Raw genomic sequence first — 115,343 nt, 5'->3', positions numbered from 1 at the left:
CGGTCGCGGTCACGGTAGTTGGGGCGGTCGCCGTAATAGCGGTCGGCGCGGCGCTCGAAGCGGTCGGGCACGCCGTCGCGGTCGCGGTCACGGCCGTATAGCGTCCACGCGGCCGGCTGCATATACCAGCCGCCATTGCCCTGATACCAGGCCGGCGCGCGGTAGGCATACCCCGGACGTTCGACCACCCAGAACCCCGGCGCCCAGATGTGGCGGCGGCCGTTCCATTCCCAGTGGCCGGGCGCCCACACATAACCGTGGCGCGGCGCGGGGACGCGTTCATACAACGGGGCCGGCGGCGCGGTGCCGATGTAGAGGCTGACATTGCTGTAAGCCAGCGAAGGGAGCGGTGCCGCGGCGGCGCCGATGGCGATCAGGGCGGCAAGCGTGAGGCGTTTCATGTTGGTCTCCAATCCGGACTGCGGATGAAACCAATATAGCGCGGGGTGCTGCTGGATTCAGCAGTTGAAGCAGATGCTTACATCTGAAACAGATTACGTTGAGAAACTGAAAAGCGGGTAATGCGGGGACGGCAAAAGGGCGGACGGCGGCATCGCTGCGCGGCCGTCCGCGGCGCGCGTCATGCGCGGCTCCGCACGCGTTCCAGCGCCAGCATCTGCTGCTTTTCGACCGGCGTCAGGCGCTTGGCGGTGACGTGCACGACGGGGATGCCGGCGGTCGTGGCGTAGACCGGCGCCGTGGCCTGCGCGGGCTTGACGCTGTCGGCGGCGACGCTCGCGACGCCGGCCAGGCTCAGTGCGACCAGGAAGGCGGCTTCCATGTGTTTGATGACGTTCATGATGTTCTCCTCGGGTTTGTGGGTGGATGAAGCGTTTGTCGATGTGTGTACTGTAGCCACAAGGCTTCCCGGTCTCCAGCGGCGTGCGACGGACCGCACAAAACGCGGGATGAAGCGCACGAAATCGCGACCGGCGCGCCGGTCCTTTCACCCGCCCCCGGCTAGGTGCGCACGGGAACAACAAGGGGAGGGACACCGATGATCGGAGCGCTCGTCGAGGCCGTTGCGGCCAACCGGACGCGCTGGCGGCGCGCGCGCAACCTGCGCACCGGCACGCGCCTGCCCGCGCCAGCGCGCGCACGGACGCGCGTGGCCGGCCCGGCGCCGCTGCGCTGGCTCACGGCCGGCTGCGTGCTCATGGCCGCGGCGGGCGCCGTCCTCATCGTCGTGCATGCCCGCTGGCTGGCCGCGGCCGGCGCGATTGCGCCCGGCGACGGCGCCGCGCGCTTTCAGGCCGTGCTGCCGGGCCTCGCGTTCACCGTGCCGCAAGCCCCGGGCGCAACGGTGCGCACGCGCGGCGCGGCGGCGCTGCTCATCTTGTCCGGCATGCGCGCCGGCCCCGCGCACCGCGTCGACCTGTGCGGCCAGCTCGCGGACCGCACGCGCCCCGGCCGCCTGCTGCCGCTGCGGATCGGCTGGACGTTCGCCGACGTCGCCGGCCTGGAATCGCCGCGCAACGTGCTGCTGACCGACCGGCCGATGCCGCGCGTGCGCATCGACGGCCGCGCCGGGCCGGATGCGCCCGACCTGAGCCTGCGCTGGGACGGCCAGGCGCAGTGGGTGGCCGCCGGGGCCACGCCCGTGAGCGGGACGGCGGGCCAGGCCGCGCTGCGCGGCGATGGTTGGCTGACGTGGCCGGGCGGCGCGCTGCGCCTGCAGCGCCGGGCCAGCGGCGCGTGTCCGCTGGCCGGCGAACTGCTCGTGCAGATATATAGGCCGGCGCCCGCACGGCGCGCCCTCGTCGTCGCGCTGGCGGCGGATGGGCAGTCCGTCGACGCGCTGCTGGCGCCGGGCGACTATCGCGTGCCGGCGGCATCCGCGCCGGCGCTGGAAGACGAGCAGCTGTTCGCGCAACTGAGCACCCGCGGGCTCGTGCGCCTCGGCGCGAACGGCCTGGCCGAGCTGGCCCCGCCCGACCTGGCCGCGTGGCGCGCGGCCGGCAAGACGCCGTGGGATGGCGTGACGCTCGACGGTGACGCGCTGCGCCTGCTGGAACGCCTGTACCGCCGCGCCGACGGCGATTTCGTGCGCGCCCAGGTCAGCATCTTCAATGCCGAACGGCGGCTGCTCGCGTGGCGCGTGCTCGGCGCGGATGCCGCCAGCCTGCGTGGCACGTGGCGCGCCGGCGCCGTGCCGGGCGCGGACGCAACCGGGTTGCCCGGCACGTGGCGTGCCGACGCCGTGCCGGGCGCGTACGCCGCCGGGTTGCCTGGCACGTGGCGCGCCGACGCCATGCCGGGCGCGGAGGCCGCCGGGTTGCCCGGCACGTGGCGTGCCGACGCTGTGCCGGGCGCGGCCACCGTGCCGGTGCCGCTGGCCGACGACATGCCGCCCTCCATCGCGCGGCTGTTCGCGCGGCTGCCGCAGGGCTGGGCGCCGTGGCAGCGCGTGGGCGCGTGGCCGGCCGGCGGCGGCGTGGCGCGCGTGTATCTGCACCTCGCGGCCCCGGCCCGTGCCGGCGACAGCATCCGGTTGATGCTCGCGGGCCGCCTGCGCCACGTGACGGGCGCGCGGTTGCGCGGCGCGCCGCAGCCCGCGTGCGACGGTCGCGCGTGCAGTGCCCCCGACGAGGTGGAGGTGCTCGACCTGCTGCCCGACGCGGGCGCCGGCGAGATCGTGCTGGACGCCGAACCGCTGCCGCCCGCCGCCCTCGCCACGCCGGGCGATGCGCGCTACCGCCACCTCGTCGTGCGCGACGGCCGCCTTGCCTGGCAGGCGCTCGGCCCGGCCACGGCCCGCGCGCCGACGCCGCTGGCCGACGTGGTGCTGGCCGACCGCGCCGGCGTCCCGCTGTGGCGCGCCGGCGCCCCGACCGACGCCGCGCGCGCGGCCGGCCTGGCGACCTTGCTGGGCGTGCGGGCGAACCAGCCCGGCAGCGTCGCGGCGATGCTGGGCCGGCTGCCGGGCGGCCGGCACGCGGCGCGCCTCACGTTGGACGCCGGCCTGCAGGCGGCCGCGCAGGCCGCGCTGGACTGCATCGCCATGCGCCGCGGCCATTGGGACGGCGCGACGTGCGGCGGCGCCGGCGCGGTGCCTGTCGGGCGCCAGGCCGGCGTCGTCCTGCTCGACACGGAGACGGGCGCCATCCTCGCCGCGGCCGGGGCGGGCATGCCGGCGGTGGACGCCGCCAACTGGCGCGAGGCGCGCGACTTCGACCGCGTCGACCCGGCCGCGAGTCCGCTGCGCCTGCCCGCGCTGCAGCACGACGGCGGCGCGGAACGTGCGCCCGGGTCGACCTTCAAGATCGTCAGCGCCCTCGGCCTGGAGCTCGCCGCGCGCGCCGACCGGCAACTGGACGCCTTGCTGGACGGCCTGCCGCTGGCCGACATCAACGCCGTGGCGCGCGCGCGCGGCTTCGCCTTCCGCACCGACGCGCCCACGTACCCGCTGGACGGCCGCGCCCATATCACGAACTTCCGCGACGAAGGCCTGGACCGGCGCGCGCACGACGGCCGGCTCGGCGTCGCGCAGGCGCTGACGTACAGCCTGAACACGTGGTTCGCATGGATGGGCGAGTTGTCGGACCGCAGCCTGCGCGGCCGGCCCGACGGCGGCGTGCCCGACCTGCAGCCGCTGGAGCCGGACGCGCTGGACGCGGTGCGGCCGATCGTCGCGATGGCGCGCCGGCTCGGCTTCGGCCAGGCGCTGCGCCTCGACGGCGGCCTGCTGCCGGCGGACTATCCGTGGTCGGCATGGGATGCGCTGCAGGCGACGCCGGCCGGCATCGACCCGATCCACACGCGCCACGAGCTGCGCCAGATGGCGATCGGGCTGCGCATGCAGGCGACGCCGCTGCAGATGGCCCTCGCGGCGGGCGCCGTCGGCCAGGGGCGGATCGTGGTGCCGCACTTGCTGGGAGAGCTCGACGGCGTGGCCGCGGCGCCCGCCGCCGGGCCGGCGCTGGGCGTGCGCCTCGACCGCATCCGCGCCGGCATGAAGGGTGTCGTCGACGTGGGCACGGCGTCCGGCGCGTTCCGGGCGCCGGAACTGGCCGGCATCCGCCGTGGCCTGTCCGGCAAGACGGGCACGGCGCCGGTGGGCGACGGGTCGCTCGCGACGGTCTGGTTCACGGGGTGGCTGGAGCCGCACAGCGTGCCGGGGCAGGATCACCGGCTGGCCGTCGCCGTCTTCGTCAGCCGCTCGGAAGCGACCGGCGGCGCGCATGCGGCGCCCGTCGCGGCGGCCCTGCTGGGCGCGCTGGCCCGCCGGATTCCGCCAACGCGTTGAATTAAGGGGTATTTTCCACTCAGCTGCGCGCCTTTCCGTTGTGTTTCTATGGCATCATCTATTACGGTCCTGTCATTGGGGATCGAGCCATCGAAGAGGATTTATGCGTTTGCCGGGGACCCGGTACCAGGAACCGGGGTGGGAGGAAGTGCGCAAATTGCTGGGACAGTGCTCGCTCGCCGCACTGCGCGGCGAGGGCGGCGCGCGCCCGGACCTGAGGGACGACTACGTCGAGCGCATGGCCGCGCAGCTGCTGGCCCAGCGCCACGGCGCGCGCGCGCGCGCGGCCGGCAACGGCTACGGCGACACCGTGTACGAGCTGGCCGTGGCCCTCGTCGTCGAACTGCGCGCCCGTCCGGCCGACTGGGACACCCTGTGCGCCGCCCTGGCGGACGATCCCCCGGGCGACGCGCTGCTGCGCAAGAAGGTGAACGATATGTTCGCCGTGCTGCGCGACCGCGTCGACGCCGACAATTACCAGGCCGCCTGCGGCCGCCCCTGCAGCCCGAACCGCATGTACGCCTACCGCATGCTGGATACCGCCTACCACGACATCGCGCGCGTGTTCGCCGACTGGCGCGCGCACCGGGCGCAGGTCGGCGCCATCCTCGGCCGCGAGATTCTTGACGGCGCCGCGCCCATCGAAGTGCGCCAGCTGCGCACCATCGCGGACTGCCGGCCCGAGTGGGTGCTGCGCTGGAGCGCGTCGCTGGAAGCGTTCGGCGGCGGGCCCGGGCCGCTGCACACGCGCTCCAAGCGCTTCGCGAGCCTGAAGACCAGCCCGGACAAGATCGCCGCCATGCTGCGCGAGATCGGCGACTACGAACAGTTGTCCGCGAACCGCGACCAGGACTGGCTGCAGGACCTGGACGACGCCTCGGCCTGGGTCGAGGACTACTGGCGCGTGCTGCAGGAATCGGACAGCGCCGCCACGCCCGGCCCGGACCGCATCCTCGAGGCGCGCGAGGACGCGCTCGACCTGGAAGACCCGCAACCCGATCCCGCGCCGCCCGACGCGCCGGCCGATTCGGCCGACCCCGCCGACCCGCGCCCGGAAACGCTGGGCCTGAGCGTTTCACTGCCCCCCGGCTATCTGCGGGAGGCGGCAGCGGCCGCGCCGGCGGACGGCAAGATCGCGCGCCTGCTGGCCGCCGACGGGCTGCCCGTGCGCCTCGCCGTATTCGCGCGATTGCTCGGGCAGGACGACGACGTCTATCCGGACGCGTGGCGCGACCCGGCCACCGGCGCGCTGCCGACGATGCAGCAACTGGCGGCGCTGGCCGAGGTCTCGCTGCCGACGTTGCGCAAGCGGCGCGACGCGGCCATCGCCCGCCTGGGCGCGGCCATCAACGACAAGCGAGGAAGCGATGCATAGCGACGACACCACCTCCCGCCGGCTGCAGGAAGCCCTGCTGCTGGAGCGCCGCAGGACCGGCGACCGGCTGATGCTGGACGATGCCACGCTGGCCGCCGCGCTGGACGGTAGCCGGCCGTTGACGACGGGCGAGCGCGCGGCGCTGCAGGCGTCGCCGCTGACGGCGCGCCGGCTGCGCCACCTGGCGCTGGAACGGCGCGCGGCGGCCGTGGCATGGCGCGGCAGCCGCGGCGTGCTGCGCGCGGCCAGCAGCGGCACGCCGGCCGCCCTCGTCACGGAAGACGGCTGGTGGACGCTCCATTTCGTCGATGCCGGCGGCGCATGGCGCGCGATCCTGCAACTGGCGCCGCAGGCCCCGTTCGCGGAAGCCCTGCTGGTGGCGCGGGCGCCGCTGCGCGTGGCGGACGGCGCCGGCGCCACGATCCTGACCGCGCAACTCGATGCCGACGGCGAGTGCGAGGCCGCGTGGCCGTTCGCCGCCGCGCCGGGCGATCACCTGCAGGCGCACGGCGCCCGCTTCACCGTCGAACCGCTGGAGGCGGACACACCATGATCCCATTCTTCAAGCGCACCACGCCCGCCCTCGACGCGTGCAGCCTCGGACGCACGGCCGTCGCGGTGCCGCTGCAGCCCGGCTGCGGCACGCCGCCGGGCTGCCCCGTGGTCATCGTCGACGCGGACGGCCGCCCGCGCCGCGCCACGACCCCGCCCGGCAAGAAGGTCGAGCTGCGGCCCGGCGAGCTGGCGTGGGCATTCCACCCGGGGCCGTACACGATCGCGATCGTCCCGTTCGCGCAGGCGCCCGAGATCGGCCTGCGCACCACGTTCGCCATCGACCCGCTCGACCCGGCACCGGCCGGCAAGCGCTTCGACCTGTATCTCGCGGCGGAAGCGGACGGCCGCGTCGACCTGGCGGCGCTGGGCGGCGCGGTGGAAGGCGCCGTGCGCGGTGCGCTGGAGCAGGGCGCGCTGGACCTGCCGCCGTGCGCCGACATCGACGAGTGGAACGCGTTCCGCCTGGGCCTGAACCAGTTGCTGTACCTGCGGTTCGGCCTGAGCGTGGACGATTGCGTGCCCGTCGAGCTGGATGACGTGGATTACGCGGCGCAGCTGGCCGCCCGCGCCGCCGGCGCCGCCGCCGCCGGGAGCGCCGTGATGGCCGCCCCGGCGCCGGGCGTGGAGTGCGCCGAGCCGGCGCTGGCCGACGCGAAGGCGCTGCGCCGGATGTTCCTGGAACTGCCTTGCCTGATGTGTGGCCTGCGCCTGGGCGCGCTGCCGTCCGGGCAGGACCAGTTCCGCCAGCAGCAGGCGCTGTTGCAGCGCCTGGACCGCCTGTCGGTCGAGATCACGACGATGCCCGCGCTGGTGCTGGCCGCGCCGGGCCAGCCGCTCGCCATCGACGACCAGTTGCGGCGCATGCGCCACAGCCGCCGCGCGACGGTCGCGCTGGACGAGGCGTGGGCGCTGCTGGCCCGTCTCGACGGCGCCGACAAGGACGCAGGCGATGCGCGGCTCGCGGCGCTGTACGACGACGCCGAGCGCATCGTCGCCAACCTCGAAGCGGAGTGCGCCGGCCGCCGGGCCGTGCGCGCGGCGAAGGAGCCGGCATGACGGCCCCGCAGCAGGCGACCTGCCGCAGCCGCCTCGCCGACGGCACGCTGCTCACCGTGACGGCCACGCGGCGTGAACGCGCCGGCCGCGCCGACGTCAAGTGCGCCGTGCCGGGCGACCCGCAGCGCGCCGAGCGCCTGCAGCAGGCGGTGCGCCTCGCGCGCCATACCGAGGCGAAGATCGACAGCCGCGACCAGGTCGTGCTCAGCGCCGACCGCGCACCGACGGGACGCGACTGCGAACTGGCGTTCGTCCTGGCCGACCGCATGGTGCGCGGCGTGTGGCATGCGCGCGGGGACGTGGTCGCGAACGGCTGGTCCGACGCGTGGCAACTGGGACGCGTGGACGGCCACGACGTCGCGGATGCATCGCCGGACGCGCTGCTGGGCGGCCCGGACGGCCTCGCGCACCTGGGCCAGCTGGATGGCCATCCGGACCCCGGCGCACGCGTATCCAGCGCGCGCGCCTGGTTCCCGCTGCACAGCGGCGGCGACGGCGACGCGCTGGCATGGGTCGAAGTGAGCGTCCATCCGCTGGCGCCATACGCGGACCGGGTCGACGAGGAACAGACGATCGCCGTGCCGGGCGCGGATGCGGCGCGCCAGCTGGCCGTGCGCCAGGCGCTGGCCGGCGCCCGCCATTTCGACGGCCGCGGCCTGCACCGCTGGCGCACGACGGTGCGATTCAGCGCCGACGGCTTTGCCGGCCGGTCGTACGAACTGGCGCTGGTGCTGGCCGACCGCATCGCGCGCGGCCGCGAATTTTTGCCGCGCGCGCGGCTGCTGGCGACGGGCTGCTCGGATGCCTGGCATGCGGGCCGCGTGGACACGGTCGACGGCCTCGCGCCGAAATGCGCGCTGCTGCTGAGCGAGGCCGGGCCGGGCGACCGGATAGTTTTGCCGCATGCGTGGCGCGACGGCTTGCCGCACGGGTTCGTGGACGACGTCCGCGCGCGCGGCGCGAGCGTCGCCTGCGTCGAGCGGATCGGGATCATTTGAGGTAGGCTTTGCGCATGGGCGGAAAAAGGAGTCGATGATGTTGCGGATGTTCGGATCGGGCGGTGCCAGGTGCCCGCGCTGCGCGCAGACACAGGATGCGGGCGACGGCTATTGCGCCGGTTGCGGCCTGATGCTGGGGGCGCCGCGCCATGCGCCCATGCTGGTCGAGAACCGCTGGGTACCCGGCCCGGACGAACTGGCCGTGTTCTTCGGCGTGCGCGCGCTGTCCGGCGTGTTCGTCAAGACCCTGCGCGTGCCGGCCACGGCGCGCGCCTACATCCTGCAGGGAGAAAAGGCGACGGAAGTGCCGCAGGGCGAGTACGAGATCGAAGGCTTCTTCACGCGCCTGAACCACCTGCTGCGCGACCAGCATGCCGAGATCCTCGTCACGCGCAGCAGCGCGCTCCCCGTCGAATTCGCGCTTGCCGGCCTGCGCAGCGCGGAACACCTCGAGGTGTCGGCGCGGCTGGTGCTGTCGGTGCGCATCGAGAGCGTGCCCGCGTTCGCCCGCTACTTCATGACGATGCCGGGCACGGTCAAGGCCGACCAGCTGCGCGAGCTGCTCGAGCAGCCGGTGCGCCAGCTCGCCGCCGAATTCGTCGCCGCGCGCTCGCTGCGCGAGATGGCGGGGCAGCGCGAACTGCGGCCGGAACTCGACCAGCACCTGCAGGGCGGCATTGCGACGCTGCTGGCCGACTACGGCCTGGGTCTCGTGCGCGTGGAGACGCTGGCCTTGCGCCACGACCGCTTCGACGCCAACCGCGCGCGCATCGGCAGCCTGTGGCTCGCGGCCGACGAGCAGCGGGTGAAGGTCGAGCATGCGCGCCAGCTGGACGAGTTGTACACGGAAGACGAGTGGCGCCGCATCGCGCGCGAGGAAAGCGAGGCGCGCCTGGCGCACCGCCGCGCCGAACTGCGCCAGGGCGCGAGCCTCGAACGCGCCGACATGACCCTGCAGAACGCCGAGCGCGCGCAGGCGATCCGGTCCCGCGAGATCGAGCTGTATGGCCGCATCGTCGCGGCGCGGTCGCGCAAGCAGGCCATCGAGCGCGGCGCGCAGGATCTCGTCGCCGAACTCGAACACGAGCTGGCGCAGAAGCGCGGCGCGCGCGCGGACCAGGAAACGGAATGGGCGCACCTGCGCGAGCTGGCGGCCGTGCGCATGCGCGAGGAAGTGGCGCTGGCGCGCGAGGACGCCGCGCAGGCGCGCACGGTCGCGGCGCAACGCTTCACGCACCAGCTGCTGCAGCAGCAGATCCGCAACAAGATCGAGCAGGCGCGCGGCATCGAGGACGCGGCCCGCCAGCGCGCGGAACTGGCGCGCCTTGCCGCGGCCGAGGAAGACGCGGCGCGCCGCATGCGCGCCATCGACGCGGAAGAATACGCGGGCCGCCTGAAACTGCTGGAACTGGCGAATGCCGCGCGCCGCCGCGGCGCCGAGCGTGCGCTGGAATGGGACGATGCCCAGGCGGCGGCACGGCTGCGTGCGGCCGAGCGCGGCGAATCGGTCGATGCCGAGACCGTGCGCCAGCGTGTGGAAGCGCTGCGCCGCGACGGCACCCAGGCCGATGCGCTGGCCCAGCACGAGAAGCTGTTGCGCACGATCGCGGCCGACGCGGCGCTGCAGCAGGCGGCGCTGGACGGCGAGCAGGCGCGCGCCGCGCTGCAGGCCGACGAGCTGGCCGCCGAGCGGGACCACGAGCTGCGCCGCATGGAGGCGCTGGGCGCCGTCGACGACGCGACCAAGCTGGTGCTGGCGGCCAGCCCGAACGCGGCGCTGCTGGCGGACGTGCTCAAGGCGCGCACGCAGGCCGGCATGAGCGCCGAGCAGCTGGCGGCGCTGGCGTCGATGCCGCCGCAGGAGGCGCTGCGGCTGGCCGAGGAACACGTGGCGCGCGAACGCGCGCGGCGCGACGCGGAACTGGAGCGCGAACGGCGCCACCAGCTCGACCTGCTCGCGTTGCAGAACGACGTGAACAAGGCGGCGCTGGCCACGCAGGCGCAGCTGGGGACGGGCCTGATCGCCGGCGCCGCGGCACTGGCGCAGGGCCAGGCGTGCCGCCACGCGGAGGCCCAGGCGGGCGACCGTTTCTGCGGCAGTTGCGGCGCGCCGCTGCCGGCGCGGGGATGATGCAGACGGCCATCGACAAGCTGCGCGAACTGCGCGCGCTGCACGAAGACGGCCTCTTGAGCCGCCAGGAGTTCGACAGCCGCAAGAATGCGATCCTGGACGCGGCGTATGCGGTCAATCCCGCCGCCGACGCGTCCGCGCACGCCGAGGCGCCGCTGCGCGCCGGCACCGAGATCGGGCTGATGGCCACGCAGGAAGTGGGCCCCGCGCACCGCCGCTACCGGCTCGAACGCCTGATCGCGCAGGGCGGCATGGGCGAGGTGTGGCAGGCGACCGACCTCGCCACGCACGCGGAACTGGGCCACAGCGCACAGGTGGCATTGAAGATCCTGCCGCCGCGGCTGACGGAAAATTCGCTGCACGCGAAGCTGCTGATCGAGGAAGCGGCCCGCGCGCGCCAACTGGCGCACGAACACATCGTGCGCGTCTACGACTGGGCGCAGGACCCGGCCACGGGCAGCTATTTCATCATCATGGAATGCCTCGAGGGCGAGGACTTCGACATGCTGCTGGCGCGCGAAGGCCGGCTGGCGCTCGAGCGCGCGCTGGACATCGTCGCGCCGCTGGCCGACGCGCTCGATTACGCGTGGGAGCGGCACCACCTCGTCCACCGCGACATCAAGCCCGCCAACGTGTTCCTCGCGCGCGGCGGCGACGTCAAGCTGCTCGACTTCGGCATCGCGGCGCGGGCGCGGGCCGGCGGCCTCGCGCTGGAGGCGCCGGCCCGCTCGGGCACGGCCGGCTATCGCGCGCCCGAAGCCGGCGGCGCGGGCAGCGCGCCGGAGCGCGGGCTTGACGTGTATGCGGTCGCCGTCATGCTGTACCGGATGCTGGCGGGCGCGTTGCCGGCGCAGGCCGAACCGGCGCGGCCGGACGGCGTGAACGACGCCCAGTGGGACGTGCTGCGCGCGGGGTTCGCGCCCGAACCGGCGCACCGTCCGGCCAGCGTGACCGACCTGCTCGCGCGGCTGCGCGCGGCGCAGGGACCGAGCGCGGACGAGCTGCGGGCCCGCGCGGAAGCGGAACAGCGTGCGCAGGCCGATGCGACCCGCGAACGCGCCGCGCAGGCCGCGCGCGACGTCGCGGCGCGCAAGCTGGCGGAGGCGCGCGCCCAGGCCGAGGCGGCCGCGAAGGCCCAGCTGGACCGCCAGCGCCGCGAACACGAACGGGCGGCGAAGGCGGCCGCGGAAGAGGCGCGGGCCGCGCGCAAGGAAGCGCTGCGCCAGCAACTCCTGGAGCGGCGCGCGGCGGAAGCGGAGAAGGCGCGGCTGGAACGCGAGGAGGCGCAGCGCAAGCTGGCCCAGGCCAAGGCGGCGGCCGTGTATCTCGCCGAGCAGAAGCGCGCCCGGCTCGAGGAAGCGGCGCGCGCCCAGGCCGTCCTCGAGCAGCTGCTGCCGACGCCGGCCAGTCCCGTCGCCGACACCGAGGGCGTGCTGCGCGACCGGTTCGAAGGCGGCGAGACCCGCGGCCCGGAACTCGTGCTGGTGCCGACCGGACGGTTCCAGATGGGTTCCCCCGAACACGAACGCAAAGTCGCGATGGAGGCGGGCTCGCAACCGGGCTGGCTGGCGCGCGAACTGCCGCAGCACTGGGTCGGCATCGACAAGCCGATCGCGATGGGCCGCTATCCCGTGACAGTCGGCGAATGGCGCCTGTTCGTGCTGGCGACCGGCTGGCGCACGAGCGGTGAAGTCGACTGGGACGCGCCCGGCTTCGCGCAGACCGACCGCCATCCCGTCGTCGGCGTGAACTGGTTCGACGCGATCCGCTACGTGCGCTGGCTCACCGAGGCGACCGGCAAGTCGTACCGCCTGCCCAGCGAGGCGGAATGGGAATATGCGTGCCGCGCCGGGACGAAGACGGCGTTCTCGTTCGGCGACACGATCACGACGGAGCAGGCCAACTACGACGGCAACTTCACGTACAACGGCAGCCCGCGCGGTGCATACCGGCGCGGCACGACGCCGGTCGGCATGTTCGCGGCGAACCCGTGGGGCCTGTTCGACATGCACGGCAACGTGTGGGAATGGGTGCAGGACGTCGTGCACGACAATTACGACGGCGCGCCGCTGGACGGCAGTCCGTGGGAAGACGGCGGCGACCAGGCCCGCCGCATCCTGCGCGGCGGTTCGTGGCTGTACAACCCGCGCTATCTGCGCTCAGCGTTGCGCAACGGCTTCTCGGCCGCGCTGTCGAACGACATCGTCGGCTTTCGCGTCGTGCGCGACCTGATGTAAGCCGCCGGCACGATACGGAGCAGCAACTCCACACCAGTGACATAATGAAAAGGCACGCGGGCGAGGCCGGCCGTGCCGTCCGCGCCGCGCGCGTCTTGCGCGCATTTCGGACACGAGGAGGTTGCCATGCGCATTCCCAAGGATATCCAGATCCCGTTCATCGTGCTGTCGCTGGAGGCGGTCCTGCTGACCGGCGCGGCGCTGATCTTCCTGATACTGCGCCCCGGTTGAGCGGGAAACTCAGGCGTCCAGCAGGCGGGCGGCCGCGCGTCTACGGTCGCCGGCCTGTCTTGGCTCGTCCTCGCGCCCGGCCTGGTCTTCCGGCCGCGCCCTGCAGGCGAAGCGCACCCGGCCCGTGAAGCGGGCGAGGCGTTCCAGTACGGTGGCGGGACCCAGCGCGGTTTCCTGGCCGGTCGCCGGGTCGCGGTGCCAGAAGCCGCCGTCGCGGTGGAACAGGATCGGCATGCCGGCCGCGCGCGGCAGGGCGGTGCCGCTGTTCGGTTGCGGTTCGACGCCAGGCGCGAACAGCATGAAGCACTCGGCGGCGCCGCCGGCGTCCACGCGGTGCAGGGTCAGCGCGTGCGCGTGCAGCGCGGTGACGACGAACGTCACCACGCCGCGGATGCTGGCCGTCAGTTCGATGCGCATGCCGAGCCGCAGCGGCATCGGCGCGTGCTTGCCCGGCCAGGCGCCGTCCAGCAGCAGGCCGTAGCGTGACACGTCCTCGATCTCGAAGCCGCCGCGTGCCGGGCGGATGACGGCGTGGCGCGCGGACAGGCGGCGCGTGAGGCCTTCCCGGTCCGGACCGCGCTCGCCGTAGTGTTCGAGCAGCAGGTCGCAATCGGCGTCGCCGGGTTCATGGCGGCCCAGCACGCATTCGTCCAGCGCGAACAGGCGCACGTGGCGATGCGCGCCGGCGTCCGGTTCCGCGTACACCAGGCAGGCCGTGCTCGCGGGGCAGGGATGCGCCGCCCGTTCGGCCGGGAGGTCGATTTCGATCAGGTCCTCGTCCCAGGCGATCGTCGGCAGCGCGACGGCCACCTTGCCGCCGGCGTTCGCATCGAGGGTCAGCTGGGCGATCGAGGCGTTGCGGGCCTGGATGTCGATGTCCATCGCGCCGCCGCCGGCCAGGCCGTGCACGCGGGCGATGCCGGCGTCGTCGGCGCTGATGCGCACGTTCTTGTGGGTCGACAGGAAGGTCTGGTGGATCTCGCCCAGCGAGGCGTCCGGGCGCGGCACGAGCAGCACGAGTGTCGCCACCCACGTGCGCGCCGTGGCCGGACGGGCGGGGTCGCGCGCATGCAGTTCCAGGTCGATGCGGTACTGGCCGTGTTCGCGGCCGCGCGACGAGAATTCCACGAACACGGGACGCCAGTCGCCGCGCAGCGTGCGGTTGAATTGCTGGCGGCCGCCGTCGTCCGGCAGCAGTTGCGATTCCAGTAACAGGGTCAGTTGCGGCGGCACGTCGTCCGGCATGCCGCGCAGTTCCAGCTTGATGGCCTGGCGGCCGCCCGCCGCGCGCGGATCGAAGCCGCTCACGTGCAGGTGCGGACGGGGTGCCGGCCGGATGGCCTCCGGCATGCGCGCCGGCGCGCCGTCGGTCCGCACGCGTTGCAAGAGGTCGAAGCTGGAGCCGAGCAGGTCGACGGCCCCCGGGGCCTGCCGATGCCCGTGCGCGCACACCGGCTCGCCGGGGGCGACCCAGACCGTGCAATGCGGGTGATCGGGACTGCTGCAACGCTTCATGGGCGATTATCGGCTCGGCAGGGTGATGCTGCGGACGGGGTGTTCGGACCTCAGCTTACGCGATTGTAGCCGAGCGCGGCGCGCGGAATTCATTGATGAGCAAGACTTTTTTCCAAAATGCATCATTTACAACATCATGCGCCGGGTAGCGCCGTCTCGTCGCGCGGGGCGCCGCCGGGAACGCGCAGCAGGATCGCGCTGACGTTGTCCGGATAAAAGAACGCGGCCGGATGGGCATCGTAGGCGGCCAGCAGGGTGCGCAGCATCGTGGCGGCGTCCGCGCCTTCCTCCAGCAGTTGCGGCCACTGGCGCACCCAGCCCTGCGGGTCCGAGCACGACCACAAGCCGTCCGTCGCCAGCAGGTAGGACGCGCCGGGGCGCAGCTCGACGGGACGGCGGTCGGCCAGGCGCCACAACCAGGCCGGCAGGTTCAGCGGCGACAGTTCGAACAGCGGGTCGTTCAGCCGCGCCGGATCGGCGAACGCGTTCCCGAGCAGGAAGGCCTGCGCGACCTGGGGCCGGTGCTCGCCGTGGACCTGCTGCCACCAGTCGGCTTCGCCCAGCAGGCCGGCCATCGCATAGGCGGTGGCGGGCACGTGGTCGACCGTCAGCGGCGTCGCCCGCGCCGGCAGGATTTCGTACAGGCGCGAATCGCCCACGTGGTACAGCAGGGGCGTGTCGCCCGCGCGCAGTTCCAGCAAGGTCAGGGTCGTGCCGGGGCGCGCACCCGGCGCGTCGGCGAAATGGCGCTGCAGGTCGGCGTGCAGCGTGTCCAGGCGGCGCGCCAGTTCGGCGGCGCCGGCGCATGGCGGCATGGCGAGCAGGCCCGCGACGACGGCTTCCGCCGCTTCGCGACCGTGGCCATGGCCGCCCATCCCGTCCAGCACCGCGAGCCGGGCGTAGCCGGCGCGCCAGCCGGGCAGGCGGCGGCGCTGCACGGCCTGGTCCTGCAGCCAGGCCGCGTTGCCGTCTTCGTCGATCAACAGCAGGTTGTCCTGGTTTTCCGCGCGCAGGCGCGGTCCGGCGCCCAGGCGCGAGCAGGCGGCGACGTCGAGCGCGCCGAAGCGCAGCCCGGCAATCCAGGCGTCGGGGGGAGGGACGGCGGGTGACGATATCGGCATCTCCATACTGTAACCGGAAATGCCGTTTCGCCAAGCGTCGATCAGATGGGGTTTTGCCGCTTACCCGTCACTAACACGGCCGCGTTCACGAGCACGCAGGCGCCGGCCGCCGCCATCGCGCAGCGCACGCCGCAGGCATCCGCGACGCGGCCCCAGAACAGGCTCCCGGCCGTATAGCCGCCCGCCATCACGACGAGGTAGATCGCCAGCGTGCGGGCCCGCACGTCGGCGGGGAACGACAGCTGGGCGGCCGCGTTCAGGGTCGACACGACGGCCGACCAGGCCATGCCGCCGCACACGATCAGCGGGATCAGGAGGGTGAGCGTGTGCAGGAAGGGCATCGTGGCCAGCATCGCGCCGTACACGGCGAGCGCGCCGGCCAGGATGTTCGTCTTGTCGACGCGGGCGCGGATCGCGGGCAGGCAGAACGCGGCGACGACGGCACCGCCGCCCAGGCTGCCCATCAATGTGCCGAACACGCTGGCGTCCATGCGCAGCACGTCGCGCACGAACACCGGCAGCAGGCCGGCGAACGCGATGGTGGCGAAGAACACGGTCGCCACGTTGCGCAGGATGCGCCGGTAGCGCGGGCAGCCGAATGCCGTCGCCAGGCCTTCGCGCAGGCGCGCGCCGTAGCCCGCGCAGGGCCCCGGCCGGCCGCCGTCCTCGCGCCACCAGGCCCGGTAGACCGCCAGCAGGCCCACGAACGAGACGGCGTTGACGAGGAACAGCGGGCCGGGACCGATCCACTTGAACAGCACGCCGCCCAGCGCCGGGCCGAGGATCGCGGCCGTGTTGTACGACAGGTTGTTGAGGGTCGCCGCCGCTTCCACTTCGTCCGGGTCGACGAGGCCGGACATCGCCGCCTGCCACGCGGGCCACATGAACGCGGACCCGCAGCCGAGGCAGAAGAGCACCGCAAGCACGGCGGCATGGGGCGCGTGCCCGGTCGTCACGAGGGCCGCCAGCGTGCACGCGCACCCGGCCATGAACAGATTGCAGAAGAACAGGAACTGCGGCCGGTGCACGGCGTCCGCCACGACGCCGGCGAACAGCGCGAACAGGAAGACCGGAATATAGGTCGAGGTCTGCACGAGCGTCGTCGTCGACGCCGAGTGCGAGCTGGAGGCGATCAGCCAGGCCGACGCGAACGTCTGGATCCATGTGCCGAGGTTCGAGACCAGGTTGGCGCACCACAGGCGCCGGTAGCGCGCATGGCGCAGGGGCTGCGTCAGCGGGACCCTCTGCCGCGCGGGGGCCGGCGTCTGGATGTGGGGCGGCGCGGCGGGGGCGAGGCTGAATTTCGTCATGAACCCAGTCTACGGGCGCGCCACGGCCGGGTCAACGCGGCGGCGGGACTTGTCCGCGTTTGCCCCGCCGGTGCGGGGTTTTCCCAACGTGACGTTTCGACAAGCCCGGCGCGGCCGTGCTATCTTGGCGTTTTATCCGCTGTCCTTCACGCACATGCAGATCCGCCCGTTCGAACCCGCCGACATCGACGCCGCCGCCGCCGTGTTGCGGCGCGCGGCCGAGACGTTCATCCTGCACGAGGCCGCGCCTGAACACGGCGCCGCCTTCCTTGCCCTGCACGACGCGGCGGCCCTGCGCCGCAACCTCGACGCCGGCTTCGTCTATCACGCGGCCGTCGTGGACGGCGTACTGGCCGGCTTCATCGGCATGCGCGGCGGCACGCACCTGTACCACCTGTTCGTGGACGCGGCCTACCAGCGGCGCGGTATCGCGCAGGCCCTGTGGCATGCGGCGCGCGCGGCGGCGCTGCATCCGGGGCATCCGGGCGTCTTCACCGTCAACGCGTCGAACGTCGCCGTGCCGTTCTACACGACGCTGGGTTTCGAGCGCACGGCGCCCATGCAGCCGGACTCGGTGCCCTACAACCCGATGCGGCGTGTCGAGGCCGGATCAGCGGCCCTCGTCGATCCGGCGTAGCCACAGGCTGCTGGCCCAGCCGTCCACGGCGCGGCCGTCGGCGCGCGTGCGCACCTGCCACCAGTCGCCGTCCGTCGCCCCCGTCGCGGTGACGATGGCGCCGGCGCGCAGCACCCGCCTGCGCGCGGCGCGCACGCCTCGGTCTTCGCGCAGGTTCAGGTCGGCGGCGACGCGGTAGCGCGCGCCGGCCGCCGGACCGTCCGTTGCAACCGGCGCCGTCCGGACCGCCGCCACGGCTTCGAGCGGCGCGGGCGCGGACGGCAGCAGCGCCGACAACAGCATCCCGAAGACGAGCGTGCCGCCGCCCAGCACCGCCAGCGCCCGCGCGTTGGGCCGGCGCCACCACGCGCGCGGCGTGCACCACGCGGCCAGCACGAGCGTGAGCACGAACGCGAGACCCCACGCGAGCCAGGGCGCCAGCCAGGGCGGGATGGCGAAGGCGGCGAAGTCCATGCGCGCCTCAGGCATCGAAGCGCAGCACGTAATGGCCGGCGACGAGGTGGTGGCCGGCCGGCAGGCGGTAGGGCTGCTCGGGCGTGGCCGTGTCGATGGTGGCGACGAAGGCCAGGTGCTCGTCCAGGTGGTACAAGGCCTGCGTGGGCGAGAGGCGCGCGATCAGCCAGCCGTCCGGCCCCGCTTCGAAGCTGAACGCGTCGCGCGAGAGGCCCAGCCGGTCGGCGCTCGACGGCGGCGTGCCGGCCGCGTTGCGCAGGAAGCGCGGCGAATCCAGCAGGCGCAGCGCCGCCAGCATCGGGGCGCCGCGGCCGAACGTGAAGCGGGCGCCGGGCGCCACCGGCAGCGCCGGCGGTTGCGGCAACAGCAGCAGGGCGCAGTAGCGGTCGGCCAGCGCGGGGGCGCACGCGGCGAGTTCCAGGCGCGTGCCGTCGACGGGACTGAAGCTGGCCGGCGCGGCGATCCGTTCGCGGCCGGCGGGCGTGATCGCCTGCAGCTCGTCCTGGTCGTCGACGGCGAAGCCGATGACGGCGTCCGCCCCTTGCGCCGCGGGGACGAAGGCGCGGTTCAAGCCGATCTCCAGCACTTGCGCGCCCGTCTCGCGGTAGCGCGACAGCCGCGGCAGCGCCAGCGCGGCCAGCGCCACGCGCCGGCGCGGGACCGGCGCATAGGTCGCGTCCGGCGGCGCGCCGCCCGGCTGCGGCGCCGGGCCCCGCGCCAGGGGCACGGCCGTCAGTTCGGGGTCGGGCACGGCGCGCGGTTTCCAGACGGCGGGGCGGGCCGCCGCGCTGGGGGCTTTCGCCGCGGCTGCCGGCGGGCGCGCCGTGGCGGACGGCCGCGCCGGCGTCACGCGCAGCAGCAGGCGCAACGCGGCGCCGGTGGCGTCGACGGCGCCGCGGCGCGACTTGATCGTCCAGTAGCCGGCCGCCGCATCCCAGCTGCAGTCGAAGGCGTCCTTGGGCCGCACCTGGACTTCCAGCGGCGCGTCCGGGCCGTCGTTGATGAGGAGGACGGCGCCTTCCGCGCCGAACGGCCAGCCCGGCGCGGCGTAGGTGGCCTCGTGCTCGTCGTGGCCGATCAGCGTGAGGCGCTGGTTCGGGTAGATGGCGCAGACGGTCTTCCACACGGCGCTGTCGCGCGACACTGCGACCGTGTACTGCACGGCTTCGCCCGCCGCCGGCAGGTAGACGGCGTGGCCGAACTTGACCTCCACTTCGCCCGGTTCCAGGCGATCGGCGCCGACGACGTGGTAGCGCACGTCGTCGCCCTGCAGCAGGTCGCCGAAGTCCTTCTGGTGCAGCGCCGCCAGGCCTTGCGCGAGGTCGCGCACGCGGGCGCCGCGCGTGAGGTGGCGGTCGTCGTCGACCTCTTCCTGCGGCAGCATCAGCGTGATGTGGGAAAAGCAGCGCACGGCGGCACGGCCCCGTTGCTCGCGCGGCGTGCGTTCCAGCAGGTCGCGCAGCAGCGGGCGGCGCGCGAACAGCGCCAGCCCCGGCGCCTGCCAGATGGCGTGGGCGTCGAAGACGTCGCCCACCTTGCCTAGGACTTCATGTTGGACGTAGACCGGCATGATTCGTTCTCCTCTAAAGATTGGCTGCTGGCGGCAGCGGCACCTAGCAGGGGGCAGATGAAAAACAGCAGGTGCGAGCCGCCCGCCGACAGGAAGCTCATCGGCTGGCCCATCACCGGGAAGATCGCGAGGTTCGTGCCCCACGAGAGCAGGAAGTGGCCGAACGCGAACGCGGCGCCGCCGGCCAGGAAGAAGCAGCGCAGGCGCGCGAGCCAGGCGACGCGGTAGTCGCGCGCCTCCCTCGCCGCGAGCCAGCAGCGCACGGCCAGGCGCAGCACCGCCGCCAGGAACGCCGCCTGCAGCAGCCACAGGCCGACGGCAGCAAGCAGGCCGTGGCGCTGCAGGAAGAAGGATGCGGCGAAGTCGTCCTGCACGGCCGGGATGCGCAGCGCGAAGCCGGGAGACAGGCCCAGGTCCGCCATGCCGAACGCGCCGTCGGCGCCGCGCCAGCCGCCTTGCGCGATGGCGCGGGCGCCCAGCAGCAACTGCTGTCCCGTGTGCGGATGCGTGCCGGGATCGAGCCAGACGAGGAAGCGGTCGGCATAAAAATCCCAGCGCGCGATGCCGTCCGCGCCGACGCCGCGCAGCAGCGCCACGGCCAGTACGGCGCCGCAACCCACGCACGCGAGCGCGAAGGCGGTGCCGCGCCGGCGCGTGGCCAGCGCCTGGGCCAGCATCATCGTGCCGGCCCATAGCGCCAGCAGCACGAGCGGCGAATAGTCGTCGACCTGCACGAGCGCGACGCCGAGCAGCAGCATGAACAGCAGCGCGGGCGCCGCGAGCCGCAGGCCGCGCCGCCATGCGCCGCCGGGCGCGGGACCGTCCGCGCAGGCGAGCGCCAGGCAGTGGGCGGACAGCGCGGCGAGCGCCAGCTTGGCGAATTCCACGGGCTGCAGGTCGAACACGCCGGTCTCGTCGCCGTACGCGACCTGCAGCAGCAGCGCGAGGAGTGCCGCGCCGGTCAGCAGCAGCAGCGCCAGCTCGATGCGCGCCTGGGGCAGCGGCCGCGCCGGCCGCACGAGGCCCGCCAGCGTGGCCGCGCCGCAGGCCAGCGCCAACAGCGCCGCGGTCTTGTGGAAGTGGCGCAGCCACGCGGTGTCCGGCGCGCCCAGGCCCAGGTCGAGCTGTGCCAGCAGGCCGAGTGCCAACAGCGGCAGCGCGGCGGCGAGGACGGGGTCGAGGCGGCGCGGCGCCAGCAGCGCGAACGCCAGCGCGGCCCAGGCGGCAACGAGGCCGAGGCCCGGGCCGGCCGGCGCGCCGCTGCGCTGGAGCCAGAACAGCACGACGCCGGCGCCGGCCAGCAGCAGGCCAGTGCCGGCCGCCGCGCCGGCGCGCAGGCGCATGCCCGCGCGCGCGCCGAGCGCCGTCGCGAGCGCGCCCGCGCCGGCGAGGGCGAGAACCACCAGCAGCGGCACGCCGGCCTGCGCCGGCAGGTCCCACGGCGCGCGCCAGGTCCACGTCCACGTGACGCCGGGCGGCAGGCGCGGCGCCGCGTCCGGATACAGGGCCACGTGGCCGGCGGGACGCAGGTGCAGCACGTCGCCGTCCATCGCGAGCAGCAGGCGCGTGCGGCCGGCGACGAGCGTCTGGCCGCCGTCGAGGCGCAGCGGCCGTCCGGCCAGCAGCGCGGCGTGGCCGTCCTCGGTCAGCAGCACCGGGACGGATGGCGCGGCGGCCAGCACGAAGTCCTCGCCGCTCCTGCTGCGCGCGACGGTGGCGGCGGGCGCCGGCAGGCCGGCGACGGCGATGCGGTTGCCGCAATCGAGGTTGCCGCCGAAGATGAGCGGGCGGCCGAAGGCGAGCATGCCGGGCGCGATCCGGTTCCACAGGCCGGCCAGGCGCGTGCCGATGCGCGCGTCCGGACAGGCCGGCTGCGGCCGGCCGTCGCGGCGCAGCAGGGCGCCGTCGTAGCGCCAGGCCGTGCGGCCGGCGGACAAGGACACGGCATCGGCGCCCGCCGCGCCGACGTCGATGCGCAGGGCGCCCGGCTGGAATTGCTGGCCCGGCCGCAGCACGACGCTGCCGCTGCGGCGCCGGCGCTCGCCATCCTGGACGAGCAGCGTGCCGGCCGCGCCGTCGGCGGCCGCCCACCAGCTGCCGTCCGCGCCGCGGCGCAGTTGCAGCCGGCCGCCGTCGTCGGCCGGCGCGCCGAGGGCGGCGTGGTCGAGATCGAGCGCCGCGCCCGGGGCCAGCATGACGGCCACGCGCGCCGGCATCCACGCGGCCGGCGCGCGCAGCAGCGCGAGCATCTGCAGGGCGCACAGCGCGGCCAGCGCGGCCCCGGCGCACACGCGCGCCGTGCGTGAGGATGCGGGCGTCATGCGGCGCTCCGCCAGGCGCCGGGCGCGCGATCCAGCCCCTGCGCCGCGCGCGCGATCAGGCGGCTGATCTCGAGCGCATGGCGCGGACGCGCGTCGGGACGCGGCGCCAGCAGGGCGCGCAGCAGGACCAGCAGCGCATCGTGATCGGGTGCGGAGGCGCGCGCGAGGAACAGCGCGATCTCGTCGGGTGCGAGGATCGCGGCCGGCGCGCCCAGTGTGGCCGCGCCGGCCGCGCCGTGTGTGCGGTAGGCGTCGGCGCAGGCGGCGCAAAAGCGCAGCGGGATGCCGGCGACGAGGTAGTAGAGCAGGGCGCCGAGCGCGAAGTAATCGCTGCGCGCGTCGGTCCGGTAGCGGCCGCCGGCGTCCGGGAAGAACTGCTCCGGCGCCTGCCAGGCGGCCGTGCCGGCGTACGAGTGGGCGGCGCTGTCCAGCAAGGGACGGTTGGTGCCGAAGTCGGCCAGTTTCAGCATGCTGCCGCGTGCATCGACGAGCAGGTTGGCCGGCTTGAGGTCGAGGTAGCGCCAGCCGTACTGGTGGACTTTCGCGAGCGCGCCGTTGACCTGGCCCACCCAGGCCAGCGCGCGGTCGGCGCCCGGGCCCGCGCCGCGGCCGCGCAGTGCCGCCAGGTGGGCGGCCAGGTCGCCGTCCAGCAATTCCAGCGCCAGCGCCGGCAGGCTGTCGTGCTCGCCGCTGTCGAGCAGGCGCACGATGTGGCGCTGGTCCCATGGCTGCAGGCCGCGCAGGAACGCGATCTCGGCGTCGAAGCAGGCGCGCCAGACCGCGCGCTGCGGCGGCAGGGCCAGGTCCATCTGCGCGCGGTTGACGAGTTTCACGGCCGCGGGCACGCCGTCCAGCGCGGACTCGGCGCGCCAGACCTGGCCGTAACTGGAACCGCCCAGCGGCGCCAGCAGGCGCCAGGCGCCCGCCGTCAACGTGATGATGTCGCCTGCTTCGACCATGTGTCCTCCCGAGCCGGCGGCCGGTGGCCGCTTGCGGGGGATTAGCGGGGGGAGGGGAAAAGCGGGTCCGATGTGGTGTGGCGGGCTGTGTTAATCTCGACCATATTGCCGGTTTTGCAATGAGCGCGAAAGGAAGCCATGTCGAGATCCGCATTGAGTGCCAAGGTGTTTGCCGTCTACCTGTTCGTCGTCGGACCCGTGCTGGTGTTCGCGCCGAATATGCTGCTGTCGCTGTTCGGGATCGCGCCCACGGGTGAGGTCTGGATACGCGTCGTCGGCCTCCTCGTGTTCTGTCTCGGTGTGTATATCTGGATTTGCGCCGGGTTCAGGCCGTTTCTCGAAGCATCGGTCTACACGCGCGTGCTCGTGTTCGTCGTGTTTCTCGTATTCGCGATCAAGGGCCTCGTCAGTCCGATGATCGTGCTGTTCGGCGTGATCGATCTGTGCGGGGGACTCTGGACGTGGTTCGCGCTGAAAGCCGATGCGCGCGCGGCGGAACCCGCGCCGGCGGCGCAGCAGTGACGGGTGTCGAGGCAATAAAAAAGGCTGTGTTCGCGTTAGTTATGTGAACTGAATCTGGTTGCGGAGGTCATACGCATTGTCGAGTTAACTCATGAGGAGTGACGATGCGCAGCCTGACGATCGACGAAGTGTTCGCCAAGTTGTCGGCGGTACAGCTGTCGGCTTCCGACCTGATCCGGCTGCGCGAATGGATCGCGGGCCTCGCGCACCCGGCGGAATGCATCGCGCTGATAGAACAGGCCGCCAGAGGCCGGCCATGCCCGCGCTGCGGCTGTGGCCGCGTACACCGCTGCGGCCAGGCGAGCGGCCTGCAGCGTTTTCGTTGCCTCGCCTGCGGACGCAGCTATAACGCCCTGACCGGCACGCCGCTCGCACGCCTGCGCAAGAAAGAGCTTTGGCTGCCGTACTTGCAATGCGTCCTGGAGTCGCGCACGGTGCGCGACGCCGCGCGCGTGACCGGCGTGCACCGGACGACCAGCTTCCGGTGGCGCCACCGGTTCGTACCCGGCGCGATGCGCGACCGGCCGGCAATGTTGGCGACCATCGTCGAGGCCGACGAAACCTATCGCCTGGAATCGCAGAAGGGTTCGCGCAACCTGACACGACCGCCGAGAAAGCGCGGCGGCGTGGCCAGCCGGCGCGGGATCAACGGGGAACACGACTGCCTGCTCATCGCGCGCGACCGCAGCGGGCAGACGCTGGACTTTCACACAGGCCGCGGACAAGTGACCGTCGCGCAATTGCATGCGTGCCTCAAGCCGGTCTTGCCGGCCGACGTGCTGCTGATCAGCGACGGGGCCGTCGCGTATCGCCGTTTTGCCGAACAAGCGGGCGTCACGCACGAGGCCGTGAACGTGAAGGCCGGCATCCGGGCGCGCGGCGCCATCCACATCCAGAACGTCAACGGCTGGCACAGCCGCTTCAGGAGCTGGCTGGTGCGGTTTCGCGGTGTCGCGAGCCGCTACCTCATCAATTATTCGGGCTGGCAACGGCTGCTGGATGCGCGGCGCCTGACGACGCCCGCGCACCTGCTGTGCGCTGCGGCCCGGCTCGGCTAAGGCGGCTGCGCCCGTTTACCTAAATATCGCGAACACAGCCATAAAAAACCGCGCACGAGGCGCGGTTGTTATCGTTCGATGCTGCGATCAGCGGTGCCAGCCGCCGCGATCGTGGCCGCGATCCCCGCCGCGGTCATGGTCCCAGCCGCGATGCCAGCCACGGTCGTGATCGTAGCCGCGACCGCGTTCGACGACGACGACGTCCGGGCGCGCGTCATAGTAATAGCGCTGCGGCTCGACGTACACGGGGCGCGATTCGACGTACACCGGACGGGACTCGACGTAGGTCGGTGCCGCTTGGTAATAGCCGCCGGAATAGCCGCCGGAATAGCCGCCTGAGGAGGCGTAGCCGCGGTTGCGGTAGTAATAGTCGTCGTTCGTGCGGGCGGAGTTGCCGACCGCGGCACCGATGACGCCGCCGACGATGGCGCCGTTGCGGCCACCCACGCCACCGCCGATGGCGGCGCCGGCCAGCGCGCCGACGACCGTGTTCACACCCCGATCGTCAGCCATCGCCGTGGAGGACACGGCAGCTGCGGCCAGGAGCATGGCACCAATGCATTTTTTCTTCAACATGGCTTGTTCCTTGCGCCTCAACGGGGGATCGGGATGATCACGACTACGCCAGGCATGCAAGCATCATAGATCCGGCACCGGATGGTGCCACGCGTTAATACAGATTATTACATGTGCTTCCGGCGCTGTAACATGAGTAACGGGAAACATGTATCTGCCCTTGCAGTCGGCGCCGGCTGCCCCATCTTGGAAGGATTATCGACTGACCTGACCCCACCATGGCGCGCCGACGTTCTTTCGTTTCCATTCTTGCCATCCTGGTGCTGTTGCATGCGTACATCGGGCTGCGGCTGTTGCCCGCCATGGGCGCCGGCCCGTTCGGGATGCTGGCGGGGACGGTGCTGCTTGCCATCTCGGCCGCGCTCGTGCGCATCGGCCTCGTCGCGCCGAGCCTGCGCCGCACGCGCTGGTCCGAACCGCTGACGTGGGCCGGGTTGCTGTCCATGGGTTTCTTTTCCTCGCTGTTCGTGCTGACGCTCGTGCGCGACGTCGTGCTGCTGGCAATGGCGCTCGGCGGCGGCGCCGGACCGGGGTTCACCCATGACAGCGCCGTCGCCGTGCCGCTGCTGGCGCTGGCCGTCACGTTTATCGGCTTCATCAATGCCCGGCGCGTGGCGCGCGTCGTCAGGGTCGAGGTGCCGATCGACGGCCTGCCCGAAGACCTGCACGGGTATTCGATCGCGCAGATTTCCGACATCCACGTCGGCCCCACGATCCGCCGGCCCTACCTGAACGCCATCGTCACGAAGGTCAACGCGCTCAAGCCGGACGCCATCGCCATCACGGGCGACCTCGTCGACGGCACCGTGCAGCGCCTGGCCCTGCACACGGAACCGCTGGCGCGACTGTCGGCGCCGGACGGCGCCTTCTTCGTCACGGGCAACCACGAATACTATTCCGGCGTCGAGCAATGGGTGACGGAGGTGCGCCGCCTGGGCCTGCGCGTGCTGATGAACGAGCACGTGATCCGGCGCCGGGGCGGCGCGACGATCATGATCGCCGGCGTCACCGACTACACGGCCCAGCACTTCGATCCCGCCCACAAGAGCGATCCGCACCAGGCCGCCGCCGGCGCGCCGGACGACGTCGCCGTGCGCATCCTGCTGGCCCACCAGCCGCGCAGCGCGCCGGCCGCGGCCGAGGCGGGCTTCGACCTGCAATTGTCCGGCCATACGCACGGCGGCCAGTTCTTTCCGTGGAATCTGTTCGTGCCGTTGCAGCAACCGTTCGTGGCCGGCCTGAACCGCGTGCGCTCGCTGTGGGTGTACACGAGCCGCGGCACCGGCTATTGGGGACCGCCCAAGCGCTTCGGCGCGCCGTCCGAGATCACGCTCGTGCGCCTGGTGCCCGGCCGCGTGTGAGGGCCCGCGCACGGGGTAAATATATGTACGCCAATATATTTCCACAAACACAGTGGGATGCGTTATCGTTTTGGCTTCTTCACCGACCAAAGGATTGCACGCATGAACCGCCGCCTCCGTCTTCCCGCCCTGAGCCTGATCGCCGCCGCCGCATGCATGCTGGGCGCCACCGCGAATGCCGCCAATCCCGGCAATGATCCGGCCGCGCTCGCCAAGGTGCGCGATACGGCGCTGCAGAGCGATTACGCCTACCAGCGGCTGGAAGACTTGACGGACCTGGTCGGCCCGCGCCTGTCGGGCTCGCCCGGCGCGGCCGCCGCGGTGACCCAGGTCGCCGCTGAATTGCGCAAGCTGGGCGCCAAGGTCACGCTGCAGCCGATCAAGGTGCCGCACTGGGTGCGCGGGGAAGAGAAGGCGGCGCTCGTCGACTACCAGGGCCGGCCGGCCGGCGTCACGCAAAAGGTCGTGCTGACGGCGCTGGGCGGCTCGGGCGCGACACCGGCCGCCGGCATCACGGCGCCCGTGATCGTCGTGCGCACCTTCGAGGAACTCAAGGCGCGCGCGGCCGAGGTCAAGGGCCGCATCGTGCTGTTCGACGTGCCGTTCGACCAGAACATGGCGGACCGCGGCCTGGCCGGCACCGCATATGGCCAGGCCGTCGCCTTCCGCGGGGCGGGCCCGCGCATGGCGGCCGAGATGGGTGCCGTGGCGGCCCTCGTGCGCGCCGTCGGCGGCGCCGCTTATCGTATCCCGCACACGGGCCTGACCTTGCTCAAGGACGATGCGCGCATTCCGGCGGCGGCCGTCACGATCGAGGATTCGCTGCTGATCGGCCGCCTGTCGAAGCGCGGCCCCGTCACCATGCACCTGACGCTGACGCCGCAGATCCTGCCGGATGCCGACAGCTATAACGTGATCGCCGACTGGCCGGGCACCGACAAGGGCGACGAGATCGTGCTCGTGTCCGGCCACCTGGATTCGTGGGACCTCGCGACGGGCGCGAACGACGACGGCTCCGGCGTCGTCAGCGCGATGGGCGTGATCGACACGCTGCGCAAGCTGGACTACCACGCGCACCGCACGATCCGCGTCGTCGCCTGGATGAACGAGGAGAATGGCGGGCGCGGCGGGCATACCTATGACGCCGTCAACAAGAAAGTCGCCGACAAGCATTTTGCCGCATACGAGGACGACGGCGGTTCGGGCCGTCCGTTCGGCCTGCACGCGGGCGTCGGCCTGGCGGGCGCCAAGCTGCTGGCGCCGCTGCAGGCGGCCCTGTATCCGATGGGCGCGGGTGCGTTCCGGCGCGACGACGTCGTCGGTTCCGGCGACCTGCACGACCTGGAGGATTCCGGCGTGCCGAGCTTCGAGCCGTGGATCGATTCTGCCGATTACTTCAATTATCACCATACCCCCGCCGATACCTTCGATAAGGTGAACCCGGAAAACCTGCGCCGCCACGTCGCCGTGATGGCGACGACGGCCTGGTTCCTGGCCAATATGGACCAGCCGCTCGGCCGCTCCAACGCCGCGACCGACGCGAAGGCCGCCAAGTAACACGGTCGTCGACGGACGCCGCGCACGTCCACGCGTGCGCGTTCCTATGCCTCCCGTCCTCCCGCCGCGTCGTTGCCGACGCGGTGCCTCCCGCGTTACCCGGCGTCGATGCGCCGGATCGATCGCGCGTGGCCGCGGAACGGCCGGCCGTACACGGTCTGGATGCCGCTGGCAAAATTCTGCCCCCAGACCAGTTGCGGCCGCGTGTCGTGCGGTTCGCTCGACCAGTACCAGACGCGCTCGAAGCGCTCGCGCAGGTTGGCGAACAGCAGGGCAAGTTCGCGCCGCGTCGGCAGCTCCCCATCCTGCGCGGCGGCCCATTCGCGCGCGGCCGGCCAGCTGACGTCGGACGTTTCGTCCGCCAGCAGCACGAGGTGGTAGTCGGACTCGCCGTTCTTGCCGAGTATCAGGCCGGCATAGGCTTCGCCTTCCTTCAACATTCCTTGGATCCTCAGGTAATCACCCATTGCGCAATCCTTTCGTCATGTCTTCATGTCTTGCGGTCTTTGTATGACCATCGATCGCCGCGCTTGGTTGCGACGTTCGATACGACCTAGCTCATAACGGAGTGCGCTGCAGTGGTTCTCAACTTTTCGCCGACGCTGTTCAAAGGCAAGTGTTAAATGGGCGCGCGGGCGTCACCCGTCTCTTCCGCCAAAGTTTGCAGTTGCAAATCAGTAAGCTGTTGATTCTGCGGAGTAATGTTGTTTAGCAACTCGTTACTATGGGAAATTTTTTTTCGAAAAGGTTGAACTAAGGCAGTTTCCTTGCGTCAAAGGGTTATCTTCACTTTTTAATGCAAGGAAACTTCCCGATGAAAAAACTGCTGACCATTGCCTCGAACGCCCGCCTGAACACCCTGCTGTCCTGCAGCGCCGCAGTCCTGTTGTCCGCCGGCGGCAGCGCCATGGCGATGACCACGCCGGCCACCACGTATAACTACTACGTGTCGCCGACCGGCTCGGACACGGCTGCAGGCACGAAGGCCGCGCCGTTCAAGACCCTGGCCCGCGCCGCCAAGGCCGCGACGCGCGCCGGCACCACCGTCTGGGTTGCACCGGGCACCTACGCCGGCGGCATCAAGACCACGTACAGCGGCACCAGCTCGGCCCGCATCTACTGGGTGTCGACGACGAAGTGGGGCGCCAGGATCGTCCCGCCGGCCAGCTCGACCAACAACAATGCGTGGGACAACCGCGGCAACTACGTGAGCATCATCGGCTTCGACGTCGACGGCACCAACTCGGGCAGCGGCACGAAGTGGACCCACGGTATCTACACGGGCGGTTCGTACGGCATGATCGCCGACAACCACATCCACAACATCGCGAAGTCCGTGACCTGCACGAGCGCAGGCGGTTCGGCGATCGGCGTGGACAGCTATTACCACGGCGTCATGACGGATGTGATCGGCAACGTCGTCAACGACATCGGCCCTGCCGGCTGCACGTATGTCCAGGGCATCTACTTCAGCACCTCGGGCTCGATCAAGAACAACCTGGTGTACCGCGTGGGCGCTGTGGCGATCCACCTGTGGCACGACGCCAATCACGTGACCATCACCAACAACACGGCGACGGCATCGAACTTCGGCATGGTCATCGGCGGCGGCGACTTCTATTACACGTCGGCAGGCGCGAATTACATCTTCGTTGCGAACAACATCGTGTACGACAACAAGTACGGCATCTCGGAGCAGGGCGTGACCGGCAAGCAGAACGTGTACAAGAACAATCTCGTGACCAAGAACTCGACGTACAACATTTCACTGCGCAATGGCCTCGCCGCCACCGCGACGGTCAGCTCGGACCCGCTGTTCAAAGGCGATTCGCGCACCGCGACGACGCCCGACTTCCACCTGACCTCCAGCTCGCCGGCAATCGGCCGCGGTACCGCGACGAATGCCTACCCGACCGACCTGGACGGCAAGCCCCGTAACGCCACCACGGGTTACGACATCGGCGCCTACCAGCACTGATCCGGTCACTCACCCGGTAGTACCGGTCCGCCTTGCCGGACCCCAAGCGCCCGCGGCGGCCTGCCGCGGGTTCGCTTCCCAGTGTTGCGCCTGCTGACACCGACGCTGCCGGCCTCGCGCCAGCGGCAGGGGAACCCACGCACTCAAGGAATGTAAATGAAACAACGACTCAATATCGCGTCCGACACCCGTATCAACGCACTGCTGTGCAGCAGCGCCGCCGTTCTCCTGGCCGCGTGCGGCGCCGCCGGCGCCGCGTCGGCCCAGACGACGGCCCATGTCTACACCATGACGGGCGCCGCATCGAAGGATTTCGCCCTGACGGGCTACGACACCAATCCGCTGGCTGGTGCCGGCTCGCTCAACGGCGCGATCGCCAGCGCGGCCGCGGGCGCCGCCGGGGCACAGCCCAGACTGCTCGCCAGCGTCGCGACCGCCAACCCGTCGTCGTCCGCCGTGACCACGGCAACCACCGAGGTGACCCAGCTGTACCAGAGCCTGCTTGGCCGCGCGCCGGATGCGGCCGGCCTCGCGTACTGGAGCCAGGCCGTGGCCAGCGGCGTGCCGCTCTCCGCCGTCGAAGCTGCCATCCGCAGCAGTGCCGAATACATAAGCCTGCATAATACGGCGGGCTCGACGGTGACGGTGCCAGCGACGCCGTATAACTACTACGTGTCGCCGACCGGCTCGGACACGGCCGCGGGCACGAAGGCCGCACCGTTCAAGACCCTGGCCCGCGCCGCCAAGGCCGCGACCCGCGCCGGCACCACGGTCTGGGTTGCGCCGGGCACGTACGCCGGCGGCATCAAGACCACGTACAGCGGCACCAGCTCGGCCCGCATCTACTGGGTGTCGACGACGAAGTGGGGCGCCAAGGTGGTGCCGCCGGCCAGCTCGACCAACAATAATGCGTGGGACAACCGCGGCAACTATGTGAGCATCATCGGCTTCGACGTCGACGGCACCAACTCGGGCAGCGGCACGAAGTGGACCCACGGTATCTACACGGGCGGCTCATACGGCATGATCGCGGACAACCACATCCATAACGTCGCCAAGTCCGTCGCATGCACGAGCGCCGGCGGTTCGGCGATCGGCGTGGACAGCTATTACCATGGCGTGATGACGGATGTGATCGGCAACGTCGTCAACGACATCGGCCCGGCCGGCTGCACGTACGTTCAGGGCATCTACTTCAGCACGTCGGGCACGATCAAGAACAACCTGGTGTACCGCGTGGGCGCGGTGGCGATCCACCTGTGGCACGACGCCACCAACGTGATCATCACCAACAACACGGCGGCGGCATCGAACTTCGGCATGGTGATCGGCGGCGGCGACTTTTACCACACGTCGGCCGGAGCGAACAACATCTTCGTCGCGAACAACATCGTGTACGACAATAAGTACGGGATCTCGGAGCAGGGCGTGACCGGCAAGCAGAACGTCTACAAGAACAACCTGATCTACAAGAACACGACGTACAACACGTCGCTGCGCAATGGCCTCGTCGCCACGGCGACGGTCGGCTCCGACCCGCTGTTCAAGGGCTATTCGCGCACCGCCGCGGCGCCCGATTTTCACCTGACCACGAGCTCGCCGGCAATCGGCCGCGGTACCGCGACGAACGCCTACCCGACCGACCTGGACGGCAAGGCCCGTAACGCCACCACGGGTTACGACATCGGCGCCTACCAGCACTAAGCCTGTCGCGCCCCTGGACTCTCCGGGGGCGTCGCAAGCGGCGGCCCGCATGCCTTCCGGTGTGCGGGCCGTTTGTGTTGGAGCGGTCGGTGCGTCAATCGTCGAGGGGCGTGGTGATGCCTGGTCCGTCCGCCCCGGCGCGATTCACGGCCGTGCTGACCTTGTACCAGTCGAACGCGTCGGGCGGCACGGCGGCATGGCGCGCCAGTTCGATCGCCTGTTCCGGCGGCAGGTCCGGATCGAGCCACAGCTTCGCGGCCTCGGCGTCCAGCACGACCGGGCGGCGGTCGTGGATGTCCAGCATGCCGCCCGACGCGTCGTCCGTGACGATGACGAAGCCCGCTTCCGCCCGGTTTTCCGCGAAGGGGCCGAAGTTGGCCACAGCCAGCATGAACAGCGGTTGATGATCCTTGCGGTGGATGTGCCAGGGTTGCTTGTGCCCCTTTTCTCCCGTCCATTCATACCAGCCCTCGGCCGGCACGATGCCGCGCCCGTTCTTGACGAGCCGCGACCAATAACGGTTGGCCAGTTTTTCCAGACGCGCGTTGATGACGATCGGCACCTTGCCCTCGGCCCATTTGGCGCGATAGCTCCAGAACACATCGTCCACGCGGTGCTCGCCGTCCTGCACGTGCATGACGGGCCGATAGGTGCCCGGCGCCGCGTTCGGCGTCGGCCTCGACTCGCTGTCGAGCACGGCGTCGGTCCAGCCGATCAGGTTTGCGTAATGGCGCGCCGTCTGGCTTTGGTCAAATCGTCCACACATGGGGCGATGGTAGCGCAGATGGGCGATGGTGGCCGTCCGTTAGGGCGAATCGTGGCCATGCGATGTCTGTGCGTCAGCGCAAGGTTGGCCGCATTTGCAGAGGCAAAAAATCAATAAAAATACAATTTGTTAATATTTATGAAGGCAAAAAACCAACAAAAGATACAATTTGTTAATATTTGTTGTAATTGTGATTATTGGAGAGATTTTGATCTCGAGATCCGAATATACTCGCGGCAACGTAATACATTTGGGTAAATCTTATTTCTTGATGGGATGTCGGTGAATATCGAGCAATTGGCCGCAGTCGGACTTCAGGGCGACATGTCACGAACTGCCAGCATCAGTCATAACCTGGCCAATGTCTTGACGCCAGGCTTCAAGGCGACCCGGATCATGCCGTCCGGATTTTCCCTTCAACTCTCCGCTGCATCCTCAGGCTTCGCGCCGACGTTTGTGCCTGCACCCGCCGCGACGACCTCGATCGATGCTTTGCCGGGGGCGCTGCGGCCGACTTCGACTGCGAGCGACGTGGCGATTGAAGGCGATAGCTGGTTTGAATTGGCGGGTGGCCAAGGTAGTGTGTATACGAAGGTCGGGCGCCTGTCCGTCGGACGGGACGGGACCTTGCTTGGCCCGGGCAACCTGCCGATCATGGGGGACGGTGGCGCGATGCACCTCGACAATGCCCCTTTCTCGGTCAGCGCAACCGGCGAGGTCGTCCAGAACGGTGTCAGTATCGGTACGTTGCGCCGGGTTCGGATCGAGCACGCACAGTCGATGATCGCGATGGGCGATGGCGTCTATCTTCCCGGCGCCGCTCGGGTCAGCGATGCTCGCGCCGCCGATACCGTTCGAAGCGGGGTCCTGGAAGCGTCCAATGTCGACAGCGCCGGAGAGATGGTCCGCTTGACGGAAACCGTACGGCATTTCGAGAGCCTGCAAAAGATCGTGCAAGGTTACGACGCCACACTCGAGGCGACGATTCGCAAGTTGGGAGAATTTTGATGGATGACGCGCTTTACATCGCGGCGACGGGCATGCAGGCACATCAGAGAAGTGTCGAAACGATCGCCAACAACCTCGCGAATATCAGTACGCCGGGGTACAAAAAATCCCGCGTCAACTTCGCCGACATGGTCTATCGCAATCTCGCGCCGACGCCCCCCGGTCTCGATCAGCCCAATGCCGCGCCGGCCTGGCTGGGTACTGGCGTCACGATCGCGTCTTTGGCGAAAGTCTACAGCCAGGGCGAGATCAAGCAGACGGGGCGCGCGATGGACGTTGCCATCAATGGTGAAGGTTTCATTGAGGCGAGCGCTGAAGACGGTGCTCTGGTCTATGGGCGCGGCGGCACGCTGAGCGTCGACAAGGACGGTATGCTCTGCCTGGCGGATGGTTACCCGATCAATCCGCCGATCCACGTCGGGACCGGGGCCGCCGCCATCACGATCGGAAAAGACGGCACGGTCCAGGTCACGCCATCGGATGGGGCAGCGCCGTTCGAAGCCGGACGGATCGATCTGGTGCGTTTTGCCGATCAGGCCGGCCTGGTTGGGCTCGGGAATAATTTGTACCGGGCATCGGAACAGTCGGGCGACGCGATCGCGTACCGCACTGCCGAAGACGGCGCCGGCTCGCTGGCGCAGGGGTATGTCGAAAGCTCCAACGTGAGCCTCGCTGAGGAAATGGTCAACCTGACCATCGCTCAACGCGCTTACGAGAGCAGCATCAAGGTGATCCAGGCTGCCGACGAGATGCTCGCAATGAGCAACAACCTCCGGAAATAGGTGGGTTATGCGCCTGCAGAACATGTGGCCGGCCGCGATGCTGATCGCTCTCCAGGCGAGCGCCGCGGTTCCCACCTGTCTGAAGGATACGGTCGACGTGACAGGACCGGAGATCCGCCTGGGGGATCTCCTGTCGTCGGGTGCGGAGCAGTTGGGTGCGGACGTAGCCGGAACGCGCGTCGGCATGGCGCCGCGTCCCGGCAACGTCGGCCGCGTCGGACGTGCGGATCTGGAACGACTGATCCTGGCGCGATCGCCATCTGCGCAAATTCGCTGGTGCGGCGCCGAGCAGGTCGTCGTGCGTGTCGCCATCGATCGTGTTTCCGGCCACGAGATTTCCCGGAAGGTTGTGGAGGAGCTTGCGCGCCAACTGCGCCCTTCCTATCCGAATGTGGTCGTGCGTCCCGACGGCGAGATCCCGGATGTCGCAATCAGGACAGGGGCCTATGCGCTTTCCGTCAGGCCGCTTGGCGCGGGACGGCCCCAGGCACGGATGCTGGCCTGGGTGGACATCATGCGCCGGGGAGCCGTGGTGCGCAGCGTCGCGGTGCCGGTGGCGGTGTCCGCGCAAGGACGAGCGTGGTTTGCAATTCATGATCTCCCGGTGGGCGCCGTGCTCGGCAAGGAGGACGTCGAACCGCGCGTTACGGACCTGCTGGCGCACGATGACGTGCTGGCCGAATCCGAGCCCGTGCTCGGTCGCCGCAGCGCGTTGGCGGTGCGTGCGGAACAGCCTTTGCACACGCGTGACGTGGCAAGGAAAGACGAAGTCATGCTCGGGGATACCGTCCGCGTGCTGGCGGGAACCGGCGCGGTCCGCATCGAAATGACGGGCATTGCGGCAAACCGGGCGGGGCAGGGACAGCGGGTATCGGTACGCACCGGTAACGGGAACGCGGTCGAAGGTCGAGTACAGGGAACGGGGTGGGTGGTCGTTGAATGAATAATCGAAATTTGCTGGCGCTGCTGGCGTCAATCGTGATCGGGGCCGGTGCCCATGCCGACAGCCTGTACAAGCCCGGCAGCTTCCATGCACTGACATCGGATGTGCGAATCCGCCACATCGGCGACCTGATCACTGTAATGGTCTATGAAAATTCGAGCGCAAGCAGCTCGGCGAACACCACGGCCGCGCGCAATGCCAGCGTCGGCCTTGGCGTGAACGCCCAACGCCACAGCTATGCCGGCTCGATCACGACCGCCAATCAAACCGACGGTGGCGGCCGCACCGCGCGCGAAGGCCAGGTGCTGGCACAGCTGACGGTCGGCGTACGGGAAATCATGCCGAACGGCGATTTGGTCATCGTCGGTGAACAGATGGTCGACATCAATAACGAGCGTCAACGCATTACGGTCGAAGGCCGCGTGCGCCCGCAGGACATCTCGGAGACGAACGTGGTGATGTCGACCCGCATCGCCGACGCGCGCATCAGCTATGCCGGACAGGGCGACATGGCCGACCGCCAACGGCCGGCATGGTGGCAGCGCTTCCTCAGCTTATTCGGAGTGTAAGGATGCGGCGCCTGTTGTTTTGCCTGCTGCTCCTCGGCCTCGCGTGCGCACAGGCGTATGCCGAGCCGATCCGCATCAAGGACATCGGAAGAATGTCGGGATGGCGCGAGAACGCGCTGAACGGTTATGGCCTCGTCACCGGACTGGCCGGAACCGGAGATTCTTCGCGCAATCGCGCGACCCGACAATCGATCGCCAACATGTTGTCGCGCTTCGACCTGACCATTACGGCGGACGACATGCAGAGCCGTAACGTGGCCGCGGTCATGGTCACCGCGACGTTGCCGCCGTTCGCACGTGCGGGCGACACCATCGACGTGACCGTCACCTCGATCGGCGATGCGCGCAGCCTGGTCGGCGGGACCTTGATCCTCGCCCCGCTGAAGGGACCGGACGGCCAGATCTACGCGCTGGCCCAGGGCGCATTGGCCGTCGGCGGCTACAAGTACGACATGAACGGTAACGTCGTCCAGAAGAACCATCCGACGGTTGCTTCGATTCCGGGCGGCGCCAGTATCGAGGTTGGTGTGAAGGCGCGGATGCAGAGCGACCATCATACCGTGACTTTTGTCTTGTCGGACCCCGACTACACCACGGCAACCCGCGTCGCCGCCGCCATCAACGCCCGGTTCGGCACCCGGCTGGCGTCGGCCCAGGACGCGGAAGGGATCGAGGTGGCAGTGCCGGAAAACCGGCGCGGCCAGCTGGCCGATTTCATCACGGCCATTGAAAACGTCATGGTGGAACCGGACCGGCGCGCGCGCGTGGTCATCAACGAACGCACCGGCACCGTGGTGGCGGGCGGCGATGTGCGGATCTCGAAAGTCGCGGTCACGCAAGGCGACTTGCGCGTGTCGATCGTCACCGACAACACCGTTTCGCAACCGCTGACGGTGTCGTACGCCGGACAGTCCGGCCAGGCCCTGCGCGTGGCAAACAGCCGTGTGGACGTGGAAGAACGGTCGGAAACCGGTTTCGTCGGCGCCAATAACAATACGGTCGGCGACCTGGTGCAGACCCTGGTTCGCCTGAAAACCAACACACGGGACATCATCTCGATCCTGCGTGCCGTGAAGGCGGCGGGAGCGATGCATGCCGAACTTATTGTGCAGTAATCGAAATTCAGGAGAATTCGTGGTACCTCTCATCGATAATGGAACGATCGCACTCACGGGACTTGCCCTGGATGCCACTGTGATGCGCCATCGTGCCATCGCGCAGAACATCGCCAATGCCAATACGCCCGGTTACCGTGCCGTGGAAGTGAGCTTCGAGACGCATGTGCGGGCACTGCAGTCAGCGGGGGGAGAGGGCGGGCCCACGCCGCAGGCGCTGGCCGCGCTGCGTCCGCAAATGCGCCTCGCCGATACCGGCCAGGTCAGCCTGGACACCCAGATGGTGCAGTTGGCCGAGAACACACTGCATCACGAGGCGCTGCTCAAGGCGCTCAATAAAGAGTTCGCCATCATGAGTGCCGCGATCGGCGAAGGGAAACGCTGATGGACTACCTGTCGGCTTTCCAGATCAGCGCCAGCGGCATGGCGGTCGAAAAGATGCGGCTCGACCTGACCACGGCGAACATTGCGGCCATGCACACCGCCGCGCCCAACGCGGCTTCGGTCTATCGTCCCATGCATGTCGTGGCCCAGGCCGTGCCCCTGTCCTTCGCGCAGCGTTTCGGCGAGATGTCCGTGTCGGGTGGCGGCGCCAGGATCGTTGCCGTGCAAGGCGACGCGAGCCCGCCGCGCCAGGTCTATGAACCTGGGCATCCGTATGCCGATGCCAAGGGCTTCGTCAATTATCCTGCGGTCGACCAGGTGGCCGAGATGTTGAATGTGAATACCGCGTTGCGCGCCTACGAAGCGAATGTCGCGGCAATGAGTGCGGCGCGCACGATGGCGGCGCGTGCACTGGATATCGGGGGGGCGCAATGACCATTGAAGCAATCGCGGCGGCCGGTTCGATCGCCGCTCCGGCGAACCTCGCGCCAGCCGTGTCCGCTGCCCAGGGCGGCGGCTTCGGCGCCTGGTTCACGCAAGAGCTCGGCCAGGTCAACCAGACCCTTGCCGTGGCGGAGCAGGACGTCCGCCACATGGCCGCCGGGCAGGTCGAAAACCTGCACCAGGTGATGATCCACCTCGAGGAGGCCAAGCTGTCCTTCCAGCTGCTGGCCCAGGTTCGTAACCATCTTCTTGACGCCTACCAGGAAGTCATGCGTACGCAGGTGTAGGAATGGAAAGCGCAATGAAAGACATCTGGGCCGGCCTCGACCGGCGTGCCCGAGCGGCCCTGCTGGTCGGCGGCGCCGTGATCGCCTGCGGTGCGATCGCGCTCGGCGTGTGGGCCTATCGGCCGAACTACCAGGTATTGTTTGCCGATCTGGCGCCGCGCGACGCCGCCGCCATGACGGCCGAACTGGACAAGCTCAAGACGCCTTACCGCCTCGGCGGCGACGGCAACACGATCCTGGTGCCCCAGGACCAGGTCTACAAGCTTCGCCTGAAGCTGATGGGGCGCGAGACGCCATTATATGGAGCGGTCGGGTTCGAGGTCTTCAACAACGCGGACCTCGGCATGAGCGAATTCGTCCAGAAAGTCAATTATCAGCGCGCCGTGCAAGGCGAGTTGACGCGCACGATCCAGGCCCTCGACGAAGTGCAGGCGGCCAGGGTGCATCTGGCGATTCCCGAGCAGGGCCTGTTCAAGCGTTCGCAGACGAAGGCCAAGGCCTCGGTGACGCTGACGCTCAAGCCTGGGGCCGTCCTGTCTGCGGCGCAGGTGGTCGGCATTCAGCGCCTGGTGGCGGCTTCGGTGCCTGACATCACGACGGGCGCCGTCACCGTGCTGGACCAGCGCGGCCTGGCATTGACCCGGCCGGCGGACGGCGACGATAGCGGCGCACAGGGCGCCAACGCGCAGCTCGACGCCAAACGCAGCACCGAGGACTACATGCTCAAGAAGGTCAATGGCGTCCTCGACCGGATGTTCGGCGCGGGCCAGGCGATCGCCAGCGTCGACGCGGTCCTGAACCTGGACCAGTCGAAAGTCACCACCGAAGAGGTGCTGCCAGGCCACGGAAGTGCGGTTCAGGGCGGCCCGGCCGGCGTGGTGGTGCGCGAGCGCCATTCGGCGCAGGGCGGACCGGCGGGAGACGCCACGGCCAAGACGGAAACCCGCACGGAGAACTCGAACGACGAAGCCGAGTATCAGGTCGGGCGGCGCGTCGAGCAACTCGCGGTTGCCAGCGGCAGCGTCAAGCGCTTGAGTGTGGCGGTCGTGGTGCGCCATCCGCTGCGCGGCGCGCAGGCGGACGAACTGAAGGAACTGCTCGCGTCAGCGGTCGGCCTGAATGCGCAGCGCGGCGACACCATGGTGGTGCGCTCGCTCGACCAGTTTGCCGGACCAGTGGGAGACAGCGGGACGATGGCCGACGCCCGCCAGGCGGACCACGCGGTCCCCGAGCCTTCGCCGCTGCCGGCACCTGCACCGGCGCCGGCCGACCCGCGCCGCGCTGCCGTCGGCTGGTACTGGATACCGGTGCTCGCCGTGCTGTCCTTCCTGGCCGCGTTCGCCGTCATCCGGCGCCGCCGCGACCCGGTGGTCGTGGCGGTGGCGCCGCAACTGGACGATGCGGCGCGCACGGCCATGCTGCGCCAGGTGCGCGCATGGATCGACACCGAAAGCGTGGCACGACAGCCGGAGCCGCGCGGATGAGGGGCTATCGACAGGCGGCGGTTGCGCTGCACGGCATGAACCGGGAGGATCGCGCCTGGCTGCTGGGTGAGCTGGACAGGGGCCAGTGCGCGGTCCTGGAAGGCCTGATGCGCGAGCTGGACGAACTCGGCTTTCCCGCTGCGCCCGATCTCGCCGGCAGTGACCTCGGTGGTCCGGCCGTGCCCTTGAACGGCCCGCGTGAAACGCTTGCGCTCGCGCCTGCGGAGGACGTGGCCGCCGTGCTGGAGCGTGAGCCCGTGCTGTTGGTGGCGCAGCTGCTTAACGTGTGCGACTGGCCGTGGACTGAGCAGCTGTTGGCGTCCCTGGCCGCGCCGCGCCGGTCCGCGATACGTGCGGCGATGGCGGGTGTGTCGGCGGCGCCGTCGCGCGACCGTTTTTTGATCGAACAGCTGGCTGCCCGACTGGGCCGCCAAGCGACGCCCGTGGACGTGCGCCCGGCGCGCGGCACTTCCATCGTCGAACGGGTGCGTCGATGGATCCGATAATTCGCTCCATGCCGATAGGTGGCATGCCGCGTGCGCTCGCGCGAGCCCGGCCGGTGCCTGTGGCGCCGCCGGCCGCGATGGCACCGGTCCCGCCGGTGCATGCGCCCGTGGTGCCGCCGACAGTCCAGGCGCCGCCCGTTGCGCCGGCACAGTCGTTCGCCGAGGAGCTGGAACAGCAGGTGGCGCTTGCGCGTGCCGAGCTTGCGCGTGACATGGCCGCCGAGCTCGAACGCGAGCGCGAGCACATGCGGGAGGAGGCCAGGCAGGCGAGCGCGCGCGAACGCGAGGAAGCCCGGCGCGAAGGTTATGTGTTCGGACAGGAGCAAGCCGCGGCCGAGGCGAAAGCCGCGCTCCGGCAGGAAGCCGACCGCTTGAGCTCGACCGTGGCGAGCCTGGACCAAGAGCGCGCGAAGGTATTGGCGCAAGCCGAGGACGACGTGGTCGAGATCGTGTTTTGCGCCGTCACCCGTTTTCTCGGCACGGCGCTGGCCGGGCGCGAGCAGGTTGCGGCTCTGGTGAATCATCTGTTGGCGGAGGTCCGCGGTACAGGCGGCCTGACGCTTCGCCTGCATCCGGACGACGCGGAACTGCTCGCTGCGAATGCTGCGGGAGGCAACGCGTTCGGACAAGACGTTGTCCTGCGTGCAGACACCGACGTGGTGTTGGGCGGCTGCATGATCGACAGTCCCGTGGGACACCTGGATCTGCGCCTGGAAACCCTGCTCGAGCAGTTGCGCGACACGCTGTTGGCCGTGCGTGCGGCGAGGGCCGGAGGGAGTCGCCCATGATGCAGGCCTATCGGGACGCGGTACGCACGATGCCGCTGGGATGCCGAACCGGCCGGGTGACGGGCGTCGTGGGAACGAGCGTCGAATCCGCGGGACCGGACGTCACCCTCGGCGAGGTGTGCGAACTCGTGTTGGGCGACGGCAGCCGCGTGCTGGCCGAAGCGGTAGGCCTGCGGCCCGGCAAGGTGGTGTTGATGCCGTACCGGGAACTCCGCGGCGTTGCCGTCGGCGACGAGGTACTGGCGACCGGCCGGCCGGCCGGCGTTGCGGTCGGCAAGGGATTGCTCGGACGGGTCATCGATGCTTTCGGGCAGCCGCTGGACGGCAAGCCCGTCCCTGTGGCGCAAGCCACGCGGCCGCTGCAAGCGGAGCCGCTCAATCCACTGACCAGGCCGCGCATCGGCACCGTGCTCGAGACCGGCGTACGCGCGATCGACGGCCTGCTGCCGCTCGGCCGCGGCCAACGGGTGGGCATCTTCGCGGGCAGCGGCGTCGGCAAGAGTACCTTGCTCGGCATGCTGGCACGCGAGGTGAGGGCGGACATCAACGTCATCGCCCTGATCGGCGAGCGTGGCCGCGAAGTGCGCGAATTCATCGAGAATCACCTCGGTCCGGCCGGCATCGAGCGCAGCGTGGTGGTGGTCGCGACATCCGACCAGCCGGCGCTGGCCCGCGCACGGGCGGCCTACACCGCGACCGCCGTCGCCGAGTTTTTCCGTGAATCGGGGAGTGACGTGCTGCTGCTGATGGATTCGATCACGCGCCTGGCGATGGCACGCCGGGAGATCGGGCTGGCGTCCGGCGAGCCCCCGACGGCGCGCGGCTATACCCCTTCCGTGTTCGCCGAGATTCCTGCCCTGTGCGAACGCTGCGGCACCGCGGCTTCCGGCGGCTCGATCACGGCGCTCTACACCGTGCTGGTCGAAGGCGATGACTTCAATGAGCCGATCTCGGATATCGTGCGCGCCACGCTGGACGGTCACATCATGCTGACGCGCGAACTGGCCCACGAGGGCCGCTTCCCGGCAATCGACGTATTGCAGAGTGCGAGCCGCCTCGCTTCCGACCTGGCGACGCCGGACGAACGCGCCACGATGGCCCAGGTCGTCGAGCTGCTGGCGACTTATGAAAGAAACCGGCAGATGGTCGAGATGGGCGCCTATCGAGCGGGAAGCAATGCGGGCATCGACCAGGCCATCCGCCTGGTCCCGGCCATCGTCGCGGTCCTGCGCCAGCGCGTGGACGAATCGTCCGGGCGGTCGCAGACGCTCGCGTTGCTGCGCCGCGCACTCGCCGAGGTGGCCGCATGAAGCGTTTCGTTTACCGGCTCGAGCCCGTGTTGCGGCAACGCGAGTGGGCGCTGCGCGATGCGCAGGCGGCATTGGCCGAGGCGAATGAGCAGGTGGCGCAGCAGGAACGCGAGGTCGCCGCCGTACTCGATCGTTACAAAGGTGCGCTTGACGATTGGACCGCCCTGGTGGGTGCCGGCCGCGAGTGTGGCGTCGATGTGTATGCGCGCCAGGCGGCTTATGCCGCCGACGTCGCGACCCGCCTCGCTGACGACCGGGCGGCGCTGGCCGAGCGGGTCACGGTGCGCGACGCCACCGCCGCGCTGCTTGCCGCGCGCCGCCGCGAAGTCGATGCGGCGGACGACCATCGTGCGCGCTCGCATGCGCGCTTCCGGCAGGTCATCGCCGTCAAGGAATTTGCGGACGCCGATGACCGCTGGATCGACCCAAGCAGGAAAGAGGAGCGATGAATATCAAAGCTGAGATGACCGACAGTCCGTCGCCGGACCGGCTCGACCGCCGGCACGCCCAGGCCCGTCATGACCGTTGGGCCCTCGAGATGGACCGGGCGCTGTTTTCGGCGGCGCCGGCGGCGCCGGTCCGGCAGCCGGGACTGTATGCCTGGCAATCCCCGTCCGAGAGCCCGACGGCACCGCGTGCTATTGCGCAGGATCCGATGCGACATATGGCATCGGATCGGTCTGGCGCCGCACGAGCACAGGACGACGATCGCGAACCATCGTTGCAGCCCGACGGCAGTGGTGTCGTCATGGGTGCGCCGAACGTCGCACGCGGGACAGTCGCGGGTGTTGTTGATGCTTCGGCCGGCGATGCGCCTGCGTCATTCGCGGCAGGTCCTGCGGCGGCGGCCGGACCGACATCGGCCGTCCCCAGCGCCCTCCAGTCGTCCGCCATGCCGCAGGTGACCGGCGCCGCGGGCCAGCCCGCAAGCGCCGCCGGCACCGTGCCGCCCGCCATCGCTTCCGTGCCGCAGGCGGGCATCGGCGGCGTCACCGCGGCGCCGGGGGGGCCGCTGCCGGGCATGGGCGGCCCCGGCGCGGTGCCGCTCCAGGCCCCCATCGTCGCCGACTCCGCAAACACGGTGGAGCGATCGGAAACCTTCGCCATGCCGCAAGCGACGTCCCGCACCCAGGGTCCCGCTGCCGGCGGCGGCGTGGCGCTGTTCGCACCCTTGCCGGACGGTTCGACGAGCCAGGCCGAGGTGTCCCATGAAGAAGAGGAGCCGACTGGCGCCCGTCCCGGCAGCGAGGTTGGCGTGGAGTCCGGCGAAGAGTACGCGCAGCGCCTGTTGCACCTGTACGAACACAACGGCGACGTCCAGGCCTGGATACGCGACGCGCAATTGCAGCCGACCCAGGCGCGCGCCGTTGCGCAGGCGCTGGCCATGCAGTTGTCGGTCCAGGGAACACGACTTGCGACGCTGACGATCAACGGCCGTGAAGTCGAATTGTCGACCGAGCCGGGCCAATCGCATCCGGTCGCGGATTTGTTTGATCAACGATTGACGGACGCGGCGGCCGCCTCGTCCCCTGACCAAGGAGATTCCCCAGCATGACTATCAGTGCCGCAACCGCGGTCGGACCGAGCCAGACTTCGCAGTCGAGCAATATCGGCATCGAGGACTTCTTGAAAATCCTGAGTGCCCAGCTGAACAACCAGGATCCGCTCAAGCCGGTCGACAACACCGAATTCGTCGCTCAGATCGCCCAGTTCGCGTCGCTCGAACAAAGCCGTGAGCTGAACAGCAAGATCGATTCTTTGTTGTCGAGCCAGGCGTCGACGCAGTCGATCGGATTGCTCGGCAAGACGATCGATGCAAATTTTGGCGGGCAACTGCTGACCGGCCGCGTGAGTGCCCTGTCCATGACGTCGGGTCAGCCGACGCTCACGGTGACGACCAGTTCCGGCGCGTTCCAGGACGGTATCGGCCTTTCCCAGATCGTCAACATCCGCTAGGAGTCAACATGCTCGACATTATCAATATCGGTACATCGGGGTTGCTCGGCAACGAGCAAGGGCTGCGCACCGTCGGCAACAACCTGGCCAATGTGAACACAACCGGTTTCAAGGGCGCCCAGGCCCAGTTCGCTAGCCTGTTCGACCAGAGTGCCGGCATGGGGACCGGCGGCAACAGTTCGGGCATGGAAGTGCTGGGCAATTCCATCAATTTCCAGGCCGGCAGCAACCAGTCGACCGGCAACCCGCTCGACCTGATGATCAACGGCGACGGCTTCTTCGCCGTCCGGCACGATGGGCAGGTGCTGTACACCCGTTCGGGCAACTTCCATTTCGATGCCAGCGGTGTGCTGGTCAACGCCAGCGGCGACCATGTGCTTGCGCTGGACGGCAACGGCGGCCTGGCGGACGTGAAGGTGAACCCGGAGGACCGCAGCATGCCCAAGGCAACCACGACCGTGCAATTCGCGGGTAACCTGAGCAGCACGGTATCGACGCCGGCGGTCGCGCAGACGGTCAATGGCGTAAGCGTCATCGACGCCGGCGGCGCGACCCACAACCTCAACCTCAGCTTCACGAACTCGGGTGACGGCAGCTTCGCGGTGACGGTGACCGATGCCGCCACCAATACGCAGGTAGGCACCGGAACGATCAAATTCACGGGCGGCTTTCCGGCCGCGGACAGCTCTAGCCTGAAATTCAGCTATGCGCCCGCCGGCCAGACCGCGACCGACATCACGCTCTCGTTCGGTGCCAACGTGACCTCGCTCGCGTCGGCCACGACGCTCACCTCGATGTCGCAGGACGGCTATGCCGCCGGCACCGTCCAGAACCAGACCATCGACGCCGACGGCGTCGTCAACATCACGTATTCGAACGGCCAATCGGTGAAAGGCGCCCGGCTCGTGCTGGCCAACTTCCGCGCTCCCGAGGATCTCGAGGACGCCGGCCGCTCGGCGTTCGCCCTCAAATCCGGCAGCGCAGTGCAGTATGGTTATGCGGGCCTGGGCGGTTTCGGTGGCCTCACGTCCGGCCATCTGGAGGGCTCGAACGTCGACATGGCAGAGGAATTCAGCAACCTGATCGTGATGCAGCGCGGCTACCAGGCGGCCTCGCACGTCATCAGCACCGCCAACGACATGATCCAGGAATTGTTCGACATGAAGGGTAATCGGTGATGGAAGTCCGGCCACTGCGCCTGCTCGGCGCCAGCCTGTTGTCGGCGCTGCACGCGGCGTCTGCCGCGGCGGTGGACACCTGGGCGGCAGCGTGGGGGATCGGCGCCGGCGGCGTCGCCTGCACGTGTGTGCCGGCAGACCAGGCCGCTTCCCGGCCCGAACGCTGGCGCCAGGGACGGCGGGTGGACGGCGCGGTGCTCTGGACCGCCTGGACGCCAACACTGGCGGCCGAAATCGGACACGCGACGTTCGCTCACGGACAACTGGTTGCGCCGCCGCAGGCCGGGGAACCGGCACTGGCACCGGCGGCGGCCACCGCCGCCCTGGACGCGTTGCTGGCGTTGCTGTCGGAGCGGATCTGCGGTTCACAAGCGCACGAGGCGGTGCTGCCGGGCCAGCAGCCCGTGGACGAGTACCGGCCGCTGTCCGGCGCGGTCCAGCTTTGCGTCGAGGTCGGGCGCGCCACACTGTATTGCCTGCTCGACGCCGCGACGGTGCATGCCTGGACGGGCCGCGCCCCGTCTGGCGCAAGCCAGGCACTGCCCAGGCTGGGCACCCTGAAGCTGCGCGATGCGCTGGGCGCCGTGCCGCTGGCCCTGCCGGTCAGGCTCGGCTCGGTGGACGTCGACCTGGCCAGCCTGATGACCGTGGGGATCGGGGACGTGATCCGCCTGGACGTCGCCCTCGACCGCAGGCTGGAAGTCACCACCCCGGATGGAAAACCGCTGTTTGCCGCCCATCTCGGCCGCAGCGGCGAACAGGTCGCCGTCGAACTGGCGGCCAGTCTTTGATCGTTGACGAGGAATCTCATGAGTAGTACCCAAACCGAAGCACAATTGATCGAACTGCCGGCCCTCGAATCGCGGCCGACCGCCGGTCCGGCCCTGCTCGGCAAGAGCGCGGCCCTGCTGGACGGCGTCACCGTGCGCCTGTCGGTCATGATCGGCGAAGCGGAGACCACGCTTGGCGAGCTGATGGCCTTGCAGGAAGCCGCCGTGCTCAAGGTCGACCGGGCCGTCGACGCACCGGTCGACGTGCTGGTGAACGGCAAGGTGGTTGCGCGCGGCACCCTGGTCGCGGTCGAGGACAACTTCGGCGTGCGCATCACCGAGATCGCCAGGCTGGTGTGACATGCGCCTGATTCCGATCGCCCTGGCGCTGTGCTGCGCGGCGCCGCTGGCGCTGGCGGCGCCGGGTGGTGCCATCCCGTTCAAACAGGATTCCGCAGGGGCACCGTGGAGTGGCGCGGGACTTGCGCTGCTGGCCGTGTCGCTGGTCGCCATCGCGGCCGTGCTGGTGGTGCGCAAGCGGCTCGGGCTGACGCCGGACGGGGCGGGGCCGCGCATGCTGCGCATCGTCGAAAGCCAGCGCCTCGGTCCGCGCGCGCTGCTCAGCGTGATCGAGTACAAGGGCGAGCACTACCTGGTGTCCTATAGCGAGCAGGGCGTGACCTGCCTGGTTCCGCCCAAGGCCGGAGAGGACGCATGAGCCGGGCCTTCCTGCGGGCGTTGCTGCTGGTCGGCGCAGGCATGGTCGTGCACGGCGTGTGCGCGGCCGAGCCCGTGCTGTCGACGCCGGGCTTGCAGATCACGCTTGGACAGGGCGCGGGCGGCGCGGGGCTGGCGACGCCGCTCAAGCTGCTGCTCGGGTTGACGGTCCTGAGCCTGGCGCCGGCGATCCTGATGTCCATGACCTCGTTCGTCCGGATCGTGGTCGTGCTGTCGATGTTGCGCCACGCGCTCGGCATGCAGGAGACGCCGCCCAACACCGTGCTGGTCAGCCTGGCGTTGCTCCTGACCTTCTTCACCATGGCGCCCACGCTCCAGCAGGTCAACGGCGCCGCCTTGCAGCCTTTCCTGGCCGGCCGGCTGGAGGCGGAACCGGCTGTCAAAGCAGGGGTGCGGCCGCTGCGCGACTTCATGGTCCGCCAGACGCGCGAAGCGGACCTGGCGCTGATGGTGGAGCTGGCCAAGGGCGAGCAGCCCAGGACCGTCGACGACATCAGCATGGTGCAACTGGTACCTGCCTTCATGCTGTCCGAACTGCGTTCGGCTTTTCAGATCGGTTTCGTGATCTTCCTGCCGTTCCTGCTGATCGACCTGATCGTGTCCAGCGCGCTGATGGCGCTCGGCATGATGATGGTGCCGCCGGCCTCGATCGCACTGCCGTTGAAGATCCTGATGTTCGTACTGATCGACGGCTGGAGCCTGGTCGTTCGCGCACTCCTGGGTTCGTTCGCGTGACGCGACATGGATATGTTCGAACTGGCCCCCCAAAGCAAACTCGAGGACACGCTCTCCGGGTGGTGGAAGGCCTGGCGCGGCGCCGGCGACGCGGGTGCGCGCGAACGGCTGATCGACCATTACCAGCGCCATGCGCGCATCACGGCGGCGCTGTTGTATGGGCAGCATCCGTACCGGGTGATCGAGTTCGACGACTATCTGCAGTTCGCGAACGTCGGGTTGATCGAAGCGCTCGACCGCTACGATCCGGATAGCGGCGTGCGCTTCGAGACCTTCTCGGCTAGCCGCATGCGCGGCGCTATACTCGATGGTATTCGCCGCTCGAGCGACGTGCAGGAACAGATATCGGCGCGGCGGCGCATGGCCGGCGAACGCGCCGACATGCTTGCGCCGGCGGCGGAAAAGACCGACGACGTCGACAAGCTGTTCGCCGACCTGGCGGAGGTGGCCGTCGGCCTGGCGATCGGCTTCGTGCTCGATGGTACCGGCATGTACCAGGCCGAGGACGACGGCGGCGGCGAGAGCGTGTACCAGGCAGTGGAACTGGCGCAGCTGGCGCGGCGCCTGCGCGCCATGGTACGCAGCTTGCCGGGCAACCAGCGTGAAGTGGTGACGGGACATTATCTGCAGCAGATGAGCTTCAGCGACGTCGCCGAGCGGCTGCAGCTGTCGCGCGGACGGGTGGCACAACTGCACAAGGAAGCGCTCGAGCGGCTCAGGCAGATGCTGGCGCGCCAGGATATCGGCGCCTTCAGCTGTTGACGGCAAAACATGGGAAGGGACGGAATGAATCAGGAACTATTGGACGGCTTGGCCGGCGACGAACTGGTCCAGCTTGGCGTGAACGCCGGGGCGCGCGGCGACGCAGGGGCCGCGATCGCCTATCTGAAGGCGGCGACGGCGCGTCAGGACGCCGGCGCCATGGCGCACTTCCTGTTGGCCGCGGAGTATGCGCAGGCAGGCATGACGGAACGCGCGACGGAGGAAATGGAAGCGGCGCTGGCGCTCGACCCGGCATTCGCGCTGGCGCGGCTGCAGCTTGGCCTGCTGCTGCTGACGAACGCCGACGTGACGCGGGCCGGGCAGGTGCTGAGCGTTCTGGACGAACTGCCCGACGGCGATGCCCTGCGCCATTTCGGTGCCGGATTGCGGCATCTGATGTGCGACGAATTCATGCTGGCCAGAGCGTCCCTGCTCGAAGGCCTGCAACGCAATACCGATAATCCGGCGCTGAACGCCAACATGCAGCTGATCCTCGGGCGCTTGCCGCGCGTGGACGACCTGGCGCCCGTGCCGGCCGCACCGGTGGACGAGAAGAATCCAGAGGACGAGGCCGATGATTCCGGCTGGCGCCACATGCTGATCTCGACCTATACGGGCCACGGTCCGCATTGAGGCCGGCATGACGTCCGCAATTGGTTCGGTGTCGGATCTGGTCAGGGTGATCCAGACCCAGTTGACCCAGCGTCCGGGCGCGCCCGCCGCGCGCGGACGCGCGCCGGCGCGGCCCGACGCGGCCGCGGCGGCACCGGACGAGCTGGCGGCGTTGATCGAATTGCGCGTGCGCCAGCTGGAGCGCGACGATCCGCAGCGCGGCCGCAAGGCGTTCCGTCTCTTTCTCGAGTCCGTGCTGCTGGCACAGTTCGGCAGCGCGGCCGGCAATGACCCGAAGTTCCACCTGCTCGTCGACGACGTGCAGGCCGCGATGGAGCGCAGCGACACGATGCGCGCCATGATCGATAAAGCCATCGGCCACCTGCTGGCGAACGCACGAACCGATTTTTCCCAACCTTGACCGACGAGAGCATCGCTCCATGACGCACCCCACCGACCTGAACGCCCGACTCGAGCGCTACGAGGGCTTCCTCGGCGCAGATCCGACGAATCGGAACCTGCTGGCCGATTGCATCGACATGGCCATCGACGTGGGGGCGACCGGACGGGCCGAACGCCACCTGGAGGCGGCGTTACGCCATCATCCCGGCGATCCGTTCTTCCTCGCGTGCCAGGCAAATCTTCTGATGAGCCAGCGCCGCTGGCAAGAGGCCGCAGACCTGCTGGCGCCGCTGCTGGCGAGTTTTGCCGAGTATCATCTAGCCTTCAACCTGGCCACGGCGTACAGCTGGCTTGGCCGCTACGATGAGGCATGGGACGCGCTCGAACCGTTCGCGGCCCAGGCTGTCGCGGATGGCGAGGGGGCGGCACTTGCGGTCCGCATTCAACATCACCGCGGCCGGCTCGACGAGGCCCAGGCGTTGGCCGACCGGGCCATGCCGGCCTGCGGCGGCCATCCCGGTTTCCTGGGCGCCGCGAGCGTCGTCTATTTCGACGGCGACCGCCCGGAGGACGCCCTGCGCTGCAGCGAACAGGCGTTGGCCGGCAGTGCGCGCCCGCTCGAGGCGAGCGTGATCGCAGGCTCGCTGGCGCTCGGCTTCGGCGACGCCGCGGCCGCCAAGGCGCGCTTTGCCGACGTGCTCGCGCTCAATCCAGATGAAGGCCGCGCCTGGAACGGCCTCGGTCTGGCCGGGTTGATCGACGGCGATTTCACGGCCGCCCGGACGAACATGGAAAAGGCGGTGGAGCGCCTGCCGGCCCACGTCGGCAGCTGGCACGGACTGGCATGGGCGCGGCTGTTCGGCGGCGATCTCGAGGGCAGTGCGCAGGCATTCGGCCAGGCGCTGGAACTCGACCGCAACCTCGCCGACAGCCATGGCGGCCTGGCCGCCGTCGACGCGCTGCGCGGTCGGCGTCAGGAAGCGGAGGCAGGCATCGATCGCGCCTTGCGTCTGGACCGGACCAGCCTCGCGGCCGCGTACGCGCGCATGCTGCTGAACGGCGAGGCCCTGGATGGGGTGCGCTTCCGCGAGGTGGCGCTGCGCCTGCTGGGCGGCCGGGCGGCGCTGCCCGGCATGACGGTGGCCGACGTGGTGCGCCGCGCCGGCGCGCGCTGAGGACGGCGATGGGCTCTGATCTTGTCCTGCAAATGATGTCGGACCTGCTGTGGAACGCATTGCTGATTTCGGCGCCGTTGCTGGCGGCCACCCTCGTTGTCGGCCTGCTGGTGAGCGTGCTGCAGGTAGTCACCCAGGTGCAAGAAGCGTCGCTAACCTTCATCCCGAAATTGATCACGGCGGTCGTCGTGCTGGTGGCGATGGGACCGTGGATGCTGTCGCGGCTGGTCGGCTACGCGACCCACCTGATCGCGGGCATTCCGGGCTATTTCTGAGGACGCGGTGCTGCTGAATATCGACCAGGGGTGGCTCGTGCAGATCTGCCTCGCTTCCATCCGCATCGGGATGTTGTTCATCCTGACGCCGGTCTTTTACAACATGCGCGGCGTCACGACGGCCAGGGTATTGCTCGTTCTGGCCCTGAGCGTGGGGCTGGCCGCGAACCTGGCGCCGGCGCCGCGCGGGCTCGATTTCGCGTACGGCCCGCTCCTGGCGGCGGGCGCGGGCGAAGTGGCGACCGGTGCCGTGCTGTCGTTCGGACTGTTCGCGGCGTTTTCGGCGTTTTCCGTGGCCGGCAAGATCCTCGACATCCAGAGCGGTTTCAGCATTGGCAGCGTCTACGATCCCGTCACCGGCGGCGGGGCTCCCGTGTTCGCCACCGTGCTCAACCTGGCCGCGGTGGCGATGTTTTTCGCCATGGACGGCCACCATGCGCTCGTGCGCGGCATCGCGTATTCGCTGCATCAGGTGCCGCCGGGGACTGGGCTGACGGCCTTCGACCCGGAGGCCGTGGTGCGCCAGTTCGGCGTCATGTTCACGCTCGGCGTCGCGATGGCCGGTCCGGTCATGTTCGGTCTGTTCCTGGCCGAGATCGCGCTCGCGGTGATTTCGCGCAGCCTGCCGCAGATGAACGTGTTCGTGGTCGGCGTGCCGGTGAAGATCGTGATCGCGCTGGCCCTGCTGGCACTGTCCGCCGGCTTGCTGGGCCCGGTGATGGGCAGGGTCTATGCGTCGGTGTTCCTGTTCTGGGAGCGGGTGTTGTAATGGCCGAGCAGGACAGCGACCGCAGCGAAGATGCGACCCAGCACAAGCTGGACGAGGCGCGCAAGCGCGGCAGCGTCGCGCGCAGCCCGGACATGACCGCGGTCGCGATGCTGGCCGGCCTGGTCATCGCCGTGTATGCCAGTGCCTGGGATGGCCTCCGGACGGCGATGCGGATGCAGCAGGCGATGTTCGCGCGCGTTTCCAGCCTCGACTGGACGCCGGCCGGCATGGCGCATTGGCTGGGCGAGCTCGCACTCGGCATGCTGGGTGTCCTTGGCCCGCTGTTCATGGTGCTGCTCGTCGTTGCGGTCCTGGCCAACTTCGTGCAGGTCGGTCCGGTCTTCACGACGCATCCGTTGAAGCCCGACCTCGACCGCCTGAATCCTGCCTCCGGCATCAAGCGCGTCCTGTCGATGCGCACCCTGTACGAAGCGGCGAAGAGCGTGCTCAAGCTGACGGTCCTGGCCTGGATCGCCTGGGGCGTCTTGCATTCCACCGTGCCGCGCCTGCTGGGACTGATGCAGCGCGAGCCCCGGAGCTACCTGCAGGAGTTGCTGGGACTGGGCGCTGGCCTGCTCGTCAAGCTGATGCTCGGGCTGGCCCTGGTGGCCATGCTCGACCTGTTGTTCACGCGCTGGGAGTTCGCGCGGCGCATGCGCATGAGCAAGCGCGACATCCGCGACGAGCACAAGAACCGCGAGGGCGATCCGCGCATCCGTTCACGCATCCGCCAGTTGCGCAAGGAGATGCTCAAGCGCAGCCAGTCGGCGCGCAAGGTCGCCTCGGCCGATGTCCTGATCACCAACCCGACCCACCTGGCGGTCGCCGTGTGCTACGAGCATGGCAAGTCGCTCGCGCCCCAGGTGGTCGCCAAGGGGGCCGGCGACCTGGCGCTGAAGATGCGCGAGATCGCCGCGCGCCATCACATTCCCATCGTCCAGAACCGCGCGCTCGCGCGCGCACTGTTCCGTGAAGTCGATCACGAGGGCTTCGTCCCCGAACAACACTACCCGCAGGTCGCCAAGATCATGGTGTGGGTCTATGCCATGCGCGCCGCCAGGCGCGCTCCCAGAAAGGTCAACTGATGTCGCCGTTCCGCCGTGTCCTCAACAACAATGCCGACCTCGTGCTGGTGCTCCTGGTGGTGGGAATCCTCACCGTGCTGTTCGTGCCGATCCCGTCGGTGATGCTCGACCTGCTGATCCTGACCAACATCAGCTTCGCGATGCTGATCTTGCTGCTGACGTTCTACACCGTGCGGCCGGTCGAGTTCTCGACCTTCCCGTCACTGCTGCTGATCGCGACCCTGTTCCGGCTCTCCCTGAACGTGGCGACTACGCGCCTGATCCTGTCGGACGCGGACGCCGGCCGGGTGATCGCGGCGATCGGCGCCTACGTCGTCGGCGGCAATTACGTGATCGGCCTGATCGTGTTCCTGATCCTGGTCGTCGTGCAGTATGTGGTCGTGACCAACGGCGCGCAGCGCGTCTCCGAGGTCGCGGCGCGTTTTACGCTGGACAGCATGCCCGGCCAGCAGATGAGCATCGACGCCGACCTGAACATGGGTTTCATCGACCAGGACGAAGCCAAGCGCCGCCGCAAGCTGCTCGAGAAGGAATCCGGCTTCTATGGCGCGATGGACGGCGCCAGCAAATTCGTCAAGGGCGACGCCATCGCCGGCATCCTCATCCTCCTGATCAACATCGTCGGCGGGCTGGTGATCGGCGTGATGCAGATGGGGATGCACTGGGACGAAGCGCTGCACACGTTCACGCTGCTGACCGTCGGCGACGGCATCGTGACCCAGGTCCCGGCGCTGGTGATTTCGGTCGGTACCGGCATCATCGTGACCCGCTCGGCGTCGGACGGCAACCTGAGCGAGGAAGTGCTGCGCCAGATTACCTCGTTCCCCAAGACCTTGTATGTGGTGGCCAGCGCCTTGCTCGTACTGTTGTTCCTGCCCGGGCTGCCCGCCGTGCCGGCATTGGCCATCGCGGCGGTGCTGATCGGCGCCGGCACGCTGGCCCAGCGCCGCAAGGGCGCTGCGGAAGTCGGGGGCGAGGCAGCCGTCGAGGCCAGTGCAGAGAAAGGCGAGGGCGATGCCTATGAACTGCTCGATGTCGCGCCGGTGGAGGTGCTGGTCGGGACGCGGCTGGCGCCGCTCGTCGATGGCGACAAGACGATCTTCATGGAACGGATCGGCGCGATCCGCAAGCAGTACGCGCTCGAATCGGGCATGGTGCTGCCGAAGATCCGCTTCCGGGATGCGTCCCAGCTCGGACCGGACGCCTACCAGCTGCAGGTCTTCGGCGTACCCGCGGGCCGTGGCGAGATCATGATCGACCGGACGCTGGCGATCCACGCCGGCGGCGACGCGCGCAAGCTGCCGGGCGTCGAAACCCGCGAACCGACCTATGGCCTGCCGGCGATCTGGATCGAGGACAGCGACAAGGATCTGGCGCGCGGCTCGCGCTACACGCTGGTCGACCCGGCCACCGTGTTCATCACCCACCTGAGCGAGGTGCTGAAACAGCAGGCCGCAGCGCTGTTGACCCGCACCGAGACCGACAAGCTGCTGCAACGCGTGCGCCAGCAGCAGCCGGGCCTCGTCGAAGAACTGATCCCGACCGTGCTGTCGGTCAGCGACGTGCAGAAGGTGCTGCAGAATCTGCTGAAGGAAAAGGTCTCGATCCGCAACCTGGAGGCGATCCTGGAAACCCTGGTGGACGTCGGGCGCAACAGCAAGGACCTGCACTACCTGACCGAAGCGGTGCGCCAGCGCCTGGGCAATGCGATCTGCCAGGCGTTGATGGGCGAGATGTCGGCGCTGCAGGTACTGACGCTGGACCCGTCGATCGAGCAGACCCTGCTGCAGAGCATTCGCAGCGCGGAAAGCGCCACGTCGATGGTCGTCGAACCGAAGTTCGCAGAGCAGCTGGTCACGCGCATCGCCACCCAGGCCGATCGCATGATGAAGGCGAACATGTTGCCGGTGCTGCTGTGCTCACCGGAGCTGCGCCGCCATCTGCGTACGTTGTCGGAGCGCAGTCTGCCGCATTTGCGGGTGTTGTCGATGGCGGAGATTCCGAATTCGGTGAATTTGAAGGCGTTTGGGGCGGTGGGTGGATGAAGATGGGAACCTGCTGGAATTTTCGCCGGATTTGTTAGATGTCGAGCCTGTTTGGTCGTTTGATCGCCCCGCGCAAACAGAAGGGCCTGACCTAGGAGGGCTTGGCCGACGCCTCGGGCATCCATGTCCAGCAGATAAAGCGCTACGAGGCCGGTAGCGCATAGCCTACGGCCGAGGCGTTGAAGAAGCTCGCGCTGGCCCCCCACGCGAGCACGGACTTTTTGCTGTTCGAGGAAGGCGAGCGCGAACCGGACGACGACCTCAAACTGCGCTTCGAGGCGATCGCGGCGATGCGGCCGGAAGAGCAGGAAGTGGCCAAGGCGGTGCTGGACGCGATCATCGTCAAGAGCCAGGTGGCCGGTGCGCTGGCCCGGGTGAGCGAGAAGCCGGCGGTTAAGGAAAAGTGACGCGTCGGCAGGGCTGAACACTGGCGGAACAACCGCACCCCACGCGCGGCGGCGCCGGGGTTGGGGGATCTCTTTAGCCGCTAAAAAAAGAAATGGCAGCGGCGGCTCAACGAGCGAAGAAGCTCACACATCACGACCGAACAGGGCATGGTCGTCAGCACAGTCGACCATGCCCTGTTTTCATTTGCAGTCACCTACAGCATTGATTCCACGACGGTTTTGCCATAGGTCGGGCCTCTTCGAGCGCGGCGAACTCCAAAGTGTAAACAGCGAATCGGCTTTGAAGTCAACCACTTACGGCTGAAAAACCGCCCGCGCGTATCGTGCGTAATGTATGCACATGATGTCGGGCGCGGGTGTCCCGCGAAACGCAGGAACACCGGTTGCGACGGCCAGGAGTGCGGGCGTAGAATCTGCGCATATTCCACGCATCAACGAGAGGACTCCGCTATGGCCGCCGACAACGAACCCATCCGCCTGTCCCTGACCATGTCGCCCGCGCTCAACGCGAAATTGGAGCAGTTGGCGACGGCCAACTGCGCGACGAAAGCCGAGATTTTGCGGAAGGCGATCGTCCGCTACGAACTCGCCTACCGCGCCAGTCTGAAGGACCAGCGCTTGGGCGTGTTCGACGAGGATGAGCGGCTTGTCACGGAAATCGTTGGGCTATAAGAAACCGCACATGATGCCGTCAAGCGGCGCAATCTGCCCTCGCCACATATCGGCTGAAGGGCGCCATGGCTACTGCGCTTTACGTGTTACCTCTTGTCCTTCCCAAGAACAAGCGGCTCCATGGCAGGGAGCGCGGCCTTTACAGTTGTGGAATGCCACTTCCTCCATTTAATTTTGTTATGGCCCAACGATCCAGATCCACATACTCAAACTTGATATCGTAGTTGAATTCTGAATCAATAATCAGGACAGCTGTTAACCTATTGTTGCCTAAACTTAGCATCAGCGCTTCGAATTTATTGTTCATAATTCTGAAGAAAGACTGATGCGAGAACGGATCAACAAGAGTTGCTTCTGTTTTCACAGCAAAAGAAGCAACAGACCCCATCTTCGATCCATCTGAAGAAAATCGAAAGTACCCCTTGTCGCTTCCTGGATATGCCGTCTGGGCCAGATGCATAAACTCTCTTGCCAGCTCAATGACAATCGAGGCTTGCTCTTCGTTCATTACCTACTCCTCCTTACATATGTCTGGCGTGACTGATTCGAGAATCTTCCGGACCATGCGTCCACAACAGAACCAGCGGGATCAAGGACACGATATGTTACTGACACAGCCCCAGGACGACCTGATGCACTAAAGTTTTCAAGGGTGTGATTGAAGTCGACTTGATTTCCTTGTGTTACATAGCGGGCATAGTCGTTTTCAAGCGTTTTAAACGCAGACATATTGAAATTCCCCTCTTGAGGGAATAAGTTCATTGGTCCGTTATCAAGCACAAATCGATGAGCCACCAAATGCCCTGCTTGATCTCCTGGAAGGCCGCTGGCCGCAACTACCGCTCGTTGAGCCTGCAATTCGGCCGAACCCCGTCCCGCACCAGAGAAAGCTTCGCGCAAACTACCTGATGCAGATAGGGGTGCGCCGCTTGCATCCGTAGTAAAGGTCACCGTGTTACTGCGCACGACTACCGTTTGCTGCGAAGGTCCGGGCGGCACAGCATACATCTTTATCGGTGCGCCGAACTTCAACCCACCTAAGCTGAAGCCATCGAATTCGCTCGATCCGGATCCGAGCCAAGTCACGGCCGCCTTGGCTTCGCGTGCATAGCTACCTGCACCGCCAGCTGCAGTCAACACTCCGCCAAGTACATTGAATGCGCCGGACGCTGTCTCCCCATTCTGAATTTGACCATACCCTTGCCCAGTTTGATAAGCGCCTTGAGCTGCAAGGGCCAACTGTCCACCAGGCACCATGGTAGCCAGTACAAATGGCTGTACCATAGGTCCAACTTGCGCCTCGATTGTACCGGCATTAGGTGCCAACGCTCCGCTGCTACGCAAATAGCTCATGGCAGGGCCTTCGCGCACTACGCCATCGGTAGCGACAGCTTGCGGTCCTGTTGCTATGGCCAGCGCGGCAGCGCGTATGCTTTCGGCTTGGCGGTCCTCACGTGACAGGTCCGTAAAACTGCCGAACCTTCCCGTCACCGGACTTTCCATCAAAGTCGGCAACGATGGGATACTCTTAAGGCCACCTCGAATAACCCGGCTTTTGGCATGATCGAGGCGATATGACGCGTGATCGAATGTTGCCGAGCTGTCGCGCGTCATCAGCGTTGGTTTGATAGCGAAGATCACATCCGAATCAGACCAGGTTGGCAGCCGCAGGCTGCCAGCCCGCTGGTTTAGAACGCTGCAACCCCGTGTTCCTTCAAGAAGACGAGACGCTTGAGGTTGTAACTCGCGGCTTTCAGGTGCAGGGTGAACGTCGTGCGGACGATCCCCAGGCAGCGCACCAGTTTGCCGCCCATCTGCGCCAAGGCGCCGAAAACATGCTCGACACGGGCACGCGGCGTGGCGATCGCGCGGTTGCGTTGCTTCTGGGTGTCGGAAATGCCTTTGGTGGCGTGGCCGCGTCGCTAGATGTGCACGCGCCAGCCCGCTTGCTTCAACCTGGCTTCCCGTTCAAGGCTGGGGTAGCCTCGGTCGGCATACACATCGCGGCTGGTATTGTTCAAGTCGAGCAGCTCTTCAAAGACGTTGGTGTCCGCCACCGCAGCGTGGGTGACGGCGATTCTACGGATCAACTGGCAACGCTTGTCGACACTGGCGTGCAGCTTGTAGCCAAAGTGATTCTTGCCGTGCTTTTTGGTCCACTTCGCGTCGACATCCTTCTGCGCGCGCTTGTGCGGTTTCCAACCCAGCGGCATCGTGCCTTCCTTGACCGTCTCGGCTTCCTCGCGCTTGTTGCGCTGAACCGGCGCCTGGACCAGCGAGGCGTCGACGATCTGGCCGCAGCGCGCCAGATAGCCTTGCGACAGCAGTTGTTGCTGGACTTGCTCGAATACCCGGTTGCCGACGCCTGCCTGGGCCAATCGGTCTCGGAACAACCAGATCGTCTTGACGTCCGGGATGCTACTGCTCTCAGTCAGGTCCAGAAAACGCAGGAAACTGCGACGGTCCAGCAACTGATACTCCAGCGCGTCGTCGGCCAGGTTGTACAGCTGTTGCAGCACCAGGATCTTGATCATCAAGACTGTCGGGTACGGCGGCCGCCCGCCCTTGGCGCGTGAAGGCCGCGGTGCGGCGGCATCGATGCGCGAGGCCAGCGCTTCGAAATCGACGTGCTCGGCCAAGCCCACCAAAGGATCACCTATCTTTGCTCGCCGGTCTTCGCGCTCCTGCTCGGCAAAAAGGCTGATCCGGGGTTTCATCATGACGACACTCGCTGGCTGGGTTCGATGTCCGGATTTTACCCAGCCGGCGTCAGGTCAGCCGAGGTTTTTCGAGGTGCCCTTAAGCTGCTTATCTATACTCGCGTCTATTCGTCGGCTGTTTTGCGCAACTTCCTTATTGAAGAACTTCCGGATTGCCGCATCACTTTCGGCTCCCGCTGCGCGATGGTTTGCATCCATCTGCTCGGGCGTCATGAAGTCGCCATCGACCATGATTGGGGCGGCTGTGGAATCGAGCAAGCCTTGAATATCCACGCTTAATGGCTGGGAGAGGTCTGCCTGCACGCTTGCGTCAAGACTGTCGACAAACGCTTGATGACGTTGGTCCATCTCCGCTCTCAACCGGTCGCCAAACGATGAACTTGACGTCTCGGCCAAGCTGTTGCCCAGCGCATTGCCAAACGCGTTGCCAAGTGGAGATCTCGCACCTGGCGGAATTTCTACTTGGCGTGCAGTTAGACTTAACTGAATGGAAGTAATCGGTCGCAGAATTCTTTGAACGAATTTGCTACGAACGCCAGATGCTCTGACGAAGCGGGATCGTCCGTGAGACCTTCAACATCATGATTCCAAAAGAAGACTTTTCCAATCTGTTCGCCTGCGATAGCCAGCAAGACCAAGTTTCCGCCAGCGTCAGTTGCGATAGGTAGCATCTCTTTGGCTATACGTCCCGCTCTTGCGTAGATTTCATACTTGTACTTCAGGCTGAAGGTCGACTTTTCGGAGATTGAAAAAAAATAGCGAACCGAAGAATTGCTGTAACCCTTTCCGACACCAAATATATTAAAAACAGGGTTAGCAGGCTCGCCACCGTTTTTAGTCAGCAAGAACTGACGATAGTCTGAAGGCAAAGCGTAGCCCAGCGTCGCCTCTAGTGAAGCGACGGCTGACTCATCAACCAAAGGAACAAATTGCTTTTTGATAGCGAATGTCATAGTGGACCATCGTAGGAGATACCGAACGCACGCTGCCAGATGGCAACGCCACCGGTGTGTGGTGTCAATGCATGTACGTCTTCGTTTACAAGTTGCATAAGGCCCAAATTCTCATTGTGATGCCAAGTATAACCGATTGGCGTGTCGTTGGCTGTTTCTCCATAGCCAGCAAGTTTGTTGGCTGCGGCGAAGTCGCCGTTTCGGCTACCAGTCATCTTAATTTTAACCGTATTTATTCCGTCTTGATTAAGATAAGGGCTGTAATCAGGAAAGCCTTCCGCACCATAATTTACTTTCACCCCATTTAGGGAGGGGTCAGCTGATTTAATGGTAATTGTCGTCGTGTCATCGGAATTCTTAATAATCGAATCAATATTGGAATTAGTTTCTCTCGGCAAGCGCGGTACGATGCCAGAACGAGTCGCATTGATTTCGTCATAAACGGCAGATGTTTCAGATGAGAGATTTGACGGGATGAGTGTTTCGTTGACACTTTGCGGCACGAACGGATTTCTGAAATCTATCGGTATGCCAGAATTCAGCTGTCCTGCAGGCGAATCCACAAAAATCGGAGAACGAACGTTAAACGAACCCTCTGCGGTCGTCAACGTCACCCCACGCTCCGCACTATACCCTACCGTACCGTCCAGGAATGTACCAACGCGGCCGAGCGACCCTGCACTTTCAGCCAACTTCGGCGCAAATGGTACCAGCATCGACAACGCCATGGCCGTGTTGTCCTGTAATGAATTTGACTTTGCTGCGTCTACGATCTGATTGAATGTTTGCGACGGATGCTCCACAGCACTCACAAGATTCGGCACCATCTCGTTACTAGTAGCCAGTCGCGGCAAATTGATGACCCCGTTGATCACATTCGCCAAAGTTTTGGTGGGGGTGTACATGAACGCTTGATAGGCTGCAAGACCGTTATTCCCGTCACGAATGGCTTGCACGCCGCTATCTGCAACGTTTTGTGCTTGCTCATCAACCCAGTCACTTGTCCGAGCAAGCGCCGAGTCAACGCGCTCGGCCATAGTCATGTGATAGGTAGTTCCGCCAATGTTGCTTGCTATCTGACCATCCGCATTAGCCTTCAAACCCCAGTATGTGTTGTAGCCGTGCAAGTCGTCGCCCGAACGTAGTTCGCTACTCGCCGCAGCTGCCGCGATATTGATCTGGGGAAGGCTAACTGCAGGAATCGGCGGCAATGCTCCACCAGCGTTGCCAATATTTGGTGGAACATTGAGATCCGACGTATCAAACACGCCAAGCGCCAAATTGTTCTTGTCGCCTGCCGCAAAGTAGTTATCGACGACACGTTGCACATCAGTTCCCGAGCCAGTTGCGCCGCTAGTACCGGACGAGCCTACCGAGCCGCTACTGGCAATTTGCTGTCCGCCGCTGCCCGTTTGCGCTGCCAAGCTGTTGCCCAGCGCATTGCCAAACGCATCCGTCGCCACCTGCGCGACATTGTACTTGCCACCGTTGAACACCGCCACCGTGGTACCTGCCGCAAAACTGCTGGCGGCGCTTTCCGCGAACTTCTCTGTCGCTCCGGTCCCAAACACGCTGCGCATGGCCTCGCTACCGTGCAGTGCCTCGCCAACCTGCTGACCGGCATACGCCCCGGCCGCCGACGCGGCGACGGCGCGCCAGCTGAAGCTCGACTGCAGGCCGGTTGCGACTGCCACGCCTTGCGTCACAGCCGATGCCGCGGCTGCGCGTGCAACGACTGCGCCCGGCCCTGCGCCGCTGAGGGCGCTGAAGTTATTGGCGAGTCCGCTGCTCACGCCGGCGCCGGCCGCGCTCAGCGCAACGCTGCGCCAGTCGAAGCCGCTGGTGATCCCCGCGGCGTCGCCAAATGCCTGGCTGGCGATGGAGCCAGCGGCGCCGGCGACCAGACTTTCGCCGATGGTGAGGGTGCCGGCACCGCCGACGGCGCCGAGTGCTCCCGCCCCGGCAGACATCGCGGCACTGAAAGAACTAGCCGCCGCGCCGCTCAAGACCCCCGCGGTATAAATGGTTGCGACCACCGCCACTGCAACCACGAGGATCTTGCCCAGCGTGCCGCAATGGCCGCCGCCGCCGCCGGACGACGGGTCGGCCAGCGTCGGCGTCGTGTCGCCCACGGCCTTGCTCGGGTCGTAGGACTTGAAGCTCTGGAAGTCGTTACGGGTCGTGCTGGCGCGGGTCGGGATGCTCAACTGGGCGCCGGCACTGAGGCCGGTGTTGTGCAGGCCGCCGTTGGCATCCGAAATCAGATACCACAGGGTCGAGTCGCCCCAGACCGCTTTGGCGATGCTTTCGAGCGTGTCGCCCGATTGCACTGTGTACACGCTCGGCGCCGCCGTCATCGTCGGCGAGGTGACCGGGTCGAACGTGGTGCTGAACGATTCGAAGCTGTTGTCGCTGCTGCCGATCAGCTGGTCGTTCACGATCAGGCTGTGGGTCACCCGGCCGCCGACCTGGCGGCTGAGCACCTTGCCCTGGGCGTCGTTGACCAGGGTGGTGTCGCTCGGGCTGGCGCCGCCTTCGTCGACCTGGGCGAGGTCGCCGTTGGCGTCGTAGTGGTTGGTCGTCGTCGCAAGGTTCCCGCTGCCGTTGCGGACGGTCTCGGTGCCTTCTTTCCAGCTGTCGCCGACGATGTTGTAGGCCATGTCATAGTGCTTATCGACGCTGCCGCGGTTCGACGACTGGTTGACGACGTCGTAGCCCAGCAGGTTGCCGGCCGCGTCATACAGGGCCTTGCCGTTGCTGTCGCTGTAGTAGATGTCGTACTTGTAGTCGCCATGCCCGCCGGTGCCGGTCACGCGCTGGCGCTGCAGGTCGCCATACCGGTCGTAGGCGTAGGTCGTCATCTGGTTGTTGTCCAGGCTTTCGACGACGCGTCCGGCCGCATCGTAGTGGCGGTAGCCGACGACGACGCCGCCTTGCGACACGGTGGAAAGCCGGCCCAGGGCATCGTAGCCGTACATCGAATCCGTGGCCTTTCCGTTCTTGACCTGGATTTCCTCGACCCGGTTGCCCCCGCCGTCGTAGCGCATCGTGTCCGATTCGGTCTCGGAGGAGATGGTCTGGCCGTCCTCGTAATACTGGTCGTACCGTTCGTTGTAGGTCCGCCGGTCGGCCGAGGTGGTTGTCGTGGTGCTCGTGCTGGACACCTGCCGGTTGAGGGCATCGAAGTCGCTGTCGACCGAGATGACGTTTTCCGCGCCGCCATCGTTCGTATAGGTGGTCCGCACGTTCCTGCGATTGCCCGCTGCGTCGTAGGTGTAGACGACCTCGTAGTTGGCACCGGTGACATTCGAGTGCACTTTCCAGATGCGGCCCTGGGCGTCGAATTCGATCTTCTGGTCCTGGACGATCTGGCCGGCCTGCGTGGTCTGTTCCAGCGTCCGGTTGCCGGCGGCGTCGTAATCGTAGACCGTCGTCTTGTCGAGGACAGCGTCCTGGATGCCGATTAGGCGCCCGGTCACGGCGTCGTAGGTATAGGTCAGATCCTGGCCGGCGCCGGTGGCCGGGGTGGCCGTCGACGTCTGGGTGAGCAGTTGGCCTGCCGCGCTGTACGTGTATGTCGCCACGGCGCCCGACATTTCGGTGTGGCCCTGCAGGCGGCCATCGGCGCCGAAATGCCAGCTCATGGTTGCGCCGGTCGGGTCCTGGCGCCACACGAGGCGGTTCGACGCGTCATAACTGCTGTTGGTTGCGCGGTCGCCGTTGCTGCTCTTGATCACGTTGCCCGACAGGTCGTAACGCGTGGTCGTGTTGACCAGGGGCGCGTGGCCGCCATTGTCGCCCACCGTGAGCGAGGTCTGGCGTCCCAGCTCGTCGTAGGCGTATCGGGTGACGACGCCGAGGCTGCCGAGATTGGTCGCCAGCATGTCGCCCGCAGTACCGTTGCCGTTGAGGTCCGCAGCGGTATAGACGTCGACGGCCGCACTCGTGCTCGACGTCATGTGGCCGAGGTTGTCGTACTCGTACGTGGTGGCGAGGCCGCCCGTGCCCTGAGAATTCTCGAGGCTGTAATAACCCTGGAACGTACTGGTGCGGTCGCCGAAAGCGTCGTACCGGTAGGTCGCCTGGCTGCCGTCGGCACGATCCTCTTCGACGAGATTGCCGTCGCTGTCGTAGTGCTGGACGTTCACGTCGCCGCGCGCGTCCTCCGCCATGACCTGGCGGCCCAGCTCGTCATAGCCGGCGGCGGTGGTGTTGGCGCCGGTGCCGGTATCGGGTGCCGTGGTAGTCAGCAGCTGGTTGTTGGCGTCGTAGGTATAGGTGGTCTTCCATGCCGGGTTGCGCTCGTCGGTCACGGTCAGCACGTTGCCCCAGCGGTCGACGTCGTATTTGTCGAACCCGCGGCTGACGTGGTGATTACCCTGGACGGTGAGGTCCGACGCCTTGACCTGCTCCACGTTGTAGAGGTATGGACGGGTGTCGCCGATTGTCTGCAGGGCTTGCTTGGCCGATTGCAGGTCGCCCATGAAATTGGGCGAATCGGCGGCAATCTTGCGCATGGCGGCATCGACGAAGCCATTCAGGCGATTGCGGACCGTTTCCGCCGCCAGGTCGCCGCCGGTGTAGTTTGCCGCATCGCCCGTGATCGCCACCACCGCCGCGCCGCGGCCCTTGTTCCTGACCAGGGCGGCGTAGGCGGACACTTCGGAGCCGGTCGGGTTGCGGCCCAGGTTGTTGAAGACCTGCTTGACGAAATCCTCGGGCGACATCGCCGCGGGGAAGGCGTGTTCGGCCTCCGGACTGTAGGTCAACATGGACTGCGCCACGCCGTCGAGCGACAGATTCTGTTGCATGGCGTCGAGCCAGTACATGAAGCCGGCGGTATCCGGTTCACGGCCGAACAAGCCGATATACACCTGTGCGAGGCCGAGTTCCTGATTGGACATCGGCGTGGACGGTACGCTAGCCTCGGCCAGGTTTTCTGCCGCGTGCAGCGCGCTTGCATTGATTTGCTCGTACGCGGCAGGATCGGTCGGCATCGACCGGAATGCCGCTGCGAGATCGGTCAGGCGGCCACCCATCATCTGCTCGAACTTGACGGTATCGGCGTTGCTCGACACCACGAAGCTGTCGAGGATGGACGACACCAGCTGGCTGCGGGTCATCGGCTGAGCGCCGGTGAGTTTGCTCGTCCAGTACGACAGCCCTTGCGGGTCGCCGTCGAAGTTCCGGTTCAGTCCGTTACGGTAGATCAGCTGGACGAAATCGGAATCGCTCATCTGGGTGGAGAAGACACCCGGATTCCGGCTGATGAGCCGTGCGGCGAGGGCGTCCAGGCCGCCACCGATCTTCATCAGGACGATTGCGTCGGCGTATTCCTGCATCGTCGGGCTCCGGCCGAGCAGGACCTGGTAGTACTGCACCACCTTGACGGCCTGGTTGCTCAGGAAGGCGCCGTTGGTCACCGCCTGTTCGGTGCGCGCGACTTCCGCCTGGCCGGCGGCGTAATTGGCCTGGGCGGCCGCCACTCGGACGTCCTGCTCGAGGGCAGGCGACTGGGCGTTCAAGGCATTCAATTCCTTGGTCAGGTCGTCGTGCGTTGCCTTGATGTCCATGCCGGTCTGCGTCCGCAGCAGGGTCATCAGAGATTGCAGGGACGCGGCGGCGGTGACTGAGGCGACCAATGCCTGGTCGGCGCTCAGGGCATAGTTGTCCGCGAAGATGGCCGAGTCCAGTGTGCGGAGGATGACGGTCTGGTCTGCAGTCGATTTTGCCGTGACCGCGTTGTTGTACGCGGTCTGGGCAGCGGCGGTCGCCGCGTCGAGCCTGGCCTTGGCGGCCTGGCGGGTCGGGTCTACCGCGTTGATGATGTTCGTGCACAGACCGACGGCCTTGGCGCGGGCCGCACTCCATTCGCTTGCCCAAGTCGTGCGCGCAATGTGCAGGTCGACGTTGTGCATGCTCAGCTCGTCCAGCGATGACGTATAGAAGTCATACGCCAGGCTGCCGGCGTCGGTATAGGCGTAACTCGCCTGCATCCAATAGTCGAGGCCACCCGGATCGGCCGCACGATGCAGAACAGTCTGGAACAGGTTCTGGACGAACGCCGCGCGCGTGCTGTCGTTCAGTACGCCAACGTAGGACGCAGCGATCTGTTGCAGGCTATGTCCCACCAGTCCATACAGTTCGTCAAACGACGGGCTGGGGTGGCCGAAGGCGACCATGAGGGACAGGACGCTGCCGAGGTCCATGGCCTGGATCGCGCGCGCCTTGCTGGCCAGCTGATCAGCGGCGATCACCGCGGGATCGGTCTCGATCGACGTGTTCTTGAGGTTGTTCAGGGCCGTGGCGGCGTTGTCCCGATCTTTCAGATCGTTATTACGCGTATCGATTGCTGTCGCGAGCGTATCGGTATCCGTGCTGACGTCGTTCTTTGCTTTGGTTTGCGCCGTCAGGGCTGCCTGCCAAGCGTTGTATGTATCATTCTTGGCCACGTTCAATGGCCAAAGTTGAGCGTCGAGGTCAGCCTGGGTCTTTTGTTTAATGGTGTCGTAGTATTGCTCTTTGACGGGGACGTTCGATATGCAGCTCGACTTGTTCGCCTGAACCGTATTCGGGAAAGAGCCCTGGCTCAGCTCACTCAATGCTGCGGAATAAAAATCGTAGGCCGCCTGGCTTCTGTTCGACGTGGTCTCGTGTTCGACCCACCACTGTGCTTCATCCTGACCGTTCACCAGGTGCGTGGACCGGCCCAGGACCTGGGAGTACAAGCCGGTGAAAAATGCGAGCCGGTTGCTGTAGTCGCCGCTCGCGAGTATGCCGGCCAAGTTGACGTTTGACAGCGTGCCGGCCTGCATCTCGAGGGTATAGTACGTGGCATTGCCGATGCCGAACCCGTGAAACGCCGTCAGGATCTGAACAGCTTCGCCGAAATGAGACGAGTTTACGGCGGCTTGTTCGTCAAGCCATGCGTTCTTGGCGTTTTTGACGGTCTGTACGTCATCGGCAATGTCGTCGAAATGGAACCAGGCAAGATACGCGTCGTCGAACTTGTTTTCGGTAGTCGTGACGTCGGAGTCTGCGGTAGTCAGCACGCCTTTGGCTTTGTCGAGCGCGGTTTGGGCGTCGTTGGCGTCGGTGACGGCCTTGTTGTAAACCGCGTTCTTGGCGTCATAGTCGTCTTGAGCCTGCTGGATTTTCGCGGCGAGATTCGTCGCCGCGGTGGTGCGCGCGGTGGAGGGCGCCTGGAGCGCTTGCTGAAGGAACCCATTGACGACGTTGATCGCATCGCTGCATTCGCCGGAAAAATCCGCGCGCGCGATCGTTACCGTGCTGTCCAGCTCCGCCCGGGCGCCGATGTAGAAGTTGTAGGCGATCGAACCGGCATCGCTGCCCAGGTTTTGCGCCAGCCAGTAATTCAGACCCGCACTGTCGGGCGTACGCTGCAACACCTTTTGATAAAGGCTGGAGATGAAGCCGGCGCGGTTTGCCGGATCGTACGCGCCGACGCATGCCGCCGCCAGGGACGACATGACGGCGTTGACCTGGGCGGTGGTCGCGTTGGGCGGGAACGCGGCCATTGCCTGTACCAGACCATCGTATGTTACCGGTTTGCCGTACGCCGTCCACAGGTCGACCACACTGGCGAAGTACGGCGTATTCAATGTGGTCGACGCCTGCGCGGCGGCGCGTTCGGCGGCCTGGACGGTCGGGTCGTCTTCGACCTTGGCGGCTTTCGCGTTGTTTAGTGCCGTCGTCGCGTTAGTCAGCGCGGTCTGGGCGCTGGCGGCGGCAGTCTTTGCCGCGGCGAGCGCGTCGGCAATCTGCTGGGCCGAGCCCAGGCCGTTCGGGTCGACCTGTTTCATGGCCTGCGAGACGACCAGATCGAAGCTGGTGCGACGGGCTTGCTCGGCTGGGTCGGTGCTGTTCAGCGACACCAGGTCGCTGATCATTTGCGCCGCCACTGTCCCGCGGGTTTGGCCCTGGGCGAGCTCATTCATGTAACGGCTTTCCGCTGCGCCTGCCGCGCGCCCCAGCACCTGCTGCGACAACTGGCTGAGGAAGGTTGCATTGTCGGTGGCATTGGCATAGAGCGCCTTGCCCTCGGCGTTGTCCAGCATCATGTCCGCGATGGCGGCCAGGGAGTTGCCCTGCGCTGCGTTCAGCCAGTAGTTGAGACCAGCGAGATCCAGCGGCAGGGTTCGGCCGGGGCCACGATTGAGGACGCCCACGTACAGGCGTACCAGGTCCAGCGTCGAGCTGACGTCGGCACCTGCGCCATTGAGATAGCTGGCCGTGGCATTCTGCGCGGACACCGCCGCCGTCGCGGCATTGGCGGCGGTGTCGGCAGCGGTGAGCGCGGTGCTCGTCTGGCTGATCAGCGACTGCGCGCCTTGCTCCATGGCCGCGATCGCCGTGCCGACCTTGGTGTTGAATGCGGCCCGCAGATCGAGCTCACTGGCCTTGTTCGGGTTGGTGTCGGTGTAGGTCGTGGTTTCGAACGAGGCAATCAGATTGACCGCCAGGGTGCCGCGCGTGCCGGTGAGCTGACCCGTCCAGTAAGACAGGTCGGTCGCATCCGGTGCACGGCCGACGACCTGCTGGAACAGCTGGCGCACGAAGTCCGTGTTGCTCTGGCTGGGCGCGAACACGCCCTTGCCCTCGGTGTTGTCGAGCATGCCCTGCGCCACCTCGGCCAGCGAACTGCCGGCCTGCATCTGGTTGACGTAGAAGCTCAGGCCGGCGAAATCCGGTGCCGGATGACCCGGCTGGCCACGCATCAGCAGGCCGACATACAGCTGCGCCACGCCCAGCACCGCGGACGACAGCGGTGAGCTGGCGTTATTGTTGGCAGCGTCCAGCGAGGCCTTGAGAAGCAGCTCGTTGTCGACGGCGGTCGCCGCGCTGTTCTCGAGCTGGCTGGCCGAGGTCGCGGCGTTGGCGTTGTCCGTGATGTTCTGCGCGATCACGGTGGCCATCTGGCTCGCACCATATTGCAGTGCGGCGCTCATGTCCGTGGCGGTGACCTGGTTAATGATCTGTCGGGCAATGCTCGCGTCGTTGCCGCCCATGATGGTGGAATAGGTCTCGGCAACGGCCGTGCGGTTCCTTATCAGCGAGCGCAGCGTCTGGTCGGATGCCGAAGTGCCGCTGTAGTCGGCGAAGCTGTCGGCGATCGCCAGCGCGACCTTGCCGCGGCTGGCGCCGCCATCGAGCATGCCGGTCCACTGCTGCAGTTCCGCGCTCGTCGGTTGGCGTCCGATACCTGCGTACACGGCATTGACGAAGTCGGCGCCATACAGATTGGCCATGGCGCTTTCCGGGCTCGACACCAGGTTCGTCGCGACGGCTTCCAGTGACGCCGTATTGCTCCAGATGATATCGGTCCAGTAGTCCAGCCCGCCTTTGTCGGGCGCGCGGCCGAGAATGACGACGTATGCTTGTGCAAGCGAACGGTGCAGGTCCTGCAACGCCTTGTCGTCGGCCGCGGTCGATGCCGCCTGGGAGGCTTGCGCGCCGATATCGATTTGCGCCTGCAGGTTCTTGACGGCCGAGTCCAGTGCGCTTTGCACCGTGTCGCCGGGGTGCACGGCGGCCAGGATCGCGCGGCCGACGTCCACGGAGTACTGTTGCGTCACGGCGGGCGACAGGTCGCGGTTGTAGCCCAGCGCCACCGTGACTTTCAGGTTGTACAGCGCCTTGTCCGCGAGCAGCTGGGCGTCGTCGCCCTGGTAGTGCGCGATTTCCGTAATCAAGGCCGCGACGGCCTGTCCCTTGCCGCTCGATGCCGCGACCTGGGTCCACCTGGCGAGTTCCGCGCCGTCCGGGTCGCGGCCCAGCATGTTACGGAAGAGGCCAAGAATGAACTCGTCGTTTGCGGAGGCATTGAGACCGAGATCGTCGACTTCCGAATCCGCGATGATGGCGCTCGCCAGCGCGGCCATGTTCGACTGGGTGCCGTCGGCCTGCTTCATCCAGTAATCCATGCCGGCGGGCTCCGGTGGGCGGCGCAGCAGCGTCACATAGAGCTGCGCGACCTCGGTGCGCTGCCGGTCGGCTTTTGCCAGATCGGCCGCCTCCTGGGGCACGGCCGCGTTGTTCGTCGTCGCGTCCTGGTATAGTTGCTTGGCGTCCTTGGCGTCGTTGCCGCCGCCGGTGACGAAATAAGCGACGCCGGTGTCGGCGCGCGCTTTCAGCCGGGCGCGGGCCGCGACCATCGCGGGCATGCTGCCGGTGTCGTTGCGCACCTCGTTGATCATGTCGACGATCGCCTGCCCGGCCTGCGTGGCCGCATAGGTGCCGCCGGTGGCGCCGAAACGCGTCGCCCATTTGCCGATGTCGGCGACATACGTCGAATCGCCGGCCGCGCCGGTGCGGTTGAAGGCGTCCTGGAAGATGCGGGTCATCACGTCCATCGCGCTGCCGGTCAGGCGAGTGCCCACGTCTTTCGTATTCAGCAGGTCGGCGGCGATGGTGGCCAGGCTGACGCCGCTGTTCAGGCGTGCGACTGCGGCATTGAGCGCCTGTCCATCCGGATAGGCGTCCAGCAGCACGCTGTACAACTCGATGATGCGCGACTGGGCGGTCGTCGACGCCGTCGCGGCGATCGAGAGCGTACCCTGGTCGCCCGGCACGCCGTTCGTGGTCACCTGGTAATCGTAGTCGCCGCCCTCGAGGCCGGCGGTATTGAATACCATGTAGCCGTCGACTACCTGGACGCGGGCACCGCCATCGATCCACTGGACGTCGTCCTTTTTCTTGTAGGCGAACGCGGGCGTCTGGCCTTGTACGTTGGCGTCGCGGATGAGCACGAGCGACGTGTCGGAACCGGCCGCCGCGTTATCGAGCGGCACCACGGCCCACGCGCCACCCGAGGTGCGTTGCAGGATCATCAGGCGGGCATCCGGCAGGGCGACGTCGACGACATGGCCGAGCAGGTCGTAGCGGGTCTCGGTACGCATCAGGTTCGGCGCGAGCTCGGCCTGCGCGGCGGAGGCCATGCTCATCAGCGCGTGCGGATCCTTCCCGTCCGCACTCACCAGTTGGACGGTGACCCGGCCCTGGATGTCGAACAGGCGCACCTTGTCGATGCCGTCGCCGGCGTCCGTACGCCACAGGCGGCCAAGGTTGTCGTAGGCGCTGTGTTCGTAGACGACGGTGCCGGCGCCGGCATTGTTGTCGTCCCTGATGCTGCGGGACGTCACCTCGCCAAAGCCGTTGTAGTCCGTGAGATGGTGTACAGGCTTCAGGGACCCGAGGTCCTGGCCATTTTGAACATTGCCTGGATTGATCGTCTCGACGACGTGGCCGACCGCGTCATATTTCGTGACCGTGAACGCGATTTCCTGTTGACCGGCGTCGGTCACGATCTGCCATTCCTTGGCGACCCGGCCAAGTACGTCGTAGGAGGTGAAACTGGCGTGGCCATCGGCGTCGATCTTCTGCGTGACGTGGCCGTCGGCGTCGTAGGTGTAGGAGGTGACGCGGTCATGCACCGGGTCCGACGGGCCCGACTTGTAGCGCGCGTCGTCCGGACCGCCATCGCTCAGGCCGGTTTGCGGATCGGTGACCGCCAGCGTCGCGCCGTTGGCGCGATCGATGGTCGCTACCGCGTTGCCGAGGACGTCAAGGCGGTACAGCGTCAGTTGCGACGGGCCGGTCTGCAGGTGGCTGACCGGGTCGAGTTGCAGATGTGCCACGGCAGTGATCCTGCCGAGCGCATCGCGCGTGGTATAGGTGGCGCCTTTGAGCGCATCGATGACGGCGGTCTGGTTGCCCAGCAGGTCGTACTGGTATCGGGTGGTCAGGTCGCCGCGCGTGGCCGTGGTGCCGCTGCTGGCGGTATCGACGTACTGCACGTTGCGCTGCGTGACGCTGAGCAGGTTGCCGGCGCCGTCATACGCGCTCCTGGTGCCGCGATCGTTTCCGGACATGTCCACGAAGGCGGTGCCGCCGTCCTTCCAGCCCGTCGTCGCGGCGACCTGTTCGACGGTATCGGTCAGGCGGCCGGCGTAGTCATACCGGTATTCGGTGACGTAGCCCGACTTGTCGGCGACGACGTCGGCCTGGTGCAGCACGGCGAACTGCGCGGTCTTGTTGCCGCGATTGTCGTAGCTGAAGCGCGTCTCGGTGGCCTGGGTGACGACGTGACCCTTGTCGTCGACGCCGAAGCTCGATTGCGACTGGACCTCTCCGAAGCTGTCGTACCGCGTCTGTGTGACCTTTGTGGCCTGGATGTCCGTCACGCCGCCGGTGCCCGCCTGGTCGTAGATCAGGCCCGCGGCTTCGGTCGTCTTGACGGCGCGGCCCAGCTTGTCGTAGGTGGTGTCGATCGTGCGGTTCTGGCTCCCGTCCAGTGTGGCCAGGGCCGTCCGCATCGCATCCGTGCTGACGGACGCGGCCGCACCGGGTTGCTGCGCGTAGCGCGTGATGCGGGTAACGTCGCCGAACGTATTGCGGTCGTAAGCGGTGACATAGCCGGCGGCGTCGACCTCGTATTTGACGCGCCCGGCGTTGTCGTACAGTTTGAAGCTGCTGCCGGCGCCGGTGCTTTGCGAGCTCTGCACCGCATCGCCGAAAGCGTCGTACACCACGGTTGTCGTGCGCAGGCCGGAGTCCCGCTCGGACGCCGTACTGCTGCGCGACGCCGCGGTACCGCCGGTCGTTGCCTGCATCGGGTCCGATTCGTCGTAGACGTTGATCGATCCCTGGCTGGTCGAGGTTTGCCGGTTCTGCAGGTCGTAGCCATAGCTGGTCGTGCGGGCCTCCGCAGTACCGTCGGCCTCCGTCCGGCTGGTGACGTTGCCGAACGTGTCGTAGTCGAAGCGTGTGACCAGCGCCTGCGGGCTTGCCGTGTTGGCGTCGCCGTAGCTGTTCACCGTCGGCGACGTTTCCTTGATCATGCGGCCGGCGAGGTCGTAGTCGTAGGTCCAGGTATTGCCCGCTTCGTTCGTGAAGGACTTGCGGTTGCCTTGCGCGTCGTAGGTGTAGGACTTTCTGCGCGTGGCGATATCGCTGGAGCTCACCGTTTCGGTAATCAGATGCCCCTGGCTATCGTAGTCGTAATGCGTGGTGACGGCATCGGCGCTTTGGGTGCCGAGCGCGATCATGACGGCCTGGTCCGAGCTGCCGGCGGCGACGGGATAGCGGTACTGGACCGAGTCGGTGACCCTGCCGGCCAGGTCGTAACGCGTCTCCGTGGCATAGCCGGCCGGATCGATGGTGCACTGGACGCGGCCAATGCGATCATGGATGTAGCGGACCGTCCGGTCGGCGGGATCGGTGGCCGGAGTGAACGGTTGGGTCAACTTGCCCGTGACCGGTGTCGCGTAGTGCGTGAGCGCCGTCAGCCGGCCCAAGTCATCGTAGGCCTGCTTGGTGACGTAGCCGGCCGCGTCGATCTGGAAGACGGGGCGGTTGTCCTGGTCGTAGATCGTGCGCGTGGTGCGGTCGTTGTCGGCATCGGTCGCGGGGGTGTAACTGCCGTCGATATCGGCAGTCGTCGTGTCCCGAGTAGCGTATTGTGTCTGTGCGACGACGTTGCCGTTGGTGTCGTACTGCATCCCGACGACGGCACCGTCGGGCCCGATGATGACGGTATTGCGGCCCGCCGGGTCGTAGCCGTAATGCGTCACACGGTCCTTGGTGCTGTCGGTGCGCGGCGCAGCGAGGAACCTCTTGACCATATCCACTGCCGGCGCACCGAGGGTCCCGTTGTTAACATAAACGGGCGTGGAAAATTCGGTTCGTGTTTTTAGCCTGCCACTATCGTCGTATTGATTGGTAGTGATCTTCCAATACGTCGCAAACAGCGGTGTGGAGAAACTGGTGGCGATGGCGGCCACGCGGTTATGGTTATCGTAGAAATAGAGAGTGGCATGTCTACCGTTTCTTGGCGTAGACGCATCAAGGGAACTAAGAGACGCGGCGTCAAATGTGCTCGACGGTAATGGTTGTATATACCCGGTAGTTTGGATCAGATTGCCGGCGGCATCGTATTGATTGCTCGTAACCGCCCAGGTGTACACGGGATCCGACCCAGGCGCCGTGGTCGCGGTGAGGCTGGTCGCGGTCCCGATCACGCGGTTCGCGCTGTCGTAGATATACGAAACGATCGACGTCGTTGCGGACCGGGCGCCGTTGACGTCGGCGTCGCTGGCCGTCGGGCTCGCGGTCGTCAGGGCGTCGCGGTAGGTGGTACGGCTCACGACATTGCCGTTGTTGTCGAACGCCTGTTTCACGACGCTCCACGAGTACACGGTGCCGGTACTGGTCGTGCGCGCGCCGATGTACTGCGCGGTCGCGGTCATGCGGTTCGCCGCATCATAGACCATGCGTACCGAGCTCTCCGGTACAGGCTTGGCCGCCACGAAGGCGGCGATCCGGCCGACGCCCGGGTCGAGGCCGTCGGTTGAGACCCAGGTGTACGTCGAACGTTCGTTCACGTTGCCGTTGCCGTCGTAACCGATGGCGTCCAGCTTCCACCGAGGTTTCCCGTCCGTCGCCGGATCGAGCGCGGTCAGGGTGTCGATCAGGCGGCCCTGGCCGTCGTAAAACATCACATGACGTTGATCGTTGGCGCTGTCCGACAGGGGGTGGGATTCCGCATTGATCAGATCCAGGAGCGTGGCCTTGGTCAGGTCGGCGGGCAGCGTGGCGGTATCGGTCCGATGGGCATACGTGACCTGGTCAGTCACGTGGCCTGCGCTGTCGAATGCACGGTTGACGGTGACGACGCCGGCCGGGTCGATGGTCGCGAACACGCGACCATCGTTGTCGTACACGATCCGCTGCACATGGTCGGCGCCGGCGTCGGCCGTGACGCTGCCGAGGATGTCGACCGCACTGAAAACCTGCGCCGGACTGATGGCGGATTGGGGCAGGGTGCTACGGTTCGCGTAGCGCGTCGTGCTGACCAGGCGGCGGTCCGCATCGTAGGCGTAGGCGGTCACGGTGCCGTCGGCATCGAGCTCGCACCTGAGCAAGCCATTGCCATCGTATGCGTAGCGGGTCGCAAGCGCCGGATTCGTGCCGGTAATGCGAACGAGGACGTTGGTGCCGGCGTTATCGTAGACGAGTTGCTCGGACGGCTTCGAACCGTCGCCCTGGACCGTCGTGACACGGCCGTAGCCGGTTTCGCTTTGTTGAGTGGTGGTGACGACGCCGTTCGGATCGGTGATCGACGCGACGTTGCCGCGGCTGTCGTAGGTATAGCTGGTGGTACGCTTTGCACCGTTCGCGTCCTGGATCACGGCCTTGACGCGGAACTGTTCGTCGTACTGGGTTTCGGTCACGATGCCGTTCGGATCGGTGACGGTGGCGACCTTACCGGCCGCGTTATACGTATAGCTCGTGGTGAGGTTGAGACTGTTCGGGGCGATCCTGCGCGACAGGACGCGCTTTTCCTTGTCATAGGAATAGAGCGTGATCGTGCCATTGCCATCGGTATCGGTCGACACCGTGTCGTCGGCGTTATACGCATGCGTTTCGAGCACCTTGCCGGTTTCATCCGTCACCGAAGTCAGGTTGCCGTCCGCATCGTAGCTGTAGTAGGTCGCCGCGCCGTCGCCACTCACGATGGAAACGGTTTGCCCGAAGCGGTTGAGGGTCGTGGTATGGGTCACGCCCTCCGGCGTGGTCATGGTGAAGCTGTCGTGCGCGGTGTCGTACTCGTACGTGGTCGTGTTGCCGAGGCTGTCGGTCTGGGTCAGCACGCGTCCGAAGGCGTCGTAGGTGGTCGAGGAGGGCGGGTTGCTGCCGTCCTGCCGCGAGGTGACGCGTCCGAGGCTGTCGTAAGCGCTCAGGACGACGTGGCCGTCCGGATCGAGCTGCGTCGTCGCGCGGCCAAAACCGTCATAAGCAATCCGGGTGGCCAGGTCGGGATGATTGAACGGCAATGTGGCGATCAGGTTGCCGCGGTTGTCGTAGTCGTACGCCGTCGTGATGACGCCATCCTTGGCGGTATTCTGCAGGGACCCGATGGTCTCGCTTCCCTTGGCGTCGAGCCCGTACGCGAAGGTCGTCTCGTAACCGGACGCGTCCACATGTTTCGTCACCTGGCCGATCGCGTTGTAGACGAAGCTTTCGAAGCTGTCGCCGGTGCTCGACAAGGCGGCGATCGTGTTGCCGATCGTCGGGTCGTTCTGCCCGCCTTGCAGCCCCGCCAGCGCGGCAGGCGCGAGGCGGGTCGCATACGTCCGGATGCCGGCGACCTGGCCCAATCCATCGTAGTTGCGTTCCTCGACTTCGCCATCGGCGTCGATCGTGTAGCGCAGGTTGCCTTCCTGGTCGTAGTAGTACACGGTGCGTGCGCCGCCCGGTTCGGTCTTGCTCAGGCGCAGGCCGGTGCTGCCGTAGGCGTACGACGTCCCATAGGTCGCCCATACCGCGTCGATGGCGGCCGGGGTCGTGGCCGAGACCAGCGCGGCGGCGCCACGCGGCGACAGCTCGGCGATGACACGTCCCAGCGCGTCGTACCGCGTCGTCGTCACCCGTTCGTCCGTGGTGCCGAGTGCGCTGCGCACTTCGGTCACCTTGCCGTACGCGTCATAGGTGTAGCGGGTGACCGTGCCGTCCGGCGCCGTCTCGGTGTTCAGCTGGTTGAGCGCGGTGTAGGTATAGGTGCTGACCTGATCGTCCGCGCTTTGGGTCGCGCCGAGGCCGCTCAACGTCGTCGCGGCCGGATTCTGGACGGCCTTGGCGTAGCGGCGCTTCGAGACGACATTGCCTGCCCCGTCGTAGTCGAAGGTCGTCAGGTAGTTGTCGCCATCGACCGTGGCGGCGAGCAGGCCGTGGGCATTGTAGATGTTGTTGACGTGCCGGATGTGGTCCGGACTGACGGGCTGGGAGGCACCCGGCGTTCCGTCGGTGTCGGTTTGTGCGGTGACGTTGCCGAACGCGTCGTAGGCGATGGCCGTGACCGGCGACTGGTCGGTCGAGGTTTCCTTGATCATGCGACCGGCGAGGTCGTAGTCGTAGGTCCAGGTATTGCCCGCTTCGTTGGTGTAGGTCTTGCGGTTGCCTTGCGCATCGTAGGTGTAGGACTTCGTGCGCGTGGGGATATCGCTGGAACCGACCGTTTCGGCAGTCAGACGGCCCAGACTGTCGTAGCCGTAGTGCGTGGTGACGGCGTCGGCGCTTTGGGCAGCGAGCGCGGTCACGACGGCTTGGTCCGTGCTGCCGGCCGGCACGGGGTTCCGGTACCGGATCGAGTCGGAGATCCTGCCGGTCAGGTCGTAACGCGTTTCCATGACATAGCCGGCCGGATCGATGGTGTACTGGACGCGGCCGAGGCGGTCGTTGATGTACCGGATCGTGCTGTCGGCGGAATTCGTCGCGGGCGTGGGGAAGTTCGCGGCCGTGAGCGGCTGCGGCAGTGCATTCGTGACCGGTGTCGCATAGCGCGTGAGTGCGGTCAGCCGGCCCAGGTCATCGTAGACCCGTTGCGTGACGAGGCCCGCGGCGTCGATCTGGAAGACCGGGCGGTTGCCCAGGTCGTAGACCGTGCGCGTGACACGGTCGTTGGCGGCATCGATCGCGGGTGCGTACGTCGCGGCGACACTGGTGGTCGTCGTGTCCGGCGTGGCGTACTGCGTCCGCACGACGATGTTGCCGCTGGCGTCGTACTGCATGCCGGTGACGGCGCCGTCGGGCCCGATGATGACGGTATTGCGTCCGGCGCCGTCATAGCCGTAGCGCGTCACTCGGTCGCTGGTGCCGGTGGTGCGCGCAGCCAGGAAATTCTTGATGACGGATTGCGCCGAATCGGTATTGCTGGTCGAAACCGGGTCGCCGACCTCGGTCTGGCTGATCAGCCTGCCGCTATCGTCGTACTGGTTGGACGTGACATGCCACAGGGTTCCAGCGTCATTGGACGTGTAGGCGACGGCGGTGGCCGCCAGGCGGTTATGGTTGTCGTAGACATCGAGCGTGACGTGATTGCCGCTGGCGGCCGCGGGCGCGGCATTGACGACGGCGTTGAGCGTCGTGGCGTCGAATGTGCTCGAGGCGTACGGTTGTGCGTATCCGGTGGTCTGGATCAGATTGCCGGCGGCATCGTATTGATTGCTCGTGACGGCCCAGCTGTACGAGGTTTCCGGACCTGAGGACGTCACCGTACCGAGGCTGGTCGCGGTGCCGATCACGTGATTCGCGCTGTCGTAGACATACGACACGATCGACGCCGTGGCCGTCGCGGCGTTGTTGATGTCGAGGTCGCTGACCGTCGGGCTCGAGGTCGTCAGGGCATCGTGGAAGGTGGTGCGGCGCACGACATTGCCGTTCCTGTCGAATTCCTGCTTCACGACGCTCCACGCGTACACGGTGCCGGCACCGGTCGTGGTCGCACCGATGAACTTCGCGCTGGCCGTCATGCGGTTTGCGGCGTCGTAAACCATCCGTTCCGAGGTCTGCGGTACGGGATCGGCCGCCAGGTAGGCGGCGACCTGGCTGGCGCTCGGGTCGAGACCGTCGGTCGACACATACGTGTACGTCGAATGCGCCGTCACGTTGCCGTTGTCGTCATGGCGTACGGCGTCCAGCTTCCACTGCGGGTGTCCGTCCGCGGTGGGCGCGAGCGCGGTCAGGGTCTCGATCGGGCGGCCCTGGCTGTCGTAGAACATCAGCTGACGCTGGTCGGTGGCGCTGTCCGACAGGGACTGCGTCGCGATCAGGCCCTGGAGCACGGACTCGGTCAGGCTGGCGGACAATGTGCCGGTGTCGATCCGATGGGCATACGTGATCTGGTCGGTCACGTGTCCTGCGCTGTCGAATGCGCGGTTGACGGTGACGACGCCGGCCGGGTCGATGGTCGCGAATACGCGGCCGTCCTTGTCGTACACGGTACGCTGCACCTGGTCCATCGTGGAGGCTGGCGAGCTGATGACGCTGCGCAGAATGGTGCGACCGTCGAAGACCTGTGCCGGGCTCGTGGCGGATTGGGGCAGGGTGCTACGGTTCGCGTAGCGCGTCGTGCTGACCAGGCGGCGGTCCGCATCGTAGGCGTAGGCGGTGACGGTGCCGTCGGCATCCAGTTTGCACATGAGCGTGCCGTTCGCGCTGTCGTACGCGTAACGGGTTGACAGCGCCGGATTCGTACCGCTGATGCGAACGAGGACGTTATTGCCGGCGCTGTCGTAGACGAGTTGCTCGGACGGGTTCGAACCGTCGCCCTGAACCGTCGTCACGCGACCGTAATCGGTTTCGCTCTCGTGGGTAGTGGTGACGACGCCGTTCGGATCGGTGATCGACGCGACGTTGCCGCGGCTGTCGTAGGTATAGCTGGTGGTACGCTTGGCACCGTTTGCGTCCTGTACCACGGACTTGACCCGGAACTGTTCATCGTACCGGGTTTCGGTCACGACGCCGTTCGGATCGGTGACGGTGGCCACCTTGCCCGTCACGTTGTAGGTGTAGCTCGTGGTGAGATCGAGGTCGCCAGGCGCGACGGTGCGCGTCAGGACGCGCTTTTCCTTGTCATAGGTATAAGCGGTGATCACGCCGTTGGCATCGGTATCGGTCGCAACCGTGTCGTTGGCGTTATAGGTATGCGCTTCGAGGACCTTGCCGTCTGCATCCTTCACCGAGGTGAGGTTGCCGTCCGCGTCGTAGGCGTAGTAGGTGGCGTTGCCATCGCCACTCACGATGGACACGGTCTGGCCGAAGCGGTTGCGGGTCGTGGTGTGGGCCACGCCCTCCGGCGTGGTCATGGTAAAGCTGTCGGTCGCGGTGTCGTATTCGTAGGTGGTCGCGTTGCCGAGGACGTCGGTCTGGGTCAGCACCCGTCCGGCTGCGTCATAGCTGGTCGTGGCGTAAACGATGTTGCCCGTTCTTTGGACAGTGACACGCCCGAGCCGATCGTACGAGGTATAGAGGGCATTGGTTCCATTGATGTCCGCTATTTCCCGGCCAAAGCTGTCGTAATTGACTTGGGTCGAGTGGAGCGTGCTGTTAACGAAGGGGCGCGTGTAATCGATGACCGCCGGAAGCGAGTATCCATAATACGTTGTGATGACCCCGTCCTTTGCCGTGTTCTGCCGGGCTTGACTGACCAGGCGGTCAAAGTTGTCGTAGCTGGTCGTCGTCAGGTAACCCGACGCGTCGGTGTGTCGTGTGGCCCTGCCGATGGCGTCGTATCCAAAGGTTTCGACGCTGTCGCTGGAACGCGACAAGGCGGCAATTGTCGCGTCGATGGTCGGGTCGTTTTGCCCGCCCTGCAGTCCCGCCAATGCGGCGGCCGAAAGGCGGGTGGCGTAAGTCCGGATGCCGGCGACCTGGCCGAATCCATTGTAGCTGCGCTCCTCGACTTCGCCCTCGGCATCGACCGTGTAGCGCAGGTTGCCATCCTTGTCGTAGTAGTACACGGTGCGCGCGTCGCCCGGTTCGGTCTTGCTCAGCCGCAGTCCGGTCATGCTGTACGAATAGGACGTGCCGTAGGCCGCCCACACGGCATCGATGGCCGTTTGTGTCGTGGCCGAGGCCAGCGCGGCGGTGCCGCGCGGCGTCAATTCGGCGGCGACCCGTCCCAGCGCGTCATAACGCCTCGTCGTCACGCGCTCGTCGGTGGTGCCGAACGCGGCACGTACTTCGGTCACATGGCCGTTTGCGTCGTAGGTGTAGCGCGTGACCGTACCGTCCGGCGCCGTTTCGGCGTTCAGCTGGTTGAGCGCGGTGTAGGTATAGGCCGTGACCTGGTCGTCCGCGCTTTGGGTCGCCCCGAGGTCGCTCAGCGTGGACGCGGCCGGCGTCTGGACCGGCTTGGCGTAGCGGCGTTGCGAGACGACATTGCCGGCTGCGTCGTAGTCGAAGGTCGTCAGGTAGTTTTCGCCATCGACCGTGCCGGCGAACAGGCCGCGGGAATCGTAGATGTTCCGGGTATGGATGTCCTGGGCGTTTGCTGCCGGGCGAAGCTGTGCCATCGACGTGGGCGGGGTCGAAAACTGCACCGAGACCGCATAGTCGATGGTCTCGGCGAGGAGCGATCCCGAATAACGGTACTCGGTGACGTGCCCGAATTTGTCCTTTTTTCCGATCAGCCGGTTATCCGCGTCGTAAATATTGAGCGAATAAAGGGCGGCGAGGCTCGGTTGCGGTATGTAGAAATTGTCTGGAGTCAGATCATTTTCATTCGCATACATCGAGGTATTAACGTGGAGGTCGGACGTCGACGACCACAGGAGCGTCGAGTTGCTGTCATAGTGATTGGTGGTCATCGCGCCGTCGCCATCCAACCTCCGGTACACCCTGCCGGCGTTGTCGTAAATGTTCCACACGCTGCGATCGTTCACGAGGTCGCGCGGCGGCCGCACGGCAGCGATGGATACGTCGCGCCATCGTCCGGTCGAATCGGTCAAGTTGATGACATTGACCTTGTTGGCATACCGGAGCGTGCGGGTGACCTGATTGTCCGCGTTATAGAAGTACTCGGTGAGGTAGCCTTCCGCATCGACATCGCCCGCCTTGCGGCCCGCGGCATCGTACAGCACGAACGTATTGAGCGAATCGCCGCTGATAGTCTGGCGCAGCCGGCCGGCGGCGTCGTAGGCGTAGCGGACGGAAGTCAGCTGGCGCGTGGCGTCGGCATCGGTCTTGGTCAGCAGCGCGCCGCGCGCGTCGTACACGCTCGTCGTAACGAGGCCGTTGGCTTGCCTGGTCACGACCGTGTTGTGGGCATCGTCATAGGTGACGACGGTGGTGTGATTGGCGGCGTCGGTGGAAGTCAGCACACGGCCAAGGCCGTCGTACGTGTATTGCGTGACGTTGCGGTCGCCGTCCACGCTGGACAGCAGCAGCCCGGCCGCGCCGTAGGAATAATGCGTGGTGCTGGACTGGATCGTTTCGTCAGTGGCGGACGTCGTGGCCTGGGTGAGCTGGCCGCGTACGTCGTAGGCGTAATCGACGCGTTGGACGTGGGCCGTGTCGACGGCTGACGAGGCCACCCACGTCTGCATGTCGTCCACGGTCGGCGCCGCTGTGGTACTGAAGGCGTATGTACTCAACAGGTAAGTAAGGGTGTTGCTTTGCTGGTTCAGCTGGTTGTAACGGTATTCCTTGACCACGCCCGTGGCGCTGATGACGAAGCGCAACCGGTTCGATGTATCGTACACGTAGCGCGTGGTGGCGGGCGCCGATGCCGTCGCGGTGCCGTCGCCGTCCGGATCGGGCGCGGCATAATGCGTCTCCGACAGCAGCACGTTCGACTTGAGGTCGTATTCCCGGGTAATCGTATCGCCGGCGGCGTCGCGTTCGTAGAGGCGGTTGCCGTTGCCGTCGTACTGGTAGACGGTCTTCAGGCCGCGTCCGTCGGTCACGCTCGTCACATTGCCGTAGTCGTCGTATTCGAAGCCGGCGCCGGTGCCGACGCCGCCCACCACGGGGCCGATCACGGCGGTGAGCCGGCCCTGGGCGTCGTACGCATAGGCGGTTGCGACCCCCATCGGATCGGTGACCGTAGTACGGCCCGCGACCGAGTAGTCGAAGGTCGTGACGGCGCCGAGCGCATCGGTCACGGTCTTGACCTTGTAGTCGGTGCCGACCAGTTCGTACGTAAAGCTCAGCGTGGTGCCGTCGCCCTGGTCGATCGACGCGACGCGGTCGCTGTCGCCGTCGTATTGGTAGGTCGTCCTGTGCGAAGAGGAGGATTGGAGCGCAGTCATGGCGCCAGTCAGGCGCCCTTGACTGTCATAGCTATAGACGGTGCGTGGGACGAACGACTCGGGCCCGATCGGAGGCAGGGCCTCCATCATGAGGCGTCCGGCGCTGTCGTAGAAGAACTGTGTGACGTCCCCGCTCGCGTCGGTAACGGACGCGAGGCGGTTATTGGTGTCGTAGCCGTAGGTGAGCAGGGTCTCGCCGTTCTGGCCGGCGGTCTGGATGCGGCCTTCGTTCAGGTTGCTGTCATAGGTTTCGAAGTTGCCGGTTTCATCCTGGCGCTCCGAGGTCCAGATCCATTTGCCCTGGTCGTTGAGCGTGAGGCGCTGGTAAGCGCCGGCGCCGTCGTTGGAAACATAGCAGCCCTGGCCTTCGTTGTAGACAAACAGCGAACTCGAACCGTCGCTGTCGATCCGGACGACAGTGCTCCCACTGGTGTTGGCGGTGCCGGTCAGCCCGGTCACCTGCTTGACCAGGCCCAGCTTCCAGTCGTCGCCGATACCGTCGTCGAAATTTCCCTGGGAATTGTAGGTACGGGTCAGGGCGAAGTTCAAGCCGCGCGAGGCGAGGAAATCGTCCTTGTCCTGCACGACAAGATTGCCGTTGCTGACATTGACATAGGCTGCTTCCTTGGTTTTCCCCAAGGTGGAATCGCCGAAGACGCCTTGCTGGCCAAGGGTGTTGGCCGAACTGTTCAATACACCTGCGCCGTTACCGGTAACGATTGCAACCATTTTTTTCCTCGCCTAGAAATATTGTCGGGTCGCGAGCAGCATTCGCCGCTGCGGCCTGTGTAATCAATTGACAACTCTTCTAAAGCTTCTAGGAAATGTTTAGGATTTTTTAAGCAATGCAGTCGATTTACATTCGGCGTGGCTTCGTGCTGAGCCGCTGAACAATTTCCCGTCGAGCGCGGACGCCGGATGAGCCGTCCGCATCCCGACAAAGCCCTGCGCTGGCGAGCGCGCGCTAAGTCGCAGTAAACAAGGGGGAACCCGACACTTGGCCGCGGCAGGGGCAGCGGCCATGACTGGCCCGCTCGGACGACATGAACGTCTTGCGTGGAACGAACAGAACATCTACACTCTCGAAAGTCTTTTATATATTAAAAACTGTGCAGGCCTCGATGATCCGCCGTGCGCTGACCGCCACCTTTGCCCTGTGCAGCTTGCTCGGCAGTCCATTGGTGTCCGCTGCCGAGGGCGCCGGCCCGCCCGTCAAGCTCACCCATGTCGCAGGGCCGTTTACCGCAGACCCGGCTTCCTTGAACAAGTATGAAACGCCCGAGTGGTTCCGGGGCGCCAAGTTCGGCATCTGGCCCATTGGGGACCGCTGGCGGTGCCGCGTGCGGGCGACTGGTACGCACGCAATACGTACGTGTACGGTACCCCGCAGTACGAGCATCACCTCAAGACATATGGCCACCCGTCCAGGTTCGGCTATAAGGACATCATTCCGTTGTGGACGGCCGAGAAGTTCGATCTGGACGCCCTGATGGCCCTGTACGCCTAGGCCGGCGCGACATATTTCGTCAGCATGGGCGTCCACCATGACAATTTCGACCTGTGGGATTCGAAGTATCACCGCTGGAATGCCGTCAAGATGGGGCCGCACGGGGATATCGTCGTCGACTGGCAGCAGGCATGCTACAACCGCGTGACCGACCTGGTGACGCATTACAAGCCCGACCTGCTGTACACCGACGGCGGCATCCCATTCGGCGTGACCGGCAGGACCCTGGTCGCCAATTTCTATAACGGGAACATCAAGGACACACGGCAAGCTGGAGGCCTTGTACAACCACAAGGACATCGGCTCCGGCGAATTTCTCCGCAAGGCCGGCGTGCAGGACGTCGAACGCGGTGTCATGACCATATCCAGCCGCTGCCGTGGCAGACCGACACCTCGATGGGCGACTGGTTCTACAGCGAGGGCTACAAGTACAAGACGACGCAGGACGTCGTGACCATGCCGGCGGATATCGTCAGCAAGAACGGCAACCTGTTCCTCAACGTGGTGCAGTATCGGGATGGCAGCCTGCCGCCCGAGTCGCGCCAATCCCTCGACGAGATGGCTCCTTGGATCAAAGTCAACGGCGAAGCGATCTACGGCACCCGGCCGTGGAAGACGTTCGGTGAAGTCCCGACGAAGACGGAAGGAGGCGCGTTCAAGGAAAACGCCGGTTGTACGGCCCGCGATATCCGCTTCGCCACCAGGGACGGCGCGCTGTACGCCATCACGCTGGGCGAGCCGAAGGGGCAGGTGCGCATCGCCTCGCTCGGCGCGCGCGGGACCGGAAACGCGGCCGGTCAAATCGGTGTCGCTGGTGGGCGCGAGCGAGCGGCTGCGCTGGAAGCAGCAGGACGATGCGCTCGTGATCGAACTGCTGGCCACCCTGCCGACGGCAATCGCGTCCAGTGTCGGGATCGGGTTCTGGTCGGAAAAAATGATTAGCCGGATTCGCGAAAAACGTGCATTTCCGCGACCCGTCGTATTGAATCTATCGAATACAATCGACGGTTGATCGGGAACACGGAACGAGCGGAAACGGTTACATGAACACACGAATGATGACATTGGCGGTGCTGGCCGCCTTGAGCGGCGCCGCATGCGCCGCGCCCGCGGGCCCTGTCACGGTGACGTCGCCGGACGGCCGGGCCGCTATCCGGATTGCGCCCGACGGCGGGAGCTATGTCGTCACGCGCGGCGCCGAAACCGTGATCGCCGCGTCGCCCCTGGGCATCGAACTCGACGGCCAGCCGCAGCTCGGCGAACTCGAGCTGGAAAAGGTCACCACGTCGACCACGGACCGCAAGATTCCCCTCGTCGCGACCAAGGCCTCGGTCGCGCGCGATCACTACCGCGCCGCGACGCTGGTGTTCCGCGAACGCGCGCAGGGCACGCGTAGGCTGCTCGTCGACGTGCGGGCGTACGACGACGGCATCGCGTTCCGCTACCGCATGGACGGCAGCGCGCCGGTCCGCCTGCGCGGCGAGAAAACGGCGTTCGTGCCCGCCGGCGATCCGGAGTGCCTCGTCTCGGTTGCGGAAGGCGCGCACGAGGTGCCGTTCGCACGCCAGAAAATTTCCCGGTTGCGCGGCAACCAGGGCTACGACGTACCTGTCGTGTGCACCAGTCCGTCGGGCCGTACCGCCTACGCGATCACCCAGTCGCATCTGGAGGGCTACACGGGCGCTTCGCTGTGGCGCGAAGGCGCGGCCCTGCGGGTGCACCTGTCGGGAACGCCGGGCCGCGCTGCGCCCGTGTATGAATCGCGCGGCGGGCTGCGGACGGCCTGGCGCGTCGTCATGCTGGGGAACCGGGCGGGCGACCTGATCGCGTCGAACGTGGTCGGCAACCTGAACCCGCCGCCGCAGGGCGACTTCAGTTGGGTCAAGCCTGGCAAGGCCGCCTGGGACTGGTGGTCGGGTCCGCTCGCGGGCATGAAGCCGGACATGGCCGCCTACCGCCGCTTCATCGACTTTGCCGCCGCCTCCGGGTTCCCGTACTACCTGATCGACGCCGGCTGGGCGCAGGGCAGCGGCGGCTGCTGCGATCCGTTGCCGACGACGGACATCACCCGCGCCGCCGAGGGCATCGACATGCCCGGCCTGGTACGCTACGCGGCGGCGAAGGGCGTCGGGCTGATCCTGTGGGCCCACTGGGAACACGTGAGACCGCGCATGGACGAGGTGCTCGACACCTATGCGCGCTGGGGCATCAAGGGCGTCAAGATCGACTTCATGAACCGCGACGACCAGGACGTCGTCGATTTCTATCAACGCGTGGCGGCCGCCACGGCCAAGCGCCACCTGCTGCTCGACCTGCACGGCGCCTACGTCCCGGCGGGCCTGCAGCGTACCTATCCGAACTTCATCACGCAGGAAGGTGTGATGGGCGCCGAGTGGAACAAGATGCAAAAGAAGATCACGCCGGAACACAACCTGATGCTGCCTTATACGCGCATGCTCGCGGGCCCGATGGACTACACGCCCGGCGGCTTCCGCAACGGCACGCCGGCGACCTTCGCGGTGCGCGACGTGCTGCCGTTCGTCCAGAACAGCCGCGGACAGGAGCTGGCGAAATATGTCGTGTACGACAGCCCCCTGCAGATGGTGTCCGATGATCCGGATGCCTACCGCGACGCCGCAGGCTTCGATTTCATCCGCCGCGTACCGACGGCCTGGGACGAGACCCGCTTCCTGTCCGGCGAGCCGGGCCGGGACATCGTGCTTGCCCGCCGCCTCGGCACGACGTGGTACGTCGGCGCGATGTCGGCGGAAGAGGCCGCGACGACGAAGCGGGTTCCGCTCGAATTCCTGCCAAGCGGGCGTTACCGGGCCACGATCTGGGAGGACGGCGCCACGCCGAACGACGTCAAGCGCCGCGAAGCCGACGTCACGGCACGCGACGGCCTGGCGCTGCAACTGGCGGCAGCGGGCGGCGCGACGGTCATCCTGGAGCGCAAACCATGAGGGCGACGACGCCGCGGCTGGCGCTAAGGTCCTGTCTCGGGCTGGGCCTGATGATTGCCCTGGTGGGGTGCGGTGGAATCAATGCGGTCGCGAACGGCACCGCGGCGGCGCCTGCGAAGACGTCGTTCGCGTGGACCTCGAGCGCGCCGCTCATATCGCCTCAACCGGATCCGAGCCAGACGATCTATGCCGTGAAAGATCCATCGATTGTCTACGTGAACGGCCGATATCACGTATTCATGACGACCGCCGGATCGGCAGGCTGGGGGCTCGGGTACACGAACTTTGCCAAGTGGTCGGACGCGTCGTCCGCGAAAATCGTCCCGCTCGACAAATCGCCGATGGGACCGGGTTATCGCGCCGCGCCGCAAGTGTTTTATTTTGCTCCGCAGAAAAAATGGTATCTCGTCTACCAGGGCGCCGATCCTCTTTATTCGACGTCGAACGATATCGGCGATCCCACGTCGTGGAGCGCGCCGACACCGTTCTTTCCCGTCGTGCCCGACGTCGTCAAGCATCCGCAAGGTAATGCCTGGCTGGACTTCTGGGTGATCTGCGACGACGCAAAATGCTATCTGTTCAATACCGATGACGGCGGGCGTCTGCTGCGGTCCGAAACCGAAATCGGCCGGTTCCCGAATGGCTTCCATCATACTGTCGTCGTCATGGCCGAAAAACCGCAGGACCTGTTCGAGGCCAGCAATACCTACAGGATCGCCGGCACGCACACATACATCACCCTTGTCGAGGCGGTTTCACCGAAAGGGCGCTACTTCCGCATCTGGAAGAGCGATCGCCTGGACGGGAAATGGGAGCCGTTCTCTTCCGCGCCAATGAACGCGTTCGCCAGCCGCGACAACGTCGGGCAGGCCTGGTCGGAAGGTGTTTCGCACGGTGAAATGATTCGGACGAACGCGGATCAGACGATGACAATCGATCCTTGCCGGCCGCTCGAATATCTCTTCCAGGGCAATGACCCGGCAGTGCATGTGGACGACTACATCAAAATCCCGTACCGCCTGGGTGTCATCACGGCGAAGGGGGAGAATCCGGTGAGCGCGCTCTGCCGCTGACCCGGCGCATCGACGTGAATCGCCGTGATCGTCGCACGGGCCGACCAGCGGGGGGGCGGAGACGAACCAGGCCGATCGAAGCCCTCGATCTCGGCCGGCGGGCAGCTGACACACCCGGCGATGGTGCGACTGAAAAAGTGGTGCCCGGAGCCGGGATCGAACCGGCACGCCATCGCTGGCACGGGATTTTAAGTCCCGGGTGTCTACCAGTTTCACCATCCGGGCAGCGCGCAGGATTCTAGCACAGTCGGACCTGGTCAGGGTCGAAAATGCAATGTTGACGGAGCGGGCGCCGGCCAGCGGCTGTGCCGTTCCCTTCAACCGGGCGCGCGCATGGTGTAGCATGCGGGGCGACACGCCCGCGGCCGCCGCCGCCGCGGCAGGACCATGCAAGGAAAACCATTGAATATCACGATCAACGAAGAACTCCGCTCTTTCATCGATCCCCTTACGCCCGTCGAATACGCGGCGCTCGAACGCAGCCTGCTGGCCGACGGTTGCCGCGATGCGCTCGTGCTGTGGCGCGACGTGCTGATCGACGGGCACAACCGCTACGACATCTGCCGCAAGCACGACATCCCGTTCCGCACCGTCGCCAACGACAAGTTCGACTCGCTCGAAGACGTCATGCTGTGGGTGATCGACAATAACCTCGCGCGCCGCAGCGTCTCCGATTTCCAGCGCGGCATGCTCGCGCTGCGCAAGAAGGAAATCGTCGCCGCGCGCGCGGCCCAGCGCGCCGCCCAGCAGCCGCCGGACACGGCGCCCGAAGCGGCGCCGCAGGAAGCGGCCGACGATCCGTCCGATCCGCCCTGGAGCACGCGCGAGGACGTGGCCAAGGCCGCGCGCGTGTCCGCGAACACGTTGAGCCAGATCGAGCGCATCCGCAAGACGGCGGCGCCGGAACTGGTCGACGCCGTGCGCAGCGGGACGATTTCGGTCAGCGCGGCGGCCAGCGTCGCGTCGCTGCCGGCCGATGCGCAGGTCGCCGCCGTCGCCGGCGGCCGCAAGGAATTGCAGCAGGCCGCGCGCCAGGTGCGCGAGCAGAAGGCGGGCGCGAAGCCGAAGAAGGAGACCGTGCCGGATTCGCCGGAAGACCAGGTCAAGGCCTTGCGCAGCCAGGTCGGTGAACTCAAGGACCGCGTCGCCACCTTGATGACGGAAAACGAAGTGCTGCGCCAAAAACTGGCTGCGCTCGGCGCCGCCTGACCCTCGCGGAGCCGCCATGACGATGGCCCGCCCGACCCCGCTCGCCGTCGCCTGTGCCGCGTTGTTCGCGCTGGCGCGGCCCGTGCTTGCCGAAGGGCCGGCGCCGGTCGCCGCGACGGTCCGCGCGGCCTTCGCGCCGGCCGAACTGGCGCGCATGAAGGCGACGGCGCGGCGGGTGACGATCATGCGCGACAAGTGGGGCATCCCGCACGTGTTCGGCAAGACGGACGCCGACGCCGTGTTCGGCATGCTGTTCGCCCAGGTCGAGGACGACTTCAACCGCGTCGAGCTCAATTACATCAATGCGCTGGGGCGGTTGGCCGAAGTGGAGGGCGAGAAGGAGATCTGGCGCGACCTGCGCATGAAGCTGTACATCGACCCCGCCGACATGAAGGCACAGTATGCGGCGAGTCCGGCCTGGCTGAAGACGCTGATGGACGCGTATGCCGATGGCCTGAACTGGTATCTCGTCACGCATCCGCAGGTGAAGCCGAAGCTGCTCACGCGCTTCGAGCCGTGGATGGCGCTCGCGTTCAGCGAGGGCAGCATCGGCGGCGACGTCGAGACCATCGACCTGAAGGCGCTGGAAGCGTTCTATGGCAGGCAGCTGGCCGCGCCGGTCGCGCTGGCCGACCTGGGCGATGCGGGCAAGGGGGGCGACCCGGAGCCGCAAGGCTCGAACGGCTTCGCCATCGCGCCGCGGCGCACGGCCGGCGGCCACGCGCTGCTGCTGATCAATCCGCACACATCGTTCTACTTCCGCCCCGAGATCCACATGGTCAGCGAGGAGGGCCTGAACGCGTACGGCGCCGTCACCTGGGGCCAGTTCTTCATCTACCAGGGCTTCAACGACCGTATCGGCTGGATGCACACGTCGGGCGGCGGCGACGTCATCGACGAGTACCTGGAGACCGTGACCCGGCGCGACGGCACCTATGTCTACAAGTACGGCGCCGCCGAACGCGCGGTGCGCGGGAAGACCATCACGCTGCCGTACCGCACGGCCAACGGCATGGCCACCCGCACGGTCACGGCGTACTTCACGCACCACGGGCCCGTGATCCGCGCGCAGGATGGCAAATGGGTGGCCGTGCGCATGATGGCCGACCCGATGCACGCGCTGATGCAGTCGTACGGCCGCACGAAGGCGCGCGACTACGCCGGGTTCTACAAGGTCATGGCGCTGCGCACGAATTCGTCGAACAACACCGTGTATGCGGACGCCGACGGCAATATCGCCTACTTCCACGGCAATTTCATCCCGCGCCGCGATGCGCGCTTCGACTGGACGAAACCCGTCGACGGCAGCGACCCGGCCACCGAGTGGAAGGGCCTGCACGACGTCGAGGAGACGATCACCGTGTTCAACCCCGAAAGCGGGTATGTCTCGAACACGAACAACTGGCCGTGCACGGGTTTCGGTGCGAGCAGCCCGGATTGCTCAGCGTATCCCCGCTATATGTGGTCGCTGCCGCAGAATCCGCGCGGCATCCACGCCGAACGCGTGCTGCACGACGCGCGCGATCTCACGCTCGACGGCCTCATCGCCAAGGCCTACGACAGTTACTTGACGGCGTTCGAGCCGCTCGTCCCGGGCGTCGCGAAGGATTGGGACGCGCTGCCGGACGGCGACCCGCTGAAGACGCGGCTGGCCGGCCAGGTGGCGCTGCTGCGCGGCTGGGACCTGCGATTTTCGACGGCGTCCGTGGCCACGTCGCTGGCCGTGTACTGGGGCCAGGACATGGTCGGGGAATCGTCGGCCCGCGCGAAGGCGCGCGGGATGCCCGTGATCGACTTCGTGCAGACGTCCCTGAGTCCGCGCGAGCGCCTCGACGCGCTGGCGCGCGCGAGCGACAAATTGCAGGCCGACTTCGGCAGCTGGAAGACGCCGTGGGGCGAGATCAACCGCTTCCAGCGGCTGTCCGGCGCCGTCGGCCAGCACTACGACGACGCCAAGCCGAGCCTGCCGGTCGGCTTCACGTCGGCGAACTGGGGCTCGCTGGCGTCGTTCGGCATGACGGCGCGGCAGACGACCAGGCGCATCTATGGCGACCGCGGCAACAGCTTCGTCGCGGCCGTCGAGTTCGGCCCGCACGTGCGCGCGAAGAGCATCCTGGCCGGCGGCGAGAGCGGCGATCCCGCGTCGCCCCATTTCACGGACCAGGCCGCGATGTACAGCCGCGGCGAATTCAAGGACGTCCTCTACACCAGGGCGGACATCGAAAAACATCTCGAGCGCAAATATCACCCTGGCGAATGAGCCGCCCGGGGCGCGCACTTTATACGCACCGCAAATCCGGGCGTACATACCGGTTTCGACAAGTATGCGGTTTGCATTTTCCGATCTACTGGTGGTCGCCACACGGCTGTCCAACCAACCAAGGAGTGCATCGTGCGTATCCAATCGCTGCCGAAGTATCTGCTGAAACCGCTGTGCCTTGCCGCCATGCTGTGCGCCACGGCCGGCGCCCGGGCCGACATCACGGTCTACACCTCCCAGAGCGACTTCCTGAGCGCGGTCTCGGCGCCCGGCGTCGATACCTTCGACGACCTGACCATCGCACCGTACGACGACACTGTCTTTCGTACGGCCGCCGCCTATAGCTACCAGGCGTATTCCGCCACCGGCATCTGGGGGGCGGGCGGTCCGACCGATTTCTGGCTGTCGAACAATACCCGCGACAACCCCATCGTGTTCTCGGACTTCAGCGGTGGCGTGAGCGCCTTCGGTGGCCAGTTCTTCGCGTCGGACGTCGCCGGCCAGTTCGTGGACGGCAACGTCGTGCTGACGGCCGCCGACGGCGGCACGCTCACCTACGATGCCGCGGGCGCGACGACGTCCTCGTTCGTCGGTTTCGTGTCGACGTCGCCGCTGACGTCCGTGACCCTGGCCACGGACGGCGGCGCGTACTGGCCGACGGCGAACAACGTCGTCCTCGCGGTGCCGGAACCGGCCACCTACGGCATGCTGCTGGCCGGGCTGGGCGTGTTCGGCCTGGCCGCGCGCCGGCGCCGCTGACGCCGCTGACGCCGCCTGTCCACCCTGGCGCCGCCGCATGCCGGATTGCTATAATCGGGGGATCGAACAACGGCATTCCAGCGCGGGGCAGGGCAGTGGCAAAACTCTATTTCAGGTACTCGGCGATGAACGCCGGCAAATCGACGTCGTTGCTGCAGGTGGCGCACAACTACGAAGAGCAGGGCCAGAAGGTCCGGTTGTACACCGCCGCCATCGACGACCGCTACGGCGTCGGCCAGATCACGTCGCGCCTGGGTCCGCAGCGCCAGACCGACGTGTTCGACCAGCGCACGAACTTCCTGGACGACGCGCCGGCGGTGGCGTGCGTGCTGGTGGACGAAGCCCAGTTTCTCACGCGGGAACAGGTCGTGCAGCTGCACCAGCTGGCCCAGGTGCGCGGCGTGCCCGTCATCTGCTACGGCCTGCGGAGCGATTTCCGCGGCGATCCGTTCCCCGGCTCGGCCTACCTGCTGGCGCTGGCCGACGACATCGAGGAGATCAAGAATATCTGCACGTGCGGCAAGAAGGCGACGATGAATATCCGGGTCGACGCGGAAGGGCGCCGCATCCGCGAAGGCGAGCAGGTCAGCATTGGCGGCAACGACAGCTACCGCCAGGCCTGCGGCCGCTGTTTCTACCTGGGCTGACGCGGCGCGACCATGTCCTGGCCGGCCGGTTGCCTTACTCATCTGCCCGCCTGGGCCTGCGGCCTGGGCGAGATCCTGCTGTACCTCGTGCCGTCGCTGGCGCTGGCCTTCCTGATCTGGATCGTCACCCGGGCGCACCCCGTCTTTTTCCTGTTCAGCGCCGTCGGCACGTTTTGCCACGAGCTCGCGCATTTCGCCGTCGGGCTGCTGCTCGGCGCCGATCCGGTCGGCTTTACCATCATCCCGCGCCGCAACGGCCGCACGTGGGAGCTGGGGTCTGTGTCTTTTGCCAACCTGCGCTGGTATAACGCGGCGCCGGCGGCGCTCGCGCCGTTCCTCGTGCTGCTCGTGCCCGTGGGCGTCGCGTGGTGGCGCACCCGCGCGGCCTGGCACTTCGGCCCGGCCGACCTGGCGCTGACCCTGCTGCTGGCGCCGCAGTTCCTGTCGTTCTGGCCGTCGCCCGTCGACTGGAAACTGTCGCTGCGCAGCTGGCCTTATCTGTTGATCATCGCGGCGGCCGGCCTCGCCCTGTGCTGGTTTCAGACCAGTTTGTTTCGATTTGTAAAAGCGTAGGCGCGCGGCCGCCGTCCAGACTTAAGCTCGGCTGAAACGCGTACAAGCCGGCTCTGCGCCGCTGCGCTATCCTGTAGAATGGGTCGCATCCGCCGCTGCGTCGGCGCGACCGTCAGCCCTCCCGCCTGGCAGTCGCCATTGAATATCCCGTCCGGAGAACCTATAGAATGAAGAAGCAGATGTTGTTGGTCGCGCTGGCGTTTGCCATGTCGGCCCACGTGGTCACGGCGCAGCCGGAAAAGGCCGCCGCCGTCCAGACCGACAAGGCCGCCATCGTCCAGCTCAAGCCATCCGCCGCCCAGACCCAGGCCGCCCTGTGGGCATCGCGCGTGCTCGCGCGCTACCACTACAAGGCGACGCCGCTCGACGACGCGATGTCCGCGAAGATCTTCGACGCCTACTTCAAGGCGCTCGACAGCGAAAAGCTGTACTTCACCCAGGCCGACATCGACGGCTTCGCGCCCGTCCGCAACAAGCTGGACGATGCGATCAACAACGAAGACCTGACGGTGCCTTTCCAGATCTACAACGTGTACCAGCAGCGCTTCTTCGACCGCATGGCATACGCCCGCGAGCTGTTGAAGGGCAAGTTCGATTTCAGCACGGACGAGACGCTGCAGATCGACCGCGAGAAGGCCGCATGGGCCAAGAACGAGGACGAAGCGAGGGACCTGTGGCGCAAGCGCGTGAAGAACGACTGGCTGCGCCTCAAGCTGGCCGGCAAGGACGACAAGTCGATCCGCGAGACGCTGGACAAGCGCTACGAGGGCTACCAGAGCCGCCTCAAGAAGCTGAACAACGAAGACGTGTTCCAGATGTTCATGAACGCGTACGCGATGGCGATCGAGCCGCACACGAATTACCTGGGCCCGCGCTCGGCCGAGAACTTCGACATCGCCATGCGCCTGTCGCTGGACGGCATCGGCGCCGTGCTGCAGTCGCGCGAGGACTACACCGTGATCCGTGAAGTCGTCCCCGGCGGCCCGGCCGACAAGTCCGGCAAGCTGAAGGTCGGCGACCGCATCGTCGGCGTCGCGCAGGGCAACGGCCCGTTCACGGACGTGATGGGCTGGCGCATCGACGACGTCGTGCAGCTCGTGCGCGGCGAGCGCAATTCGACGGTGCGCCTCGACGTGCTGCCGGCCGACGTCGGCCAGGACGGCAAGCACACGACGATCTCGCTCGTGCGCCAGAAGATCAGCATGGAAGAGCAGTCGGCCAAGAAGAAGATCATCGAGGTCACCGACAACGGCGTGAAGCGCCGCATCGGCGTGATCCAGCTGCCGACCTTCTACCAGGACTTCGAGGCGCGCCGCAAGGGCGACAAGGACTTCAAGAGCGCCACCCGCGACGTGAAGCGCATCCTTGGCGAACTCAAGAAGGAGAAGGTCGACAACGTCCTGATCGACCTGCGCAACAACGGCGGCGGTTCGCTGATCGAGGCGGTCGAACTGACCGGTCTGTTCATCGACAAGGGCCCGGTCGTGCAGCAGCGCAGCGCCGAAGGCCGCGTCGAGGTCGAGAGCGACACCGATGCCGGCCTCGCCTGGGACGGTCCGATGGGCGTGCTGATCAACCGCGGTTCCGCATCGGCGTCGGAGATCTTCGCCGCCGCGATCCAGGACTACGGCCGCGGCATCATCATCGGCGAGCCGAGCTTCGGCAAGGGCACCGTGCAGACGCTGATCAACCTCGACCGCTTCTCGCAGAACGACAAGCTGAAGTACGGCGAGCTGAAGATGACGATCGCCCAGTTCTTCCGCATCAACGGCGGCACGACGCAGCTGCGCGGCGTCACGCCGGACATCAAGTTCCCCGTGACGTCGGACGACGACAACTTCGGCGAGCAGTCGTACGAGAACGCGCTGCCGTGGGTGCAGATCAAGCCGGCGACCTATATGCCGGCCGGCGACTTGAAGGAGCTGTTCAATCCGCTGCAGAAGAAGCATGACGCGCGCGTCGCGAAGGACCGCGACTTCCTGGACATCGAGCAAGACATCGCCGAAGCCCTCAAGCTGCGCAAGGACAACGTCATCTCGCTGAACGAAGCGGTGCGCCGCAAGGAGCGCGAGAACCAGGAAGCCAAGGCGCGCCTGCGCGAATCGCGCCTGGCCGGCAAGGACAATCCGGACGAGCCGGTGTCGGGTCCGGGCAGCAAGGAACAGCGCGGCAAGGTGCCGTCGCCGACGAGCCCGAAGAAGACGAATGTCGTGCTGAAAGGCGCGGCGGGCGCCGACGACGGCCTGCAGGGCGACGAGCGCAGCCTGACGGTCGAACTGGCCGCCGAGAAGGCCGCCAAGAACGCCAAGGACGTCTATCTGCAGGAAGCGGCTCACATCCTGGCCGACGAGGCCGGCATGCTCAGGGCGGATACCCGGATGGCATCGCGCGCCATGCCGTACTTGTCGATGTTGAAACAAAACAGCAACTGATGAATTGTTAACTATGCCATAGACATTTCCGGCTTTTCAGCCGGAAAACATGGCCGAAGGCGAGGCTCCCCATGGGGCCTCGCCTTTTTTTATGTCGTTCAATTGAAAATTGTGATTTTTGCAGCTGTGATACATTGGCTCAGCAGTTAAATTAAAAATAACTTTTCACACTGAACAAGGAGTTCATTATGTCAACTCGTTACCTCATCGCGGCGGCTCTCCTGTTCGGGAACGCCTGCGGGGCCCAGGCGGAAGTGGTCTCGGCGGCGGCCCAATCGGGTTTCCTGTCCGGATGGACCGGCGGCAACGGCGCCGACGTCGTCGGCTCGGGCGTGCTGGCGAACGGCGTCAGCCTGGTCGGCGGTGCGGCCTATGGCAGTGGTAACCTTGCCGAGGCGTTGTATCAAAAGGCGAGCGCAAGCGTCGGGAAGACCGGTACGGATGTCAAATTGTCGTATTCGCAGGGTATCGAAGGCACATATCTGCTGAGCACCAGCAACGCCAAGCTCGCCGCAATGCTGGGTAACGGGATGTCCGTGGTGTCCACCAGCGACGGCAAGGTGGTCACGCCTGGCCAGTCGGGGGCGCCGGGCGGGAGCATCGGCGGCGGCGGCAGCAGCGGTGCATCCGGCGGCGGGTCGTCTGGCGGCGGCGCGGTCACTGGCGGCGGGACCACCAAGGGCGGCGGATCGACGGGCGTCGGCAACAGCGTCGACGGGGCGCCTTCGGGCAATTATGGCAATTCGGGCAATGGCGCCACGGTCGTCACGCCGGCCGCCGGCGGCCAGACGGGCGGCGCCATCGTCGAGCTGCCCGTGCCGGCCAAGAACGCCGACGACAGCGGACTCGATACCGGCATCGGCGCCGGCCTGCCGGTGAGCTTGCCGGCCGCGGCCGCCGTACCGGAACCGTCGTCGATCGCCCTGATGCTTGCGGGCATGCTGGGCGCGATGGGCGTCGTTCGCCGCCGCAAGCACTGATCCGCGGCAATCACGCAGTCATCGCCCCCGCCCCGTGCGGGGGCGATGCTTTTGGGAGGCGCCCCTTTATCGGCCAGTGATTTCAGGTACAATCTTTTGAACGGTCGTGCTTTTTTGGCCGGCACAACAAAGGAGACAATATGGACCTGACCTACACCGGCGACGACCTGGCTTTCCGCGACCAGGTCCGCGCCTTCATCGAGGCCGAGCTGCCGGCCGACCTGCGCCACAAGGTTGACAACCACCTGCGCCTGCAAAAGGACGACTACGTCCGCTGGCACAGGATCCTGGCGCGCCAGGGCTGGGCCGCGCCCGGCTGGCCGCGCGAGTACGGCGGGCCCGGCTGGACGCCCGTCCAGCGCCACATCTTCGACGAGGAATGCGCCCGCGCCGGCACGCCGCCCGTGCTGCCGTTCGGCGTGAACATGGTCGCGCCCGTGATCATGGCCTTCGGCAGCCAGGCGCAAAAAGACTACTATCTGCCCCGCATCCTGTCGTGCGAGGACTGGTGGTGCCAGGGCTATTCCGAGCCGGGCGCCGGGTCCGACCTCGCGTCGCTGAAGACGACGGCCGTCCTTGCACGGGACGACGACGGCGATCACTACGTGGTGAACGGCCAGAAGACCTGGACCACCCTGGCCCAGTACGCCGACATGATTTTCTGCCTCGTCCGTACCGACCCCGGCGTGCGCAAGCAGGAGGGCATCTCCTTCCTGCTGATCGACATGCATGCGCCCGGCGTCACGGTGCGCCCGATCATCATGCTGGACGAAGACCACGAAGTGAACGAGGTCTTTTTCGACAATGTGCGCGTGCCGGTGTCTAACCTCGTCGGCCAGGAAAACAAGGGCTGGACGTATGCCAAGTATCTGCTGGGCCACGAGCGTACGGGCATCGCGGCCGTGGGCCGGTCCAAGCGCGAACTGGCCCGGTTGAAGGTATTGGCGCGGCGCGAGCAGAAGGATGGCCGGCCGCTGCTGCTCGACCCGCTGTTCGCGGCGAAGGTCGCCGACCTGGAGATCGAACTCATGGCGCTCGAGATGACCGTGCTGCGGGTGCTGGCCGACGCCCACAAGGCGCCGGGTCCGGAAGCGTCCGTGCTCAAGGTGCGCGGCACCGAGATCCAGCAGCGGCTGTCGGCGCTGATGGTCGAGGCGGCCGGACCGCTGGCGCTGCCGTTCGATGCGGCGTATCTCGACGGCGCGCGCGAACACAGCGCCATCGACGACGACTTCGCCGCGCCGCTGCTGCCGCATTACTTCAATGTCCGCAAGACGTCGATCTACGGCGGATCGAACGAGATCCAACGCAACATCATCGCCCAGATGATCCTGGGCCTGTGAGGAAAGACATGGACTTCAACTTCAAGGAAGAGCAACTGCAGCTGGCGGATGCGCTCAAGCGCTGGATCGCACGCGACTACACGTTCGAGGCCCGCCGCGCCATCGTCGGTTCGTCCACCGGGGTGTCGGACGCCGCCTGGGCCACGCTCGCCGAGCTGGGCCTGACGGCGCTGCCGCTGCCGGAAGCGCACGGCGGCTTCGACGGCGACGCCGTCGACATGTTCGTCGTCATGCAGGAGCTGGGCCGCGGCCTCGTCGTCGAACCGTATGTCGCGACGATGCTGGGCGCCGAGTTCCTGCGCCGCGGCGGCGCCCACGGCGACCTGCTTGATCGCGTCGCGGGCGGGACACTGAAGCTGGCGTGCGCGCTGGGCGAACGCCAGTCGCGCCACGACCTGCGCGACATCGCCACCCAGGCCGTCCGGGACGGCGGCGGCTGGCGCCTGAACGGCGAAAAGAAGGTCGTGCTGCACGGCGCCCAGGCCGGCGTGCTCGTCGTGTCGGCGCGCACCGGCGGCGGCCAGCGCGACGAGGCGGGCATCACGCTGTTCGCGGTCGCGGCGGATGCGCCGGGCGTCGCCGTGCGGGACGTGCGCATGCTGGACGGCCAGCGTGCCGCCGACGTGCTGCTGCGCGACGTGCGCGTGGACGCCGCCGCCGTGATCGGCACGGCGGACGCCGGCTGGGACATCCTGGAAGCGGCGGCCGACTACGGTGCGGCCCTGCTGTGCGCCGAGGCGCTCGGCGCGATGGACGCCCTGTTCGGCGCGACGCTCGACTACCTCAAGACGCGCCAGCAGTTCGGCGTCCCGATCGGCAAATTCCAGGCGCTGCAGCACCGCATGGCCGACATGTACGTGCACCTGGAGCAGGCCCGTTCGATGGCGCTGCTGGCGGCCGTGCGCGTCGCGGAAGACACGCGCGAGGCCGGGGCCGGCAACGCGGCCGAGCGCCGCCGCGCGGTCGCCGCCGCCAAGTACCGCGTGGGCCAGGCCGCGCGCTTCGTCGGCCAGCAGGCGGTCCAGCTGCACGGCGGCATGGGCGTGACGGACGAGCTGCCGGCGGCGCATTATTTCAAGCGCCTGTCGACGTTCGAACTGACCCTGGGCGACTGCGACCACCACCTGGCCCGCTTCATCGCGCAGCCCGGCTTCCTCGACCGGGAGGCCGCATGAAAGCCTATTGGTATTTCGAGGATTTCGAGCCGGGCCAAGACATCGACCTGGGCCTGTGCACCGTCACGGAAGACGAGATCGTCGCGTTCGCGCGCGCCTATGATCCGCAACCGTTCCACGTCGACCGGGATGCGGCCGCGCACTCGATCTATGGCGGCGTCATCGCGAGCGGCTGGCACACGTGCGGCATGATGATGCGGCTCGTGGTCGACGGGCTGCTCGGCAGATCGTCGAGCATGGGCTCGCCTGGGCTCGATGGCGTGCGCTGGCTCGCGCCCGTGCGCGCGGGCGACACGCTGAACGTGCGCTACCGGACCGTGCAGGTGAAGGCGTCGGCGTCGAAGCCGGACCGCGGCGTCGTCTGGTCGACGTGGGTCGCCATCAACCAGCATGGCGCGACCGTGTGCACGGTCGAGGGGATGGGCATGTTCGGGCGCCGTCCCGGCGGGGAGACGCGCGATGGCTAAGGCATTGCACGAAGTGCGCGGGCTGGATGCGCTGAAGGTCCTGGTGGGCACGGAGCTCGGCCGCTCGCGCTGGTTCGAGGTCGGCCAGGACCGCATCGCCACGTTCGCCGACGCCACCGACGACCACCAGTGGATCCACGTCGACCCCGACCGCAGCGCGCGCGAATCGCCGTTCGGCACGACCGTGGCGCACGGCTTCCTCACCCTGTCGCTGCTGCCGTCCATGCTGGCCGACGTGCTCGTGATGGTCGATGCGAAGCTCGTCGTGAACTATGGGCTGAACAAGGTGCGCTTTCCAGCGCCGGTGCCGGCCGGGAGCCGCGTGCGCGGATCGATCGTGCTGGCGGCGCTGGACGAAGAAGCGGGATCCAGCCAGCTCACGCTCGCCGTCACGGTCGAACGCGAGGGCGGCACGAAGCCCGTCTGCGTGGCCGAATTCCTCGTGCGCCGTTACGCCTGAGACCGCGATCTGCGAACCGTCGTCCCCGCGCAGGCGGGGACCCAAGTTGCGCGCGCCGTCGCGGCGCATGCAGGTCTTGGGCTCCCGCCTGCGCGGGAGCGACGCCGGAGGCTGCGCCGGGTGTCAACCGATGCATTCCGCGCCGCCGAGACGGAAGCGGTTGCGTCCCTCGGCCTTGGCCTGGTAGAGCAGCGTGTCCGCGACCTGGATCAGGTCGGCCGGGAGACTATGCTCGCCCGGCACCATGCACGCGATGCCCATGCTGCCCGTCAGGCACGGCGCCGTCGGCGACGCGGCGTGCGGGATCGCCAGCCGCTCCAGTTCCGCCATGAGCCGAAGCGCCACGCCGGTGGCGCCGCGGCTGTCCAGCTGCGGCAGCAGGACCGCGAATTCCTCGCCGCCGTAGCGGGCCACGAGGTCTTGCGTGCGCGCGGCCGCGCGGCGCATCGCCGCGGCGAACTGGATCAGGGTCGCATCGCCGGCCTGGTGGCCGTAGTGGTCGTTGTACAGCTTGAAATGGTCGATGTCGACGAGGATCAGCGCCACCGGCAGCCCCGCGCGTCCGCAGCGGCGCCATTCGGCGTCGAGGCGTTCGTCGAAGGCGCGGCGGTTGGCCACGCCCGTCAGCGCGTCGGTGAGGATCAGGGCGCGCAGCGCGTCGCGCTGGCGCTTGACCGTGAGCTGGGTGCGCACGCGCGCGCGCACGACGGCCGCGTTCACGGGCTTGCTGATGAAGTCGGCGGCGCCGGCGCCCAGCGCGCGCGTCTCGTCCTCGGGCGATTTCAGCGCCGTCACGAAGATCACGGGGATGTCGCTCGTCTCGGGCGCCGCGAGCAGTTCCTTGCAGACGGCATAACCGTCCATGCCGGGCATGACGGCGTCCAGCAGGATCAGGTCGGGCTGCTGGGTGCGGGCGATGTCGAGCGCGCGCGGACCGTCCAGCGCGAACAGGACTTCGTGTTCGTCCTGCAGGGCGCCGTGCAGGATCTGGATGTTTTCCATCGCATCGTCGACCACCAGGATGCGGCCATTCAAGGCCATGTCGGTCCAGCTCATGCATCCTCCTTCATGTCCAGTAGCGCGCGCACCAACTGCGCCGCCTGCTCGAACCGCAGCGTTGCCACCGCGTCCGCCAGCGGCGCCACGTTGCCGGGCTCCAGCCGGGCGAGGGCGGGACGCAGCGTCTCGAACTGCGACATCGCTTTCATGTTGTTATTGTGGAGCAAATCGAGCAGCAGCGCCAACTCCTGCCGCAGGGTAGCGCTATCTTCCGCCTGCGCGGGCGCCGCGTCCGCCGGTTGCGGCGCCGGGAGGTCGCGCGCCGCATCCAGTACGACCCGCAGGGCCGCCTCGAGGCGGGCCAGGCGCAGCGCGAGCGCCGCCGCGTCCTCGCTGCGCAGCGCCTGCTCGAGTTCCAGCGCCTGGCCGGCCACGTCCGTCGCGCCCAGGTTGGCGGCCACGCCGCGCAGGCGGTGCGCGGCCTGGCCCGCGCTAGCGCGGTCGCCCGCGTCGAGCAGGGCGCGGATGTCGGCCACCGCGCCGCCCTGCGAACCTTCGAAGCGCTTGAACAGGGCGGCGAAGCTCGCGAAACTGCCGCCGAAGCGGGGCAGCGTCGCCTTCAGGTCGATGCCCGGCAGGTACGCCGGCACGGCCGCTCCGGACACCGGCGCGGTGCCGGCGGCGTCGGACGCGGGCGCCGCCGGGCGGCCCGTGAGGCGGCTCAGCATGTCCACCAGTTCGTCCACGTCGATCGGCTTGGCGAGGTAGTCGCTCATGCCGGCGGCGCGGGCGCGGCGGCGGTCCTCGTCGAGTGCATTGGCCGTCATCGCGATCACGGGCAGGCTGTCGAGGCCCATCGCGCGGATCGCGGCCGTGGCTTCGAAACCGTCCATCACGGGCATCTGCAAGTCCATCAGCACGGCGTCGTACTGGGCCGAGTTTTCGCCCAGCATGCTGACGGCGATGCGGCCGTTCGCCGCGAAATCGACGCTGGCGCCGGCGTGCACGAGCACATAGTTTGCCACTTCCTGGTTGAGCAGATTGTCTTCGACGACGAGCACGCGCATGCCGGCGAGGCGCCCGCTCAGCGGTGCCGCGCGGTGCGGGGCCGGTGCCGGGGCGCCGCTGTGCAGTTCCGCCAGCACGTCGGCCAGCGCGCCCGGCGTGAACGGTTTCGCGAGGACGGCGTCGATGCGCAGGTCGGCCGCCACCGCATCGACGCGTTCGCGTTCCGGATCGGCCGCCAGCAGCGCGCAGCGGGGCAGGGCGATGGCCCGGTCGGCGCGCGCGAACGCGATCACGGAGGCGCCGTCCAGGTCGCCCAGCACGCTGTCGATGAACGCGAGGTCGAACGGTCCTTCGGCACGCAGCAGCGCGAGCGTGTCGGCGCCGCTGGCCGCCGTCGCGACGTGCCACCCGCGCGCCGCGAGCAGCCCGGCCAGCGCGGCGCGGCTGCTCGCATTGTCGTCCGCCACCAGCACGCGCAGCGGCGGCGTGTCGTCACGGACCGATGGCGCGGCGTCGGGTCCGGCGCCGAACGGGGCGGCGAAGCGGAACGTGGTGCCGCGGCCCGGCACGCTGTCCACCTGCAGGTCGCCGCCCATCAGGTGCACGAGGCGCCGGCTGATCGCCAGGCCCAGGCCCGTGCCGCCATACTTGCGGCTCGTGGAGGTGTCGGCCTGCGAGAACGCCTCGAACATGCGCTGCTGCTGTTCCGGCGCGATGCCGATGCCGCTGTCGCGCACCGTGAACCCGAGCGCGATCGGTACGGCGCCCCGGCGGTCGCCGTCGCGGCCCACCGGGTCGATCGCCAGCACGACTTCGCCCCGCTCGGTGAACTTGATCGCGTTGCTGACGAGGTTGAGCAGCACTTGGCCGAGGCGCATCGGGTCGCCCACGAGGCGGGCCGGCACGTCGGGATGGACCGCGAACACGGGCTCGATGCCCTTGTTCCAGGCGCCCGTGGCGGACATCGCCGCGATGCTGGACAGGACGTCGTCCAGCGCGAACGGGGTCTGCTCGAGCACCAGCTGGCCCGCTTCGACCTTCGAATAATCGAGCACGTCGTTCAGCATCGACAGCAGCGATTTCGCGGCCATCTGCATGCGCGCCACGTAGCCGCGCTCGCGCCGGCCCAGGTCGGCCTCCTCGAGCAGGCGCGCGAGCCCGATGACGGCGTTCATCGGCGTGCGGATCTCGTGGCTCATATTGGCGAGGAATTCGCCCTTGGCGCTGCTGGCCGCTTCGGCCGCGCGCAGCGCTTCCTCCAGGCGCGACTGCGCGTGCTTCAGTTCCGTGATGTCGGCATGCAGCATGTAGAAACCCTGCACCCGCCCGTCCGGATCGATGTCGGGGATGTAGCTGCCCCATGCCTGGATCACCTTGCCGGACCCCCTGCGGTGCAGCCTGCGTTCGAAGAACTGGCGCTCGCCGCGCAGGACGCCGTCGAGGTAGGGCTGCACTTCCGCGATCTGGTCCTCGTCGACGAGCTCGCGCATGTGGCGGCCCACGATGTCGGACGGAGAGCGCTCGAGCCAGTCGCAATAAGGCTTGTTCGCGAAGTGGCAGCGCATGTCCGCGTCCCAGTAGCCCACGAGCGCGGGCAGGTGGTCCGTCACGGTGCGGATCATGCGTTCGCTTTCTTCGAGGCGGCGGCTGGCGGCGCGCAGCGCGGCGGCCGTCTCGACGCGGGCCGTGATGTCGCGGATGGTCCCCTGCACGATGCCGCGGCCGCCGATGTCGACGCTGTTGAGCAGCACGTCGGCGTGGAACTGCGAGCCGTCGCGGCGCCGGTAGATCCATTCGAAGCGGCTGCCGCCCGTATCGAGCGCGCGCCGCATGGCCTCGTTCCACATGTCGTCCGAGCGGCGGCCGTTCGGCTGGAGGTCGGGCGAGCTGCTGGCCGGCGCCATCGCGAGGAATTCGTCCGCACCGGCACAGCCGAACAGGTCGATCGCGGCCTGGTTGGCGCTGAGGAAGCCGGCCCCGTAGGCGATCAGCACGTGGGCGTCGCCCGAGCCTTCGAACAGGGTGCGGAACAGCTCTTCGTTGTCGCGGTTGCGCTGCTCCTCGCGCTTGCGCTCCGTGATGTCGAGCACGACGGCGTTGATGCCGACCAGCTCGCGCTCCGGGCCGTACACGGGGTAGTAGCTGCAGATCCAGTGGCGCATCACGCCCGGTTCCGCCGGGGTGTCGCCGCTGTCCTCGATGTCGATCAGCGGCCGCCCCGACGCCAGCACCTGGCGGTACGGCTTTTCGATGTGGACGCCGCGTTCGCCCAGCAGCTCGGGGAGCGTGCGGCCGACCTGGGCGCTGGCCGGCAGCGCGTTCACGGCCGCCAGGTAGTCGTTGATCATGACGATCTTGAGGCTGCGGTCGACGAAGGCGAGACCGACGGGCGCCGTGGCATACACGGTCGCCAGCATGGCGGAGGAGCGCTGCAGCTCGCTGGTGCGCTGGGCCACGAGCGATTCGAGGCCGGCGCGGTATTGCTGCAGCTCGCCCTCGACCTTGCCCAGCGCGCGCGCGACGGTCGCCGCTTCGCGGATCGCCAGCGGCGGAATGACGAGCGCCTCGCCGCGCCCGAGCGCCGCCGCCGGCTCGGTCAGGGCCCGCACCGAGCGCGCGATCGAGTCGCCGATGCGCCAGGCGGCGCCGAGGCTGATGGCCAGCATGACGGCAATCCACGCGAGCGTCGTGGCGGGATCGGGACCGAGGATCTCGCGCGCCGCGTGGCGCGGGAAGCCGATCGCCACGGACCAGTCGTGCCCGAGCGTGCGCGCGTAGGCCGCGTACATCGGCTGCGGCCCGTGGTCGAGCAGTTCGACGAGGCCGACCGGCCGCCTGGCCAGCGCCCGCGCCAGCTCCGGACGCATGCTGTCGCTGATCGTGTGCAGCGTGTGCCCGCGGACCGCGACGAGCTTGCGGTGGTTGTCGAACACGAGGGCGGTCCAGTGCGGCGGCAGGCTCTGGTTCGTCAGCAGCTCCTGCAGGCGGCGCGGGCGCAGCTCGACGGTCAGCGCATACGCCACCTTGCCGCCGCGCCAGACCGGCACCGCGACCGAAATCACCCATGGCTGCGTGGCGTCGCCGCGGTGCAGGCCCGACGTGACCGTGTCGCCCGTATTGAACACGGCGCGCAGGTCGGCTTCGTTGCCGCGCGGGGGCAGGACGCTGCCGAGCGTGTGGCGCGTGTCCAGGAGCACGGCGCCGTCCGGCGCGCTGACGGCGACGGCGTAGGCGGGGAATTCGGGCCGCAGCAGCCGCCGTGCGGCCGTGTGGAAGGCGGCCAGGTCGCCGTTCGCCAGGTTGGCCTGGTTGGCCAGGGTGCGCGCCGCGGTTTCGCCGTTGGCGAGGTCGCGGTCGACGGCCGCCGCCAGCGCGCGCGCGATCATTTCGGCATCCGCGGCGATGTGGGCCCGTTCGCGCTTGTCGGCGTCGGTGGCGAATACGAGGTACCCGATCAGGATCGGCAGCGCGCACGCCAGCACGAGCGTCACCAGCTTGGCGCGAATGGAAGGTAGCGAACGACGTTGTAACAACTGCACTGCAAGCTCCGCGAAGGTGCGCAGCCGACGCGGCGCCATAAGACATGGTAGCCCAGCAGGCGCGAGCGGCAAACCCCCTTTGATGCCGACAACACTATTCCTGTCCCGCAACCCGTCAATTCGGGGTCAGAGCCAGGGTCAGAGCCCGATTCGTGGCAATTGATCGAAACAGGGCTCTGACCCCGAATTTTGGCAACACTGTTTCTTGCCTGGCATGCCGGATAGGCATGGAGTCGCGCCGACGATACGTTTTGCGCTACGTAAAGTCATTCTCTAGGTTAATTTTTCGTTCCTGTGACATACAATGCAGGACTAGTCCTACATTGATCGAAGAGGTGGTATGGCGCGGCCCGAAAAAGTCCGACTTGGCGAAATCCTGGTGCAACAGAAGCTGCTGTCGGAAGACCAGCTGAACCAGGCCCTGGCCGACCAGAAGCGCAGCGGCCGCAAGCTGGGCCGCGTGTTTGTCGAGAGCGGCTTTGTCACGGAAGAGCAGATTTCCGGCGCGCTCGCGCGCCAGCTCGGCATCCCCTACCTCAACCTCAAGTTCTACAACATCAACCAGGACGTCGTGCGCCTGCTGCCGGAAACGCAGGCGCGCCGCTTCCGTGCGCTCGTGCTGGAAGACCGCGCCGACACGGTGCTCGTCGGCGTCTCCGACCCGACCGACCTGTTTGCCTACGACGAGATCGCACGCCTGCTGAAGAAGGGCGTCGAACTGGCCGTCGTCAACGAGACGGAAGTGCTGCAGGCGATCGACCGCATCTACCGCCGCACGGGCGAGATCACGGGCCTCGCGCGCGAGCTGGAACAGGACCTGGGCGACACCACGTCGGTCGACTTCGGCGCGCTGTCCGCCAACTCCGGGCTGGAAGAAGCGCCGGTCGTCAAGCTGCTGCAGTCGGTGTTCGACGACGCCGCCCAGGTGCGCGCATCGGACATCCACATCGAACCGCAGGACGGCCGCCTGCAGATCCGCTTCCGCATCGACGGCGTGCTGCACCTGCAGACCGAGGCCGACATCAAGATCGCGACGCCGCTGGCGCTGCGCCTGAAGCTGATGGCGGACCTCGACATCTCGGAAAAGCGCCTGCCGCAGGACGGCCGCTTCGCCGTCAAGGTGCGCAACCAGCGCATCGACGTCCGTATCTCGACCATGCCCACGCAGTACGGCGAGTCCGTCGTCATGCGTCTGTTGAACCAGGTCGGCACGACCTTGCGCCTGGATGCGATCGGCATGCCGGCCGCGCTGGTCGAGCGCTTCCGCGCCATCGTCCAGCGCCCGAACGGCCTCGTGCTCGTGACCGGGCCGACCGGTTCCGGCAAGACGACCACGCTGTACAGCGCGCTGGCCGAGCTGAATTCGGTCGAGAAGAAGCTGATCACGGTGGAGGACCCGATCGAATACCGGCTGTCCGGCATCAACCAGGTGCAGGTCAACGACAAGATCGAGCTGAATTTCGCGCGCGTGCTGCGCTCCGCGCTGCGCCAGGATCCCGACATCGTGCTGGTCGGCGAGATGCGCGACCAGGAGACGGCGCAGATCGGCCTGCGCGCCGCCATGACGGGCCACCTGGTGTTGTCGACCTTGCACACGAACGATGCCGCATCGACCCCGCTGCGCCTGATGGACATGGGCGTCCCGCGCTACATGGTGAGCGGGTCGCTGCAGGCCGTGCTGGCGCAGCGACTCGTGCGCGTGATCTGCGAAAGCTGTTCGGAGCCGTACCCGCTGCCGGCGCCGGAACGCGCCTGGCTGCGCGCCGAGCTGGGCGACCGCGCCGAGACGGTGCCGTTCTTCCACGGGCGCGGCTGCTCGCATTGCAACGGCACGGGCTACCGCGGCCGGACCGGCGTCTATGAACTGCTGGAGATGACGCGCGCCGTCAACGAGGCCGCCAACCATCCGGACCCGGGGCATTTCCTGAAAGTGGCGCATGCCGAGATGCGCGGCGAGACGCTGCGCCGCAGCGGCGTGCGGCTGGCGATCCAGGGCCGCACGACGGTCGCGGAAGCCATGCGCATCAGTAACCAGATGGACGACTGATAAACGCCCATGCCGTTCTTCGCCTATAAAGGCCGCAACGCGCGCGGCGAATTGATGCAGGGGGTGCTGGAAGGCGCCGACAGCGGCGCCGTCGCCGACCAGCTGTCCGGCACCGGCGTCACACCGCTGGAAATCACCGCGACCACCCGCAAGGCCACGTCGGGCGGCGGCGCCGATGCCGGCGAGGGCCTGTGGCAGCGGCTGACGCGCCAGAAGGTCACCTCGATCGACGTGCAGCTGTTCAGCCGCCAGATCTACACGCTGCTGAAATCCGGCGTGCCGATCATGCGCGGCCTGGCCGGGCTGCAGGAATCCGCGACCAATAAAAGCTTCGCGCGCGTGATCCAGGACCTGCGCGAATCGCTGGACGCGGGCCGCGAGCTGTCGACGGCGATGCGCCGCCACACCGAATGCTTCACGCCGTTCTACCTGGCGATGGTGCGCGTGGGCGAGATGACGGGCCGCCTGGAAGACGTGTTCCTGCGCCTGTTCGACCACCTCGAATTCGACCGCGACATGCGCGACCGCGTGAAGACCGCGCTGCGCTACCCCACGTTCGTGATCGTCGCGATGATCGCGGCGATGGTCGTCGTGAACGTGTTCGTGATCCCGCAGTTCGAGAAGGTCTTCCAGAGCTTCCACGCCGAACTGCCGCTGATGACGCGCATCCTGATCGCGACGTCGCGCTTCACGGTCGACTACTGGCCCGTGATGGCCGGCGCGGCGGTGGCCGCGTTCATGGGCTTCCGCGCCTGGACGCGCACGGCGGCGGGCCGCCTCACGTGGGACCGCTACAAGCTGCGCTTCCCCATCGCCGGCAAGATCATCCACAAGGCCACGATGGCCCGCTTCGCGCGCAGCTTCGCGCTGTCGATCCGCAGCGGCGTGCCGATCGTGCAAGCCCTCACGGTCGTCGCGCAGACGGCCGACAATGCCTATCTGACGCTGAGCCTGGACCAGATGCGCGACGGCGTCGAGCGCGGCGAAAGCATTTTGCGCACGGCGACCAATGCCCACGTGTTCACGCCCATCGTGCTGCAGATGATCGCCGTGGGCGAGGAATCCGGGTCGCTCGACGACCTGATGGACGAGATCGCGCAGATGTACGAGCGCGAAGTCGATTACGAACTCAAGACGCTGTCCAGCCAGATCGAGCCGCTCCTGATCACCTTCCTCGGTGCGATGGTGCTCGTGCTGGCGCTGGGCATCTTCCTGCCGATCTGGGACCTGGGCAAGGCTGCCCTGCATCACTGACATGAGGACCACCATGGCAAGCACCGGACATACGCGGCCGCGCGGCTTCTCGCTGCTGGAATTCGCAGTCGTCGTCGCCGTCACGGCCGCGCTGTGCGCCGTGCTGCTGCACCGCCTGGACGGCTACCGCCGCGCGGCCGAAGACGCGGCCACGGCCCAGACCGTCGCCGCGCTGCGCACGGCGCTGCAGGTCGAGGCGACGCGTGCGCTGGCGCAGGGCCGCACGGAGGCGCTGGCGACGCTCGCCGGGCAGAATCCGATGCGTTTATTGGCCCGGCCGCCGGCGAATTACCTTGGCGAGTTCGCACTATCCGAACAGGGTCGTGTGGCACGCAACGGGTGGGTGTTTGACCCACGCGACAAAACCCTTGTCTATCTCACTTCAGAACGAGAAAAATTTGCCTCAGGCAAATCGGAATTGCCTACGTTCAAGGTAGAATTATCTCGAAATCCCACGATAAGCCTTGCCCTGAACGAAGTCGGTTCGCAAGGCGGTCGCTAATACCACAACCCCCGCGGCAGGGAGCCGCATCCTCATCGGAGAAATGCATGAAAGTTAGCATCAAGAACAACGCGCAGGGCGGCTTCACCTTGATCGAATTGATCGTCGTGATCGTGATCCTGGGCATTCTGGCGGCGACGGCGTTGCCGAAGTTTGCCAGTCTGGGCGGCGATGCACGCCTGGCCAGCCTGCAGGCGGCGAAAGGTTCGTTGGCAGCGACGGCGGCGATGGCTCACGGCAAGTATTTGGTGAATACCGGTGCGGCGCTGACTACACTTGCCGTTGAAGACCAGACGATCAACTTCCAGACGTCCCCTGCTACCGGCTACCCGAAAGCGGATACTGCCCTGGCAGGCGCTGCCGGCCTGTCGAGCGACTACACCGTCTATGGACCGAACCATGCGAATGACGCCAATTCGACGTCGACGCTTGCCGACGAGATCATGATCGTGCCGAAGAGTGTTGCCTCTTCTCCGACTGGCCTGACCTGCTATGTCAAATACAAGCAGGCCGCCAGCGCGGGCTCCGCGCCGACTATTACGATGGGCGCGCAGACTGCACATGATTGTGAGTAATCGACTGCATGCCAGCCGCGCATGATCAAGCGGCTGTCCATGAACACTGACGGCGCTTCGGCGCCGTTTTTGTTTATCCGGCCAGTCCGGTCGCGGCGCCGAATGCAGCGTATTGACCACACCCATTAGTAGTTCCACACGGAAAACCAAAAATATTCTCTCAGAGTAAAATTTTGGTATCGGATTTTCCTCCCGCTTGAATATAATCAAGCCTCTAGCTCTTCTATCTCGACTCAGTCACGGATACCACCGCCACGCATGGGTTTTTTCAGTAAAGCACACAACAATGCAGCCTGGCTGGCCATGGTGCCGCAGCGCGACGGGATCGCCGCGGCCAGCGTGCGCCGTGGCGGTACGGAAGGCGCGAAGCCGGCCGTGACGCATGCCGTCTTCTTCCCGGGCACGCCGTCCGCCGATGCGCTCGACAAGGCCGCCAAGGAGATGCACAGCGCGAACTACCGCTGCACGACGGTGCTCGCCGGCGGCGACTACCAGTTCATGTCGGCCGAATCGCCGAACGTCCCGCGCGAGGAATTGAAAAGCGCGATGCGCTGGCGCCTCAAGGACATCCTCGACTTTTCGATCGACGAGGCCACGTTCGACGTGCTCGACATCCCGCTCGATCCGAACGCCGTCGTGCGTCCGCAGCAAAGCGTGTTCGCGATCGCGGCGCGCAACGGCGTGATCGCCGCGCGCCAGAAGCTGTTCAACGCGGCCAAGGTCAAGCTGCGCGTGATCGACATCCCCGAGATGGCCCAGCGTAACGTGTCGGCCCTGCTGGAGCCGGAAGGCCGCGGCGTCGCCATGCTGTCGTTCGGCGAGGACGGCGGCCTGTTGACCGTGTCGTGGCGCGGCGAGCTGTATCTGTCGCGCCGCATCGACGTGACGGCGGCCCAGGTCCTCGACGAAGACCACGACCGCAAGCACCAGAGCTTCGACAAGATCACGCTGGAGCTGCAGCGCTCCCTCGACAACTTCGAGCGCCAGTTCGCCTTCATCAGCGTGGCCAAGCTCGTGCTGGCGCCAAGCGGCGCCACGGGCCTGGAAGAATACCTGTCGAGCAACCTGTACACCCGCGTCGAGACGCTGGACCTGGCCACGGTGCTCGACCTCGAACGCGTCCCCGACCTCGCGGATCCGGGGCGCCAGCAGCGCTTCTTCGTGCCCATCGGGGCCGCGCTGCGCCTGGAGGAGGGCGCCGCATGAGCCAGCAGATCAACCTCTTCAATCCTGCTTTCCAGCCGCAGAAGAAGATCTTCTCCGTCAACGCGATGGCCGCCGCGCTGGGCGTGCTCGTGCTGGGCCTCGTCGGGACGGGCGTCTACGCCAAGGTGCGCGTGATGGGCCTGCAGACCGAAGTCGCGCGCGGCGACGAGCGCGTGCAGCAGGCGCAGAAACGCCTGGAGGCCGCCGCCGCCGAATTCGCGCCGCGCACGAAGGACAGCCGCCTCGAAGCCGAGCTGGCCGAGGCGCAGGCCGAGCACGACGCGCTGCGCCGCGTGGCCGACGTGATTGCGCACGGTGACCTGGGCAATACCCAGGGCTATGCCGAATACTTCCGCGCGCTGGCGCGCCAGAGCGTCGACGGCCTGTGGTTGACGGGCGTCTCCATCGCCGGCGCCGGCATGGAGATCGGCGTGCGCGGCCGCGCCCTCGATCCCGCCCTGGTGCCGGGCTACCTGGCGCGCCTGCGCAATGAACGCGTGCTGCAGGGTATGCCGGTCGGCAGCATGCAGATCGGCCAGGGCAGCGCCGTCAAGGTGCGCGGCGCCGACGGCAAGGAGACCGATGCGCCCGCGCCGTACGTCGAATTCAGCCTGCAGTCGGCCGCCGCCTCGGCGGGCGCCGCGGGTGCGCCAGCCATCACGTCGTTCGTCGGCGCGAGCGCCGGAGGCCAGCAATGAAGCGCCGCTGGCTCCAGTTCACGGCCCGCGTGGAAGCGCTGCAGCCGCGCGAACGCATCATGGCGTTCGGCGCCGCGGTCGTCGTGCTCGTGTTCCTCGCGAACAGCGTCGTGTTCGCGCCCTTGGCGCGCAAGGAAGCGACGCTGCGCTCGACCTTGCAGCAACAGGGCATCACGGTCGACGGGATCGCCGCCGACATCGCGTCCCGCGCGCGCGCCTACGGCAACGATCCGAACGTCGCGCTGCGCAAGCGCCTCGGCGAACTGCGTGCCGAGACGGCGCACACGAGCGACGAGCTGCGCACGATGCAGAAAGGCCTCGTGCCGCCGGAGCGCATCGCGCCGCTGCTGGAATCCATCCTGCGCGCGAACGGCCGCCTGAAGCTCGTGTCGCTCAAGACGTTGCCGGTGACGACGCTGAACGACGGCACCGCGCCGGCGCCCGGCGCCGCGCCGGCCGCCGCCACGCCGCCCGTCGCGACGCCGCCGGTCGTGAAGTCGCCCGACCTGCTGTACCGCCACGGCGTCGAGCTGGCGGTGCGCGGCAGCTATCTCGACATGGTCGACTACATGCATGCGCTGGAAACGCTGCCCACCCAGCTGTTCTGGGGCAAGGCGCAGCTGGACGCGGAAGACTATCCGAACGTGCGCCTCACATTGACGCTGTACACCCTGAGCCTGGACCCCAAATGGATGAAGCTGTGATCACGACGACCAAGCGCGCCCTCGGCGCGGCGTTCTGCGCCATGTTGTGTACCGCCGGCGCGTGCGCGCAAGGCCTGCAGGATCCGACGAAACCGCCCGCGGCCGCCACGCCGGCGCCGGGCGGCCCCGCGGCGGCCGGCAGCGGCGGTCCGCAACTGCAGTCGATCCTGATCGGGCGCGCGGCGGGCGGGCGCCACCTGGCCGTCATCGACGGCGAGACCGTGCGCCCTGGCGACAGCTTCCATGGCGCGAAAGTCGCGCGCATCGGCGACAACGAAGTCGAACTGGTGCGCGGCGGCGACCGCCAGGTGCTGCGCCTGTACGCGCAGGCCGCGGACGGCAAGACCCCTGCCCGTACCGCGCGGCGCTGATAAAGGATGAGGATGAACGACAAGCGTATCCCGATGCGTACCGTGGCGGCGCTCACCGCCGCCGTGCTGGCGCTGGCCGGCTGCCAGACGACGCCGAGCACGACCACCTACGACGCGATCAAGGGCGAAGTGCGCGGCGCCGCGAACGCGCATCCGGCCGGCGCGCCGGCCGTCGACGCGGCCGTCGCCGACGCGCTGCTGCCGCCGGCCGCCACGCTGGCCACCCAGTTGCCGAAGGCGCGGCCCGCGCTGGAAGAGCGCTTCAACGTCTCCTTCAACAACGTGCCGGCGCAGCAGTTCTTCCGCTCGATCGTCGCCGGCACGCGCTACAACATCCTCGTGCATCCGGACGTCGCCGGCACCATCACGGCGAACCTCAAGGACGTGACCCTGCCGGAGACGCTCGATGCGATCCGCGAGATGTACGGCTACGATTACAAGATCGAGGGCACGCGCATCTCGATCAAGCCGCTGACGATGCAGACCAAGATGTTCCACGTGAACTACCTGGTCGGGAAGCGCGCGGGCATGTCGAACACGCGCGTGTCGTCGACGTCGGTGGCGAACGCGGTCAGCAACCAGAACGGCAACGGCAACAACAACCAGGGCCAGAACAACAACGGCAACAACCAGAACAACAACGGCAACAATCCGAACGGCCAGGGCAACTCGCAGATGGACAGCACGGACGTCGCGACCACCTCCGCCAACGATTTCTGGGGCGACCTGAAATTGTCCATCGAAGCCATCGTGGGGTCGAAGGAGGGCGGCCGCAGCGTCGTCGTCAGCCCGCAGTCGGGCGTGCTCGTGATCCGCGCGATGCCGGACGAACTGCGCAACGTGGACGCCTACCTGAAGGCCACGCAGCTCGCGGTGGACCGCCAGGTGATCCTGGAGGCGAAGATCCTCGAGGTCGAGCTGAACGACAGCTACCAGAGCGGCGTCAACTGGGCCTCGTTCGCGTCGATCAAGAGCGGTCACGACAACCGTGTCTCTGGCGGCGTCATCGCGCCGGGCGCCGCGCTCACGCCGCTGCCGTTCGGCGGCGGCCAGCCCGGCACGATCACGGATCCGAGCACGGGCCTGTCGGCCAGCAGCGGGTTCTCGCTGTCGAACGCGGCGGGGACGGCCGGCTCGATGTTCGGCCTCGCCGTGCAGACCGCGAATTTCGCGGCGCTGATCTCGTTCCTCGAAACGCAGGGCACCGTGCACGTGCTGTCCAGCCCCCGCGTGGCCGCCGTCAACAACCAGAAGGCCGTGCTCAAGATCGGCACGGACGAGTTCTACGTCACCGGCGTGCAGACGACGACGAATTCCACGACGACGGGCAACACCGTATCGCCCAGCGTGACGCTGCAGCCGTTCTTCTCCGGCGTCGTGCTCGACGTCACGCCGCAGATCGACGACAAGGGCAACATCCTGCTGCACGTGCACCCGTCCGTGAGCCAGGTCTCGACGATCAACAAGTCCGTCAATCTCGGCACGGCCGGCAGCCTGAACCTGCCGCTGGCCGCGTCGGCCACGTCGGAACTGGACAGCATCGTGCGCGGCCAGAACGGCCAGGTCGTCGCCATCGGCGGCTTGATGCGCCAGTCGTCGACGGCGGACGACTCGCAGGTGCCGGGCACCAGCAGCGTGCCCGTGCTGTCCTCGCTGTTCGGCGCCAAGAAGCGCGTGAACCAGAAGCGCGAACTCGTCGTGCTGATCAAGCCGACGATCGTCGAAGGCGTCAACAACTGGAACGACGACCTGCTCGACACCAATCGCCGCATCGAGCAGCTCGACCCGCGCGCCCGGGGGAATCGCTGAATGTACACGGCGCACTTCGGCCTGCGCGAGCTGCCGTTCGGGATCACGCCGGACACCAGCTTTTTCTTCGGCAGCCCGCATTCGCAGGAGGCCCTGAATACGCTGCTCGTCGCGGCGCGCACGGGCGAAGGCTTCATCAAGATCACGGGGGAGGTCGGCACCGGCAAGACCCTGTTGTGCCGCAAGTTCATGACGACGCTCGGCCCGGAGTTCGTCACCGCCTACATCCCGAACCCGTACCTGGAACCGCGCACGCTGATGCTGGCGCTGGCCGACGAGCTGGAAGTCGGTTACGACAAGGACGCCGACCAGCACGCCGTGCTGAAAGCGATCACGCACCGGCTGCTGCATCTCGCGGCCGCGGACAAGCGCGTGCTGCTGTGCCTCGACGAGGCGCAGGCGATGCCGGTCGAGACGCTGGAGGCGCTGCGCCTGCTGACGAACCTGGAGACGGAAAAGCGCAAGCTGTTGCAGATCGTGCTGTTCGGCCAGCCGGAGCTGAACCGCAAGCTGGAGCTGCAGTCCATCCGCCAGCTGGCGCAGCGCATCACGTTCCACTACCACCTCGGCCCCTTGTCGCGCGACGACCTCGATTACTACGTGGCGCATCGCCTGCGCGTGGCGGGGTATGATGGCGCGCGCCTGTTTTCGCGCGCCGCGGTGGCGCGCCTGTACGCGGCCAGCGGCGGCGTGCCGCGCCTCGTCAACATCCTCGCGCACAAGGCCATGATGCTGTGCTATGGACAAGGGCGCAGGCAGGTCGCGCGCGCGCACGTGAGCGCGGCCGCGCGCGACACGCTCGCGACGAGCCGGCGCCGCGTGTGGCCGTGGGCCGCGCTCCTGGCCGTGCTGGCCGGCGCCGCGGCGGGCCTGGCGTGGGCGCTGAGCCATTGACGGGGAGCCGGAATGAGCCTGATTAACAAGATGCTGCAGGACCTCGACGCGCGCGGCACGCCCAAGGATGGCGAACTGCCGGGCCAGGTGAAGCCTGTCGCGCGTGAACCGTACCGGCCGAACCGCCGCGTGATCGCGGCCGCTGTCGGCGGTGCCCTCATTGCGTGC

At 67.2% G+C, this 115,343-nt stretch carries 87 protein-coding genes, 1 tRNA gene and 2 pseudogenes (2 of these 90 only partly in view); 69 read left to right on the top strand and 21 right to left on the bottom strand.

What is annotated here, in order from left to right; translation table 11 throughout:
• On the bottom strand, positions 1-401 hold the 5' portion of the coding sequence (locus tag U9J41_RS09965) for a YXWGXW repeat-containing protein (RefSeq protein ID WP_322402037.1). It extends 148 nt beyond the left edge of the window; 401 of the gene's 549 nt are visible here — the first part of the coding sequence; its start codon is at positions 399-401; the stop codon falls past the left edge of the window.
• 179 nt (positions 402-580) lie between these two features.
• Positions 581-799, bottom strand: coding sequence for a hypothetical protein (locus U9J41_RS09960; RefSeq protein ID WP_056445649.1), 219 nt, complete (start codon positions 797-799; stop codon positions 581-583).
• A gap of 198 nt (positions 800-997) precedes the next feature.
• Here U9J41_RS09960 and U9J41_RS09955 point away from each other — a divergent pair, with 198 nt between their 5' ends.
• The 7 genes from U9J41_RS09955 to U9J41_RS09925 all read left to right on the top strand — a co-directional run bounded on the left by U9J41_RS09955 (position 998) and on the right by U9J41_RS09925 (position 12,598).
• The gene (locus tag U9J41_RS09955; RefSeq protein ID WP_322402036.1) at positions 998-4,246 is read left to right on the top strand and encodes a penicillin-binding transpeptidase domain-containing protein; all 3,249 of its coding nucleotides are present in this window, start codon (positions 998-1,000) and stop codon (positions 4,244-4,246) included.
• 103 nt (positions 4,247-4,349) lie between these two features.
• Positions 4,350-5,621: a hypothetical protein gene (locus U9J41_RS09950; RefSeq protein WP_322402035.1), complete on the top strand. Its 1,272-nt coding sequence runs from the start codon at positions 4,350-4,352 to the stop codon at positions 5,619-5,621.
• Complete coding sequence (locus tag U9J41_RS09945) at positions 5,614-6,174, top strand: hypothetical protein (RefSeq protein ID WP_322402034.1); 561 nt, start codon at positions 5,614-5,616, stop codon at positions 6,172-6,174. Before U9J41_RS09950 ends, U9J41_RS09945 begins: the two co-directional genes overlap by 8 nt.
• Positions 6,171-7,232, top strand: a complete 1,062-nt coding sequence (locus U9J41_RS09940; protein WP_322402033.1) for a hypothetical protein — start codon at positions 6,171-6,173, stop codon at positions 7,230-7,232. The genes U9J41_RS09945 and U9J41_RS09940 overlap by 4 nt, the downstream gene beginning before the upstream one ends.
• Positions 7,229-8,230, top strand: a complete 1,002-nt coding sequence (locus tag U9J41_RS09935) for a hypothetical protein (RefSeq protein WP_322402032.1) — start codon at positions 7,229-7,231, stop codon at positions 8,228-8,230. The genes U9J41_RS09940 and U9J41_RS09935 overlap by 4 nt, the downstream gene beginning before the upstream one ends.
• 34 nt (positions 8,231-8,264) lie before the next feature.
• Positions 8,265-10,361, top strand: a complete 2,097-nt coding sequence (locus tag U9J41_RS09930) for a coiled-coil domain-containing protein (RefSeq protein ID WP_322402031.1) — start codon at positions 8,265-8,267, stop codon at positions 10,359-10,361.
• The gene (locus U9J41_RS09925; RefSeq protein ID WP_322402030.1) at positions 10,358-12,598 is read left to right on the top strand and encodes a bifunctional serine/threonine-protein kinase/formylglycine-generating enzyme family protein; all 2,241 of its coding nucleotides are present in this window, start codon (positions 10,358-10,360) and stop codon (positions 12,596-12,598) included. Before U9J41_RS09930 ends, U9J41_RS09925 begins: the two co-directional genes overlap by 4 nt.
• A gap of 240 nt (positions 12,599-12,838) precedes the next feature.
• Here the strand turns inward: U9J41_RS09925 and U9J41_RS09920 are convergent, their stop codons facing one another.
• The 3 genes from U9J41_RS09920 to U9J41_RS09910 form a co-directional block, all read right to left on the bottom strand.
• Positions 12,839-14,344 (bottom strand): FHA domain-containing protein, encoded by a 1,506-nt coding sequence (locus tag U9J41_RS09920; RefSeq protein WP_322402029.1) that lies wholly within the window; start codon positions 14,342-14,344, stop codon positions 12,839-12,841.
• Between the two features lie 134 nt (positions 14,345-14,478).
• A complete protein-coding gene (locus tag U9J41_RS09915; protein ID WP_322402028.1) occupies positions 14,479-15,471 on the bottom strand; it encodes a PP2C family protein-serine/threonine phosphatase in 993 nt (330 codons plus the stop codon).
• Positions 15,472-15,506: 35 nt separating this feature from the next.
• Positions 15,507-16,775 carry an MFS transporter gene (locus U9J41_RS09910; RefSeq protein ID WP_322402027.1) on the bottom strand — a complete coding sequence of 423 codons (1,269 nt, stop codon included), beginning with the start codon at positions 16,773-16,775 and terminating at the stop codon, positions 15,507-15,509.
• 124 nt (positions 16,776-16,899) lie between these two features.
• Between U9J41_RS09910 and U9J41_RS09905 the strand changes: the two genes are divergently transcribed.
• Positions 16,900-17,412 carry a GNAT family N-acetyltransferase gene (locus tag U9J41_RS09905; protein ID WP_322402026.1) on the top strand — a complete coding sequence of 171 codons (513 nt, stop codon included), beginning with the start codon at positions 16,900-16,902 and terminating at the stop codon, positions 17,410-17,412.
• On the opposite strand, the gene U9J41_RS09900 is transcribed toward U9J41_RS09905, so the two are convergent.
• The 4 genes from U9J41_RS09900 to U9J41_RS09885 are packed head-to-tail and all read right to left on the bottom strand — an operon-like array spanning position 17,386 to position 22,715.
• The gene (locus tag U9J41_RS09900; RefSeq protein WP_322402025.1) at positions 17,386-17,865 is read right to left on the bottom strand and encodes an SH3 domain-containing protein; all 480 of its coding nucleotides are present in this window, start codon (positions 17,863-17,865) and stop codon (positions 17,386-17,388) included. The genes U9J41_RS09905 and U9J41_RS09900 overlap by 27 nt on opposite strands.
• 7 nt (positions 17,866-17,872) lie before the next feature.
• Entirely contained in the window at positions 17,873-19,435 is a 1,563-nt protein-coding gene (locus U9J41_RS09895) for a hypothetical protein (protein WP_322402024.1), read from the bottom strand.
• The gene (locus U9J41_RS09890; protein WP_322402023.1) at positions 19,405-21,756 is read right to left on the bottom strand and encodes an FtsW/RodA/SpoVE family cell cycle protein; all 2,352 of its coding nucleotides are present in this window, start codon (positions 21,754-21,756) and stop codon (positions 19,405-19,407) included. The genes U9J41_RS09895 and U9J41_RS09890 overlap by 31 nt, the downstream gene beginning before the upstream one ends.
• On the bottom strand, positions 21,753-22,715 hold the full coding sequence (locus U9J41_RS09885) for a protein kinase domain-containing protein (RefSeq protein WP_322402022.1): 963 nt from the start codon (positions 22,713-22,715) through the stop codon (positions 21,753-21,755). Before U9J41_RS09885 ends, U9J41_RS09890 begins: the two co-directional genes overlap by 4 nt.
• A 138-nt stretch (positions 22,716-22,853) precedes the next feature.
• Between U9J41_RS09885 and U9J41_RS09880 the strand changes: the two genes are divergently transcribed.
• Together U9J41_RS09880 and U9J41_RS09875 are read left to right on the top strand one after the other, a co-directional pair.
• Positions 22,854-23,237: a hypothetical protein gene (locus tag U9J41_RS09880; protein ID WP_322402021.1), complete on the top strand. Its 384-nt coding sequence runs from the start codon at positions 22,854-22,856 to the stop codon at positions 23,235-23,237.
• Between the two features lie 104 nt (positions 23,238-23,341).
• The gene (locus tag U9J41_RS09875) at positions 23,342-24,295 is read left to right on the top strand and encodes an IS1595 family transposase (RefSeq protein ID WP_322402020.1); all 954 of its coding nucleotides are present in this window, start codon (positions 23,342-23,344) and stop codon (positions 24,293-24,295) included.
• Positions 24,296-24,382: 87 nt separating this feature from the next.
• On the opposite strand, the gene U9J41_RS09870 is transcribed toward U9J41_RS09875, so the two are convergent.
• The gene (locus U9J41_RS09870; RefSeq protein WP_322402019.1) at positions 24,383-24,871 is read right to left on the bottom strand and encodes a glycine zipper domain-containing protein; all 489 of its coding nucleotides are present in this window, start codon (positions 24,869-24,871) and stop codon (positions 24,383-24,385) included.
• A gap of 218 nt (positions 24,872-25,089) precedes the next feature.
• Here U9J41_RS09870 and U9J41_RS09865 point away from each other — a divergent pair, with 218 nt between their 5' ends.
• Both U9J41_RS09865 and U9J41_RS09860 read left to right on the top strand, forming a co-directional pair.
• Positions 25,090-26,232 carry a metallophosphoesterase gene (locus U9J41_RS09865; protein ID WP_322402018.1) on the top strand — a complete coding sequence of 381 codons (1,143 nt, stop codon included), beginning with the start codon at positions 25,090-25,092 and terminating at the stop codon, positions 26,230-26,232.
• Between the two features lie 102 nt (positions 26,233-26,334).
• Positions 26,335-27,789: a M28 family peptidase gene (locus U9J41_RS09860; RefSeq protein ID WP_322402017.1), complete on the top strand. Its 1,455-nt coding sequence runs from the start codon at positions 26,335-26,337 to the stop codon at positions 27,787-27,789.
• Positions 27,790-27,884: 95 nt separating this feature from the next.
• On the opposite strand, the gene U9J41_RS09855 is transcribed toward U9J41_RS09860, so the two are convergent.
• Entirely contained in the window at positions 27,885-28,229 is a 345-nt protein-coding gene (locus tag U9J41_RS09855; protein WP_322402016.1) for an Lcl C-terminal domain-containing protein, read from the bottom strand.
• Between the two features lie 374 nt (positions 28,230-28,603).
• Here U9J41_RS09855 and U9J41_RS09850 point away from each other — a divergent pair, with 374 nt between their 5' ends.
• Positions 28,604-29,767: a choice-of-anchor Q domain-containing protein gene (locus tag U9J41_RS09850; RefSeq protein ID WP_322402015.1), complete on the top strand. Its 1,164-nt coding sequence runs from the start codon at positions 28,604-28,606 to the stop codon at positions 29,765-29,767.
• A gap of 156 nt (positions 29,768-29,923) precedes the next feature.
• Positions 29,924-31,471, top strand: a complete 1,548-nt coding sequence (locus U9J41_RS09845) for a choice-of-anchor Q domain-containing protein (protein ID WP_322402014.1) — start codon at positions 29,924-29,926, stop codon at positions 31,469-31,471.
• A gap of 94 nt (positions 31,472-31,565) precedes the next feature.
• Here the strand turns inward: U9J41_RS09845 and U9J41_RS09840 are convergent, their stop codons facing one another.
• Positions 31,566-32,237 (bottom strand): SOS response-associated peptidase, encoded by a 672-nt coding sequence (locus U9J41_RS09840; RefSeq protein WP_322402013.1) that lies wholly within the window; start codon positions 32,235-32,237, stop codon positions 31,566-31,568.
• Between the two features lie 282 nt (positions 32,238-32,519).
• Here U9J41_RS09840 and U9J41_RS09835 point away from each other — a divergent pair, with 282 nt between their 5' ends.
• The 30 genes from U9J41_RS09835 (at position 32,520) to U9J41_RS09690 (ending at position 55,438) form a co-directional block, all read left to right on the top strand.
• Complete coding sequence (locus tag U9J41_RS09835) at positions 32,520-33,245, top strand: flagellar hook-basal body protein (protein ID WP_322402012.1); 726 nt, start codon at positions 32,520-32,522, stop codon at positions 33,243-33,245.
• The gene (gene flgG, locus U9J41_RS09830; protein ID WP_322402011.1) at positions 33,245-34,027 is read left to right on the top strand and encodes a flagellar basal-body rod protein FlgG; all 783 of its coding nucleotides are present in this window, start codon (positions 33,245-33,247) and stop codon (positions 34,025-34,027) included. The genes U9J41_RS09835 and flgG overlap by 1 nt, the downstream gene beginning before the upstream one ends.
• 7 nt (positions 34,028-34,034) lie before the next feature.
• Positions 34,035-34,970, top strand: a complete 936-nt coding sequence (gene flgA, locus U9J41_RS09825) for a flagellar basal body P-ring formation chaperone FlgA (RefSeq protein WP_322402010.1) — start codon at positions 34,035-34,037, stop codon at positions 34,968-34,970.
• Positions 34,967-35,539, top strand: coding sequence for a flagellar basal body L-ring protein FlgH (locus tag U9J41_RS09820; protein WP_322402009.1), 573 nt, complete (start codon positions 34,967-34,969; stop codon positions 35,537-35,539). Before flgA ends, U9J41_RS09820 begins: the two co-directional genes overlap by 4 nt.
• Positions 35,540-35,541: 2 nt before the next feature.
• The gene (locus tag U9J41_RS09815) at positions 35,542-36,654 is read left to right on the top strand and encodes a flagellar basal body P-ring protein FlgI (RefSeq protein WP_322402008.1); all 1,113 of its coding nucleotides are present in this window, start codon (positions 35,542-35,544) and stop codon (positions 36,652-36,654) included.
• A gap of 19 nt (positions 36,655-36,673) precedes the next feature.
• Positions 36,674-37,039 carry a flagellar basal body rod protein FlgB gene (locus tag U9J41_RS09810; protein ID WP_322402007.1) on the top strand — a complete coding sequence of 122 codons (366 nt, stop codon included), beginning with the start codon at positions 36,674-36,676 and terminating at the stop codon, positions 37,037-37,039.
• Positions 37,039-37,473 carry a flagellar basal body rod protein FlgC gene (flgC, locus tag U9J41_RS09805; RefSeq protein ID WP_322402006.1) on the top strand — a complete coding sequence of 145 codons (435 nt, stop codon included), beginning with the start codon at positions 37,039-37,041 and terminating at the stop codon, positions 37,471-37,473. The genes U9J41_RS09810 and flgC overlap by 1 nt, the downstream gene beginning before the upstream one ends.
• The gene (fliE, locus tag U9J41_RS09800) at positions 37,470-37,769 is read left to right on the top strand and encodes a flagellar hook-basal body complex protein FliE (protein WP_322402005.1); all 300 of its coding nucleotides are present in this window, start codon (positions 37,470-37,472) and stop codon (positions 37,767-37,769) included. The genes flgC and fliE overlap by 4 nt, the downstream gene beginning before the upstream one ends.
• A 14-nt stretch (positions 37,770-37,783) precedes the next feature.
• Positions 37,784-39,253: a flagellar basal-body MS-ring/collar protein FliF gene (gene fliF / locus U9J41_RS09795; RefSeq protein WP_322402004.1), complete on the top strand. Its 1,470-nt coding sequence runs from the start codon at positions 37,784-37,786 to the stop codon at positions 39,251-39,253.
• A complete protein-coding gene (locus U9J41_RS09790) occupies positions 39,250-39,759 on the top strand; it encodes a hypothetical protein (RefSeq protein WP_322402003.1) in 510 nt (169 codons plus the stop codon). Before fliF ends, U9J41_RS09790 begins: the two co-directional genes overlap by 4 nt.
• A gap of 23 nt (positions 39,760-39,782) precedes the next feature.
• Complete coding sequence (locus tag U9J41_RS09785; RefSeq protein ID WP_322402002.1) at positions 39,783-40,547, top strand: FliH/SctL family protein; 765 nt, start codon at positions 39,783-39,785, stop codon at positions 40,545-40,547.
• Entirely contained in the window at positions 40,544-41,857 is a 1,314-nt protein-coding gene (locus U9J41_RS09780) for a FliI/YscN family ATPase (RefSeq protein ID WP_322402001.1), read from the top strand. Before U9J41_RS09785 ends, U9J41_RS09780 begins: the two co-directional genes overlap by 4 nt.
• On the top strand, positions 41,854-42,306 hold the full coding sequence (locus U9J41_RS09775) for a hypothetical protein (RefSeq protein ID WP_322402000.1): 453 nt from the start codon (positions 41,854-41,856) through the stop codon (positions 42,304-42,306). Before U9J41_RS09780 ends, U9J41_RS09775 begins: the two co-directional genes overlap by 4 nt.
• A complete protein-coding gene (locus U9J41_RS09770) occupies positions 42,303-43,412 on the top strand; it encodes a hypothetical protein (protein WP_322401999.1) in 1,110 nt (369 codons plus the stop codon). The genes U9J41_RS09775 and U9J41_RS09770 overlap by 4 nt, the downstream gene beginning before the upstream one ends.
• Entirely contained in the window at positions 43,409-43,813 is a 405-nt protein-coding gene (locus U9J41_RS09765) for a flagellar hook capping FlgD N-terminal domain-containing protein (RefSeq protein ID WP_322401998.1), read from the top strand. The genes U9J41_RS09770 and U9J41_RS09765 overlap by 4 nt, the downstream gene beginning before the upstream one ends.
• Positions 43,814-43,821: 8 nt before the next feature.
• The gene (gene flgF / locus U9J41_RS09760) at positions 43,822-44,991 is read left to right on the top strand and encodes a flagellar basal-body rod protein FlgF (protein ID WP_322401997.1); all 1,170 of its coding nucleotides are present in this window, start codon (positions 43,822-43,824) and stop codon (positions 44,989-44,991) included.
• Entirely contained in the window at positions 44,991-45,782 is a 792-nt protein-coding gene (locus tag U9J41_RS09755; protein ID WP_322402054.1) for a FliM/FliN family flagellar motor switch protein, read from the top strand. Before flgF ends, U9J41_RS09755 begins: the two co-directional genes overlap by 1 nt.
• An 18-nt stretch (positions 45,783-45,800) precedes the next feature.
• A complete protein-coding gene (locus U9J41_RS09750; protein ID WP_322401996.1) occupies positions 45,801-46,121 on the top strand; it encodes a FliM/FliN family flagellar motor switch protein in 321 nt (106 codons plus the stop codon).
• Between the two features lies 1 nt (position 46,122).
• Entirely contained in the window at positions 46,123-46,479 is a 357-nt protein-coding gene (locus U9J41_RS09745) for a flagellar biosynthetic protein FliO (RefSeq protein ID WP_322401995.1), read from the top strand.
• Positions 46,476-47,234: a flagellar type III secretion system pore protein FliP gene (fliP, locus tag U9J41_RS09740; RefSeq protein ID WP_322401994.1), complete on the top strand. Its 759-nt coding sequence runs from the start codon at positions 46,476-46,478 to the stop codon at positions 47,232-47,234. The genes U9J41_RS09745 and fliP overlap by 4 nt, the downstream gene beginning before the upstream one ends.
• Before the next feature lie 6 nt (positions 47,235-47,240).
• Complete coding sequence (locus U9J41_RS09735) at positions 47,241-47,996, top strand: sigma-70 family RNA polymerase sigma factor (protein ID WP_322401993.1); 756 nt, start codon at positions 47,241-47,243, stop codon at positions 47,994-47,996.
• A 24-nt stretch (positions 47,997-48,020) separates the two neighbouring features.
• A complete protein-coding gene (locus tag U9J41_RS09730; RefSeq protein ID WP_322401992.1) occupies positions 48,021-48,629 on the top strand; it encodes a tetratricopeptide repeat protein in 609 nt (202 codons plus the stop codon).
• 7 nt (positions 48,630-48,636) lie between these two features.
• Entirely contained in the window at positions 48,637-49,029 is a 393-nt protein-coding gene (locus U9J41_RS09725) for a hypothetical protein (protein ID WP_322401991.1), read from the top strand.
• Positions 49,030-49,048: 19 nt separating this feature from the next.
• Positions 49,049-50,185 carry a tetratricopeptide repeat protein gene (locus U9J41_RS09720; protein WP_322401990.1) on the top strand — a complete coding sequence of 379 codons (1,137 nt, stop codon included), beginning with the start codon at positions 49,049-49,051 and terminating at the stop codon, positions 50,183-50,185.
• Positions 50,186-50,193: 8 nt separating this feature from the next.
• Entirely contained in the window at positions 50,194-50,460 is a 267-nt protein-coding gene (fliQ, locus tag U9J41_RS09715) for a flagellar biosynthesis protein FliQ (RefSeq protein ID WP_322401989.1), read from the top strand.
• 7 nt (positions 50,461-50,467) lie between these two features.
• Positions 50,468-51,229, top strand: a complete 762-nt coding sequence (locus U9J41_RS09710; protein WP_322401988.1) for a flagellar biosynthetic protein FliR — start codon at positions 50,468-50,470, stop codon at positions 51,227-51,229.
• Complete coding sequence (locus U9J41_RS09705; protein ID WP_322401987.1) at positions 51,229-52,314, top strand: EscU/YscU/HrcU family type III secretion system export apparatus switch protein; 1,086 nt, start codon at positions 51,229-51,231, stop codon at positions 52,312-52,314. The genes U9J41_RS09710 and U9J41_RS09705 overlap by 1 nt, the downstream gene beginning before the upstream one ends.
• Positions 52,314-54,359: a flagellar biosynthesis protein FlhA gene (gene flhA / locus U9J41_RS09700; protein ID WP_322401986.1), complete on the top strand. Its 2,046-nt coding sequence runs from the start codon at positions 52,314-52,316 to the stop codon at positions 54,357-54,359. Before U9J41_RS09705 ends, flhA begins: the two co-directional genes overlap by 1 nt.
• Positions 54,360-54,538: 179 nt before the next feature.
• The gene (locus U9J41_RS09695; RefSeq protein WP_322401985.1) at positions 54,539-54,766 is read left to right on the top strand and encodes a hypothetical protein; all 228 of its coding nucleotides are present in this window, start codon (positions 54,539-54,541) and stop codon (positions 54,764-54,766) included.
• Positions 54,767-55,216: 450 nt separating this feature from the next.
• Complete coding sequence (locus tag U9J41_RS09690) at positions 55,217-55,438, top strand: hypothetical protein (RefSeq protein ID WP_322401984.1); 222 nt, start codon at positions 55,217-55,219, stop codon at positions 55,436-55,438.
• Between the two features lie 139 nt (positions 55,439-55,577).
• Here U9J41_RS09690 and U9J41_RS09685 read toward each other — a convergent pair whose 3' ends face one another.
• From U9J41_RS09685 to U9J41_RS09660, 6 genes and pseudogenes are all read right to left on the bottom strand, one after another.
• Positions 55,578-55,946: a hypothetical protein gene (locus tag U9J41_RS09685; RefSeq protein ID WP_322401983.1), complete on the bottom strand. Its 369-nt coding sequence runs from the start codon at positions 55,944-55,946 to the stop codon at positions 55,578-55,580.
• The gene (locus U9J41_RS09680; RefSeq protein ID WP_322401982.1) at positions 55,946-57,079 is read right to left on the bottom strand and encodes a DNA/RNA non-specific endonuclease; all 1,134 of its coding nucleotides are present in this window, start codon (positions 57,077-57,079) and stop codon (positions 55,946-55,948) included. Before U9J41_RS09680 ends, U9J41_RS09685 begins: the two co-directional genes overlap by 1 nt.
• Before the next feature lie 47 nt (positions 57,080-57,126).
• Positions 57,127-58,155, bottom strand: a pseudogene (locus U9J41_RS09675) (IS5 family transposase).
• Between the two features lie 57 nt (positions 58,156-58,212).
• On the bottom strand, positions 58,213-58,506 hold the full coding sequence (locus U9J41_RS09670) for a hypothetical protein (RefSeq protein WP_322401981.1): 294 nt from the start codon (positions 58,504-58,506) through the stop codon (positions 58,213-58,215).
• Positions 58,507-58,637: 131 nt separating this feature from the next.
• Positions 58,638-59,111 carry an SMI1/KNR4 family protein gene (locus tag U9J41_RS09665; RefSeq protein WP_322401980.1) on the bottom strand — a complete coding sequence of 158 codons (474 nt, stop codon included), beginning with the start codon at positions 59,109-59,111 and terminating at the stop codon, positions 58,638-58,640.
• Positions 59,108-82,450 (bottom strand): DUF4214 domain-containing protein, encoded by a 23,343-nt coding sequence (locus U9J41_RS09660; RefSeq protein ID WP_322401979.1) that lies wholly within the window; start codon positions 82,448-82,450, stop codon positions 59,108-59,110. Before U9J41_RS09660 ends, U9J41_RS09665 begins: the two co-directional genes overlap by 4 nt.
• A gap of 553 nt (positions 82,451-83,003) precedes the next feature.
• On the opposite strand from U9J41_RS09660, the pseudogene U9J41_RS09655 reads away from it, so the two are divergent.
• From U9J41_RS09655 to U9J41_RS09645, 3 genes and pseudogenes are all read left to right on the top strand, one after another.
• Positions 83,004-84,170, top strand: a pseudogene (locus U9J41_RS09655) (alpha-L-fucosidase).
• Between the two features lie 101 nt (positions 84,171-84,271).
• Entirely contained in the window at positions 84,272-86,191 is a 1,920-nt protein-coding gene (locus tag U9J41_RS09650) for a glycoside hydrolase family 97 protein (protein ID WP_322401978.1), read from the top strand.
• Entirely contained in the window at positions 86,188-87,264 is a 1,077-nt protein-coding gene (locus tag U9J41_RS09645; protein WP_322401977.1) for a glycoside hydrolase family 62 protein, read from the top strand. Before U9J41_RS09650 ends, U9J41_RS09645 begins: the two co-directional genes overlap by 4 nt.
• Before the next feature lie 138 nt (positions 87,265-87,402).
• Here U9J41_RS09645 and U9J41_RS09640 read toward each other — a convergent pair.
• Positions 87,403-87,489: transfer RNA gene (locus tag U9J41_RS09640), tRNA-Leu, on the bottom strand.
• A 177-nt stretch (positions 87,490-87,666) separates the two neighbouring features.
• Here U9J41_RS09640 and U9J41_RS09635 point away from each other — a divergent pair.
• The 11 genes from U9J41_RS09635 (at position 87,667) to U9J41_RS09585 (ending at position 99,569) form a co-directional block, all read left to right on the top strand.
• Positions 87,667-88,473, top strand: coding sequence for a hypothetical protein (locus tag U9J41_RS09635; protein WP_322401976.1), 807 nt, complete (start codon positions 87,667-87,669; stop codon positions 88,471-88,473).
• Between the two features lie 16 nt (positions 88,474-88,489).
• Positions 88,490-90,733, top strand: a complete 2,244-nt coding sequence (locus U9J41_RS09630) for a penicillin acylase family protein (RefSeq protein WP_322401975.1) — start codon at positions 88,490-88,492, stop codon at positions 90,731-90,733.
• 132 nt (positions 90,734-90,865) lie between these two features.
• On the top strand, positions 90,866-91,492 hold the full coding sequence (locus U9J41_RS09625) for a PEP-CTERM sorting domain-containing protein (protein ID WP_322401974.1): 627 nt from the start codon (positions 90,866-90,868) through the stop codon (positions 91,490-91,492).
• A 95-nt stretch (positions 91,493-91,587) separates the two neighbouring features.
• Complete coding sequence (locus U9J41_RS09620; RefSeq protein WP_322401973.1) at positions 91,588-92,139, top strand: thymidine kinase; 552 nt, start codon at positions 91,588-91,590, stop codon at positions 92,137-92,139.
• A 12-nt stretch (positions 92,140-92,151) separates the two neighbouring features.
• A complete protein-coding gene (locus tag U9J41_RS09615; RefSeq protein WP_322401972.1) occupies positions 92,152-92,712 on the top strand; it encodes a hypothetical protein in 561 nt (186 codons plus the stop codon).
• A 167-nt stretch (positions 92,713-92,879) separates the two neighbouring features.
• The gene (locus U9J41_RS09610) at positions 92,880-95,144 is read left to right on the top strand and encodes a carboxy terminal-processing peptidase (RefSeq protein WP_322401971.1); all 2,265 of its coding nucleotides are present in this window, start codon (positions 92,880-92,882) and stop codon (positions 95,142-95,144) included.
• Between the two features lie 188 nt (positions 95,145-95,332).
• Entirely contained in the window at positions 95,333-96,124 is a 792-nt protein-coding gene (locus tag U9J41_RS09605; protein WP_322401970.1) for a PEP-CTERM sorting domain-containing protein, read from the top strand.
• A gap of 140 nt (positions 96,125-96,264) precedes the next feature.
• On the top strand, positions 96,265-97,467 hold the full coding sequence (locus U9J41_RS09600; RefSeq protein ID WP_322401969.1) for an acyl-CoA dehydrogenase family protein: 1,203 nt from the start codon (positions 96,265-96,267) through the stop codon (positions 97,465-97,467).
• Between the two features lie 8 nt (positions 97,468-97,475).
• Positions 97,476-98,642 (top strand): acyl-CoA dehydrogenase family protein, encoded by a 1,167-nt coding sequence (locus U9J41_RS09595; protein WP_322401968.1) that lies wholly within the window; start codon positions 97,476-97,478, stop codon positions 98,640-98,642.
• Complete coding sequence (locus U9J41_RS09590; RefSeq protein ID WP_322401967.1) at positions 98,639-99,109, top strand: MaoC family dehydratase; 471 nt, start codon at positions 98,639-98,641, stop codon at positions 99,107-99,109. Before U9J41_RS09595 ends, U9J41_RS09590 begins: the two co-directional genes overlap by 4 nt.
• Positions 99,102-99,569, top strand: a complete 468-nt coding sequence (locus U9J41_RS09585; RefSeq protein WP_322401966.1) for a MaoC family dehydratase — start codon at positions 99,102-99,104, stop codon at positions 99,567-99,569. The genes U9J41_RS09590 and U9J41_RS09585 overlap by 8 nt, the downstream gene beginning before the upstream one ends.
• 123 nt (positions 99,570-99,692) lie before the next feature.
• Here the strand turns inward: U9J41_RS09585 and U9J41_RS09580 are convergent, their stop codons facing one another.
• The gene (locus tag U9J41_RS09580; protein ID WP_322401965.1) at positions 99,693-100,625 is read right to left on the bottom strand and encodes a diguanylate cyclase domain-containing protein; all 933 of its coding nucleotides are present in this window, start codon (positions 100,623-100,625) and stop codon (positions 99,693-99,695) included.
• Positions 100,622-105,115, bottom strand: coding sequence for a PAS domain-containing protein (locus U9J41_RS09575; RefSeq protein WP_322401964.1), 4,494 nt, complete (start codon positions 105,113-105,115; stop codon positions 100,622-100,624). Before U9J41_RS09575 ends, U9J41_RS09580 begins: the two co-directional genes overlap by 4 nt.
• Positions 105,116-105,455: 340 nt before the next feature.
• On the opposite strand from U9J41_RS09575, the gene U9J41_RS09570 reads away from it, so the two are divergent.
• The 11 genes from U9J41_RS09570 to U9J41_RS09520 form a co-directional block, all read left to right on the top strand.
• Positions 105,456-107,162, top strand: a complete 1,707-nt coding sequence (locus U9J41_RS09570) for a GspE/PulE family protein (RefSeq protein WP_056445799.1) — start codon at positions 105,456-105,458, stop codon at positions 107,160-107,162.
• Positions 107,163-107,171: 9 nt separating this feature from the next.
• Complete coding sequence (locus tag U9J41_RS09565) at positions 107,172-108,416, top strand: type II secretion system F family protein (protein ID WP_322401963.1); 1,245 nt, start codon at positions 107,172-107,174, stop codon at positions 108,414-108,416.
• 13 nt (positions 108,417-108,429) lie between these two features.
• Positions 108,430-108,918 carry a hypothetical protein gene (locus U9J41_RS09560; protein ID WP_322401962.1) on the top strand — a complete coding sequence of 163 codons (489 nt, stop codon included), beginning with the start codon at positions 108,430-108,432 and terminating at the stop codon, positions 108,916-108,918.
• Between the two features lie 47 nt (positions 108,919-108,965).
• On the top strand, positions 108,966-109,493 hold the full coding sequence (locus U9J41_RS09555) for a type II secretion system protein (RefSeq protein WP_322401961.1): 528 nt from the start codon (positions 108,966-108,968) through the stop codon (positions 109,491-109,493).
• 258 nt (positions 109,494-109,751) lie between these two features.
• On the top strand, positions 109,752-110,699 hold the full coding sequence (pilM, locus tag U9J41_RS09550) for a pilus assembly protein PilM (RefSeq protein ID WP_322401960.1): 948 nt from the start codon (positions 109,752-109,754) through the stop codon (positions 110,697-110,699).
• Entirely contained in the window at positions 110,696-111,397 is a 702-nt protein-coding gene (locus U9J41_RS09545; RefSeq protein ID WP_322401959.1) for a PilN domain-containing protein, read from the top strand. The genes pilM and U9J41_RS09545 overlap by 4 nt, the downstream gene beginning before the upstream one ends.
• A complete protein-coding gene (locus tag U9J41_RS09540) occupies positions 111,394-112,101 on the top strand; it encodes a hypothetical protein (protein WP_322401958.1) in 708 nt (235 codons plus the stop codon). Before U9J41_RS09545 ends, U9J41_RS09540 begins: the two co-directional genes overlap by 4 nt.
• The gene (locus tag U9J41_RS09535; protein WP_322401957.1) at positions 112,086-112,472 is read left to right on the top strand and encodes a hypothetical protein; all 387 of its coding nucleotides are present in this window, start codon (positions 112,086-112,088) and stop codon (positions 112,470-112,472) included. Before U9J41_RS09540 ends, U9J41_RS09535 begins: the two co-directional genes overlap by 16 nt.
• 12 nt (positions 112,473-112,484) lie before the next feature.
• Positions 112,485-114,281: a pilus (MSHA type) biogenesis protein MshL gene (gene mshL / locus U9J41_RS09530; RefSeq protein WP_322401956.1), complete on the top strand. Its 1,797-nt coding sequence runs from the start codon at positions 112,485-112,487 to the stop codon at positions 114,279-114,281.
• Entirely contained in the window at positions 114,282-115,175 is an 894-nt protein-coding gene (locus U9J41_RS09525) for an ExeA family protein (RefSeq protein ID WP_322401955.1), read from the top strand.
• Between the two features lie 12 nt (positions 115,176-115,187).
• Positions 115,188-115,343: the 5' end (the start) of a tetratricopeptide repeat protein gene (locus tag U9J41_RS09520; RefSeq protein ID WP_322401954.1), read on the top strand. 1,119 nt of this gene lie beyond the right edge of the window; 156 of the gene's 1,275 nt are visible here — the first part of the coding sequence; it begins with the start codon at positions 115,188-115,190; its stop codon lies beyond the right edge, outside the window.

Origin of the sequence: Massilia luteola, from assembly GCF_034420155.1 — a bacterium.
In the GTDB taxonomy this organism is placed as follows: domain Bacteria; phylum Pseudomonadota; class Gammaproteobacteria; order Burkholderiales; family Burkholderiaceae_D; genus Telluria; species Telluria luteola.
The sequence above is the reverse complement of the archived record's forward strand: the minus strand, read 5'-3'. Positions and strand labels throughout refer to the sequence as shown.

Excerpts from the sequence above, each read along its gene's own strand:
- U9J41_RS09960 (WP_056445649.1), bottom strand. The coding sequence starts at position 799 with ATGAACGTCATCAAACACATGGAAGCCGCCTTCCTGGTCGCACTGAGC.
- U9J41_RS09955 (WP_322402036.1), top strand. The coding sequence starts at position 998 with ATGATCGGAGCGCTCGTCGAGGCCGTTGCGGCCAACCGGACGCGCTGG.
- U9J41_RS09950 (WP_322402035.1), top strand. The coding sequence starts at position 4,350 with ATGCGTTTGCCGGGGACCCGGTACCAGGAACCGGGGTGGGAGGAAGTG.
- U9J41_RS09945 (WP_322402034.1), top strand. The coding sequence starts at position 5,614 with ATGCATAGCGACGACACCACCTCCCGCCGGCTGCAGGAAGCCCTGCTG.
- U9J41_RS09940 (WP_322402033.1), top strand. The coding sequence starts at position 6,171 with ATGATCCCATTCTTCAAGCGCACCACGCCCGCCCTCGACGCGTGCAGC.
- U9J41_RS09935 (WP_322402032.1), top strand. The coding sequence starts at position 7,229 with ATGACGGCCCCGCAGCAGGCGACCTGCCGCAGCCGCCTCGCCGACGGC.
- U9J41_RS09930 (WP_322402031.1), top strand. The coding sequence starts at position 8,265 with ATGATGTTGCGGATGTTCGGATCGGGCGGTGCCAGGTGCCCGCGCTGC.
- U9J41_RS09925 (WP_322402030.1), top strand. The coding sequence starts at position 10,358 with ATGATGCAGACGGCCATCGACAAGCTGCGCGAACTGCGCGCGCTGCAC.
- U9J41_RS09920 (WP_322402029.1), bottom strand. The coding sequence starts at position 14,344 with ATGAAGCGTTGCAGCAGTCCCGATCACCCGCATTGCACGGTCTGGGTC.
- U9J41_RS09915 (WP_322402028.1), bottom strand. The coding sequence starts at position 15,471 with ATGGAGATGCCGATATCGTCACCCGCCGTCCCTCCCCCCGACGCCTGG.
- U9J41_RS09910 (WP_322402027.1), bottom strand. The coding sequence starts at position 16,775 with ATGACGAAATTCAGCCTCGCCCCCGCCGCGCCGCCCCACATCCAGACG.
- U9J41_RS09900 (WP_322402025.1), bottom strand. The coding sequence starts at position 17,865 with ATGGACTTCGCCGCCTTCGCCATCCCGCCCTGGCTGGCGCCCTGGCTC.
- U9J41_RS09895 (WP_322402024.1), bottom strand. The coding sequence starts at position 19,435 with ATGCCGGTCTACGTCCAACATGAAGTCCTAGGCAAGGTGGGCGACGTC.
- U9J41_RS09890 (WP_322402023.1), bottom strand. The coding sequence starts at position 21,756 with ATGACGCCCGCATCCTCACGCACGGCGCGCGTGTGCGCCGGGGCCGCG.
- U9J41_RS09885 (WP_322402022.1), bottom strand. The coding sequence starts at position 22,715 with ATGGTCGAAGCAGGCGACATCATCACGTTGACGGCGGGCGCCTGGCGC.
- U9J41_RS09880 (WP_322402021.1), top strand. The coding sequence starts at position 22,854 with ATGTCGAGATCCGCATTGAGTGCCAAGGTGTTTGCCGTCTACCTGTTC.
- U9J41_RS09875 (WP_322402020.1), top strand. The coding sequence starts at position 23,342 with ATGCGCAGCCTGACGATCGACGAAGTGTTCGCCAAGTTGTCGGCGGTA.
- U9J41_RS09870 (WP_322402019.1), bottom strand. The coding sequence starts at position 24,871 with ATGTTGAAGAAAAAATGCATTGGTGCCATGCTCCTGGCCGCAGCTGCC.
- U9J41_RS09865 (WP_322402018.1), top strand. The coding sequence starts at position 25,090 with ATGGCGCGCCGACGTTCTTTCGTTTCCATTCTTGCCATCCTGGTGCTG.
- U9J41_RS09860 (WP_322402017.1), top strand. The coding sequence starts at position 26,335 with ATGAACCGCCGCCTCCGTCTTCCCGCCCTGAGCCTGATCGCCGCCGCC.
- U9J41_RS09855 (WP_322402016.1), bottom strand. The coding sequence starts at position 28,229 with ATGTTGAAGGAAGGCGAAGCCTATGCCGGCCTGATACTCGGCAAGAAC.
- U9J41_RS09850 (WP_322402015.1), top strand. The coding sequence starts at position 28,604 with ATGAAAAAACTGCTGACCATTGCCTCGAACGCCCGCCTGAACACCCTG.
- U9J41_RS09845 (WP_322402014.1), top strand. The coding sequence starts at position 29,924 with ATGAAACAACGACTCAATATCGCGTCCGACACCCGTATCAACGCACTG.
- U9J41_RS09840 (WP_322402013.1), bottom strand. The coding sequence starts at position 32,237 with ATGTGTGGACGATTTGACCAAAGCCAGACGGCGCGCCATTACGCAAAC.
- flgG (WP_322402011.1), top strand. The coding sequence starts at position 33,245 with ATGGATGACGCGCTTTACATCGCGGCGACGGGCATGCAGGCACATCAG.
- flgA (WP_322402010.1), top strand. The coding sequence starts at position 34,035 with ATGCGCCTGCAGAACATGTGGCCGGCCGCGATGCTGATCGCTCTCCAG.
- U9J41_RS09820 (WP_322402009.1), top strand. The coding sequence starts at position 34,967 with ATGAATAATCGAAATTTGCTGGCGCTGCTGGCGTCAATCGTGATCGGG.
- U9J41_RS09815 (WP_322402008.1), top strand. The coding sequence starts at position 35,542 with ATGCGGCGCCTGTTGTTTTGCCTGCTGCTCCTCGGCCTCGCGTGCGCA.
- flgC (WP_322402006.1), top strand. The coding sequence starts at position 37,039 with ATGGACTACCTGTCGGCTTTCCAGATCAGCGCCAGCGGCATGGCGGTC.
- fliE (WP_322402005.1), top strand. The coding sequence starts at position 37,470 with ATGACCATTGAAGCAATCGCGGCGGCCGGTTCGATCGCCGCTCCGGCG.
- fliF (WP_322402004.1), top strand. The coding sequence starts at position 37,784 with ATGAAAGACATCTGGGCCGGCCTCGACCGGCGTGCCCGAGCGGCCCTG.
- U9J41_RS09790 (WP_322402003.1), top strand. The coding sequence starts at position 39,250 with ATGAGGGGCTATCGACAGGCGGCGGTTGCGCTGCACGGCATGAACCGG.
- U9J41_RS09785 (WP_322402002.1), top strand. The coding sequence starts at position 39,783 with ATGCCGCGTGCGCTCGCGCGAGCCCGGCCGGTGCCTGTGGCGCCGCCG.
- U9J41_RS09780 (WP_322402001.1), top strand. The coding sequence starts at position 40,544 with ATGATGCAGGCCTATCGGGACGCGGTACGCACGATGCCGCTGGGATGC.
- U9J41_RS09775 (WP_322402000.1), top strand. The coding sequence starts at position 41,854 with ATGAAGCGTTTCGTTTACCGGCTCGAGCCCGTGTTGCGGCAACGCGAG.
- U9J41_RS09770 (WP_322401999.1), top strand. The coding sequence starts at position 42,303 with ATGAATATCAAAGCTGAGATGACCGACAGTCCGTCGCCGGACCGGCTC.
- U9J41_RS09765 (WP_322401998.1), top strand. The coding sequence starts at position 43,409 with ATGACTATCAGTGCCGCAACCGCGGTCGGACCGAGCCAGACTTCGCAG.
- flgF (WP_322401997.1), top strand. The coding sequence starts at position 43,822 with ATGCTCGACATTATCAATATCGGTACATCGGGGTTGCTCGGCAACGAG.
- U9J41_RS09755 (WP_322402054.1), top strand. The coding sequence starts at position 44,991 with ATGGAAGTCCGGCCACTGCGCCTGCTCGGCGCCAGCCTGTTGTCGGCG.
- U9J41_RS09750 (WP_322401996.1), top strand. The coding sequence starts at position 45,801 with ATGAGTAGTACCCAAACCGAAGCACAATTGATCGAACTGCCGGCCCTC.
- U9J41_RS09745 (WP_322401995.1), top strand. The coding sequence starts at position 46,123 with ATGCGCCTGATTCCGATCGCCCTGGCGCTGTGCTGCGCGGCGCCGCTG.
- fliP (WP_322401994.1), top strand. The coding sequence starts at position 46,476 with ATGAGCCGGGCCTTCCTGCGGGCGTTGCTGCTGGTCGGCGCAGGCATG.
- U9J41_RS09735 (WP_322401993.1), top strand. The coding sequence starts at position 47,241 with ATGGATATGTTCGAACTGGCCCCCCAAAGCAAACTCGAGGACACGCTC.
- U9J41_RS09730 (WP_322401992.1), top strand. The coding sequence starts at position 48,021 with ATGAATCAGGAACTATTGGACGGCTTGGCCGGCGACGAACTGGTCCAG.
- U9J41_RS09725 (WP_322401991.1), top strand. The coding sequence starts at position 48,637 with ATGACGTCCGCAATTGGTTCGGTGTCGGATCTGGTCAGGGTGATCCAG.
- U9J41_RS09720 (WP_322401990.1), top strand. The coding sequence starts at position 49,049 with ATGACGCACCCCACCGACCTGAACGCCCGACTCGAGCGCTACGAGGGC.
- fliQ (WP_322401989.1), top strand. The coding sequence starts at position 50,194 with ATGGGCTCTGATCTTGTCCTGCAAATGATGTCGGACCTGCTGTGGAAC.
- U9J41_RS09705 (WP_322401987.1), top strand. The coding sequence starts at position 51,229 with ATGGCCGAGCAGGACAGCGACCGCAGCGAAGATGCGACCCAGCACAAG.
- flhA (WP_322401986.1), top strand. The coding sequence starts at position 52,314 with ATGTCGCCGTTCCGCCGTGTCCTCAACAACAATGCCGACCTCGTGCTG.
- U9J41_RS09690 (WP_322401984.1), top strand. The coding sequence starts at position 55,217 with ATGGCCGCCGACAACGAACCCATCCGCCTGTCCCTGACCATGTCGCCC.
- U9J41_RS09685 (WP_322401983.1), bottom strand. The coding sequence starts at position 55,946 with ATGAACGAAGAGCAAGCCTCGATTGTCATTGAGCTGGCAAGAGAGTTT.
- U9J41_RS09670 (WP_322401981.1), bottom strand. The coding sequence starts at position 58,506 with ATGGACCAACGTCATCAAGCGTTTGTCGACAGTCTTGACGCAAGCGTG.
- U9J41_RS09665 (WP_322401980.1), bottom strand. The coding sequence starts at position 59,111 with ATGACATTCGCTATCAAAAAGCAATTTGTTCCTTTGGTTGATGAGTCA.
- U9J41_RS09660 (WP_322401979.1), bottom strand. The coding sequence starts at position 82,450 with ATGGTTGCAATCGTTACCGGTAACGGCGCAGGTGTATTGAACAGTTCG.
- U9J41_RS09650 (WP_322401978.1), top strand. The coding sequence starts at position 84,272 with ATGAACACACGAATGATGACATTGGCGGTGCTGGCCGCCTTGAGCGGC.
- U9J41_RS09645 (WP_322401977.1), top strand. The coding sequence starts at position 86,188 with ATGAGGGCGACGACGCCGCGGCTGGCGCTAAGGTCCTGTCTCGGGCTG.
- U9J41_RS09630 (WP_322401975.1), top strand. The coding sequence starts at position 88,490 with ATGACGATGGCCCGCCCGACCCCGCTCGCCGTCGCCTGTGCCGCGTTG.
- U9J41_RS09615 (WP_322401972.1), top strand. The coding sequence starts at position 92,152 with ATGTCCTGGCCGGCCGGTTGCCTTACTCATCTGCCCGCCTGGGCCTGC.
- U9J41_RS09610 (WP_322401971.1), top strand. The coding sequence starts at position 92,880 with ATGAAGAAGCAGATGTTGTTGGTCGCGCTGGCGTTTGCCATGTCGGCC.
- U9J41_RS09605 (WP_322401970.1), top strand. The coding sequence starts at position 95,333 with ATGTCAACTCGTTACCTCATCGCGGCGGCTCTCCTGTTCGGGAACGCC.
- U9J41_RS09600 (WP_322401969.1), top strand. The coding sequence starts at position 96,265 with ATGGACCTGACCTACACCGGCGACGACCTGGCTTTCCGCGACCAGGTC.
- U9J41_RS09595 (WP_322401968.1), top strand. The coding sequence starts at position 97,476 with ATGGACTTCAACTTCAAGGAAGAGCAACTGCAGCTGGCGGATGCGCTC.
- U9J41_RS09590 (WP_322401967.1), top strand. The coding sequence starts at position 98,639 with ATGAAAGCCTATTGGTATTTCGAGGATTTCGAGCCGGGCCAAGACATC.
- U9J41_RS09585 (WP_322401966.1), top strand. The coding sequence starts at position 99,102 with ATGGCTAAGGCATTGCACGAAGTGCGCGGGCTGGATGCGCTGAAGGTC.
- U9J41_RS09580 (WP_322401965.1), bottom strand. The coding sequence starts at position 100,625 with ATGAGCTGGACCGACATGGCCTTGAATGGCCGCATCCTGGTGGTCGAC.
- U9J41_RS09570 (WP_056445799.1), top strand. The coding sequence starts at position 105,456 with ATGGCGCGGCCCGAAAAAGTCCGACTTGGCGAAATCCTGGTGCAACAG.
- U9J41_RS09565 (WP_322401963.1), top strand. The coding sequence starts at position 107,172 with ATGCCGTTCTTCGCCTATAAAGGCCGCAACGCGCGCGGCGAATTGATG.
- U9J41_RS09560 (WP_322401962.1), top strand. The coding sequence starts at position 108,430 with ATGGCAAGCACCGGACATACGCGGCCGCGCGGCTTCTCGCTGCTGGAA.
- U9J41_RS09555 (WP_322401961.1), top strand. The coding sequence starts at position 108,966 with ATGAAAGTTAGCATCAAGAACAACGCGCAGGGCGGCTTCACCTTGATC.
- pilM (WP_322401960.1), top strand. The coding sequence starts at position 109,752 with ATGGGTTTTTTCAGTAAAGCACACAACAATGCAGCCTGGCTGGCCATG.
- U9J41_RS09545 (WP_322401959.1), top strand. The coding sequence starts at position 110,696 with ATGAGCCAGCAGATCAACCTCTTCAATCCTGCTTTCCAGCCGCAGAAG.
- U9J41_RS09540 (WP_322401958.1), top strand. The coding sequence starts at position 111,394 with ATGAAGCGCCGCTGGCTCCAGTTCACGGCCCGCGTGGAAGCGCTGCAG.
- U9J41_RS09535 (WP_322401957.1), top strand. The coding sequence starts at position 112,086 with ATGGATGAAGCTGTGATCACGACGACCAAGCGCGCCCTCGGCGCGGCG.
- mshL (WP_322401956.1), top strand. The coding sequence starts at position 112,485 with ATGAACGACAAGCGTATCCCGATGCGTACCGTGGCGGCGCTCACCGCC.
- U9J41_RS09525 (WP_322401955.1), top strand. The coding sequence starts at position 114,282 with ATGTACACGGCGCACTTCGGCCTGCGCGAGCTGCCGTTCGGGATCACG.